Source organism: Stenotrophomonas sp. Marseille-Q4652, from assembly GCF_916618915.1.
Lineage (GTDB): Bacteria > Pseudomonadota > Gammaproteobacteria > Xanthomonadales > Xanthomonadaceae > Stenotrophomonas.
In genome coordinates, this window is record NZ_CAKAKE010000001.1 from 114,020 (window position 1) to 229,362 (window position 115,343).

Annotated in this window: 91 protein-coding genes, 6 pseudogenes and 1 riboswitch (2 of these 98 running past the window's edge); of the genes and pseudogenes, 65 read left to right on the top strand and 32 right to left on the bottom strand. The window is 67.7% G+C overall.

Annotation, left to right across the window (positions count from 1 at the left end; all coding sequences use genetic code 11):
- On the bottom strand, positions 1 to 581 hold the 5' portion of the coding sequence (gene gshB / locus LG380_RS00500; protein WP_225763100.1) for a glutathione synthase. Its footprint begins 370 nt before the window's first position; the window shows 581 of its 951 coding nt (coding positions 1–581); the start codon lies at positions 579 to 581; its stop codon lies off the left edge, out of view.
- A gap of 246 nt (positions 582 to 827) precedes the next feature.
- On the opposite strand from gshB, the gene pilG reads away from it, so the two are divergent.
- From pilG to LG380_RS00535, 7 genes are all read left to right on the top strand, one after another.
- Complete coding sequence (pilG, locus tag LG380_RS15875) at positions 828 to 1,229, top strand: twitching motility response regulator PilG (RefSeq protein WP_318780091.1); 402 nt, start codon at positions 828 to 830, stop codon at positions 1,227 to 1,229.
- An 18-nt stretch (positions 1,230 to 1,247) separates the two neighbouring features.
- Positions 1,248 to 1,610, top strand: coding sequence for a response regulator (locus LG380_RS00510; RefSeq protein WP_225763102.1), 363 nt, complete (start codon positions 1,248 to 1,250; stop codon positions 1,608 to 1,610).
- Positions 1,610 to 2,140, top strand: a complete 531-nt coding sequence (locus tag LG380_RS00515) for a chemotaxis protein CheW (protein WP_225763103.1) — start codon at positions 1,610 to 1,612, stop codon at positions 2,138 to 2,140. The genes LG380_RS00510 and LG380_RS00515 overlap by 1 nt, the downstream gene beginning before the upstream one ends.
- Before the next feature lie 42 nt (positions 2,141 to 2,182).
- On the top strand, positions 2,183 to 4,216 hold the full coding sequence (locus LG380_RS00520; protein ID WP_225763104.1) for a methyl-accepting chemotaxis protein: 2,034 nt from the start codon (positions 2,183 to 2,185) through the stop codon (positions 4,214 to 4,216).
- 118 nt (positions 4,217 to 4,334) lie between these two features.
- On the top strand, positions 4,335 to 11,003 hold the full coding sequence (locus tag LG380_RS00525; protein ID WP_225763105.1) for an Hpt domain-containing protein: 6,669 nt from the start codon (positions 4,335 to 4,337) through the stop codon (positions 11,001 to 11,003).
- Entirely contained in the window at positions 10,996 to 12,285 is a 1,290-nt protein-coding gene (locus LG380_RS00530; RefSeq protein ID WP_225763106.1) for a chemotaxis protein CheB, read from the top strand. Before LG380_RS00525 ends, LG380_RS00530 begins: the two co-directional genes overlap by 8 nt.
- 34 nt (positions 12,286 to 12,319) lie before the next feature.
- Entirely contained in the window at positions 12,320 to 12,787 is a 468-nt protein-coding gene (locus tag LG380_RS00535) for a chemotaxis protein CheW (RefSeq protein WP_225763107.1), read from the top strand.
- Positions 12,788 to 12,883: 96 nt separating this feature from the next.
- Here LG380_RS00535 and LG380_RS00540 read toward each other — a convergent pair whose 3' ends face one another.
- Both LG380_RS00540 and bioA read right to left on the bottom strand, forming a co-directional pair.
- On the bottom strand, positions 12,884 to 13,618 hold the full coding sequence (locus LG380_RS00540; protein WP_225763108.1) for a 16S rRNA (uracil(1498)-N(3))-methyltransferase: 735 nt from the start codon (positions 13,616 to 13,618) through the stop codon (positions 12,884 to 12,886).
- Positions 13,609 to 15,000 (bottom strand): adenosylmethionine--8-amino-7-oxononanoate transaminase, encoded by a 1,392-nt coding sequence (gene bioA / locus LG380_RS00545; protein WP_225763109.1) that lies wholly within the window; start codon positions 14,998 to 15,000, stop codon positions 13,609 to 13,611. The genes LG380_RS00540 and bioA overlap by 10 nt, the downstream gene beginning before the upstream one ends.
- A 74-nt stretch (positions 15,001 to 15,074) precedes the next feature.
- Between bioA and nudE the strand changes: the two genes are divergently transcribed.
- The 10 genes from nudE to LG380_RS00595 all read left to right on the top strand — a co-directional run bounded on the left by nudE (position 15,075) and on the right by LG380_RS00595 (position 22,103).
- Positions 15,075 to 15,623, top strand: coding sequence for an ADP compounds hydrolase NudE (gene nudE / locus LG380_RS00550; protein ID WP_225763110.1), 549 nt, complete (start codon positions 15,075 to 15,077; stop codon positions 15,621 to 15,623).
- A complete protein-coding gene (gene cysQ, locus LG380_RS00555) occupies positions 15,620 to 16,438 on the top strand; it encodes a 3'(2'),5'-bisphosphate nucleotidase CysQ (RefSeq protein WP_225763111.1) in 819 nt (272 codons plus the stop codon). Before nudE ends, cysQ begins: the two co-directional genes overlap by 4 nt.
- Before the next feature lie 34 nt (positions 16,439 to 16,472).
- Positions 16,473 to 17,303, top strand: coding sequence for a nucleoside triphosphate pyrophosphohydrolase (gene mazG / locus LG380_RS00560; protein ID WP_225763112.1), 831 nt, complete (start codon positions 16,473 to 16,475; stop codon positions 17,301 to 17,303).
- Positions 17,303 to 17,626, top strand: a complete 324-nt coding sequence (locus LG380_RS00565) for a YnfA family protein (protein WP_225766386.1) — start codon at positions 17,303 to 17,305, stop codon at positions 17,624 to 17,626. The genes mazG and LG380_RS00565 overlap by 1 nt, the downstream gene beginning before the upstream one ends.
- Before the next feature lie 73 nt (positions 17,627 to 17,699).
- Positions 17,700 to 18,668, top strand: coding sequence for an SPFH domain-containing protein (locus tag LG380_RS00570; protein ID WP_225763113.1), 969 nt, complete (start codon positions 17,700 to 17,702; stop codon positions 18,666 to 18,668).
- Positions 18,669 to 18,671: 3 nt separating this feature from the next.
- A complete protein-coding gene (locus LG380_RS00575; protein WP_225763114.1) occupies positions 18,672 to 19,103 on the top strand; it encodes an NfeD family protein in 432 nt (143 codons plus the stop codon).
- Between the two features lie 85 nt (positions 19,104 to 19,188).
- Positions 19,189 to 20,295, top strand: a complete 1,107-nt coding sequence (gene gcvT, locus LG380_RS00580) for a glycine cleavage system aminomethyltransferase GcvT (RefSeq protein WP_225763115.1) — start codon at positions 19,189 to 19,191, stop codon at positions 20,293 to 20,295.
- Between the two features lie 99 nt (positions 20,296 to 20,394).
- Positions 20,395 to 20,790, top strand: coding sequence for a glycine cleavage system protein GcvH (gcvH, locus tag LG380_RS00585; RefSeq protein WP_225763116.1), 396 nt, complete (start codon positions 20,395 to 20,397; stop codon positions 20,788 to 20,790).
- A 138-nt stretch (positions 20,791 to 20,928) separates the two neighbouring features.
- Positions 20,929 to 21,216: a hypothetical protein gene (locus LG380_RS00590; protein WP_225763117.1), complete on the top strand. Its 288-nt coding sequence runs from the start codon at positions 20,929 to 20,931 to the stop codon at positions 21,214 to 21,216.
- A 377-nt stretch (positions 21,217 to 21,593) separates the two neighbouring features.
- Positions 21,594 to 22,103: a hypothetical protein gene (locus tag LG380_RS00595; protein ID WP_225763118.1), complete on the top strand. Its 510-nt coding sequence runs from the start codon at positions 21,594 to 21,596 to the stop codon at positions 22,101 to 22,103.
- A gap of 140 nt (positions 22,104 to 22,243) precedes the next feature.
- On the opposite strand, the gene LG380_RS00600 is transcribed toward LG380_RS00595, so the two are convergent.
- Positions 22,244 to 23,632, bottom strand: coding sequence for a serine hydrolase domain-containing protein (locus LG380_RS00600; RefSeq protein WP_225763119.1), 1,389 nt, complete (start codon positions 23,630 to 23,632; stop codon positions 22,244 to 22,246).
- A gap of 89 nt (positions 23,633 to 23,721) precedes the next feature.
- Between LG380_RS00600 and LG380_RS00605 the strand changes: the two genes are divergently transcribed.
- A complete protein-coding gene (locus LG380_RS00605) occupies positions 23,722 to 24,318 on the top strand; it encodes a LemA family protein (RefSeq protein ID WP_225766387.1) in 597 nt (198 codons plus the stop codon).
- A 90-nt stretch (positions 24,319 to 24,408) separates the two neighbouring features.
- Here LG380_RS00605 and LG380_RS00610 read toward each other — a convergent pair.
- Positions 24,409 to 25,590, bottom strand: a pseudogene (locus LG380_RS00610) (GMC family oxidoreductase N-terminal domain-containing protein); the annotation flags it as partial.
- 155 nt (positions 25,591 to 25,745) lie between these two features.
- Here LG380_RS00610 and LG380_RS00615 point away from each other — a divergent pair.
- Positions 25,746 to 27,113 carry an MFS transporter gene (locus tag LG380_RS00615; protein WP_225763120.1) on the top strand — a complete coding sequence of 456 codons (1,368 nt, stop codon included), beginning with the start codon at positions 25,746 to 25,748 and terminating at the stop codon, positions 27,111 to 27,113.
- A 116-nt stretch (positions 27,114 to 27,229) separates the two neighbouring features.
- Here LG380_RS00615 and LG380_RS00620 read toward each other — a convergent pair whose 3' ends face one another.
- The 3 genes from LG380_RS00620 to LG380_RS00630 all read right to left on the bottom strand — a co-directional run bounded on the left by LG380_RS00620 (position 27,230) and on the right by LG380_RS00630 (position 31,166).
- Positions 27,230 to 27,706 carry a hotdog fold domain-containing protein gene (locus LG380_RS00620; protein WP_225763121.1) on the bottom strand — a complete coding sequence of 159 codons (477 nt, stop codon included), beginning with the start codon at positions 27,704 to 27,706 and terminating at the stop codon, positions 27,230 to 27,232.
- Positions 27,707 to 27,777: 71 nt separating this feature from the next.
- Positions 27,778 to 30,252: an acyl-CoA dehydrogenase gene (locus tag LG380_RS00625; RefSeq protein WP_225763122.1), complete on the bottom strand. Its 2,475-nt coding sequence runs from the start codon at positions 30,250 to 30,252 to the stop codon at positions 27,778 to 27,780.
- The gene (locus tag LG380_RS00630) at positions 30,249 to 31,166 is read right to left on the bottom strand and encodes an alpha/beta hydrolase (protein ID WP_225763123.1); all 918 of its coding nucleotides are present in this window, start codon (positions 31,164 to 31,166) and stop codon (positions 30,249 to 30,251) included. Before LG380_RS00630 ends, LG380_RS00625 begins: the two co-directional genes overlap by 4 nt.
- A 133-nt stretch (positions 31,167 to 31,299) precedes the next feature.
- Here LG380_RS00630 and LG380_RS00635 point away from each other — a divergent pair, with 133 nt between their 5' ends.
- Positions 31,300 to 31,899, top strand: coding sequence for a TetR/AcrR family transcriptional regulator (locus LG380_RS00635; protein ID WP_225763124.1), 600 nt, complete (start codon positions 31,300 to 31,302; stop codon positions 31,897 to 31,899).
- A gap of 173 nt (positions 31,900 to 32,072) precedes the next feature.
- Here LG380_RS00635 and LG380_RS00640 read toward each other — a convergent pair whose 3' ends face one another.
- The 3 genes from LG380_RS00640 to LG380_RS00650 form a co-directional block, all read right to left on the bottom strand.
- Positions 32,073 to 34,907 carry a TonB-dependent receptor gene (locus LG380_RS00640; protein ID WP_225763125.1) on the bottom strand — a complete coding sequence of 945 codons (2,835 nt, stop codon included), beginning with the start codon at positions 34,905 to 34,907 and terminating at the stop codon, positions 32,073 to 32,075.
- A gap of 223 nt (positions 34,908 to 35,130) precedes the next feature.
- Entirely contained in the window at positions 35,131 to 35,949 is an 819-nt protein-coding gene (locus LG380_RS00645) for a hypothetical protein (RefSeq protein WP_225766388.1), read from the bottom strand.
- 157 nt (positions 35,950 to 36,106) lie between these two features.
- Positions 36,107 to 37,003, bottom strand: a complete 897-nt coding sequence (locus LG380_RS00650; RefSeq protein WP_225763126.1) for an Hsp33 family molecular chaperone HslO — start codon at positions 37,001 to 37,003, stop codon at positions 36,107 to 36,109.
- Between the two features lie 75 nt (positions 37,004 to 37,078).
- Here LG380_RS00650 and mtgA point away from each other — a divergent pair, with 75 nt between their 5' ends.
- The 3 genes from mtgA to LG380_RS00665 are packed head-to-tail and all read left to right on the top strand — an operon-like array spanning position 37,079 to position 39,280.
- Positions 37,079 to 37,834: a monofunctional biosynthetic peptidoglycan transglycosylase gene (gene mtgA / locus LG380_RS00655; protein WP_225763127.1), complete on the top strand. Its 756-nt coding sequence runs from the start codon at positions 37,079 to 37,081 to the stop codon at positions 37,832 to 37,834.
- Positions 37,834 to 38,889 (top strand): glycosyltransferase family 2 protein, encoded by a 1,056-nt coding sequence (locus LG380_RS00660; RefSeq protein WP_225763128.1) that lies wholly within the window; start codon positions 37,834 to 37,836, stop codon positions 38,887 to 38,889. The genes mtgA and LG380_RS00660 overlap by 1 nt, the downstream gene beginning before the upstream one ends.
- A complete protein-coding gene (locus LG380_RS00665) occupies positions 38,849 to 39,280 on the top strand; it encodes a CBS domain-containing protein (protein ID WP_225763129.1) in 432 nt (143 codons plus the stop codon). The genes LG380_RS00660 and LG380_RS00665 overlap by 41 nt, the downstream gene beginning before the upstream one ends.
- A 13-nt stretch (positions 39,281 to 39,293) precedes the next feature.
- Here LG380_RS00665 and LG380_RS00670 read toward each other — a convergent pair.
- The 4 genes and pseudogenes from LG380_RS00670 to LG380_RS00685 all read right to left on the bottom strand — a co-directional run bounded on the left by LG380_RS00670 (position 39,294) and on the right by LG380_RS00685 (position 44,589).
- Positions 39,294 to 41,284 (bottom strand): annotated as a pseudogene (locus LG380_RS00670) (AsmA family protein).
- 62 nt (positions 41,285 to 41,346) lie between these two features.
- The gene (locus LG380_RS00675; RefSeq protein WP_225763130.1) at positions 41,347 to 41,979 is read right to left on the bottom strand and encodes a hemolysin III family protein; all 633 of its coding nucleotides are present in this window, start codon (positions 41,977 to 41,979) and stop codon (positions 41,347 to 41,349) included.
- Between the two features lie 99 nt (positions 41,980 to 42,078).
- Positions 42,079 to 43,680: a peptide chain release factor 3 gene (locus tag LG380_RS00680; protein ID WP_225763131.1), complete on the bottom strand. Its 1,602-nt coding sequence runs from the start codon at positions 43,678 to 43,680 to the stop codon at positions 42,079 to 42,081.
- A 66-nt stretch (positions 43,681 to 43,746) separates the two neighbouring features.
- Positions 43,747 to 44,589: a M23 family metallopeptidase gene (locus LG380_RS00685; RefSeq protein WP_225763132.1), complete on the bottom strand. Its 843-nt coding sequence runs from the start codon at positions 44,587 to 44,589 to the stop codon at positions 43,747 to 43,749.
- A 140-nt stretch (positions 44,590 to 44,729) separates the two neighbouring features.
- A riboswitch (SAM riboswitch) is annotated at positions 44,730 to 44,845 on the top strand.
- A gap of 73 nt (positions 44,846 to 44,918) precedes the next feature.
- On the opposite strand from LG380_RS00685, the gene LG380_RS00690 reads away from it, so the two are divergent.
- From LG380_RS00690 to LG380_RS00700, 3 genes are read left to right on the top strand one after another with little or no spacing between them, the layout of a single operon-like run.
- Positions 44,919 to 45,953, top strand: coding sequence for a homoserine O-succinyltransferase (locus LG380_RS00690; protein ID WP_225763133.1), 1,035 nt, complete (start codon positions 44,919 to 44,921; stop codon positions 45,951 to 45,953).
- A complete protein-coding gene (locus LG380_RS00695; RefSeq protein ID WP_225763134.1) occupies positions 45,950 to 47,167 on the top strand; it encodes an O-succinylhomoserine (thiol)-lyase in 1,218 nt (405 codons plus the stop codon). Before LG380_RS00690 ends, LG380_RS00695 begins: the two co-directional genes overlap by 4 nt.
- A 59-nt stretch (positions 47,168 to 47,226) precedes the next feature.
- Positions 47,227 to 48,258 carry a homoserine dehydrogenase gene (locus LG380_RS00700; RefSeq protein WP_225766389.1) on the top strand — a complete coding sequence of 344 codons (1,032 nt, stop codon included), beginning with the start codon at positions 47,227 to 47,229 and terminating at the stop codon, positions 48,256 to 48,258.
- A 21-nt stretch (positions 48,259 to 48,279) separates the two neighbouring features.
- On the opposite strand, the gene LG380_RS00705 is transcribed toward LG380_RS00700, so the two are convergent.
- A complete protein-coding gene (locus LG380_RS00705) occupies positions 48,280 to 49,113 on the bottom strand; it encodes a hypothetical protein (protein WP_225763135.1) in 834 nt (277 codons plus the stop codon).
- 81 nt (positions 49,114 to 49,194) lie between these two features.
- Positions 49,195 to 50,577 (bottom strand): L-serine ammonia-lyase, encoded by a 1,383-nt coding sequence (locus tag LG380_RS00710; protein WP_225763136.1) that lies wholly within the window; start codon positions 50,575 to 50,577, stop codon positions 49,195 to 49,197.
- Between the two features lie 96 nt (positions 50,578 to 50,673).
- Between LG380_RS00710 and LG380_RS00715 the strand changes: the two genes are divergently transcribed.
- Positions 50,674 to 50,898, top strand: coding sequence for a glutaredoxin family protein (locus tag LG380_RS00715; RefSeq protein WP_225763137.1), 225 nt, complete (start codon positions 50,674 to 50,676; stop codon positions 50,896 to 50,898).
- Between the two features lie 5 nt (positions 50,899 to 50,903).
- Here LG380_RS00715 and LG380_RS00720 read toward each other — a convergent pair whose 3' ends face one another.
- The 4 genes and pseudogenes from LG380_RS00720 to LG380_RS00735 form a co-directional block, all read right to left on the bottom strand.
- On the bottom strand, positions 50,904 to 51,482 hold the full coding sequence (locus tag LG380_RS00720; RefSeq protein ID WP_225763138.1) for a DUF922 domain-containing protein: 579 nt from the start codon (positions 51,480 to 51,482) through the stop codon (positions 50,904 to 50,906).
- An 8-nt stretch (positions 51,483 to 51,490) separates the two neighbouring features.
- Positions 51,491 to 52,057, bottom strand: coding sequence for a YceI family protein (locus LG380_RS00725; protein ID WP_225763139.1), 567 nt, complete (start codon positions 52,055 to 52,057; stop codon positions 51,491 to 51,493).
- Positions 52,054 to 52,629, bottom strand: coding sequence for a cytochrome b (locus LG380_RS00730; protein WP_225763140.1), 576 nt, complete (start codon positions 52,627 to 52,629; stop codon positions 52,054 to 52,056). Before LG380_RS00730 ends, LG380_RS00725 begins: the two co-directional genes overlap by 4 nt.
- Positions 52,630 to 52,712: 83 nt before the next feature.
- Positions 52,713 to 53,282 (bottom strand): annotated as a pseudogene (locus LG380_RS00735) (YceI family protein); the annotation flags it as partial.
- A gap of 221 nt (positions 53,283 to 53,503) precedes the next feature.
- Here LG380_RS00735 and LG380_RS00740 point away from each other — a divergent pair.
- Together LG380_RS00740 and LG380_RS00745 are read left to right on the top strand one after the other, a co-directional pair.
- The gene (locus tag LG380_RS00740) at positions 53,504 to 57,049 is read left to right on the top strand and encodes an ATP-binding protein (RefSeq protein WP_225763141.1); all 3,546 of its coding nucleotides are present in this window, start codon (positions 53,504 to 53,506) and stop codon (positions 57,047 to 57,049) included.
- Complete coding sequence (locus LG380_RS00745) at positions 57,046 to 60,618, top strand: ATP-binding protein (RefSeq protein ID WP_225763142.1); 3,573 nt, start codon at positions 57,046 to 57,048, stop codon at positions 60,616 to 60,618. The genes LG380_RS00740 and LG380_RS00745 overlap by 4 nt, the downstream gene beginning before the upstream one ends.
- An 18-nt stretch (positions 60,619 to 60,636) precedes the next feature.
- On the opposite strand, the gene mdtD is transcribed toward LG380_RS00745, so the two are convergent.
- The 5 genes from mdtD to LG380_RS00770 all read right to left on the bottom strand — a co-directional run bounded on the left by mdtD (position 60,637) and on the right by LG380_RS00770 (position 65,252).
- Positions 60,637 to 62,058 (bottom strand): multidrug transporter subunit MdtD, encoded by a 1,422-nt coding sequence (gene mdtD, locus LG380_RS00750; RefSeq protein WP_225766390.1) that lies wholly within the window; start codon positions 62,056 to 62,058, stop codon positions 60,637 to 60,639.
- Between the two features lie 109 nt (positions 62,059 to 62,167).
- Positions 62,168 to 63,241 (bottom strand): uroporphyrinogen decarboxylase, encoded by a 1,074-nt coding sequence (gene hemE / locus LG380_RS00755; RefSeq protein WP_225763143.1) that lies wholly within the window; start codon positions 63,239 to 63,241, stop codon positions 62,168 to 62,170.
- A gap of 61 nt (positions 63,242 to 63,302) precedes the next feature.
- Positions 63,303 to 63,554, bottom strand: coding sequence for a WGR domain-containing protein (locus LG380_RS00760; RefSeq protein ID WP_225763144.1), 252 nt, complete (start codon positions 63,552 to 63,554; stop codon positions 63,303 to 63,305).
- Positions 63,555 to 63,603: 49 nt separating this feature from the next.
- Positions 63,604 to 64,713, bottom strand: coding sequence for a 3-dehydroquinate synthase (gene aroB / locus LG380_RS00765; protein ID WP_225763145.1), 1,110 nt, complete (start codon positions 64,711 to 64,713; stop codon positions 63,604 to 63,606).
- On the bottom strand, positions 64,710 to 65,252 hold the full coding sequence (locus tag LG380_RS00770; protein ID WP_225763146.1) for a shikimate kinase: 543 nt from the start codon (positions 65,250 to 65,252) through the stop codon (positions 64,710 to 64,712). The genes aroB and LG380_RS00770 overlap by 4 nt, the downstream gene beginning before the upstream one ends.
- Positions 65,253 to 65,343: 91 nt before the next feature.
- On the opposite strand from LG380_RS00770, the gene LG380_RS00775 reads away from it, so the two are divergent.
- Both LG380_RS00775 and LG380_RS00780 read left to right on the top strand, forming a co-directional pair.
- Positions 65,344 to 65,547 (top strand): dodecin family protein, encoded by a 204-nt coding sequence (locus LG380_RS00775; protein ID WP_225763147.1) that lies wholly within the window; start codon positions 65,344 to 65,346, stop codon positions 65,545 to 65,547.
- Positions 65,548 to 65,616: 69 nt separating this feature from the next.
- Positions 65,617 to 66,054 (top strand): hypothetical protein, encoded by a 438-nt coding sequence (locus tag LG380_RS00780; protein WP_225763148.1) that lies wholly within the window; start codon positions 65,617 to 65,619, stop codon positions 66,052 to 66,054.
- Here the strand turns inward: LG380_RS00780 and LG380_RS00785 are convergent.
- A complete protein-coding gene (locus LG380_RS00785) occupies positions 66,041 to 66,877 on the bottom strand; it encodes a kinase (RefSeq protein WP_225763149.1) in 837 nt (278 codons plus the stop codon). The genes LG380_RS00780 and LG380_RS00785 overlap by 14 nt on opposite strands.
- 39 nt (positions 66,878 to 66,916) lie before the next feature.
- Here LG380_RS00785 and pdxH point away from each other — a divergent pair, with 39 nt between their 5' ends.
- Together pdxH and LG380_RS00795 are read left to right on the top strand one after the other, a co-directional pair.
- Positions 66,917 to 67,519: a pyridoxamine 5'-phosphate oxidase gene (pdxH, locus tag LG380_RS00790; RefSeq protein WP_225763150.1), complete on the top strand. Its 603-nt coding sequence runs from the start codon at positions 66,917 to 66,919 to the stop codon at positions 67,517 to 67,519.
- 7 nt (positions 67,520 to 67,526) lie between these two features.
- Positions 67,527 to 67,868 carry a hypothetical protein gene (locus tag LG380_RS00795; RefSeq protein WP_225763151.1) on the top strand — a complete coding sequence of 114 codons (342 nt, stop codon included), beginning with the start codon at positions 67,527 to 67,529 and terminating at the stop codon, positions 67,866 to 67,868.
- Between the two features lie 4 nt (positions 67,869 to 67,872).
- Here the strand turns inward: LG380_RS00795 and LG380_RS00800 are convergent, their stop codons facing one another.
- Positions 67,873 to 69,102 (bottom strand): citrate synthase family protein, encoded by a 1,230-nt coding sequence (locus LG380_RS00800; RefSeq protein WP_225763152.1) that lies wholly within the window; start codon positions 69,100 to 69,102, stop codon positions 67,873 to 67,875.
- A 108-nt stretch (positions 69,103 to 69,210) separates the two neighbouring features.
- Here LG380_RS00800 and prpB point away from each other — a divergent pair, with 108 nt between their 5' ends.
- The 14 genes and pseudogenes from prpB to pbpC all read left to right on the top strand — a co-directional run bounded on the left by prpB (position 69,211) and on the right by pbpC (position 92,217).
- On the top strand, positions 69,211 to 70,095 hold the full coding sequence (gene prpB, locus LG380_RS00805) for a methylisocitrate lyase (protein WP_225763153.1): 885 nt from the start codon (positions 69,211 to 69,213) through the stop codon (positions 70,093 to 70,095).
- Positions 70,096 to 70,123: 28 nt separating this feature from the next.
- Positions 70,124 to 71,281, top strand: coding sequence for a 2-methylcitrate synthase (prpC, locus tag LG380_RS00810; protein ID WP_225763154.1), 1,158 nt, complete (start codon positions 70,124 to 70,126; stop codon positions 71,279 to 71,281).
- Between the two features lie 137 nt (positions 71,282 to 71,418).
- Complete coding sequence (gene acnD / locus LG380_RS00815; protein WP_225763155.1) at positions 71,419 to 74,034, top strand: Fe/S-dependent 2-methylisocitrate dehydratase AcnD; 2,616 nt, start codon at positions 71,419 to 71,421, stop codon at positions 74,032 to 74,034.
- 137 nt (positions 74,035 to 74,171) lie between these two features.
- Entirely contained in the window at positions 74,172 to 74,420 is a 249-nt protein-coding gene (locus tag LG380_RS00820) for a type II toxin-antitoxin system ParD family antitoxin (RefSeq protein ID WP_225763156.1), read from the top strand.
- On the top strand, positions 74,417 to 74,743 hold the full coding sequence (locus tag LG380_RS00825; protein WP_225763157.1) for a type II toxin-antitoxin system RelE/ParE family toxin: 327 nt from the start codon (positions 74,417 to 74,419) through the stop codon (positions 74,741 to 74,743). The genes LG380_RS00820 and LG380_RS00825 overlap by 4 nt, the downstream gene beginning before the upstream one ends.
- Before the next feature lie 19 nt (positions 74,744 to 74,762).
- Positions 74,763 to 77,745, top strand: a pseudogene (locus LG380_RS00830) (type I restriction endonuclease subunit R).
- A gap of 2 nt (positions 77,746 to 77,747) precedes the next feature.
- Positions 77,748 to 78,947, top strand: a complete 1,200-nt coding sequence (locus LG380_RS00835; RefSeq protein ID WP_225766391.1) for a restriction endonuclease subunit S — start codon at positions 77,748 to 77,750, stop codon at positions 78,945 to 78,947.
- Positions 78,944 to 79,954: a virulence RhuM family protein gene (locus tag LG380_RS00840; RefSeq protein ID WP_225763158.1), complete on the top strand. Its 1,011-nt coding sequence runs from the start codon at positions 78,944 to 78,946 to the stop codon at positions 79,952 to 79,954. Before LG380_RS00835 ends, LG380_RS00840 begins: the two co-directional genes overlap by 4 nt.
- Positions 79,951 to 81,570 carry a type I restriction-modification system subunit M gene (locus LG380_RS00845; RefSeq protein WP_225763159.1) on the top strand — a complete coding sequence of 540 codons (1,620 nt, stop codon included), beginning with the start codon at positions 79,951 to 79,953 and terminating at the stop codon, positions 81,568 to 81,570. The genes LG380_RS00840 and LG380_RS00845 overlap by 4 nt, the downstream gene beginning before the upstream one ends.
- Positions 81,567 to 82,148: a hypothetical protein gene (locus tag LG380_RS00850; protein ID WP_225763160.1), complete on the top strand. Its 582-nt coding sequence runs from the start codon at positions 81,567 to 81,569 to the stop codon at positions 82,146 to 82,148. Before LG380_RS00845 ends, LG380_RS00850 begins: the two co-directional genes overlap by 4 nt.
- A 61-nt stretch (positions 82,149 to 82,209) precedes the next feature.
- Positions 82,210 to 83,418 (top strand): 2-methylaconitate cis-trans isomerase PrpF, encoded by a 1,209-nt coding sequence (gene prpF, locus LG380_RS00855; RefSeq protein ID WP_225763161.1) that lies wholly within the window; start codon positions 82,210 to 82,212, stop codon positions 83,416 to 83,418.
- A gap of 85 nt (positions 83,419 to 83,503) precedes the next feature.
- A complete protein-coding gene (locus LG380_RS00860) occupies positions 83,504 to 84,724 on the top strand; it encodes a multidrug effflux MFS transporter (RefSeq protein ID WP_225763162.1) in 1,221 nt (406 codons plus the stop codon).
- A gap of 85 nt (positions 84,725 to 84,809) precedes the next feature.
- Entirely contained in the window at positions 84,810 to 89,735 is a 4,926-nt protein-coding gene (locus LG380_RS00865; protein WP_318780072.1) for an alpha-2-macroglobulin, read from the top strand.
- Positions 89,736 to 89,788: 53 nt separating this feature from the next.
- A pseudogene (gene pbpC / locus LG380_RS00870) lies at positions 89,789 to 92,217 on the top strand (penicillin-binding protein 1C).
- A gap of 26 nt (positions 92,218 to 92,243) precedes the next feature.
- Here pbpC and LG380_RS00875 read toward each other — a convergent pair.
- The gene (locus LG380_RS00875; protein WP_225763164.1) at positions 92,244 to 92,726 is read right to left on the bottom strand and encodes a peroxiredoxin; all 483 of its coding nucleotides are present in this window, start codon (positions 92,724 to 92,726) and stop codon (positions 92,244 to 92,246) included.
- A gap of 153 nt (positions 92,727 to 92,879) precedes the next feature.
- On the opposite strand from LG380_RS00875, the gene LG380_RS00880 reads away from it, so the two are divergent.
- Together LG380_RS00880 and LG380_RS00885 are read left to right on the top strand one after the other, a co-directional pair.
- Complete coding sequence (locus LG380_RS00880; RefSeq protein ID WP_225763165.1) at positions 92,880 to 93,353, top strand: Hsp20/alpha crystallin family protein; 474 nt, start codon at positions 92,880 to 92,882, stop codon at positions 93,351 to 93,353.
- Positions 93,354 to 93,479: 126 nt separating this feature from the next.
- Positions 93,480 to 94,364, top strand: coding sequence for a DnaJ C-terminal domain-containing protein (locus LG380_RS00885; protein WP_225763166.1), 885 nt, complete (start codon positions 93,480 to 93,482; stop codon positions 94,362 to 94,364).
- 65 nt (positions 94,365 to 94,429) lie between these two features.
- Here LG380_RS00885 and pilH read toward each other — a convergent pair whose 3' ends face one another.
- Both pilH and LG380_RS00895 read right to left on the bottom strand, forming a co-directional pair.
- The gene (pilH, locus tag LG380_RS00890) at positions 94,430 to 94,813 is read right to left on the bottom strand and encodes a twitching motility response regulator PilH (RefSeq protein WP_225763167.1); all 384 of its coding nucleotides are present in this window, start codon (positions 94,811 to 94,813) and stop codon (positions 94,430 to 94,432) included.
- A 90-nt stretch (positions 94,814 to 94,903) separates the two neighbouring features.
- Positions 94,904 to 95,899, bottom strand: coding sequence for a YhdH/YhfP family quinone oxidoreductase (locus LG380_RS00895; RefSeq protein WP_225763168.1), 996 nt, complete (start codon positions 95,897 to 95,899; stop codon positions 94,904 to 94,906).
- A 142-nt stretch (positions 95,900 to 96,041) separates the two neighbouring features.
- Between LG380_RS00895 and hflK the strand changes: the two genes are divergently transcribed.
- The 7 genes from hflK to LG380_RS00930 all read left to right on the top strand — a co-directional run bounded on the left by hflK (position 96,042) and on the right by LG380_RS00930 (position 104,152).
- Complete coding sequence (gene hflK / locus LG380_RS00900) at positions 96,042 to 97,148, top strand: FtsH protease activity modulator HflK (RefSeq protein ID WP_225763169.1); 1,107 nt, start codon at positions 96,042 to 96,044, stop codon at positions 97,146 to 97,148.
- Positions 97,148 to 98,011, top strand: a complete 864-nt coding sequence (gene hflC, locus LG380_RS00905; protein ID WP_225763170.1) for a protease modulator HflC — start codon at positions 97,148 to 97,150, stop codon at positions 98,009 to 98,011. Before hflK ends, hflC begins: the two co-directional genes overlap by 1 nt.
- A 105-nt stretch (positions 98,012 to 98,116) precedes the next feature.
- The gene (locus LG380_RS00910; protein WP_225763171.1) at positions 98,117 to 98,302 is read left to right on the top strand and encodes a DUF2065 domain-containing protein; all 186 of its coding nucleotides are present in this window, start codon (positions 98,117 to 98,119) and stop codon (positions 98,300 to 98,302) included.
- Between the two features lie 236 nt (positions 98,303 to 98,538).
- On the top strand, positions 98,539 to 99,831 hold the full coding sequence (locus LG380_RS00915) for an adenylosuccinate synthase (RefSeq protein WP_225763172.1): 1,293 nt from the start codon (positions 98,539 to 98,541) through the stop codon (positions 99,829 to 99,831).
- 336 nt (positions 99,832 to 100,167) lie between these two features.
- On the top strand, positions 100,168 to 103,089 hold the full coding sequence (locus LG380_RS00920; RefSeq protein ID WP_225763173.1) for a diguanylate cyclase: 2,922 nt from the start codon (positions 100,168 to 100,170) through the stop codon (positions 103,087 to 103,089).
- Positions 103,090 to 103,276: 187 nt separating this feature from the next.
- Positions 103,277 to 103,579: a hypothetical protein gene (locus tag LG380_RS00925; RefSeq protein WP_225763174.1), complete on the top strand. Its 303-nt coding sequence runs from the start codon at positions 103,277 to 103,279 to the stop codon at positions 103,577 to 103,579.
- A gap of 267 nt (positions 103,580 to 103,846) precedes the next feature.
- Positions 103,847 to 104,152, top strand: a complete 306-nt coding sequence (locus tag LG380_RS00930; RefSeq protein ID WP_225763175.1) for a hypothetical protein — start codon at positions 103,847 to 103,849, stop codon at positions 104,150 to 104,152.
- An 89-nt stretch (positions 104,153 to 104,241) separates the two neighbouring features.
- Here the strand turns inward: LG380_RS00930 and LG380_RS00935 are convergent.
- A pseudogene (locus LG380_RS00935) lies at positions 104,242 to 104,463 on the bottom strand (cytochrome b); the annotation flags it as partial.
- On the opposite strand from LG380_RS00935, the gene LG380_RS00940 reads away from it, so the two are divergent.
- From LG380_RS00940 to LG380_RS00980, 9 genes are all read left to right on the top strand, one after another.
- Complete coding sequence (locus tag LG380_RS00940) at positions 104,407 to 104,808, top strand: DUF2254 domain-containing protein (protein ID WP_225766678.1); 402 nt, start codon at positions 104,407 to 104,409, stop codon at positions 104,806 to 104,808. The pseudogene LG380_RS00935 and the gene LG380_RS00940 sit on opposite strands and share 57 nt — an antisense overlap.
- Positions 104,809 to 105,010: 202 nt before the next feature.
- Complete coding sequence (locus tag LG380_RS00945; RefSeq protein WP_225763176.1) at positions 105,011 to 106,867, top strand: class I SAM-dependent DNA methyltransferase; 1,857 nt, start codon at positions 105,011 to 105,013, stop codon at positions 106,865 to 106,867.
- On the top strand, positions 106,864 to 108,126 hold the full coding sequence (locus LG380_RS00950) for a restriction endonuclease subunit S (RefSeq protein ID WP_225763177.1): 1,263 nt from the start codon (positions 106,864 to 106,866) through the stop codon (positions 108,124 to 108,126). Before LG380_RS00945 ends, LG380_RS00950 begins: the two co-directional genes overlap by 4 nt.
- Entirely contained in the window at positions 108,126 to 108,887 is a 762-nt protein-coding gene (locus tag LG380_RS00955; protein WP_225763178.1) for a hypothetical protein, read from the top strand. Before LG380_RS00950 ends, LG380_RS00955 begins: the two co-directional genes overlap by 1 nt.
- Complete coding sequence (locus LG380_RS00960; RefSeq protein WP_225763179.1) at positions 108,884 to 109,639, top strand: hypothetical protein; 756 nt, start codon at positions 108,884 to 108,886, stop codon at positions 109,637 to 109,639. Before LG380_RS00955 ends, LG380_RS00960 begins: the two co-directional genes overlap by 4 nt.
- The gene (locus LG380_RS00965) at positions 109,636 to 112,167 is read left to right on the top strand and encodes a DUF4268 domain-containing protein (protein ID WP_225763180.1); all 2,532 of its coding nucleotides are present in this window, start codon (positions 109,636 to 109,638) and stop codon (positions 112,165 to 112,167) included. Before LG380_RS00960 ends, LG380_RS00965 begins: the two co-directional genes overlap by 4 nt.
- Positions 112,168 to 112,234: 67 nt before the next feature.
- Positions 112,235 to 112,843: a nucleotidyltransferase domain-containing protein gene (locus LG380_RS00970; RefSeq protein ID WP_225763181.1), complete on the top strand. Its 609-nt coding sequence runs from the start codon at positions 112,235 to 112,237 to the stop codon at positions 112,841 to 112,843.
- On the top strand, positions 112,791 to 113,240 hold the full coding sequence (locus tag LG380_RS00975) for a DNA-binding protein (RefSeq protein ID WP_225763182.1): 450 nt from the start codon (positions 112,791 to 112,793) through the stop codon (positions 113,238 to 113,240). Before LG380_RS00970 ends, LG380_RS00975 begins: the two co-directional genes overlap by 53 nt.
- Positions 113,241 to 113,446: 206 nt before the next feature.
- Positions 113,447 to 115,343, top strand: partial view of a DEAD/DEAH box helicase family protein gene (locus tag LG380_RS00980; RefSeq protein WP_225763183.1) — the 5' portion only. 1,010 nt of this gene lie beyond the right edge of the window; only the first 1,897 of its 2,907 coding nucleotides appear in the window; it begins with the start codon at positions 113,447 to 113,449; its stop codon lies beyond the right edge, outside the window.

Here is a 115,343-nt window from a genome sequence, read left to right on the forward strand (position 1 = left end):
TTGCGGCCGCCTTCGGTCAGCGTTTCCAGGATGACGTTGAGGTTGGGGTCGCCCTGTCCGGAGCGGAAGATCGAGCGCCCGCCCATGCCGTCCAGCGGCTTGAGCACGGCCTGACCGTGTTCCAGCACGAAGACCTTGAGCGCCCTGGCGTCGCGGCTGACCAGGGTCGGCGGGCAGCACTGCGGGAACAGCAGTGCCGCCAGCTTCTCGTTGTAGTCGCGCAGCCCCTGCGGGTTGTTGACCACCATCGCGCCGGCCTGCTGGGCCACCGACAGCACGTGGGTGTCATAGAGGAACTCGCCGTCCACCGGCGGGTCCTTGCGCATCAGCACGACCTGGCCCGGGCCGAACGGCTGTTCGGTGAACCCGCCCAGGCTGAACCAGTCATTTTTGTCTTCCCTGACCTGCAGGGGGGCGGTCTTCGCCACCGCGGTGCCACCACGCAGGGCCAGTCCACCCGGTTCCACGTACTGCAGGCGGTGGCCGCGGCGCTGCGCCTCGAGCAGCATCGCGAAAGTGGTGTCCTTGGCGATCTTGATGTGGGCGATGGGGTCCATCACCACGATGACGTCGAACGGCATGAGTTGAATCCGGCGGACAAGTAGGCGATGTTAGCGGCTAACCGCTGGAACCGCCCAGCCGGGGTGAAAAGGGCGGAGCCAACGGGGAAGGAACGGTGCGCGTCAAAGTGTGACGCTTATCAAAACTGGTTTCCGCGCGCCCCCGCCGCTGCGGTGTCGCTTGACAGTATTCGCCGGTATTGGGATATAGATGCGCTTTCGCAGCGGCGCCACATCAGAAGCGTCGCGCGCTCGGGGATAATTGCAATGGTTGAAAACATGGCTGCGGGTGGGGAACTCGCAGGTCTGAGGGTGATGGTCATCGATGACTCGAAGACCATCCGCCGTACGGCCGAGACGCTGCTCAAGCGCGAAGGCTGTGAGGTCGTGACCGCGACCGACGGCTTCGAAGCGCTGGCGAAGATCGCCGACCAGCAGCCGCAGATCATCTTCGTCGACATCATGATGCCGCGCCTGGATGGCTACCAGACATGCGCGCTGATCAAGCGCAACCAGCTGTTCAAGAGCACGCCGGTGATCATGCTCTCGTCCAAGGACGGGCTGTTCGACAAGGCCCGCGGCCGCATCGTCGGCTCCGAGCAATACCTCACCAAACCATTCACTCGCGAAGAACTGCTGGGCGCAATCCGCACATACGTCAACGCCTGACCAGGGGGGAAAGGCACAATGGCTCGAATCTTGTTGATCGAGGACTCACCGACCGACCGGGCGGTGTTTACGCAGTGGCTTGAGAGGGCCGGGCACGAAGTGCTCGCCACCGACAATGCCGAGGATGGCCTGCAGATCGCACGCACCGAGGCACCAAGCCTGGTGCTGATGGACGTGGTCCTGCCGGGGATGAGTGGCTTCCAGGCCACCCGCGCAATGTCGCGCGACGACACCACCCGCAACATCCCGGTGCTGATCGTCAGCACCAAGAGCATGGAAACCGACAAGGCCTGGGGCATGCGCCAGGGCGCGACCGACTACATCGTCAAGCCGCCGCGTGAGGACGAACTGATCGCGCGCATCAACGAACTGGTGGGCTGATGCGCTCTCCCTTCGACATCCTTGAAGCCTACGAACGACGCAGCCTGGCCCACGCGGTCCAGTTGCCGGAAAAGCAGTTCTCGGCCGACATCTGGCGTGGTGTCGGCTATCGCGTCGGCAAGCGCCGGCTGGTGTCCGACTTCCGCGAGGTGGTGGAAATCGTGCCGATGCCGCCGGTGACCCCAGTGCCGGGCGCACTGCCCTGGCTGCTGGGCGTGGGCAACCTGCGCGGCAACCTGTTCCCCGTGGTCGACCTGAAGTGCTTCCTTGAAGGCGAGCCCACCGGTTACCAGGAAGGCCAGCGCGTGCTGATCATGCGCCAGGCCGGCGGCGACGTCGCGCTCACCATCGACGAACTGTTCGGCCAGCGCAGCTTCGAACTGCACCAGCAGGTCGAGGCCGGCGACATCGCCCAGGGCCGCTACGCCCACTTCGTCGATCGTGCCTTCCGCAGCGATGACCATGACTGGGGCGTGTTCTCGCTCTCGCTGCTCTCCCGCACTCCCGAATTCCGGCAAGCCGCGGCCTGATTGCCGCCGGCGCCCTCTGCATTTGAAGATCGAGGTCGAACAATGAGTACTGCTCCGGACGCCAAAGCCAGCAAGCTCGGCAATGTCGGCACCAATTTCTGGCTGGGCCTGCTGGCGCTGTCGCTGATCGTGTTCGGTGCCAACACCGGCGTGGCGACCTGGCAGGGCAGCCGCCTGGCCGGCGCCAGTACCGGCGCGGCCGACCTCCAGGTGCTGTCGCAGCAGCTGGCCAACCAGGGTCGTGAGGCGGTGGGCGGCAACGCCGAAGCCTTCGCCCAGTTCAAGGACACCAAGGCGCGCATCGACAGCACGGTGAGCAACCTGCGCGGCCGCTACGGCAACGAAGCCGGCGTGTCCTCGCAGATCCGCGAGCTCTACAACACCTGGGCGCCGCTGGCCAAGAACGCCGAGCAGCTGGTGGCCAGTGAACCGGCGGTGCTGGCGCTGGCCGGCAACGCCGACAGCTTCGTCAACGGCGTGCCGCAACTGCAGGCCCAGTTGAACGAAGTGGTGCGCGCGATGGCCGCCAGCGGTGCGCCTGCCTCGCAGACCTACAACGCCCTGCAGCAGGTCGTGGTCAGCGGCACCATGGCCCGCCGCGTGACGGAGATCCGCGCCGGTGGCCCGGGTGCCAGCAGCGCCGGCGACGCACTGGCCCGTGACTCGGTGGTGTTCAGCCAGATGCTGGACGCGCTGCGCAACGGCAACGACGAACTGGGCGTGTCCGCGGTGCGCAACCCCGCCGCGCAGGTCGCGCTGGAACAGTCGGCCAACAAGTGGGCGACGATGAAGAAGGACGTCGACGCGATCCTGGCCAGCTCGCGCCACCTGTTCGCCGCACAGTCTTCGGCCGCGGCGCTGACCGCCGGCTCGACCAAGATGCTGGACGACAGCAAGAAGCTGTTCGAGGCGTTCTCGGCCTTCGGTTCGGTGCGCGATACCCGCCTGTTTCCGAACTTCTGGCTGGGCGTGGTCTCCGGCGCGCTGTCGCTGCTGTCGATCATCGGCTTCGTATGGAGCTCGGTGCGCTCGCGTGCCCGTGAACAGGAAGTCCGCTACCAGGCGCAGGTGGAATTCAACAGCCGCAACCAGCAGGCGATCATGCGGCTGCTGGACGAAATCAGCTCGCTCGGTGAGGGTGACCTGACGGTAAAGGCCTCGGTGACCGAGGACATGACCGGCGCCATCGCCGACGCAATCAACTACGCCGTGGACGAGCTGCGCCACCTGGTGACCACGATCAACGACACCTCCAGCAAGGTGGCGATCTCGACCCAGGAAACCCAGGCCACCGCCATGCAGCTGGCAGAGGCCGCCGGCCACCAGGCCGAGCAGATCTCCACCGCCTCCGAGCGCATCGGCGAAATCGCGGCGAGCATTGAACAGGTGTCGCGCAACTCCAGCGAGTCGGCCGAAGTGGCACAGCGCTCGGTGGTCATCGCGGCCGAAGGTGCCGGCGTGGTGCGCGAGACCATCCAGGGCATGGATCAGATCCGCGACCAGATCCAGGAAACCTCCAAGCGCATCAAGCGCCTGGGTGAGTCCTCGCAGGAAATCGGCTCGATCGTGGAACTGATCAACGACATTTCCGAGCAGACCAACATCCTGGCACTCAACGCCGCGGTGCAGGCGGCTTCGGCAGGCGAGGCCGGTCGCGGTTTCGCGGTCGTGGCCGACGAAGTGCAGCGACTGGCAGAACGCACCTCCGGCGCGACCCGTCGAATCGAGAACCTGGTGCAGGCCATTCAGGCCGATACCAACGAAGCGGTCACCTCGATGGAACAGACCACCGCCGAGGTGGTGTCCGGTGCACGACTGGCCGAGGACGCCGGTACCGCACTGACCGAGATCGAACGCGTGTCCAACGCACTGAACACCCTCATCAAGAACATCTCCATCGCCGCCCACCAGCAGTCGGCCGCGGCAACGGACATCACCCAGACCATGGGCGTGATCCGAGAGATCACCGGCCAGACCTCCCAAGGTGCCGGGCAGACTGCCGAGTCGATCGGCCGCCTGGCCCAGCTGGCGGCGGACCTGCGTCGTTCGGTCGCCGACTTCAAGCTGCCGGCGTGATCGACCGTTTGGATGGGGAAGGAAGGAATCAGATGAAGCGTCGCAATAACGCCCTGCAGGCCCCGTCCGCCACCTCCGGCGGCGTCGGCTCGCGATTCTCCGCCGGCGAGGTGCTGCGATGAGCACGCTGCGCGACGCGATGAGCCATGCCGCGCTGGGCTGGGTCAAGCCCGAGCTGGACGAAACCCTGCGCCAGGTGCGCAACGAGATCGAATATTTCGCCGAGGATCCGTCGGACACCAGTCGCATGCGTTTCTGCGCCGGCTTCCTGCACCAGGTGCAGGGCACGCTGCGCATGGTCGAGCTGTACGCCCCGGCAATGGTGGCCGAGGAACTGGAGCTGCTGGCCAAGGCCGTGCAGGTCGGCGAGGTTCCTGACCGCGACGAGGCCTGCGCCACCCTGATGCGCGGCACCGTGCTGCTGCCTGATTACCTGGAACGTCTGCAGAACGGCCATCGCGACATCCCGATCGTTCTGCTGCCGCTGCTCAATGAAATCCGCGCCGCGCGGGGGGCCGAAGGCATCAGTGAGAGCGTGCTGTTCGCCTTCGATCCCGATGCCGGCAACGTCAGCGAGGACGAGCTGGACCATGCCCGCGGCAGCCTGAGCGGGCGCAACCGCGAACTGCTCGATACCGTCGGCAGTGCGGTCAAGGAAGAACTGCTGCGGATCAAGGATGCGCTGGACCTGCACCTTCGTACCGCTGGTGAGCCGGCTGCGCTGCAGACCCAGGTCGACGAACTCGGCGCCGTGGCCGACACCCTCGGCGTACTCGGCCTGGGCGTGGCCCGCGGCGTGGTCGTGCAGCAGCGCGATGCGCTGCGCTCGGTCGTCGATGGCGGCCAGCAGATCGACGAAGGCATGCTGCTGGATATCGCCGGCGCGCTGTTGTACGTGGATGCGTCGCTGGATGATCAGGTTGCCCACCTGGGCGCCGGCGGCAGCGGCGAGGACGACCCGGGTGCGGTGGAAACCCGCCGCACCATCGAGGTGCTGGCCCAGGAGGCCATTGCCAACTTCGGTGCGGCGCGCGAGGCGTTCGTCGCCTTCATCGAGACCAACTGGGACCACGGCCGCCTGGCCGAGGTGCCGACCCTGCTGGGCGAGGTCGCCGGCGCATTGCGCATGCTCGACCTGTCCGAGCCGGCCGGTTACCTCGACGGCGTGAGCCGTTACATCGAGGTCGAACTGATCCAGCGCCAGCGTGTGCCCAGTGGCCGCCAGCTGGACACCCTGGCCGACGCGATGGCCAGCCTCGAGTACTACCTCGAGGCACTGCGCGAGCGTCGCCCGGGCAGCGAGGAAATCCTCGACATCACCCGTTCCAGCCTGGAATCGCTGCGCTACTGGCCGCTGCCCGGCGAGGGTGGCGACGCCGGACAGACGCTGGAGCTGGTCGACGCGCCGGCCACCTCGTTCACGGCGGCCGCTGCCGAGGCTCCGGTGGAAGTGCCTGCCGCGACCGAAGCCGTCAGCAGCGAAGCCGGCGCCGGCGCGCAGCCGGCCACCACGGAGGCACCGACACCTGCCGCGCCGTTCCCCTACCTGTTCAAGGCGTCGGTGACCCCGTTCACCCCGCCGGCGGGCGAAGCCGCCCATGTCGACAGCGACGCGGCCCCGGCCGCCGCGGCATCGATGTTCGATCCGGTGGCGGCCGAAGACCTGGCCCCGGCCGGTACGGAGCACTACGAAATCACGCCGCTGGGTCTTGGTGGTGGCGACCTGCCGCTGTCCGATGCGCCGCTGTCGCTTGAGCCGATGTCCTTCGACCCGGTGGCCGCCGAGTACGAAGCGCACGATGCGGCCACTACCGCGCAGGTGGCCAGCTTCGACAGCAGCGTGCTGGATACTGGTTCGCCGCTTCCTTCGGACATGCTGGAAGGCATCGAACCGCTGTCGCTGGACCCCGTGGAAGCGGAGACGCCGACGCAGGTCGAGCCGTTTGAACCGGCTGCTGCACCGGTCGAATCGCCGGACATGGACGTGGCGGGCGAAGCGCCTGTCATCGAGGACGAGCCCGCCCCGCTGCCCGAATACACCGAGGCACCGACCTTCGCCGTCGAGCCGATTGCCGTGGACGCCACGCTGGATCGTCCGCAGCTCGTCGCCGAGGTCGCCGCGCCCGAGGAAACCATGGCTGACGAAAGCACCGAGCAGACCGACAGCGCCAGCCTGGCGCCGGAAGTGGAGTCGACTGGCCAGCCGGTATTCAATGAGGCCACCGCGCCGGTTACCGCGGTGCAGGAAGGCGTGATCCGCAAGATCGAGCTGGACGACGCTTCGGCGGCGTTCCTGGCCGAGCTGGATGCGGCCGCTGCGCAGTTCAACCCGCTGCCCGAGCCAGCCGCCCCGGCGCCGGTTGCCGCGGTCGAGGCCCCGGCGCCGCTGGAAGGCGGTTTCGAGGACAACGGCGAGGAAATCGACCAGGACATCCGCGAGGTGTTCATCGAGGAGTTCGACGAGGAACTGGTGAACCTGGGGTCGCTGCTGCCGCCGTGGCGCGCCGCTCCGTCCAACGTCGAGCGCCTGCGCCCGGTACGCCGCGTGTTCCACACGCTCAAGGGCAGTGGCCGCCTGGTCGGCGCGCGCACCCTGGGCGAGTTCAGCTGGAAGATCGAGAGCATGCTCAACCGCGTGCTCGATGGCAGCCGTCCGGCCAGTCCGGCGGTGGTGGCCATGGTCACGCAGGCCTACGAGGTGCTGCCGCAGCTCAACGCCGCGCTGCGTGACGGCAGCCGCATCAGCGCCGACCTGCTGGCCATGCAGGCCGTGGCCGATCGCGTGGCCGCCGGTGAGGAAGCGTTCTATGTGCCGCTGCAGGCGGCTGCTGCGCCGGTGGAAACCCCGGTCGAAGCCGCCGCTGCGGTGGCACCGCCGGTCGTGACCGGCACCCCGGCGTCGGTGGACAGCGTGCTGCGCGAGATCCTCGAGGCCGAAGTCGCCACCCATCTGGAAACCGTGCGCGGCTGGTTGCAGTCCGCGCAGGCGGAGCCGCAGCCGGCCACCGAGGCGCTGCTGCGTGCCGTGCACACCATGAGTGGCGCCTTTGCCATGACCGACGTGCCGGAAATCACTGCCGTCACCACGCCGGCCGAAAGCTACGTCAAGCGCCTGCTGGCCGCGTCGATCACCCCGGACCAGGAGGGCGTGGCCGCGCTGGCCGCGGCCGCCGACGCGATCGACAGCACCGTGGTCGCACTGCAGGCGCCGGCACCGCTGATCCCCTCGTTCAGCGCGCTGGCCCAGCGCCTGCAGTTGCTGGTCGACGCGCTGCCCGAGGCCAAGTGGCCGCCGCTGGTCGACGAGATGGAAGCGGAGGACGAAGTGGTCGCGGACGACTTTGCCGCCCAGGCCACGGCCGACGCCGTCGACCTGACCGGCATCGAGGACCTGTCGCGCTTCATTGACGCGGCAGGAATCGAGCTGCCGCAGGTCGGTACCCCGGTCGAAGAGATGGACGCCGCCGTACCGGCGCCGGAAGCCGCCAGTGAAGTGGTGCAGGGCGGGTCCGTGCAGGACGAGCCGGCGGCTGTCGAGCAAACCCCGGCCGTCGTCGGCGATGCCACCGATGTGGCCGCACCGGACACCGTGTCGCTGGATGTCGCCGGTGAGACCGGGGAATCGACCGCCGCCGACGCCCCCGATGCTGGTATCGACGCCGCCGAGGACGCCGCGCAGTCGATTGCCGAGGACGCGGACGAGCCCGTCGCGCTGGTGGAGGAAACTGCCGCCAGCGCCGCGCAGGATGAGGAGCTGGTCGAGACCGCCGAGCCGGTGGCCGGGGCAACCGAAGCCGATGCCGAGGAGGCCGACATCGAGGCTGCACTGCTCCATGAGGCCGAAATCGCCGCCGATCTGGCCGTGGCTGACGGCCAGGTGGCCGACGCCACCGAGAAAGAGGAAATCGAAGCGGCCGCGGACGTCGTCGACGATGCCGCACTGGCCGAAGCTGAAGCCTTGGAAGGGAGTGCCGAGCCTGTCGAGGCCATTGCCGGTGAGCCTGCCACATCCGCGGAAGTGGCCGAGGACGAAGCGCCGCTTGCCGATGCTGGCCTGGAAGCTGCCGCCGACATCGTCGACGCCGCCGCGGAAGAAACCGCGGTTGCCGACGCTGTTGTCGACGGCGGGGAAGAGTCTACTGCCGAAGGCGAAACCGACCTGATCGCCGGACAGGCCGACCCTGGCGTTGCCGATGAAGCAGAAGCCGAAGCTCAAAGCAGCGCCGAGGCGGAAGCCAGCGAAGCCGAGCCCGTTGACGACGCCGACGCCGACGCATCTGCCGGTGAGCAGGTTGAGGGCGTGGCAGACGAGCCCGTCACCGCCGTCGACGTCACTGCTGCCGCGCCCGTGGTGCTGCCGGCCGTCGCCGGGGCCTCGGTGCTGGGCGAGGACGCTCCGCTGGACTTCACCGACCTGGACCGCGAGCTGGTCGACATCTTCGTCGAGGAAGGCAAGGACCTGCTCGACAACTGCGACGGCCTGCTGAGCCAGCTGCGCGAATCGCCGGAGGACCGCGAACTGCTCGCCGGCCTGCAGCGCGACCTGCACACCCTCAAGGGTGGTGCACGCATGGCCGGCATCAACGCCATCGGCGACCTTGGCCACGCCATCGAATCGCTGCTGGAGGCCGTTGCCGCCAACCGCTTCGACATCGTCCGCGACGACGTGCACCTGCTGGAGCGTGGCTTCGACCGCCTGCACCAGTTGCTGACCCGCACCGGTAACCATCGCACGGTGGCGATGCCGCACGACCTGATCGAAGCCTTCGACGCACATGCACAGGGCCGCAACGTTGCCATCGGCGAGTCGACCGAGGCGCCCGAGGCTGCCCAGCCGGTGGAAGCCGCGACCGTGCCGGAAGTTGCATCCGTGGAAGCTGCCGCCGCCACGCCTGCCGCCCCGGTGGTCGCGATCACCCCGCTGTCCGAGCCGGTCATCGACGACGTGGCGTCCGAAGAGGAAGCCGGCGCCCGTGCCCAGGAGCAGGTGCGCGTGCGCGCCGACCTGCTGGACCGCCTTGTCAACCACGCCGGTGAAGTCGCGATCTACCGCTCGCGCCTGGAACAGCAGCTGGGTGCCTTCCGCGGCGCCATGGCCGAGCTGGACCGCACCAACGCCCGTCTGCGCGACCAGCTGCGCCGACTGGACCTGGAAACCGAAGCGCAGATCGTTGCCCGTTACCAGCGCGAGCAGGACCAGGCCGACCACACCTTCGATCCGCTGGAGCTTGACCGCTTCTCCACGCTGCAGCAGCTCAGCCGTGCACTGAACGAGTCGGCGGCCGACTTGAGCGGCCTGCAGGGCGTGCTCGACGACCTGTCGCGCAACTACGACAGCCTGCTGCAGCAGCAGTCCCGCGTGAGCTCGGAACTGCAGGACGGTCTGATGCGTGCGCGCATGGTGCCGTTCGACGGCCTGGTGCCGCGCCTGCGTCGCGTGGTCCGCCAGGCGGCGCAGGACACCGGCAAGCAGGTCCACCTGACCCTGGACGGTACCCACGGCGAACTGGACCGCAACGTCCTCGATCGCATGGTCGCGCCGCTGGAGCACATGCTGCGCAACTCCGTGGCGCATGGCCTGGAGACCCCGGCCCAGCGCGTGGCCGCCGGCAAGCCGGAGGAAGGCAGCATCGCCATCCGCCTGCGCCGCGAAGGTTCGGAAATCGTGCTGGAAGTGGCCGACGACGGGGCCGGCCTGGACCGCGAGGCGATCCGTCGCCGCGCCGAACAGCGTGGCCTGGTCAAGCCGGGCGTGGAGCTGAGCGAGCGCGAGCTGGACAGCCTGATCTTCGCCTCCGGCTTCAGTACTTCCGAGCAGGTCAGCCAGCTGGCTGGCCGTGGCGTCGGCATGGACGTGGTGCGCAACGAAGTGCGTCAGCTCGGCGGCTCGGTGGAAATCACCTCCGTCCGTGGCAAGGGCGTCACCTTCACCCTGCGCCTGCCGCAGACCCTGGCCGTCACCCAGGCCGTGTTCGTGCAGATCGGCGAGACCACCTTCGCCGTGCCCGTGGCCTCGGTCAGCGGTATCGGCCGCATCTCGCGCCAGCGTTTCGAGTCCGGCGACGGTGGCTACCACTACGCCGGCGAGCACTACGCGCTGCATGACCTCGGTTCGCTGGTCGGGCAGGACCAGGCCAAGGCCGAAGGCCAGGAGCAGATCCCGCTGCTGCTGGTCCGCGCCGGCGACCTGCGCGCCGCCGTGGCCATCGACCAGGTGGTCGGCAACCGCGAAATCGTGGTCAAGCCGGTCGGCCTGCAGATCGCCTCGGTGCCGGGCATCTACGGTGCGACCATCACCGGTGATGGCCGCGTGGTGGTGATCCTGGACGTCGCGCCGCTGGTGCGCCGCCACCTGGCCAACCCGCAGCGTCCTGCCGCCCCGTCCGCGGCCAGCAACCAGCGCCAGGTGCCGATGGTGATGGTGGTCGACGACTCGCTGACCATGCGCAAGGTCACCGGCCGCGTGCTGGAACGCCACAACTTCGAAGTAGTGGCCGCGCGCGACGGCATCGAGGCGCTGGAACGGCTGGAAGAACGCGTGCCCGACCTGATGCTGCTGGACATCGAAATGCCGCGCATGGACGGCTATGAACTGGCCACCGCCATGCGGGCCGATCCGCGCTACAAGGACGTGCCGATCGTGATGATTACCTCCCGAAGCGGCGACAAGCATCGCCAGCGAGCGTTCGAGATCGGTGTCCAGCGCTACTTGGGCAAGCCGTACCAGGAACTGGATCTGATGCGTAACGTTTACGACCTGCTGGGGATCGCCCGTGCCCGTGACTGATATCGACAACGCCCGGCCCGTCGCGCTGCTGGCCCGGCCCGGCCAGGCGCGCGAGCGCCTGCGCGAGGCCGTGGTCCAGGCTGGCGGCTACCTTGTGCTGGAAGACGATCCGACCACGCTGGACGCGCAGTCGCTGCACGATGCCGGCCCGTCGGTGGTGCTGGTCGCGCTGGAGCCGGCGATCGAGGACGCGCTCGAACGGCTGGACGCGGCGCTGGATGCGCCACAGCTGACCCTGATCTTCGACGAGGCCGACCTGGCCGCACGTCGCGAAGGCTGGGAAGCGCAGCGCTGGATCCGCCACCTGTCGGCCAAGCTGCACGGCCACGACAACGTGCTGCCCCCGGGTCACGAGGTCGAGACCACGCTGCAGCCCGAACCGGGCCTGCCGCCGACGCCCGAACAGCTGCACTCCGGTGCGTCGGGCGAGTTCCTGATCGAAGAGGCCGCCGACGCGGCCTACGACCTGCCGGCCGATACGCTGTATGCGCCGTCGGCCGAGCCGGCGCCGCTGGCGTTCGATACCGTGGAGTCCTTCGAACCGGTCCGCCCCGCCGCCGTGCCGCCGCCGTTGCCGCCGCTGGAGGAAATCCCCCCACAGGCGGCTCCGGCCCCGGCCGTGCCTGGCTTCAGTGCCTGGTCGCTGGTCGAGGACGACGCCTACGTGGCGCCGCCGCCCGCTGCCCCGGCCGCAACGGATCCGGTGGTGGAGTTCTCGACCGATCTGTCGCTGGTCGACCTGGAGCCGGTGGCCGAAGGCCCGGTCGGCATGGTGCTGGTGCTGGCCGGCATCGGCGGTCCGGATGCGGTGCGCCGCCTGCTGAGCGCGCTGCCGGAAACCTTCGACCGTGCCGTGCTGGTGCAGCTGCGCCTGGACGGTGGCCGCTACGGCAACCTGGTCAAGCAGATCGCGCGCGTCACCCCGTTGCCGGTGAGCCTGGCCGAGGTTGGCCAGCCGGTGCAGGGCGGCCAGGTCTACATCCTGCCCGACGACGTCGGCGTGGCACTGGACAACGGTGCCGGGGTGTTCAGTGCCGGCACCGCCGCCGCGGTGGTGTCCTCGCTGCCGGCTGCCAGCAGCGCGGTGCTGATGCTCAGTGGCGCCGACCAGGCCCAGGTCGAGGACGTGCTGGCGCTGGCCGAACAGGGCGCGTGGGTCGCCGGCCAGGTCGGCGAGGCCTGCTACGACCCGGCCGCTGCCAGCCGCCTGGCCGTTGCCGGCATGCCGTCGGGCGATCCGCCGGCGCTGGCCCAGGCGCTGTGCGAACACTGGGGCGTCTGAGCGACGCCGCTTCACCACTTTCCAGGAATAACCGATGAGTTACGCCAGTAATGATGAAATCCGAGGCGTCCTGATCCAGGCGGGCAACGAGCGCGTGCTGTTGCCCAACGCGACCGTTGCCGAAGTGATGTCGCGCGTGCAGGTCGAACCCGTCACCGACGCTCCGTCGTGGCTGGCCGGCCAGATTGCCTGGCACGGCTGGAACGTACCGCTGCTTGCCTTTGGCCGCTTCACCGGGCTGGGCGAGGAGCTCGTGGCCAGCAACAACAAGATCGTGGTGCTCAAGGCACTGGGCGGCAACGCCGAACTGCCGTACTTCGCGCTGCTGACCGAGACCTTCCCGCAGCTGATCGCGGTGCCGCGCGATGGCCTGCTGGCCGATGCGTCCGAGGAAACCCTGCCGCCGGGCGTGCACATGCGCGTGCTGCTGGGCGAACAGAGCGCTCTGCTGCCAGACCTGGACGCGCTGGAATCGGCGATCGTGCAGAACCAGGCCGCCTGAGCACCTGTGCGACATCCGGAAATATCGAAGGCCGCGGGTAACCGCGGCCTTCTTCGTTGTACTACGCCGGAGCCGCGTGGATGCGCAGCAGCCTGCTCAAAGATCGCCCAGCCGTGCCTGCAGCGCGGCGATCGCGGCCAGCCCGGCGGTCTCCGTGCGCAGGATCCGCGGTCCCAGCTGCAGCCCCTGGAAGCCGGCATCCTGCAGCGCCTGGCGGTCACGCGGCGACCAGCCGCCTTCCGGGCCAATGGCGATCACCACGCCGCCGGCCGGTGCCGCCTCCAGGCTGGCCAGGCGATGCTCGCCCTGCGGGTCCAGGGTCAGCTTGAGCGTGTCCGCCGGCAGGCCCTGCGCCGCGGCTTGCAGGTTCTGCGGGGGCACCAGCGAGGGCACGCGCGCGCGGCCGCTCTGGCCACAGGCCGAGACGATGACGGTGTGCCAGTGGGCCAGGCGCTTCTCGGTGCGGGCCGCATCGAGTTTGACCTCGGTGCGTTCGGCATTGACCGGGATCACCGCCGCCACGCCCAGCTCGGTGGCCTTCTGCAGGATCAGGTCCATCTTCTCGCCGCGGGCGATGCCCTGCAGCAGGGTGATGCGCAGCGGGGATTCGTTGTCCATCCGTTGCACGGCGCCGATGCGCACCCTTGCCTCGCGCTTGCCGGCAACGGTCACCTCCGCGCTGTAGTCGTGGCCATCGCCGTTGAACAGCACGCAGGCATCGCCTTCGCGCAGGCGCATCACCCGCAGCAGATGGTTGGCGGTGTCTTCGGGCAGCACGATCTCGGCACCCACCTGCAGCGGTGCGTCCACGTGGCATCGGGTCAGGCGCATGCAACAGCCTCGTCAATTGCGGCCAGCGTGGTACGCGCCAGCAGGTCCAGTTGTTCGTCGCCGATGCAGTACGGCGGCATCCAGTACAGCACGTCGCCCAGCGGGCGCAGCACCACGCCACGGCGCAGCGCGGCCTTGTAGGCGTGCAGTCCCACGCGCGCGGCCGGGTCGAACGGGGTTCGCCTGTTGCCGCCGCGGGTCAGCTCGAAGGCCACCACCATGCCGGCCTGGCGCACATCGGCCACATGCGGATGGTCGGAAAACGGCGCGGCCAGCCGGCGCATCGCCTCGGCGGTACCGAGGTTGCCGGTGATGACGTCGTCGCTGGCGAAGATGTCCAGCGTGGCCAGCGCGGCAGCACAGGCCAGCGGATTGCCGGTGTAGCTGTGCGAATGCAGGAAGGCACGCTCGCGCGAATCATCGAGGAAGCCGTCGTACAGCGCCTGCGTGGTCAACACCGCCGACAGTGGCAGGAAGCCGCCGGTCAGGCCCTTGGACAGGCACAGCAGGTCGGGCATCACCCCGGCCTGCTCGCAGGCGAACATCGTGCCGGTGCGGCCGAAGCCGGCAGCGATCTCGTCGGCGATCAGGAACGCGCCATTGGCGTCGCACAACTCGCGCGCGCGCCGCAGGTACACTGGATCGTGCATGCGCATGCCGCCGGCGCACTGCAGCCGCGGCTCGAGGATCACCGCGCAGATCTCGCCCGGATGCCGGTCGAACAGGTCAGCCAGCGCATCGGCGGCCTGGTGCGCACGGCTGGCGGCCGACTGACCTTCCTCGGCGAGGTAGGCATCGGGGGAGGGGGCGAACATCGCCTCGGCCAGCAGCGGTGCGTAGATACGCCGGTACAGCGGGATATCGCCGACGGCGAGCGCGCCCAGGGTCTCACCGTGATAGCCGTTCTCCAGCGCCACAAAGCGGGTGCGCCTGTCCTCGCCGCGGTTGCGGAACCAGTGGAAGGCCATCTTCAGCGCGACCTCGACCCCGGCCGAGCCGTTGTCGGCATAGAACACCTTGGCCAGCGGCGCGCGGCCGGCCTGGCGTGGAGCGACCTGCAGCAGGCGTTCGGCCAGTTCCACCGCCGGCTCGTGGGTGAAGCCGGCCAGCATCACCTGCTCCAGCTGGTTGGCCTGGCGCGCCACCGCAGCGGCAATGCGGGGCTCGGCATGGCCGAACAGGTTGGTCCACCAGCTGCTGACGGCGTCCAGGTAGCGGTTGCCATCATGCCCGACCAGCCACGGCCCTTCGCCACGGGCGATGGAGACCAGCGGCAGGGTGTCCGGGTGTTCGCGCATCTGCGTGCACGGATGCCACAGCACCGACAGGTCGCGTTGCCGCCAGCGCTCGGCCAGCGGGGAGGAGTCTGGGTCTGCTAGCATTTCGGGCTCATGGACACGTTCTTGCCTGCGCACATTCTATCGGTCCGCCATGACCGTCGCCTCGCGGGGCGCGCATGAGCCGTCGCCTGCCGGTGATCCACGACGTGGTGGAACAGGAGCAGGGTCCGTTCCGCCTGCAGCACCTTGACCTGGAGTTCTCCAACGGCGAGCGCCGGCGTTTCGAGCGGCTGCTCAGCCGCGGCAACGGCGCGGTGGTCGTGGTGCCGATGCTCGACGAGGACACTGTGCTGCTGGTGCGCGAGTACGCCGCCGGCATGCACCGTTATGAACTGGGACTGGTGAAGGGCCGCATCGACGCCGGCGAAACACCCGACCAGGCCGCCAACCGCGAACTCAAGGAGGAAGCCGGCTATGGCGCGCGCCGTGTTGACGTGCTGCGCGCGATGACGCTGGCGCCGACCTACATGAGCCAGCAGTCGTGGCTGGTGGTCGCCCGTGACCTGTATCCCGAACGCCTGCCCGGCGACGAACCGGAGGAGCTGGAAGTGGTGCCGTGGAAACTGGATGAGCTGGACCAGCTGATGCTGCGCGAGGACTTCTCCGAAGGCCGCTCGCTTGCCGCCCTGTTCATTGCCCGCGAGTGGCTGCGGGGTGGCCGATGAGCCGCATCGGCGCCGACCTGCGCGAGACCGTCATCGCCATCGCCCAGCAGGCCGGCGAGGCGATCATGCAGGTGTATGCCACCGCCTTCGACGTCGAGCACAAGTCCGACGACAGTCCGCTCACCGCCGCCGACCTGGCTGCCAACCGCGTGATCGTCGAGAGCCTGCGCCGGCTGACCCCTGACATGCCGGTGCTGTCGGAGGAATCGGCGATGGTGCCGTGGGAAACGCGCCAGCACTGGACCGGGTACTGGCTGGTCGACCCGCTTGACGGCACCCGCGAGTTCGTCAAGCGCAATGGCGAGTTCAGCGTCAACATCGCCCTGATCCAGCACGGTTCGCCGGTGCTGGGCGTGGTCCAGGCGCCGGTCACCGGGACCATCTGGCACGCGATCCGTGGCGAAGGTGCTTACCGTCGCGAGGGCATGCGTGACACCCAGTTGCGCGTGCAGGTGCCGGCGCAGGCACCGCTGCGTGTGGCTGCCAGCCGTTCGCACCGCAGTCCGCGTACCGAACAACTGCTGGCAAGCATGGGCCAGATCGAACTGGTCTCGCAGGGTTCCTCGCTCAAATTCTGCCGCCTGGCCGAAGGCGCGCTCGACGTGTATCCGCGCCTGGGTCCCACCTGCGAGTGGGATACCGCCGCCGGCCAGTGCGTGCTCTATGCCGCCGGCGGCGCGCTGCTGGCCGCCGACACCGGCAAGCCGTTCCGCTACAACCGCCGCGAATCGCTGCTCAACGGCGACTTCATCGCGCTCGGCGACCCCAGCCTGCCGTGGCGCGACTGGATCCCGCCGGACGACGCCCGTTCCTGAGCGGCGCCGGCGTGACACCCTTGGAGTTCCCTGCATGACCGACCACGCCGATTCCCTCGACGCCAACACCCAGGACATCGGACGCCTGCTGCGGATCATGGCGCGGCTGCGCGATCCCGGGCGTGGCTGTCCCTGGGACCTGGCCCAGGATTTCTCCACCATCGCCCCGTACACGATCGAGGAAGCCTACGAGGTCGCCGATGCGGTCGACCGCGGAGACCTGGATGACCTGCGTGGCGAACTCGGCGACCTGCTGCTGCAGGTCGTGTTCCATGCGCAGATGGCCAGCGAGCAGGGCGCGTTTGGCTTCGGCGAGGTCGTGGCGTCGATCTGCGACAAGCTCGAGCGCCGCCATCCGCATGTGTTCGGCGAAGCCAGCGTGGACGATGCCGCCGCGGTCAGCGCCAACTGGGAAGCGATCAAGCGCCGCGAACGCGAGGCGGCCGGCGAGCAGGACCGCTCCGCGCTGGCGGGCATCGCCCGTGGCCAGCCGGAATGGCAGCGTGCAGTGAAGCTGCAGTCGCGCGCGGCGCGCACCGGTTTCGACTGGCCCGATCCGACTCCGGTACTGGCCAAGGCCGCCGAGGAACTGCAGGAAGTGCGCGAAGCATTCGCCCGGCTGCCGCAGACCGGTGATCGCGCCGAACTGGAAGAGGAGCTGGGCGATCTGCTGTTCGTCGTCGCCAATCTCGCGCGCCACGCGAAGGTGGATCCGGGCACGGCGCTGCGCCGGGCCAACCTCAAGTTCGAACGCCGCTTCCGCGCGATGGAAGCTATGGCTGTTTCCCGCGGGCAGGCCTTCGACCAGCTCGATCTGGACGCGCAGGAAAACCTGTGGAACGAGGTCAAGGCCATGGAGAAATGATCCAGACCCTGCTGCTGTTCGTGGTGACCGCGCTGGCCGAGATCGTCGGCTGCTGGTTGCCCTGGCTGTGGCTGCGTCGCGATGGCAGTGCCTGGTTGCTGCTGCCGGCCGCCGCGTCGCTGGCACTGTTCGCCTGGCTGCTGACCCTGCATCCCACCGCCAGCGGCCGCATCTATGCCGCCTACGGTGGCGTCTATGTCAGCGTGGCGCTGTGCTGGTTGTGGGCGGTGGACGGCATCCGGCCCACCCGCTGGGACGTGGCGGGCGTGGCGCTGTGCCTGGCCGGAATGGCGGTGATCATGTACGGCGCGCGCCAGGCCTGAACTGCCCGCCTCCTGCGTGCCGCGGTGGCGGATGACTGCCATACTCGGGCTTCACAACAGGAGGTGGTGAGCAATGAGCGGTTCGTTTTTTCTCGCGCTGGTGGTGGTCGTTGCCGGTGTGATCGTGCTGTTCAAGACCGTGCGCATGGTGCCGCAGGGCTTCGAGTGGACCGTGGAGCGGTTCGGCAAGTACACCCACACGCTCGATCCCGGGCTGCATTTCCTGATCCCGATCATCTACGGCGTCGGCCGCAAGGTGAACATGATGGAACAGGTGCTGGACGTGCCCAGCCAGGACGTGATCACCAAGGACAACGCGGTGGTGCGTGTGGACGGCGTGGTGTTCTTCCAGGTGCTGGACGCGGCCAAGGCCGCCTACGAGGTCTCCAACCTGGAGATCGCGATGATTGCCCTGGTACAGACCAACATCCGTACCGTGATCGGCTCGATGGACCTGGACGAGTCGCTGAGCCAGCGCGAGGCGATCAATGCCCAGCTGCTGGGCGTGGTCGACCACGCCACCAACCCATGGGGCATCAAGGTCACCCGCATCGAGATCCGCGACATCCAGCCGCCGCGCGACCTGGTCGATGCCATGGCCCGGCAGATGAAGGCCGAGCGCGAGAAGCGCGCGCAGATCCTCGAGGCCGAGGGTTCGCGCCAGTCCGAGATCCTGCGTGCCGAGGGCGAGAAGCAGGCCGCGGTGCTGGAGGCTGAGGGCCGCAAGGAAGCCGCGTTCCGCGACGCCGAGGCACGCGAACGACTGGCCGAGGCCGAAGCCAAGGCCACCACCATGGTGTCCGAGGCGATCGCCCAGGGTGACGTGCAGGCGATCAACTACTTCGTCGCGCAGAAATACGTGGAGGCCTTCGAGAAACTGGCCACCGCGCCGAACCAGAAGTTCGTGCTGATGCCGATGGAAGCCAGCGGCATCCTCGGCTCGCTTGGCGGCGTGGCCGAACTCGCCCGCCAGGCGCTGGCCGGCCAGCAGCAGGCCACGGCCGCACGCCGTGCCCAGCCCTCGCGTCCGCCGGAGTTCTGAGCCATGCGCTGGGACGTTTCCATCTGGGCCGCATTGGCGCTGGTGCTGATGGCTGCCGAGGCGCTCGCGCCCGGCGCCTTCATGCTGTGGATGGGCTTTGCCGCGGCGGTGATGTTCGCGCTGGTGCTGCTGGTACCCGGCATGTCGTTGCTGGTGCAGGTCGCGCTGTTCGTGGTGCTCAGCTTCGTCTCCATCCAGGTGTACCTGCGCTGGTTCCGCAACCGCGGCCGCCAGAGCGACCGGCCGCTGCTGAACCGCCGTGCCCAACAGCTGGTCGGCCGCGTGGTCGAACTGGACCGGGCCATCGTCGATGGCAGTGGCCGTGCCCGCGTCGACGATTCGCTGTGGGCCGTGGTCGGGCCGGACCTGCCGGTGGGCAGCCGCGTGCGCGTGGTTGCCGTGGATGGGATGACGCTGAAGGTGCAGCCGGTCTGAACCACCTGCGGCGGCGTATGGCGCCGCCGCAGGATTTTGGTCGCGGCCATCTGGGATAATGGCGTCCCTTTTGTGTGGAACGGCCATGACCCAGAAGACCCGACTCAACGAATCCCACCGCTCGCTCGGCGCAAAGATGGTCGATTTCGGTGGCTGGGACATGCCCATCCACTACGGCTCGCAGATCGACGAACACCATCTGGTGCGTCGCGACGTGGGCATGTTCGACGTCAGCCACATGACCGTGGTCGACCTGCGCGGCGCACGCGTGCGCGAATTCCTGCGCAGCCTGCTGGCCAACTCCGTGGACAAGCTCAAGGTGCCGGGCAAGGCCCTGTACTCGTGCATGCTCAACGAGCGCGGCGGCGTCATCGACGACCTGATCGTCTACTTCCTGGGCGAGGACTTCTTCCGCATGGTGGTAAACGCCTCCACCCGCGAGAAGGACCTGGCCTGGATCCGCAGGCATGCCGCCGCCCTTGACGTGCAGGTCGAGCTGCGCGAGGACCTGGCGATCATCGCCGTGCAGGGCCCGCAGGCGCGCGCCAGGGTGCTGGAACTGGTGGCCGACGCCGATCGCGAGGCACTGGGCAAGCTCGGTCGCTTCGCCGCGCTGGACGTCCGCTCCACCGGTGGCGAAGCGCTGTTCGTCGCCCGTACCGGCTACACCGGCGAGGACGGCTTCGAGATCCTGCTTCCGCAGGATGCCGTCGTGGCGTTCTGGAACCAGCTGCTGGAAGCCGGGGTGAAGCCGGCCGGCCTCGGCGCGCGCGACACGCTGCGCCTGGAAGCGGGCATGAACCTCTACGGCCAGGACATGGACGAGGACGTCTCCCCGTACGAAGCCGCGCTGGCCTGGACCGTGGCGATGGATGAGGGGCGTGCCTTCATTGGGCGCGACGCGCTCGAAGCGCAGCTGGCTGCCGGCAACGCCCGGCAGATGATCGGTCTGGTGATGGACGACAAGGGCGTGCTTCGCCATGGCCAGAAGGTGCTCACCGCGCAGGGCGAGGGCGAGATCCTCTCCGGCACCTTCTCGCCGACGCTCGGCAAGGCGATTGCGTTTGCCCGCGTGCCGCAGGGTGACCCGGGCCAGGTGCGCGTGGACATCCGCGGCCGCGAGGTTCCCGTGCGCGTGGTCAAGTTCCCGTTCGTGCGCGAAGGCCAGGCCCAGGCGGGCGTACAGGGCTGATGCATCCGTCCCGGGCAGGCACCCGCCTGCCCGGGTGGCTAAACTAGTTGCGCGTTTTCTGTTGTTTTTCCCGACCACCGTTTTCTTCGGAGCAGTTCCATGAGCGAGATCCCCGGCGACCTCAAATTCCTCAAGTCCCACGAATGGGCCCGTGCCGAAGGCAACGGCCGCGTCACCGTGGGTATCTCCGACCATGCCCAGGGCCTGCTGGGTGACCTGGTCTATGTCGAACTGCCGGGCGTGGGCGACAGCGTCCAGGCCGGCAACAGCGTGGCGGTGGTCGAGTCGGTCAAGGCCGCCTCCGATGTCTACAGCCCGGTCACCGGCAAGGTGGTCGAGGTCAACGATTCGCTGACCGACAAGCCGGAAACCATCAACGAGGATGCCTACGGCGAAGGCTGGCTGTTCGTGGTGCAGATCGACGATGCCGAGCAGCTCAACGAACTGCTGGGCCCGGACGACTACGCCGAGCTGCTGGAAGACGACGCGCACTGAACCTCGCTTTCCGCATCGAGAAAACGGTCGCCTCGCGCGGCCGTTTTTTTTGTCGCCGCCAGCGTGTCATCGCGAGGTGATGGATTCGCGCTGCCAGGGAGTGTCGGTCGTGCAGCCGCTGCATGCCGGTCGTTGCCGGTGCAGCCGGCACTCGCTTCGTCCATCGGCTGGCAAAAACGCTGCGCAGTTTTGCGCATTTGCATCATCGACCACGCATCCGGCATCGCCCTTCGACAAAATTCCTGGACCACCGTCGAGGGTGTTCGGGTGCCGAACAGCAACGTCTACGCCGTGTCATTTTTGCGGGCGGCACACTGGTTGCCTGCATGGTGCCGTCAAACAGAAACAGCTTATTTCCCGATGTTTTTTGCATGGGCTGCATATGCGCTGCCGGTGGTGCATCCGGTGGAAGGTGCGCAGGCATGACGCGATGGCGAATGCCGGCAACGCCGATCCGGCACATCGCGGAAAAAAAGTTGCGCGACGAGTGTTGACAGTAAAAAAAACCGTGATTAGGTTTCGCCCAGCAGACCTTGCCTGCGGAAGAGAGTGAGCCGGATCGACATCCAGACGCGAAGCACCACACGTAAATCCGCCACGGTTCCAGTGATGGTGGAGAGGGCGGCGCTTCCTTCCGCGAAAATCGTCACCCAAGACACGACACCCGTATCTGCGTTCGATGCGGGTGTTTCCGTATCCGTCGCGACGCGCGCGACGCGTCGGCGGACCCCGTGGCCGAGGCCGGCGGGTTTTGTTCCAACTGGGCGTTACAACTCCATAGATCACTGACGAGGAGCCATCCCATGGCCACGAAGAAAGCTGCGAAGAAACCGGCCGCCAAGAAGGCGGTGAAGAAGGTCGCCAAGAAGGCCGCCGCCAAGAAGAGCGTGAGCAAGGTCGCCAAGAAGGCAACCGCCAAGAAGACCGTCAAGAAGCCTGCTGCCAAGAAGACGGTGAAGAAGGCTGCCGCCAAGAAGGCCACCGCCAAGAAGACCGTCAAGAAGGCTGCTGCCAAGAAGACGGTGAAGAAGGCTGCCGCCAAGAAGGCAACCACCAAGAAGACCGCCAAGAAGGCTGCTGCCAAGAAGACGGTGAAGAAGGCTGCTGCCAAGAAGACCGCGAAGAAGGCCACCGCCAAGAAGACCGTCAAGAAGGCTGCTGCCAAGAAGACGGTGAAGAAGGCTGCGAAGAAGGCCCCCGCGAAGAAGGCTGCCAAGCCGGCCGCCACGAAGGCCACCAAGAAGAAGCCGGCTGCTGCCAAGAAGAAGGCCGCCCCGGTGGCCCTCCCTGCGACCCCGGCACCGCTGATCTGATTCATCCCCGATAGCCGTTCAGGACTCCTTCCCCGACGCCCAGCGGGGGAGGAGTTTTTTTCATGGGCGATCGTGGGACAGCGACGAAGAAAAAAGGCGGCCAAGGGCCGCCTTTTTCGGTTGTGCAAAGGTTGCTGGTATCAGCGCGGCGAGGCGGTGGCCCGCTCCGACGATGCGCCATTGCGGCCCTGGCCGCGCACACCATCGGCGCGCAGGTTGTCACTGCCGAAGTCGGCATCCACGTCCAGCCAGCGCTGCACCGGCAGGCCCATTGCGCGGTCGAGGATGGTCGGCAGCAGGCCGGTGGGCAGGCTGCTCTCGCCATTCCACAGGATCGCCACGCCCAGGTCCTGTCCGGGAACCAGTGCGGCCAGACCGCGGTAGCCCTGCACCGCGCCGGCATGGAACACGACCTGCTCGCCGGCGTAGTCGAACACACGCCAGCCCAGCGCATAGCCGGCCGAGTTCAGTCGTTGCCGGCGCCAGCCGGCGCGCATCTCGCCCGGAGTGCTGACCAGCGGGGCGTGCAGGGTGGCCAGCAGCGGTGCCGGCAGCACGTCCGGACGGTGCCCGGTATGGGCGAGCAGCCACTGCGCCATGTCACTGGCACTGGCATTGACGCCCGCTGCCGGGGCAACGCGGTAGTAGGTCGGCTTGGGATTGAGCGAGACCCAGCCGTTGCGGCTGCGCACGTGCGGTCGCGCCCAGCGCGAGCTGGCCTGGATGCCGGCCAGACCGAGGCTGGCGTCGTTCATGCCCAGCGGCTTGAAGATGCGACGTTCGACCGCCTGCTCGTAGAAGCTGCCCGAGGCGGCGAACACCATGTCGCCAACCAGGCTGAAGGCCACGTTCTGGTAGGCATAGCACTCGCCCGGCGCGCACTTGAGCGGTGCGCTGGCCAGCTTGCGGGTGAGGGTGTAGTAGTCGGCGTTGGCCTCGATGTCGCGGTCGTAGGCGTTGTACGGCAGGCCGACGCGATGGCTGAGCACGTCGGCCACGGTGACCTTGCGCGTGGCTTCGGGCGTACTGAGCTGGAAACCGGGAACGTAGTCGGTGACCTTGCTGTCCCAGCGCAGGGTGCCGTCGTTGACCAGCAGCCCGGCCATGGTGCCGGCGAAGGCCTTGGACAGCGAGGCCAGGCGGAACACGGTGTGCGCATCGATCGGCTCGGGGTTGCTGACGTCGGTGACGCCATAGCCACGCGCGCTGAGCACGCGGCCACCCTGGACGATGACCACCGCCATGCCCGGCACACGGTTGCCGTAGGTGAGCTGCTCGGCCATTGCCTCGAAGGCGGCCACGTCGAAGCCCGGTGCAAGCGGCTTGAGCTCGCCACCGAGGCTGGTGCGGTAGGGCAGGGGCTGCGTCGGCGAGGCCGGCGCGGTGTGTGATTCAAGGTTGGCGGGGAACGCGTCCGTCGCCGTGAGTGCCGGTGTCTGTGCAGTGGAAGTCAGGGCCAACGTCGCCAGCGCCCCCATCAATCCCAATGCCACCGGACGGAAGCGCCAGCGTCTGCGGTTGTCTTTCATCGTGATCGATGCCTGTAAGCTAAGGCTGCACGCGATTCTAGCGCCGCTTTTCTATCAGTGCACAAACGGGGAGAAGATGAATGGGCATGATGTTGATACTGCTCGTGTTTTTGGGCGTTTTTGTTGTCATTGCGGGCTGGGGCATCGGCCTCTACAACGGCCTGATCCGGGCACGCAACGCCTATCGCAACGCATTTGCACAGATCGACGTGCAGCTGCAGCGGCGTTTTGACCTGATCCCCAACCTGGTGGAAACCGCCAAGGCCTACATGGGCCACGAGCGGCAGACGCTGGAGGCGGTGATCGCCGCGCGCAACGCGGCACAGGCCGGACTGGCTGCCGCCAAGGCCGACCCGGGCGATGCCGCCGGCATGGCACAACTGGCCGCCAGCCAGGGCCAGCTCAATGGCGTGCTGGGCCGGCTGATGGCCGTGGCCGAGGCCTATCCGGACCTCAAGGCCAACCAGAACATGATGCAGCTGAGCGAGGAGCTGGGCAGCACCGAGAACAAGGTCGCTTTCGCCCGCCAGGCGTACAACGACGCGGTCATGTCCTACAACAACCAGCGCGAGGTGTTTCCGGCCAGCGTGGTGGCCAATGCCTTCAACTTCAGCCCGGCGGCATTGCTGGACATCCCGGCCGACAAGCAGGCGCAGGTGCGCGAGGCACCGAAGGTCCAGTTCTGAAGCCACGCCCGCGGTTGAGACGGTGGTGGTGACACGCAGGGGACACGGATGAACTTCTTTGAACACCAGGCCCGGGCACGGGGCGGCCGCCGGATCGGCACTGGCCAGGGTGATGCGGCCACGGCTGCGTGGATGCAGGAAGCAGGCGTGCAGGGTATAGCCGTCGCCGGGCAGGCGATGCCGGCCGTGGTTGTCGAGCATCGCCGGGACGAAGTGCAGCTGGATGTCGGCGCGTTCGTCGGTGGCCACTGGCGAACGGATGAAACCACCGGCCTCGGCGAAATTGCTGGTGCCCGGCCCGCGACGGCCGCGCAGGAAGTAGTCGATGGCGGTCCTCAGCTCGCTGGTGCGGTCATAGCTCACGCCCGGCACGGTATGGCGCAGCGTGCAGATGTCCAGGTGGTCCTGCAGGTTGCCGCCGACCTGTGGCTGGTCCAGCCGTACGTCGATGCCGTGCCGGCGCAGTTCGTCGGCCGGGCCGATGCCCGAGAGCATCAGCAACTGCGGTGAGTTGATCGCGCCGGCACTGAGCAGTACTTCCGCGCTGGCCGCGGCGTGGTGGCGCCTGCCGCCCACGGCATAGTCCACGCCGGTGATGCGGCCGTGGCCGATGCGCAGGCGCTGCACCAGCGCGCCGGTGACCACGTGCAGGTTGGCACGCCCGCGCGCCGGGGCAAGGTAGGCCACCGCCGACGAGCAGCGGGCGCCATCCTTCTGCGTGACCTGGTACAGGCCCACGCCGAGCTGGTCAGGGCCATTGAAGTCGTTGTTGAAGGCATAACCGGCCTGCTGCCCGGCCTCGATGAAGGCGGCCGACAGCGGGTTGTGGTGGCGCAGGTCGGAGACATGCAGCGGGCCGGAATCACCGTGCAGCGCGTCGGCACCGCGGGTGTTGCATTCGCTGCGGCGGAAGTAGGGCAGCACGCTGGCCCAGTCCCAGCCGTGTACCCCGGCGGCGGCCCAGTCGTCGTAATCGGCCGGCACGCCGCGCACGTAGCACATCGCGTTGATCGAGCTGGAGCCGCCGAGCACCTTGCCGCGCGGCCACCACAGCCGCCGCCCCCGCAGTGCCGGCTCCGGTGCGGTGTCGTAGCTCCAGTTGACGCGACGGTTGTTGACCAGGCGCGCCAGTCCAGCCGGCATGTGGATGAAGGGATGCCAGTCGCGTGGACCGGCTTCCAGCAGCAGTACCCGGCAGGCGGGATCCTCGCTCAGGCGGTTGGCCAGTACGCAGCCGGCAGAGCCGGCACCGACGATCACGTAGTCGTACATATGCATCCATCAAGGCGGCACGCTGCCGTCGGGCGAGCATAGGGCGGCAGCGGCGCGCCGGGGAAGATGCTGGCGATGTTGCAGCGCATCGGATACCGTGCGCGCATTCCGGCCGGGCTCGCGCCGGTATCTCCCCGACGTGGTCTGCCCAACGCATGAATCATTCTTCGCAACCGGAAGCGCGCGGCAGCCTGCGCAAGGCCATCGCCGCCCTCGGCGTGGACTCGCCCGCCCTGTGGTGGTCGCTGCTGTATTTCTTCTGCCTGCTCAGCGGCTACTACGTGTTGCGTCCACTGCGTGATGCAATGGGTGCCTCGGCCGATGTCCTGGCGGTGTTCCCGCCGGCGCTGGTGGACTGGGCGGCGCGTGCGCAGGTGGAGCTGGGTGACTTCACCCTGCAGGTGCTGTTCACCGGCACCTTCATCTGCATGGTGCTGCTGCAGCCGATCTATGGCGCGCTGGTGTCGCGTTATCCACGGCGGGTCTTCCTGCCAGCGGTGTACCTGGCCTTCATCGCCTGCCTGCTGGTCTTCTACTGGGCGTTCGAACAGCGCATGCCGGGGCGCGGCGCGGCGTTCTTCATCTGGGTGGCGGTGTTCAACCTGTTTGCCGTATCGGTGTTCTGGAGCTACATGGCCGACGTGTTCTCCAACGAGGACGCCAAGAAGGTCTATGGCTACATCGGTGCCGGCGGGACCATCGGCGCGCTGACCGGCCCGGTGATCACCCGCACCCTGGCCGAGCAGGTCGGGGTGGGCAACCTGCTGCTGGTCTCGGCCGGCTTCCTGGCCGTGTGCCTGGTGGCGATCCTGCGGTTGCGGCGCTTTGCGCTGCGTCGCGAACGGCAGGGCTTGCAGCAGACCGGCGAGCAGGCGATGGGCGGCTCGGTGCTGGCCGGCCTGCGCCTGGTCTGGCAGGACCCGCTGCTGCGCGCGCTGGCATTGCTGATGTTCTTCGGCGTGGGCGTGGGCACGCTGCTGTACAACGAGCAGGCCGCCATCGCCCAGCGCTTCTTCATCCAGGACGCGGCCCGCACCGCGTACTACGCCAATATCGACCTGGCGGTTAACACCCTCACCATCGTCGTGCAGGTGCTGCTGACGCGCTGGCTGCTGCGCCGCTTCGGCATCGCGCCGCTGCTGCTGCTGCCGGCGCTGGCGATCCTGCTGGGCTTTGCGGTGCTGTCGGCCTCGCCGTTGCCGCTGCTGGTGGCGGTGGTGCAGGTGATGACCCGCGGCGGCGAGTTCTCGCTGGCCAAGCCGGCACGCGAAACGCTCTATACCCGGGTCAGTCGCGAGTCGCGCTACAAGGCCAAGGCCGTGATCGACACAGTGGTCTACCGTGCCGGCGACCTGACCTTCGTATGGCTGCACAAGCTGCTCTCGGCGATGGGCTCGCACCTGGTGTTCCTGGCCGGCGTCGGCGTGGCGGCGGGCATGACCGCCGGCGCGTGGAAGGTGATCCGTGCCCAGCGCGAACTGCCGCCGGACGAGGGCGTGGCCGCCAAACCGGCGGTCGGCTGAGCGGCCCTCAGGGCGCGATGGCTGCCGCGCCGCCCTCGCTGTTGCGGTGGATGCGTGTTGACGGGAAGCTGCCGGGCATTCCTCCAGCAGCCGCCTGCCGCATGCCTGCCATAGGCTCAGCCGCGGACCGGCCTGGGTGATATCCAGCAGGTGATGGCGATGCTGCACACCAGCTGCCGCGCCTCGTCGTGCAGTTCCACCGGGACCTTGACCTCGTAACCTTCCGTGCTTTCCTGCAGCGGCGCGGCCAGCCGTGCGGTGGCAGTGATCGTGCCCTGCGCCTTCTTCAGGTAGGCCACCTGCATGCCCTTGGGGATCCAGCGCATGCCGGCCGGGGTGCTGGCATCAACCATGATCCCCATCACCAGCTCGGCCAGGTTGCACAGCGCGATCGCATGCACCGTGCCGATATGGTTGGTTACCCGTCGGCGATGCTGGATCTGGCCCACGCACAGGCCCGGTTCCAGCCGCTCGATGCGCGGGGCAATGCTGCCGAAGTAGGGCGCCTTCGCGCACACCATACGGGTAAACAGCCACTTGCCGCCCGGCCTGTCCTGAAGGCGCCGGTACAGCGCCAGTACCTTGCTTGCCATGTCTTTCCCTCCCCAAAAATGGGAACGGCGGGCATTGTGCCCGCCGTTCCCGGTTCAACCGTGTTGCTGGATCACGCCGCCTGCTGCGAGCGCTGGTGGCCCGGCAGGTCGTAATAGCTGGCCGCGCGCAGTTCGTGCGGATCGAAGTCATCGACACTGATGGTGTCCATGATGATCGCGCGCAGCTCTTCGAGCTGCTTGCGCTCGTCGGCGGTAATGACGTTCGCGGCGACGGCGGCGTCGAGCTGGGCCGGGAAGTCCAGCGCCTTGACCTGGCCGGTCTTGAGCGCCTTGAGCAGCTTGCGCTCCACCGGCTCGGCAGCGATGGCCTTCTCCAGGTAGCTGGCGATGCGGCCGCCCGGGTTGTTCTCGCACGGGGTCAGGAACACGCCACGGGCCAGGCTGTCACGGGCCGGGTTGGCCGACATCAGCAGCGAGGCGACGCGATGGCCCAGGCGGTCGCCCGGGGCTTCGGCGCGACGGCCGAGCGGGAAGATCAGCGCCCACATCAGCCAGCCGATTGGACGGATCGGGAAGTTGCGCAGCGCACCGGACAGCGATTCCTCGATCTTGTGCACGCTGTCATGGAAAGCCCAGGCCAGCAGCGGCTGTTCGGCCACCGGTGCGCCTTCGTCGTGGTAGCGCTTGACCATCGCGCTGGTCATGTAGATGTGGCTGAGCACGTCGCCGAGGCGACCGGACAGGCCTTCCTTGAACTTCAGCTTGCCGCCGAGGGTCATCATCGAGATGTCGGCCATCAGCGCCAGATTGGCCGAGTAACGGTCCAGCTTGCGGAAGTAACGGCGGGTATAGGCATCGCCCGGGGCGGCGCCGAAGCGCGAGCCAGTCAGGCCGAACCAGAACGAGCGCACGGCGTTGGAAATGCCGAAGCGGATGTGGCCGAACAGGCTGGCGTCGAAGTCACGCAGGCCGACCTTGCGGTCCGGCTCCTGGGCGGCCTTCATTTCCTTCAGTACCCACGGATGGCACAGGATCGCGCCCTGGCCGAAGATCAGCAGCGAGCGGGTCATGATGTTGGCGCCTTCGACGGTGATGCCGATCGGGCTGGCCTGCCAGGCGCGGCCGGCGAAGTTGCGCGGCCCCAGGATGATGCCCTTGCCGCCGACGATGTCCATCACGTCGGAGATCACTTCGCGGGCCATGCTGGTGCAGTGGTACTTGGCAATGGCCGACGGCACCGACGGCACGTCGCCACGGTCAACCGCAGCGGCAGTGGCCTGGGCCAACGCGCTGATCTTGTAGGCCTTGCCGCCGATGCGGGCCAGTGCTTCCTCCACGCCCTCGAAGCGGCCGACCGACAGGCCGAACTGCTTGCGGATGCGCGCGTAGGCACCGGTCACCACCGCACCGGCCTTGGCGCCACCGGAACCGGTGGACGGCAGGGTGATCGAGCGGCCCACGGCCAGGCACTCGTTGAGCATGTTCCAGCCGAGGCCGCGCTTGTCCGGGCCACCGATGATCTGGCTCAGCGGGATGAAGACATCCTTGCCGCGGATCGGGCCGTTCTGGAAGGTCGAGTTCAGCGGGAAGTGGCGGCGGCCGATCTGCACGCCGTCGGTGTCACGCGGCAGCAGTGCCAGGGTGATGCCGATGTCCTCGACGTCGCCCAGCAGTTTGTCGGGGTCGTACATGCGGAAGGCCAGGCCGATCAGCGTGGCGACCGGGGCCAGGGTGATGTAGCGCTTGTCGAAGGTCAGCTTCAGGCCGAGCACTTCCTCGCCCTTCCACATGCCCTTGCAGACGATGCCGTAGTCCGGGATCGAGGTGGCGTCCGAGCCGGCGAACGGGCCGGTCAGGCCGAAGCAGGGCACTTCCTGGCCGACGGCCAGGCGCGGCAGGTAGTAGTCCTTCTGTTCCTGGGTGCCGTAGTGGTTGAGCAGTTCACCCGGGCCAAGCGAGTTGGGCACACCGACAGTGGAGGACACCACCGAGGAGATCGAGGCCAGCTTCTGGATCACCTTGTGGTGGGCAAGCGCCGAGAAGCCCAGACCGCCGTACTCCTTCGGGATGATCATGCCGAAGAACTTGTTCTTCTTGATGAACTCCCACATTTCCGGCGGCAGGTCCGCGTGCACGTGGGTGATCTGGAAGTCGTTGGTCATCCGGCACAGCTCTTCCACCGGGCCATCGAGGAAGGCCTGTTCCTCGGCGGTGAGCTGCGGCTTGGGATAGTTCAGCAGGATGTTCCAGTCCGGGTCACCGGTGAACAGCTGGCCTTCGAAACCCACCGAGCCGGTTTCCAGCGCGATGCGCTCGGTCTGCGACAACGGCGGCAGCACCTTGCGGAAGAACGACATGAAAGGGGCGCTGATCAGCGGCTTGCGCAGGAACGGCAGCAGCACCGGGATGCTGATCACCGCGACGATGATCGCGGCTACCAGGGTGGCGGTCTGGTTGATCGGCGCGAACCAGCAGGCCGCCAGCAGCGCGGCGCTGATAAGCGTCCATGCCACGAGGCGCATGCGGTGGTGGGCGACGAATGCGCCCGCCAACACGATGGCGATGAAGGGAACGATGATGCTCATTGGCTTGCTCCGGTAACGTGCTCGATGGTGGCGGACGGTGCAACGGCCGAAACCGTCGGCAGGGCGTCCAGGTAATGCAACACAGTGGCGGTAAAAGCGTCGTTGTCATCGCCGGCCACCATGTGCGTGGCGTCCGGCAGGTGCACATGCGTGGCATGCGGCACCAGTGACAGGAATTCGTTGACGGTCTGCGGCGAGACCAGGTCGCTGCGCCCCCCGCTGACCAGCAATACGGGGCACTGTACCTTGCGCGCGGCATCGGCCAGAGCGTCCTGGTGCTGCTCGGCATCGCGGGCCAGCTCGTCGACCAGACGCGGATCCCAGTGCCAGGTCCAGCGACCGTCGGCGGTGGGCCGCAACAGCGCACGCAGTGAGTCCTCGCTCTTGCGCGGGCGGTGCGGCAGGTAGGCGGCAACCGCGTCTGCTGCTTCGGCGAGCGAGGCAAAGCCGCGCGGGTGGGCGGTCATGAAGGCCAGGATGCGCTCCACGCCACGGGTTTCCCAGCGCGGGGTGATGTCGACCAGCACCATCGCTGAGAACAGGCCCGGCCAACGCGACTCGGCCACCAGGCCGAACAACCCGCCCATGGACGCGGCGACCAGCACCGGTGGATGCGGCATCTCACCGGCGACCACGATCACGTCATCAGCGAACTGCTCCGGGGTGTACCTCAGTTCCGGTGCATTCCAGTCCGATTCGCCGTGGCCGCGCGCGTCATAACTCACGGTCGGATAGCCGCTGGCCGAGAGCGCGGAGATGGTGCCGGTCCATGCGCCGCGGGTCTGGCCGAAACCATGGGCGAACAGCACGGGCCGACGGGTGCCTGGAGTGCGTGTGGCGGCCAGCGACAGGTCCTGCGCACCTTCGAGACGAAGTTCATCGGGCACGACAATGGTGGTGGCGGAATTGACCATACCTAATGGTATGGATCGCCTTGTTGGCGTGTCAATACTGTTCAGTATGGAAAACAGGAGTAGTGCTTGATGAACAGGGAGAATTACAGTCCGGCATACTGCAACCAACCCCAGCGTATGGTTAAATCGGGCAATGAACGAATCTTCTGCGTCATCGGGGGAGGCGCGAGGCGGCCGCAACAGCCGACTCAGTGCCGAAGACTGGGCCCAGGCGGCTCTGGATCTCATTGCCGAGCAGGGCGTGGGCGCGGTCGCGGTCGAACCGCTGGCCCGACGCCTCGGCGTGACCAAGGGCAGCTTCTATTGGCACTTCCCGTCGCGGGACGCGCTGCTGCAGGCAGCACTTGAGCGCTGGGAACTGTTCGAACAGGAAAACGTGTTTGGCAGCCTGGAAGATGTGGCTGATCCTCGTGCACGCCTGCGCGCGCTGTTCCAGCTGGTTGCCCACGAAGTCACGCCGCACGTCATCTACAGCGAACTGCTCAAGGCGCTGGATCACCCGATGGTGCGCCCGGTGATCGACCGCGTTTCGCAACGTCGACTTGAATACTTGGTCGCCTCGTTCCGCCAGGCCGGCCTGAGTTCCACCGACGCCCGCCATCGCGCGCGCCTGGCCTACGCCGCTTACGTCGGCTTCCTGCAACTGTCGCTGCAGCTGCAGCAGCCCAAGCAGGCCCGCGAGGACTTCGAGGCCTACGTCGAGCACGTCATCGAGACCCTGATCCCGGGCTGAGGCCCGGGCGCTTACCGTTGATCTGAATCCCATGTGTTCCTGGCAAGTCCGGGAGCATGGCGCGTGCCTGTGTTCCCGTGTTGTCGAGCACGCCGATTCTAGGACCCAATAAAAAAACCACGGCCCTTGCGGGCCGTGGTTCAGGCGTTACTACTGCCAGATCGCGCGTGCGATCAGAACTTCTGGGTGTACTTCATGTAGACGAACTGACCGATGTCGAAGCCACCGTAGTACGGGAACTGCGAGTTCGGGGCGGTGAACATGATCGGACCCCTGTGGTCGAACACGTTGTTGGCACCGACCGCAACGGTCGCGTTCCACGGTGCCTTCCAGCTGACCTGCAGGTCGTGGAAGGTGTTGCTGCCGACGCGGCGGACCGGATCGGTCACGCCGTTGGCGTAACGGTCAGGATCGGTACACGGACGGGCCGCGATGCACGACTCCTTCATGCCGGAGTAGTAACGCGAGGTCCAGTTCACCGAGAAATCGCCCAGCGACCAGTTGATGCCCAGGTTGGAGCGGGTGCGGAAGAAGCCTGCATCACCCACGCGGCCAATCATGATGTCGTTGCCGTCGGGGTCCTGGCCGGACTGGTCGTACTTGACGACGTAGGTGTTCTGCCAGTCGATGGAGAACTGGCCGAACGAGTACTCCGGCAGGCGATACTTGACGCCGAAGTCGAAGCCTTCGGTTTCCATCTTGCCGAGGTTGGCCAGGCCATAGAACATGCTGGTGATGTGGCCGTCGGCAGCGCGGTTGATCTGACCCACTGCGCAACGCGACGCGTCGCCGCGGACGTAGCAGTCAGCCAGGATGCGATCAACGCTGTCCTCGATGATCATGTCCTCGATTTCGTAGTGGTACCAATCGAGGTTCAGGTCCAGGCCGTCGACCCACTGCGGGCTCCACACGATGCCAACCGTGGTGCTTTCGGACTTCTCCGGCAGCAGGTTCGGGTTGGAACCATTGAAGAACTGGTCCGGGGTCTGGCACGGCCAGCCGGTGCAGGGCACCAGGCCCTGGCCCAGCTGCACGTAGTTGGCCGGGACGCCGGCAGCAGTACAGGCAGCGCTGCCAGCCACCGAGCCCGGGACGCCGACCGAGCACGGATCGGTGTAGTACTCGAAGCTGCCGCCGGTGCCGCCGTAGAGGTTGGCGATGGACGGAGCGCGGAAGCCTTCAGCCCAGGTGCCGCGGACCAGCAGGTTCTCGGTCGGACGCCACACCAGGCCAAACTTGGAGTTCAGCGTGTCGCCGAAGTTGTTGTAGTCCGAGTAACGGGTGGCGGCGTTGATGGTCAGTTCCTTGGCGCCTGCCACATCGGCCAGGATCGGAACATTCAACTCCAGATAGACTTCATCCAGCTCATAGGAGCCTGCGGTGGTGGTCGCCGGCAGGCCGGTGTACTCACCCGACTGCGAGAAGGCGTCCGGCACGAAGCGGCCGGTTTCCTCGCGGTGTTCCACGCCCACTGCAAAGCCCAGTTCGCCGGCCGGCAGGGTCACGATCGAACCCGACAGGTCAGCGGTGTAGCTGGTGGTCTTGGTGACGCCGGTGTCGGTGTAGTACGGGAACAGGAAGTTCTGGACGTCCGGATCAGCCAGCGAGCCCGGGCCAGCCACGCCGTACGGCAGCAGCGGATTCCAGGCGTAGCAGCCGTCGATCGGGTCGGCGGCGGTGCCGCAGCGCGCCACGCCATTGGCGTCGATGAACGACTCACCCAGTGCCTGACGCGAAGCGATCAGGCTCATGTCGCCGTGACCGGTCTTGGCGATCTGGTTGCGGTTGTACAGCGCGCCCACGCTCCAGTCGAAGGTGCGCTCGCCGACTTCGAAGTAGCCGCTCAGGTTCGGGACGAAGCGGACAGTGTCCAGCTTGCTGTCGGTGGTGCGCGGCACTTCCCACAGGCGGCGGCGGAAGGTGATGTCCGAGCCGATCGGGTTGAACACGCTGTCAGCGGACAACGGGGTGTCGAACGCAGCGGACTGGTACGGATAGCCGGCCACCTGCTGCAGCGTGTTGCGCTGGTTGTACAGGATGTCCGCGTTGAACGTGACCTTGTCGGTCAGGTCGTAGTTGGCGTTGACGTAGATCGACTTACGCTCGATGGCGGTGGCCGCCATCATCTGCTCGTTGGAGTTGGCGTTGTAATCGGCGGTGTGCGGCACGTAGTCCGCGAGATTGGCCGGATTGCCGCCCGGACGCAGGGTGCAGAAGGTAGTGGCGCCGCCCGGTCCGCACGGACCGGACCAGCTGCCGTTCTGGCTCACCGCGCTCCAGCCCGAACCCGGGTAGTCCGGACCGGCGTTGCCGTCCTTCGCGTACCAGCGATCCTTGGCCCACACTGCATCCTGGTTGTAGTACTCGGCGCTCAGGGTCACGCCGCCGCGCTCACCATCGGCACCAATGGTGATCGAGTACTGCTCGGTGTCACCGTCGCCCTCGCCGTACTGGCCGAAGTAGACCTGGGCTTCAGCACCGTCGAAGCGCTTGCGGGTGATCACGTTGACCACGCCGGCGATGGCGTCGGAGCCGTAGATCGAGGATGCACCATCCTTCAGGATCTCGATGCGCTCGATGGCCGACATCGGGATCTGGCTCAGATCCTGCAGGCCAGAGGTGGTGGCGCCCAGGCGCTTGCCGTTCATCAGCACCAGGGTGCGGGTGGCGCCCAGGTTGCGCAGGTCGACGTAGTAACCGCCGACGTTCTCGCCGGAGGCCAGCACTTCGGAACGGGCGATCGCCGGGGAGCCGGCCGAGGTCAGGTTCTGCAGGACGTCGGCCACGGAGGTAAAGCCCTGCTGCTCGAGGCTTTCACGGCTCAGCGTGAGAACCGGCTGCTGGTTTTCGATGTCCGCGCTGCGAATGCGCGAACCGGTGACCTCGATGCGGTCCAGGGTGGTGGCACCGCTGCCGGTGTCCTGTGCAAAAGCGGGTGCGGCGGCGCCGGCGCCCGCGACAAGCGCGAACACAATGGCTTCACGCAGCTTGCTGGTCTTGCAATTCATGAGCTCTCTCTCTCCAAGTAGGCTTGGATGTTTCGAAGGGTTTGGCCTGCGGTGGGCTGAAATGACAGTCCCAAATACCGCCGGGTGACCCGATAGTAGCCATGTGCCCGCAAAAATTAAAGCTCTGTTAATCACGTTATGGGCGAGGCGTGGTATAAGGCATCGTCAGACACAAAAAAAGCGCCCGGTAGGCGCTTTTTTTTTTGGCAAGTGGCGGGGCGGACTAAAGATCCTGCTGGTACCTGACGTACGGCACCGTACCTTCGTCGTTGCTTTCGTTACGTGGTGCGAACGGGTTCTTTCCGCGGGTGATGACGTTTTCGGCACCCACGGTGAGCTGGCCGCTCCAAGGGGTACGCCAGGTCAGGCCCAGACCCAGGCCTTCCCACTTGCCGGGTTTGCCCGGGGCGTCGACCACTCGCCCGATGATGTTGGCGCTGAAGGGGCCGTAGCCACCGCCAACGGTCAGGCTCTTGCTGTCCCACTCGTTGACCAGTGCCGGCGCGGCATCCGCCAGCGGCACCAGACGGGCCTTGGCGTAGGTGCCGCCGATCGAGACGAAGCCCTCGCTGCCAATGTTCTTCTGCCCGAAAACGGTCAGGTCGTTCTGTTCGACCTTCGAGGCGGGACTTTTGGTGCCGCCGGTCAGCCACGCGGGCAACACGTCGCGCCCGCTTCCGGCAGTCAGGCCAAGACGACCGCCGGGGCGATTGAAGCTGGTGGTCGCCGACAGGCGCCGTCCGGCGCGCGAATCATCCTCGTCACCGAGGCTGGCCAGCATGCACTGGCTCGCCAGCCCAGCGATGCTGCTGCCGCTACTGCTGCTGCACAGCAGGCCCAGCGAGTCGCCGGAGGACAGGCCGAAGGCGGCATCGAGCGAGTTGCGCCCGAAGTGCCAGCGGGCGCCACTGACCTGCTCGCCAGTCGGCTCCAGGTACAGTAGGGCCTCGACCTTGCCGCTGCCCTTGTTCCACACCGGGAGGACGGTGCCATCGCCCTTGCCCTGCGCGTGCGCGCCCGCGATCGCGCCGAGAGCGATCATCAGGGCTAGCGGCAGGCGGAGGAAGGAACGCATGGGATATCTCAGACACCGGCAACGGCAGAAGGTTCCCGCAGGGACGGGTTCCTGATCCTAGTTCGTTTATGATTCCTTAACAAGTCCCGTCCTCCCCAGAACGCAACTCGTTGCCACCGTCACATTACTGCAGGCGGTCCGGCGCGCTGGACTGGGTCGTCGGCGCGTCGGCGAACAGTACGTCGAATTCAGTCAACGGGAAGTGATATTCCCGCCCGCAGAATTCGCAACGGACCTCGACCTTGCCGGTGGCTTCGGCGGCCGCGCGGGCCTCCTCCTCGCCCAGCGACTGCAGCATCGCGCTGACCCGTTCGTGGGAGCACGAGCAGCCGAACTCCAGCGGCTTGCTGCCCAGCAGTTCCGGGCCTTCCTCGTGGAACAGGCGGTGCAGCAGCTGGTCGGCGGGGAGCTCGAGCAGCTCCTGCGCACCCAGCGTGTCGAACAGTGCGCCGACCCGGGTCCAGCCATCCATGTCACCCGTGTCGCCGGGCAGCTTCTGCAGCAGCAGACCACTGGCCTGTTCGCCATCGGCGGTGAGCAGCAGGCGGGTCGGCAGTTGCTCGGACTGGCGGAAATAGTCCTCGAACGCCTCGTCCAGTGACGCGGCATTGAGGCTCACCAGGCTCTGGTAGCGCTGCGGTTCGCGCGGATCCAGGCCGGGGTTTTCAATGGTGATCGCCAGCAATGCGTCCTCGCCCAGCTTGCCGAGCTCATCCGGGGCGTCCTCGCCTTCCTGCAGCTGCGCGATGCCGCGCAGGGTGCCAGCCGCGGTGCATTCGGCGAACAGGGTGCGCAGGGCCGTGTTGCTGCGCAGCTGGATCGACAGCCGGCCATCGACCTTGGTGTGGCCGGTGAACAGCGCCGAGGCGGCGCAGGACTCGCCGAGCAGGCGCCGGGCCTGGGGCGGGTAGCTGGCGTGGGACAGGATCTCCTGCCAGGTCTGGTTGAGGTGGACGTGGACGCCGCGCACACCGGCTTCGGGAAGCAGGAAACGGACGAGCTGGTCGTGATGGTCGGTCATTGGACTGTCTGCGCGTAGGAGAGCCGGTTGCCGGATAATGCGGCGGACTTCGGATCGGAAAGGGACTCACCTGCAATGGGGGCGGAAGCTGGGAAGGACAAGGTGGAGGCCGGCGCCCGGCGGGCGCGTCCGCGCAGGCGTCGCCTGTGGAAGCTGCTGTTGCTTGCGCCGTTCCTGCTGGTGGCCCTGTCCATCGTGCAGGTGGCGCTGCTGCGCTTCATCGATCCGCCGTTCTCCACGGTGATGGCGGCGCGGCAGCTGGAGCAGTGGGGCAGCGGCAACTGGGATTACCGCATCCATTACCAGTGGCGTGATCTGGAACAGATGACTCCGAGCCTGCCGATCTCGTTGGTGGCGGCCGAGGATCAGCAGTTCCCGCACCATCGAGGCTTCGACGTGGAGGCCATCCGCAAGGCGCGCAGCCACAACGCCGAAGGCGGTCGCCTGCGCGGGGCCAGCACGATCAGCCAGCAGGTGGCCAAGAACCTGTTTCTCTGGCAGGGCCGCAGCTGGGTGCGCAAGGGCCTGGAAGCCTGGTACACGGTGCTGATCGAAACGGTCTGGCCCAAGTCCCGGATCCTGGAGGTGTACGCCAATATCGCCGAGTTCGGTGACGGGGTGTACGGCGCCCAGGCTGCCGCGCGGAAGTTCTGGGGCAAGGATGCGGCGCATCTCAGCGCTGGTGACAGCGCGCGCCTGGCCGCGGTGCTTCCTTCGCCGCGACGTTACAACGCACGCAACCCCGGCCCCTACGTGCAGCGGCGTGCTGCATGGATCCAGCGCCAGGCGCGGCAACTGGGCGGGCATGCCTACCTGGGACAGGGGCGCTGATGAAGCGGCACATCCTCACCAACGACCGCGATGCCGCCTGCGACACGCTCACGGTAGTCGTAGCCGCACATGACGAGGCCCACGCGCTGCCGCTGGTGCACCCGCGTATCCGCGCCGCACTCGACGCGGTGCCCGGCCTGGACGGAAGGGTGCTGTATGTCGATGACGGCAGCCATGACGGCACCTGGGAGGTCATGCAGCAGTTGGCGGGCGAGGATCCGCGGGTCGCGCTGCTGCGCCTGTCGCGCAACTTCGGCAAGGAAGCGGCGCTGACGGCGGGCCTGGACTTCGTGGAGGAAGGCGCGGCGCTGATCCTTGATGCCGATGGCCAGGATCCGCCGGAACTGATCCCGCGCTTCGTGGAGCTGTGGCGACAGGGTCATGACGATGTCTACGGCACCCGCCTGGCGCGCGATGGGGAAAGCTGGCTCAAGCGCGTCACCGCGTCGCTGTTCTACCGCGTGATCGGGCGCCTGTCGAAGACGCCGATCCCCGCCGACACCGGTGATTTCCGGCTGCTGTCGCCGCGCGCGCTGGCCGCACTGCGGCAGTTGCGCGAGCGCCACCGTTTCATGAAAGGCCTGTTCGGCTGGGTGGGTTTCCGCCGCGTGGCACTGCCTTACCACCGCGGGCCACGCGTGGCCGGGGCGAGCAAGTTCGGGCTGTGGCGGCTGTGGAATTTCGCACTGGAAGGCATCACCAGTTTCTCCAGTGCACCGCTGCGCGTGGCCACCTACCTGGGATTGCTGACCGCAGGCCTGTCCTTCGGCTTTGCCCTGTGGGTGGTGGGCAAGGCCGCGCTGTACGGCGACCGCGTCGCCGGCTGGCCGACGATGATGACGGTGATCCTGTTCCTGGGCGGCGTGCAGCTGATCGCGCTCGGCCTGATCGGTGAGTACCTGGGCCGGCTGTACGAGGAAGCCAAGCAGCGCCCGCTCTACCTGGTTGACACCTGGCGCGCGCCGGCCGTGGCAGACTCGGCCGGTCCAACCGGGACCGGAGGAGATCGGCACCATGCAGACCGTTCGGGATTTGTTGCGGGCCAAGGGCCCTGAGGTCCACGCTGTTTCCCCGGATGCCGCAGTGATCGACGCGCTCCGGCTGATGGCCCAGAAGGGCATCGGTGCTGTGCTGGTGATGGAAGGCCGGCAGTTGATCGGCATCCTGTCCGAACGCGATTACGCACGGAAGGTGGTGCTGCACGAGCGCTCATCGGCGGCCACGCCCGTCACCGAGATCATGACCCCGGAAGTGGTCGCAGTGCCGCCCGAGGCCGGGGTCAAGGCCTGCCTGCAGATCCTGACCGACCACCGCATCCGCCACCTGCCGGTGATGGAGGACGGACAGGTCGTGGGCGTGGTCTCGATCGGCGACCTGGTCAAGGCGGTGATCGACGAGCAGCGCCGCGAGCTGGACCAGCTGCAGCACTACATCGTTTCCGGCTGAACCGGCCTACGCCTTACTTGGCGTACTTGCCGCCGCAGTTGCTGTCCTTGCCCGGGCCCGGTTCGAAGGTGGCCAGCAGGGCCGCCGGCGGGGTGATGCTGCCCAGGGTCAGGGCGATGGCGCCGCGAATGCCCAGCGCCTTCATGTCCGGGCGGAACGAGGGATCCTTGAACGTCCCGCCGATCCGCAACGGCGAGCGCAGCGCCAGGATGCTGATGTCCTTCGGTCGCGGCTTGAGCAGCAGGTCCAGGGTTTCGTCCTTCAGGCTGACAACGCCTTCGCCCACGATCAGGGTATCGCTGGTATCGAAGGCCAGCGCCCGCGAACTCATCACTCCATTGGCCACGGCGAAGTCGCCGAAGGCGCAGCGTAGCGGGATCTGCCTGTCGCCGGTGACCAGGAACTTGAGCGATTCGGCCACGTCCAGCCCGGCCAGTTCCATCACCAGGTTGCCGATGTGGCCGCGGCCCATGCCGATGGCGACATCACCGTTGGACGAGCCAGCATCGCCGCGACCGAGTTGCCGTTGCCGGTCAGATCGAACTCGCCGTTGACACCGCCGGAGGCTTGTTCGGCAAGCTTGGCATCCGGGAACAGCTTGCCCAGCTCCAGCTTGCGCATGCTGCCCTTGAGCTGGGTGGTGATCACGCGCTTGCGAGCATCCATGCGCACCGTGCTGCGGATGTCGCCGCCGGCCACGCCGAAGTTGAGCGGGTCCAGCCGCAGCAGCCGGTTGTCCAGCACGAGATGGGCGTCCATGTCGTCCAGCGGCAGGACCGGGGAGAGGATACGTTCGGCCTTCCAGCGCACGTCGGCGTCCATCGCGCCGAGCTTTTCCAGGTTGTAGGGCTGGTCGGGCAATACCTTGCTGCGCGCGGCCTGGCGGGCGGCTTCAGCCTTCTGCTGGGCATTGGCGGTCTCGCCGGCACCGGTACGTGGTGGTGCGCCGACAAAACCGGCCAGGTCATCGAAATCCAGCTTCTTCGAGAACAGGTCGGCCTTGAAGAAGGGGCGCTCGCGACCGGTCTCGATGCGGACGGTGCCGGACAGGTCGCTGTCGCCGGCGGTGCCCTTGAAGTCCTGGTAGTGCCAGATGTTGTCATCGCGACGCAGGCGGCCATCGAGCTTGTAGGGCGGGGTGTTGGGAATGGCCAGGCCCAGCAGTGGATAGAGTTCGGCCATGTCCTGCCCGCTCAAGGTCAGCTGCAGGTCGAAGGTGCGCAGCTGGAACGGGTTGGTCAGCGAGCCGCGGGCGATGGCGTGGGTGCTGCCGGCGCGCCCGTCGAGGTGGATGCGGAAGGGCTGGTCGGTATGGGTCAGTTCCAGCGGAGATTCGGTCACGCCTTCGATGGTGAAGGGGTTGCCGCGCCACAGTCCCTTGCCCTTGACCTCCACCACCGCAGCCTCGCGGCCCCGGCGATCGGCGCTGTCCAGCGAGACCAGGATGTCGGTGCGGTCACGGGGGTGGAGGAACTGCAGGCGACCGTCATCGATCAGCAGGCGCTGGACGATGGTCCTGTTGCCGCCTTTTGAATCAGGCAGGAAATCCCAGTTTCCGCGCTCGCCCTCGCGCGGTGCGGACTGCAACAGCACGTCGGGCCGGGTCAGGCGGATCTCCGGCAGGTGGAAGCGGCCGCGCAGCAGCGGCCAGACCCTCACATCGACCTCGGCGCGGTCGGCACGCGCCATCTCCGGCTTTTCCGCCCAGTCCGCATTGGCGAAGGTCAGGCTGTCGCCGCGCAGGGTGGTGGTGCTGCCCAGATCCACATCGAAATTGCCGTGGATATGGAACTCACGACCGGTGCGCGCCTGTACGGCGCGTTCGACCGGTCCCTTGAACCAGTTCCAGTCCCACAACAGGATCAGCACCACGATCGCCGCGACCAGCAGCGCGAGCGCCGCCAGCAGGCGGTTGCCCGGACGCCGGCCGCGCCATCGCCAGCGTCGGGCAGGCTTTTCGGGCGTGGTGGACGCGGTATTCACCGGCTCATGGTTGCGTGACAGTCGTGCACGCCACGCGAAGCGCAGGTAACCGCTGTGTCAGCAGGCCCGACCGGACCTGCTAATCAGAGGATCTGCGAGGTGACCGAGACGAAATGGCAGACGCTGCCGGCGATCACGAAGGCATGCCAGATGGCGTGGGAGTAAGGCACCGATTCACGGTGATAGAAGATGGTGCCCAGCGTGTAGAACGCGCCGCCGGCAAACAGCCAGCCCAGGGTCCAGCCGTCCAGCGAATTCCACATGGGCTTGATCGCCACTATCACCAGCCAGCCCATGGCGATGTAGATGGCCGTGGAGAGCTTCTTGAATCGGCCGGTGTAGAACAGCTTGAACACCACGCCGGCAAAGGCAAGGGTCCAGATCGCCGCGAACAGGCCCCAACCCCAGGTGCCGCGCAGCCCGACCAGGGTGAACGGGGTATAGGTGCCGGCGATCAGCAGGTAGATCGCGCAGTGGTCGAACACCTTCAGCCGTCCCTTCGAGACCGGGTGCTGGATGGCGTGGTAGAGGGTGGAGGCGGTGTACAGCAGCAGCAGGGTGACGCCGAAGACGATTGCGCTGGCCAGTTGCCAGCCATCGCCATAGATAGTGGCGAGGGTGATCAGGACGGCGCTGCCGGCCAGTGCAGCGGCGGCGGCCAGGCCGTGGGTCAGGGCGTTGGCGATTTCTTCGCGGAGATTCGCGACCGGTTCCATGCGTATTTTGGAGTGGGGGTGGAGCAGGGCCACAACCCTAGCATCGGTCCCTGTCAACTGCATGCATGCCCGCCCCGATGGCGGGCATGCATGCAGGGCTCAACTGCCCTGGCTGTAAGCGGTCTCGCGGGTGGCGGCAAAACGCACGTCCGGGGCACGTTCCTGTGCCAGCTGCAGGTTGACCCGGGTCGGGGCCAGGTAGACCAGGTGGCCGGCCGCGTCGAGCGCCAGGTTGGTGGCGTTCTTTTCGCGGAACTCCTCCAGCTTCTTCTCGTTGCTACAGGTCACCCAGCGGGCGGTGACGATGCTGACCGGCTCGAAGGTGGCTTCCACGCCGTACTCGTCCTTCAGGCGGTAGGCGGCCACGTCGAACTGCAGCACGCCGACCGCACCCAGGATCAGGTCGTTGGACATGATCGGGCGGAAGAACTGGGTCGCGCCTTCCTCCGACAGCTGGGCCAGGCCCTTCTGCAGCTGCTTGAGCTTGAGCGGGTCGCGCAGGCGGGCGCGGCGGAACAGCTCCGGGGCGAAGTTGGGGATGCCGGTGAAGCTGATTGCCTCGCCTTCGGTGAAGGTGTCGCCGATGGAGATGGTGCCGTGGTTGTGGATGCCGATGACATCCCCCGGCCATGCCTCGGCGGCGATCTCGCGGTCCGACGCCATGAAGGTCAGCGCGTTGGCCAGCTTCATTTCCTTGCCGGTACGCACGTGGAAGGTCTTCATGCCGGCGGTGAACTTGCCCGAGCACACGCGCATGAAGGCCACGCGGTCGCGGTGCTGCGGGTCCATGTTGGCCTGGATCTTGAACACGAAGCCGGTCAGCTTGTCCTCGGTGGCGACCACGTCGCGGCCGGTGGTGGCACGCGACTGCGGCGAGGGCGCGTGCTCGACGAAGAAGTCCAGCAGCGGCTGCACGCCGAAGTTGTTCACGCCCGAGCCGAAGAACACCGGGGTCTGCTTGCCGTCCAGGTAGGCCTGCTTGTCGAACGGATGGCTGGCGCCCTGCACCAGTTCCAGCTCGTCGCGCAGGTCGGCCAGCATCTTCTCGCCGATCTTTTCGGCCAGGCCCGGATCATCGATCGACGGGAAGATCGTCGAATCCTGGCGGGTGAAGTTGCGGCCCTGCTCGTACAGGTGAACCTCGCCGGTGATCAGGTGGACCACGCCCTTCAGGCGCTGGCCCATGCCGATCGGCCAGGTCACCGGCGCGCACTGGATGCCGAGCACGGTTTCCACTTCATCGAGCAGCTCGATCGGCTCCTTGCCCTCGCGGTCGAGCTTGTTGATGAAGGTCATGATCGGGGTGTCGCGCAGGCGGCACACCTCCATCAGCTTGATCGTGCGCTCCTCCACGCCCTTGGCGACGTCGATCACCATCAGCGCCGAGTCCACCGCGGTCAGCACGCGGTAGGTGTCCTCGCCGAAGTCGGCGTGGCCGGGGGTGTCGAGCAGGTTGACGATCTTGCCCTCGTACGGGAACTGCATCACGGAGGACGTGACCGAGATTCCGCGCTCCTTTTCCAGCGCCATCCAGTCGGAGGTGGCGTGGCGGGCGGCCTTGCGGCCCTTGACCGAGCCGGCCATCTGGATCGCGCCTCCGAACAGCAGCAGCTTTTCGGTCAGCGTGGTCTTGCCGGCGTCAGGGTGGGAAATGATGGCGAAGGTGCGGCGACGCGCAGCCTCTTGTGCGACTTCGGACATGGCGAGCGCGCCCGCCGGGGGCGCCTGGGATCAGGGGAAAGGCGCGATTATAGCGGGCGCCCCCGGTCAGGGGGCGAAGGCGCCGGGACGTGCGAAGCGCAGTTCGCCGCGCGGCGAGAGCATGCGGAACGGCAGCGACTGCAGGCGCAGGCCGGCGTTGGCCTGGACCACGAAATGCAGGTGTGGCGCGGTGCTGTAGCCGCTGTTGCCCGATGCCCCCAGGTGCTGGCCGGCCTCCACGCGCTGGCCCTGGCGCACCACGATCCCGGCCTGGAGGTGGCCGTAGACCGCCATGCTGCCGTCCTCGTGCAGGATGCGGACCAGGTTGGCCGGTGCACCGCGCACGGGCGCCGGGCCGGCCTCGGGATGGCCGTCGACCACCTGCATCACGGTGCCGGCGCGTGCGGCCAGCACCGGCGTGCCACGGGGCAGGGCGAAGTCCACCGCATAGCCGTTCTCGGCATCGTGGTGGCTGGAGGTGCCGCCGAAGGCCTGGTCGATGCGGATCCGGCTGTCGGCGAACGGCAACTGGTAAAGGTGGTCGCGCGGGCGCGCGGCTGGATCGCCAGGCACGGCGTCGAGCAGCAACTGCACCCGTCCACTGGCACCAGGCTGCAGACGCACCAGTGTCCGGCGGCTGCCCGCGGGAAGCAGGGTTTCAAACGGCAGGGTGGGGAGGCTGGCAGCCTCGCCCGCAGCACGCAGGCGGACCTGCACCGGACCGGCCAGCAGGTTGCGGACGTCGGCCCGGCGCTGCGCGGGGGCGCCCGCCAGCTCCAGTTCCGCGAACCGCCCGTCGCCGGCGGCAGTCCCCGCTTCCGGCGCGGCCTGACGTCCCAGTCCCCAGCCACCACGCCAGTCCGTCGCCTGCGCGGCACCCGGGGCGGGCCAGGCGGCGATCAGCAGCATCAGCAGAAGGGGCCGGCAACAAGGCATGGGCGGGGGGTGGGAGGGGGCGGGCCGATTATGCCGGAGTTGGCACTTCGTCAATTCATCCTTCAATGCGGATGAAGCGATTGACATGCGGAAATGCCGGTGGCAAGGTGGCTCCACCATCGAGACCGGCGGAGGGACAGGCCCTTTGATGCCGGGGCAGCCCGCGGACGCAAAGCGACCGCGTAGGTGCCAAATCCTGCGGGGACCTGCGTCCACCGAAAGATGGTTCGAACCGTGCCGTGCGCACGACCGAACGCGAGCTCCCGCGAAAGCTCGATGGCCGTTCCCTTCCGGATATCGCCATGAGCTTCGTGACCCACGCCGCCGCTGCCCTCGAACCGACCGTCCCCGCGTCCGCCGTTGCCCATGAGAACGAGGGGTATCCGGTCGTGCGCGGCGAGATTCCGCTGCTGCTGTCGATGCGCCATGCCGGCACCCGTGCGCTGCACCTGCGCTACGAACTGCTCGGCAGCGAAGATGCGCCGGTGGTGTTGCTGGCCGGTGGCATTTCGGCCAGTCGCCACGTCGCCGCGAGCGCGCAGTTCCCGGAAGCCGGCTGGGCCGAGGGCCTGGTCGCCCCGGGCAGGGCCTTGGACCCCGCTGGTCGCCGCATCCTGGCGTTCGATTTCGTCGGCGCCGACGGCAGCATCGATGCGCCGATCGACACTGCCGACCAGGCCGATGCGGTCGTGTTGCTGCTCGATGCGCTGGGCATCGGCCAGCTGCGGGGTTTCGTGGGTTACTCCTACGGTGCGCTGGTCGGCCTGCAGCTTGCCGCCCTCCACCCACAGCGGCTGCAGAGGCTGGTTGCAGTGAGCGGCGCGCACCGCCCGCATCCCTATGCCGCGGCATGGCGCGCGCTGCAGCGCCGTGCGGTCGCGCTGGGCCAGCTGCAGTGCGCCGAAAGCCAGGGCCTGGCCCTGGCACGCCAGTTCGCGATGCTCAGCTACCGCACGCCCGAGGAGTTCGGCGAACGCTTCGACGCCGAGCCGGAACTGGTCAACGACCGGGTGCGCGTGGCCGCCGAGGATTACCTCGATGCCGCCGGCTCGCGCTATGTCGCCCGCACCCATGTCGAGGCCTACCTGCGCCTGTCCGAATCCATCGACCTGCACCGCGTCGACCCGGCCGCGATCGCGGTGCCGACCGTGGTCGTGGCGGTGGAGGGCGACCGCCTGGTGCCGCTGTCCGACCTGGTGAACCTGGTCGAGGGGCTGGGCCGTCGCGGCAGCCTGCGCGTGCTGCGCTCGCCCTATGGCCACGACGCCTTCCTGAAGGAAACCGATCGCATCGACGCGATCCTCGCTACCGCACTGCGCACCGGAGAAACCGCATGAGCACGAGCGCCACCCACGCATCCTGTTGCAGTTCCGTCACCGCGGCCGTGCGTGCCGGTATCGACCGCGACACCTCTTTCGGCGCAGTCACCCCGCCGCTGGTGCTGTCGTCCAACTTCTCCTTCGAGGGCTTCGGTAACAAGCGCCAGTACGACTACACCCGCAGCGGCAATCCCACCCGCGACCTGCTGGGCGAGGCGCTGGCCGAGCTAGAAGGCGGCGCTGGCGGCGTGGTCACCGCCACCGGCATGGGCGCGATCACCCTGGTGCTGCATGCCCTGCTACAGCCCGGCGACAAGCTGGTGGTACCGCACGACGCCTACGGCGGCAGCTGGCGCCTGTTCAACGCCCTGGCGGCCAAGGGCCATTTCGAGCTGATCACCGCCGACCTGACCGACCCGCGCGCACTGGCCGCGGCGCTGGCGCAGTCACCGAAGCTGGTGCTGGTGGAAACCCCGTCCAACCCGCTGCTGCGCATCACCGACCTGCGCTTCGTGGTCGAGGCCGCGCACCGTGCCGATGCGCTGGTGGTGGTCGACAACACCTTCCTGTCGCCTGCCCTGCAGCGGCCGATCGAGTTCGGTGCCGACCTGGTGCTGCACTCCACCACCAAGTACGTCAACGGCCACAGCGACGTGGTCGGCGGTGCGGTGATCGCCCGCGATGCCGACATGCACCAGCAACTGGTGTGGTGGGCCAACGCGCTGGGCCTGACCGGCTCGCCGTTCGATGCCTTCCTGACCCTGCGCGGCCTGCGCACGCTGGATGCCCGCCTGCGGGTGCACCAGGAGAATGCCGCGGCACTGGTCGAGCTGCTGCAGCAGCATCCAGCGGTCGCCAATGTCTTCTATCCGGGCCTGGCGACCCATCCCGGTCACGCGGTCGCCGCACGCCAGCAGCGCGGCTTCGGCGCGATGATCAGCTTCGAGCTGCACGGTGGCGAGGACGCCGTGCGCGCGCTGGTGGATGGGCTGCACTGCTTCACCCTGGCCGAGTCGCTGGGCGGGGTGGAAAGCCTGGTCGCGCATCCGGCCACGATGACCCATGCGGCGATGACGCCCGAGGCGCGTGCAACGGCCGGGATCGGTGATGGCCTGCTGCGGCTTTCGGTAGGCATCGAAGCCACCGGGGACCTGCTCGCCGATCTCGGCGCGGGCCTGGAACGTGCGCAGCAGGTGGTCGATGCGCTGCGACTTGCGCGGGCGGACGCATGAACCTGACGACGGGACCGCTGCCACTGTCTGCCGCACCTGGCCCACTGGCGGCGCCGCGGATGCCTGGCGTGGCGTTGCTGGGCACCGGCACCGTCGGCAGCGCGTTCGTGCACCGTTACCAGCGACTGCGCGAGCGCGGCGTGGCGATGCCGCGGCTGGCCTGGCTGGCCAATTCCCGTACCGTCCACGCCTGCAACCACGATCCGGCCGCAGTGCTGGCTGAAGCTGGCCGGGCGTCGCGGGGGCCTGCCTCACCGTCTTCGTGGCAGTCGCAGGTCGAGCTGCTTGCCGGCGACGTGCTGGTAGATGCCACTGCCAGCGACGAGCTTGGCGCACAGCATGCGCACTGGCTGGCGCGCGGGGTGCATGTGGTCACCGCCAACAAACTCGGGCGTGGAGCGCGGCTTCCCCGGGCACAGGCCATCACCCGGGCAGGCATCGAAGGCGGTGGCCGCTATGGCGACAGCGCCACGGTCGGTGCCGGACTGCCCGTGCTGGCGAGCGTGCGGGCACTGGTGGCCGGGGGCGACCGGATCCACGCGATCGAAGGCGTACTCTCCGGATCGCTGGCCTGGCTGTTGGGGCGTCATGACGGCAGCGTGCCCTTCTCCGAATGCGTGCGTACGGCCAGGGCCGCCGGCTATACCGAACCCGATCCGCGCGCCGACCTGTCCGGCGAGGACGTGCGCCGCAAGTTGCTGATCCTGGCGCGTGCGGCCGGGATGGCGCTCGAGCAGGACCACGTGCAGGTGGAATCACTGGTGCCGCCCGCGCTGGCACGCGTGCCCGTCGAAGATCTGGACGCTGCACTGGACCAGCTCGATGAGCCGATGCTGCAGCGGCTGCAGCAAGCCCGGGCGGTCGGGGCGCGACTGTGTTTCGTCGCCCGCCTGGACCAGGCCGGTGCGAGTGTCGGCCTGCGCGCGCTGCCGCCCGGCCACCCGCTGGCAGCGGGTGAGGGCACCGACAACCGGGTCGCCATCCACAGTGATCGCTATGCCGAACGGCCACTGCTGATTCAGGGGCCGGGAGCGGGCGCCGAGGTCACGGCCGCGGCGCTGCTGGACGAAGTGCTACGGCTCCTGCGGTAGCCGCGTCCGGTTCTGCTTGCCTCAGCCGCGGGCGGCACGGGCCACGAGGAAATCCCGGGCCTGGGTGCGGTTCATCGGCCGGCCCTGCGCGTCGACCGCGCGGAAATCCACGCCGTGTTCCCACAGCTGCAGCGTGGTCAGTACCGCGATGTCCTTGGCCGGCGTGCGTGCCTGCAACTGCAGCAGTTCGCGGTCGAAACCGGCGCTGCGAAGCCACGCCTCGTAGGTGAAGATGTGGTCGGTGGCCACCTCGGCCTGACGCCGGCATTGCGACTGCAGGTCGGCCGGCATCACGTCGCACTGCGGGTTCCACTGGTGCAGGCCGATCAGCGCATCCGGTTCCATCTGCCGCTGCGCGGCCGCGGCCCATAGCGCGACGCAGATGCTGGCGCAATGGCCCTTCACCCGCACGATCAGGTTGCGGCGGTTGATCATGCGCGCCGCCTCGAAGCCGGTGATCGTGTAACCGCCGCCACTGGTGACATCGATACGCTGCAGTGAAGGATTGGCCTCGAGGATGCGGCGCAGGTCCTCGGCGAAGCGACGGCCCACACCGCCCTCGATGCGTACAACCTGTCCGCCGTCGAACACGGTCATGGCGGCATCATCGACAGCGGCCAACGACCTGGCCTCCTCGCCCTGGATGAGGGCAACGCGTGCCCGCGGCGCGGTGTCCACCTCGCTGGCGTCCGTTCCGGCAGTCGAGGGTGGGGCCGGACGCCCGCCGCGGTTGCCGATGTAGGCCGCCAGTCCCACCAGGGCGGCCGCACCGAGCACGACATGGCCGAGCCTGAGCCCGCCGCGTTTCGGCTTCGACGCTGCGCGCGGGCGCGTTGGGGGTGTTTCGATGGCCATGCAGACGTCCCTTGTCCGTGGAGGAGGCGCAGCCTGCCAGCTGCCGCCGGACGCATCAAGCGCCGGCGCCGTGGCCTGCGATCAGCACTCGATGACGTTGACCGCCAGGCCGCCGCGGCTGGTTTCCTTGTACTTGTCCTGCATGTCGCGGCCGGTATCGCGCATGGTCTTGATGACCTTGTCCAGCGACACCTTGTGCTTGCCGTCGCCACGCACGGCCATGCGCGCGGCGTTGATCGCCTTGACCGCGCCCATCGCGTTGCGCTCGATGCAGGGGATCTGCACCAGGCCGCCAATCGGGTCGCAGGTCAGGCCGAGGTTGTGCTCCATGCCGATCTCGGCGGCGTTCTCGATCTGCCCCGGGGTGCCGCCGAGCGCCGCCATCAGCCCGCCGGCGGCCATCGAGCACGCTACCCCAACCTCGCCCTGGCAGCCGACCTCGGCACCGGAGATCGAGGCGTTCTCCTTGTAGAGGATGCCGATGGCGGCGGCGGTGAGCAGGAAATCGAAGATGCCCTGCTCGTTGCTGCCCGGGCAGAAGCGGTCGTAGTAGTGCAGCACCGAGGGGATGATGCCGGCCGCGCCATTGGTCGGTGCGGTGACCACGCGGCCACCGGCGGCGTTCTCCTCGTTGACCGCCAGCGCGTACAGGTTGACCCAGTCCAGCGTGGTCAGCGGATCGCGCATCGCGGCCTCCGGGCGCGAGGACAGTTCGCGGTACAGGGTCGGCGCGCGGCGCGAGACATGCAGGCCGCCGGGCAGGGTGCCTTCCTCGCGGATGCCGCGGGCCACGCAGGCCTGCATCGCCTGCCAGATCTCGCGCAGGCCCTCGCGGATCTCCTCCTCGCTGCGCCAGCACTTCTCGTTCTCGAACATCAGTGCGGCGATGCTCAGGCCGCTCCGCGCGGCCTGCGCCAGCAGCTCGTCGCCGCTCTTGAACGGGTAGGGCAGCGGGGTCTGGTCGGGCACGATGCGGTCGTCGGCGGCATCGTCCTCGTTGACCACGAAGCCGCCGCCGACCGAGTAGTAGTCGCGGGTGGCGATGACCTCGTCGTTGGCGGCGTAGGCGGTGAAGCGCATGCCATTGGTGTGGTACGGCAGCTTCTGCCGCTTGTTCATCGGCAGGTCGCGCTTCTCGTCGAAGGCGATCTCGTGCTGGCCCATCAGCTTGATGCGCTTGCTGGTGCGGATGCGTTCCAGCGCGGCGGGGATGATGTCCGGGTCGATCAGGTTCGGGCGATGGCCTTCCAGCCCCAGCAGCACTGCCTTGTCGGTGCCGTGGCCGCGGCCGGTCAGCGCCAGCGAGCCGAAGACCTCGGCGCGGATGCGTACCACGTCCTGCAGCCGGCCCGGGTCCAGCAGCCAGCGGTGCACGAAACGCTCGGCAGCACGCATCGGCCCCACGGTGTGGGAAGAGCTCGGGCCAATGCCGATCTTGAACAGGTCGAACGTGCTGACGGACATGCGCTTCTTCTTTCCGGCGGGAACAGGCAAACGGCTATTCTAAGCCGCCGCGCCATCGCGCGCGGCCGCACCGCAACATTCCCGGATGCACCATTCATGAAGCTAGTCCTGTTCCAGCGTGACGACTGCCACCTGTGCGACCTGGCACTGGAAGTACTGGCCACCGCGCAGGTGCCGGAGCCGGAGAGCGTCTTCATCGACGGCGATGAGGCGCTGGAGGAGCGCTACGGCATCCGCGTGCCGGTGCTGCGCGCGGATGATGGCCGCGAACTGGACTGGCCGTTCGACGTGGAACGGGTCAGGCGCTGGCTGCAGGGCTGATCGCCCTACAGTGTCACGCCCTGGGTGCGGCCATGCCCGGTGGCCTGGTCGTAGGCCCGTTCACTACGGCGCTGGGCCTCCAGGATGGCCTGTCCACGCGCATTTGCGCGCTGCTGGAGGTCGCCGCAGCCTAGGCCTGACTTCATTCCGGACAGGGACTCGCGGATCTGCGCGGCTGCCTCTACGGCGAACCGGTAGTGGCCCTCCTCGTGCCCACGCAGGGCGGCAATGTAGCGCTGCCAGCGCTCACGCAATGCCGGTCCGGCGACGCCCTCGTTGGTCCACTGCGGCAGCGTGACCGTGCCGCTGGTCTGCACGTCCACGGAAGTGACCTGGCAGCTCTTGCCCTGCATCGTCGTGTTGTACTTCCAGCGTACGAACCAGCGCGTATAGCCATGGAAGCGCCTGCCGTCATCGCCGGCAGGACCGCGTGCTGCCATAGCGGATTGCAACTGCGACGCGCTGCTGCCCTCGATCGGGTAGTACTCGATCCGGGGTTGCTCGTCGGCAAACGCGTTTGCCGCCATGGATGACGCGAGCAGCAGGCCGGACAAGCGCAGGAAAATGGATCTGCGGCTACTCACGTGGTGTCTCATTTGCGATTGAACACCACCCGGGTGCTGACCGCGGTTTCATTCGGGATCAGGCTGGTGTCGGCCCAGTCACCGGCGCCGACACCGAAGTCCAGGCGCCGGACCGTAGCCTTGCCGGTGAGTACTGGCTGGCTGCCGGGCGTCCAGCTGAAGGTCAGGGTGACCGGCTTGCTCACGCCCCGCAGTTCCAGCGTGCCGTCGGCGGCGTAACGGCCATCGCCCAGCGCCCGGAATTTTTCGGCGCGGTAGTGCGCGGTGGCAAAGCGGGCGACGTTGAAGAAGTCCGCACCCTGCAGGGTCGAGTCGCGATCGGCATTGCCACTGCGGGCACTGGCCAGCGGGATGCTCACTTCCAGTCGTGCGGCGTCGAGATTGGCCGGGTCAAAGCTGAGCGTGGTGGCAAAGCCCGGGAAGCTGCCGGAGAACACCTCGCCGTCGTACTTGGTCGCAAAGGCGAGCGTCGAGCCGGGCGCCTGCACGTAATCGGCGGCATGGGCCGGGGCGGTGGCGAGCATCGCGGCCAGTGCAGTGGCCACGGCGGCCGGGGAGGAGAGACGGATGTTCATCGCAGGTCCTTGTTCGGGGAAGAAAGCCAGCCGTGCGGCAGCATGCGCGCCAGCGTCGCGTCGCGCAGGTGGAGGTGGTGGTACAGCGCGGCGCCGGCATGCAGCAGCACCAGTGCGATCAGCAGCCAGAAGCCCCACTCGTGCAGCGCATGCGACAGGTCTGCAAGACGCTCATCCGGCGCGCTGAGCTTGGGCATCTCCACCAGTCCGAACAGGCGGAACGGCCGCAGTCCGCTGGCCGAGTCGTACAGCCAGCCGGACAGTGGCATCGCCAGGACCAGGGCATACAGCAGCCCATGGGTGAGGCTGGCGGTTCGCTGCTGCCAGCCCGGGGTGCCGGGTACTGCCGGCGGCGCACCGGCGTACAGACGCCAGCCCAGTCGGACCACGACCAGCGCCAGCACGGTGATGCCCAGCGACTTGTGCGCGGTGTACACCCAGAAATACTTGGGCACGCGCGGCAGCTCGCCCATCACCAGGCCGACGACGCCCAGCAGCAGGACCAGCGCGGCCACCAGCCAGTGAAGGCCCTGGCTGATGGCACCCCAGCGTTCGCGGTTCTTCAGGCTCATGGCCGGGTTTCCTGCTCGATCACGGGGACTGCATCATCTTCGCTGGCGGGGGCAGCGGGCCCGTCATCCAGGACGGCATTGCGGTCGCGTACCGCCTCGGCCTCGATGCGCAGCTCCACGGTGTCGCCAATCACCGACTTCCACGCGTCGATGCCGAAATCGCTACGGCGGAGGGTGGCGGTGGCGCTGAAGCCGGCGGTGCGCCGGAACGGCGGCATCGGATGCCTTTTGTGTGCATTGAGCACCACGTCCAGCACCACTTCGCGCGACACGCCGCGCAGGGTCAGCAGGCCGGTGACGCGGGCACGCCGTGCGTCCACCGGCTCGACGTGGGTGGAAACGAAGCGGGCCTGCGGGAAGCGCTCGCCATCGAGCAGGTTGCGCGCCAGCGTGGCCTGGTTCCATCTGGCATCGCCCAGGTCCAACCGATCCACCGGGATCGTGACCTCCAGCGTGGCCTGCGCCCAGTCCTCGGGATCGAATACCAGTACGCCCTCGCTGCCGCTGATCGTGCCCAGCGCCTGCGAGAAGCCGGCATGCTCGACGGCAAACAGGATGCGGGTGTGTACCGGGTCCAGCGCATAGCGCTCCGGCGCGGCGCAGGCCAGGACCGGGAGCAGCCACAGGGCGGCGGAAAGCAACGATCGGCGCACGGGGTCTCTCCGAAAAAGCAGTGGCTGATTCTAGACGCACTGTGCATGGACATCGCTGCGGGGCTAAGGGGATCAATGTCCTGCGGACAGCCAGCCGCGGGCCATGGCATCCTTCCGCCCACGGCGGCCGACCAACCGGCCGCTTCCGGATGCGTCGCTGCCCAGCGCGGTGCCATCCCCCGCCGGGGAGCAGGCGGGTTTCCGAGGGAGATGCAGCAGCGATGACGTGGGGATGGAGACGTGCCGGCACTGGATTGCTGGGCCTGCTGTTGCTGTGGCTGCCCGTGCAGGCGGCCGCGGCAGGACTGACCGAGACTCCGCGGATGCGTCGCTTCGGCGCGGCCGAAGGGTTGCCCTCGCGCATGGTGCTGGCCCTGGCCGAAGACCGGAAGGGCTACCTGTGGGCCGCCACCGACGACGGCCTGGCGCGCTATGACGGCGTGAGCCTGCGTGTGTGGCGGCACGATCCCGCTGATCCGGCCTCGCTGCCGAGCAATACGCTGGAAACCCTGCTGGTGGACCCCCTCGATCGCGTATGGGTCGGCAGCAATGGTGGCGGGCTGAGCATGCTGGGCAGTGACCGCAACGGTTTCCGCCATTTCCCTGCGCTGGGCCAGGCCTGCACTGAACAGGTCTGGGCGCTGGCCTACACCCAACAGGCACTGTGGGTGGGCAGCAGTGGCAGCGGACTGTGCCTGCTGCACGAGGACGGGCGCGTCGAGCGCCATGTGACCGATGAGGCCGATCCGCATGCGCTGCCCAGCGACACCATCTATTCGTTGCTGGTGGATGCGCAGCAGCGCTTGTGGATCGGAACTGCTGCCGGTCTCGTGCGCTGGGACGGACAGCGCTTCGAGCGTATTGCCGCCGACACGCTGGGCGATGCCAACGTGCTGCGACTCAGCCACGGGCAGGACGGCGGGGTCTGGGCCGGCACCGTGGAAGGGCTGTACCGCGTCGATGCACAGGGGCGCGCGCAGCCGGCGCCGTGGCCACAGGCGGCACAGGCCCGTGCCGGCATGGTGCTGGCTGACCGCCACGGCGGTTACTGGATGGGCACGGCCGATGGCCTGCTCCGCGGAGATGGCCGCCGCCTGGACCTGCTGGAAGGCGATCGCGGCAGCGGCTTCCTCACCGCGCGCAGTGGCGTGCTCGACCTGCTGCAGGACCACGAAGGCGGCGTGTGGGTGGCCCTGCTGACCCAGGGCCTGGCCTATCTGCCTCCGGACTGGCGGCGTTTTTCCACCTGGTACCAGCTCGACGGACAGCCGCTGGAAAGCCTGTACCTGCTCAACGCCAGCGCCGACGGCGACGGCTTCCTGGTCGCCGGCGCGCATGGCGTCTACCGCCTCGACGGTGCCGGCAGGCTGTCGCAGCTGGCCGGCGAACCGCAGGTCGGCAAGAGCGCGGTGTGGTCGGCGGTAAGGCGGAGCGACGGCGGGCTGTGGCTGGGCCGGGCCGGGCGCCTGGACGTGCTTCCGCCTGCCGGTCCGCTGCAGTCGATCGAGCTGGGCGTGGGCAGCGACCCGCAACGCCGCGTGGACCTGCTGCGCCCGCAGCGCGACGGCAGCGTCTGGCTGTCGGTGATCAACTATGGCCTGCAGCACCGCGCCGCCGATGGTCGCCTGTTGCAGGACATTCCCTTCGGGCCGTCGCACGACCTGCCCGAGACCCTGGTCGAACAGCTGCACGTCGATGCCGACGGCGGGCTGTGGGTGGCCGGTGCGGTCGGCCTGCTGCACGCCCGCGACGGGCGTTTCAGCGCGGTGCCCGGCGTGGGCCGGGCAATGGTCTACGACGTGCTGTTCGCCGATGACGGCGCGATGTGGCTGGCCCGGCATGGCGCGCTGGAGCATTACCGGCGCGGCGATGGCGGCTGGAAGCTCGTGGAACGGGTGGGCCCGGAGCAGGGCATGCCCGCGGTGGCCATCGGTGGCCTGGTCCGTGGCCGCAGCGGCCAGCTGTGGGCGACCACGCCGCGCGGCCTGGTGTCCTGGGATCCGCGCACCCGCATGCTGCGCCTGCATGGCGAACGCGATGGCCTGCCGGACGTGGAGTTCACCCTGCGTCCGCCGGCGCTCAATGGCGCTGGCCGTGCGCTGGCGGTCTCGGCCACCGGCCTGGTCGCGTTCGATCCCGATGCCGCGGCGCTGGCATTGCCGGCTTCGCAACTGGTGATCGACGGGCTGCACGTGCGCCGCGACGATGCCGAGCAGGAGCAGGCGATCCCGTTGCCGGGACTGGTCAGCCTTGGCCCGGACGACCGCGACCTGCGCATCACCGCACGCCTGTTGTCCTACGCCGATCCGCAACGCAACCGCTACCGCTTCCGTGTCGGCGGCTATGACCAGAACTGGGTGGAGCAGGGCCACGAGGGCGAGCGCACGCTGTCGCGGCTGCCGGCCGGCCGCTACCAGGTGGAGGTGCAGGGCGCGGTGGGCGATGGCCCGTGGTCACCGGCGCGGCGTTTCGAACTGGAAGTACTGCCACCGTGGTGGCGCAGCCATGCCGCGCTGGCCTGCGCCGGCCTCGTGCTGCTGCTGGCGGCGTGGGCCGCGCTGCGCAGCTACCGGATGCGCCTGCGGCGGCGCAGCGAATGGCAGATGGCCCTGCACAAGCAGCAGGTCGCCGAGCAGGCCTCGCAGGCCAAGACCCATTTCCTGGCCACGCTTGGCCACGAGGTGCGCACGCCGATGACCGGCGTGCTGGGCATGAGCGAACTGCTGCTGGCCACGCCGCTGGACGAGCTGCAGCGCAACTACGCCGGCGCGATCCAGCAGGCCGGTACCCACCTGCTGCGGCTGGTCAACGATGCGCTGGACCTGGCCCGCATCGAGGCCGGCAGGCTGGAGCTGGAACAGCGCGACTTCGACCTGGACCACCTGCTGCGTGAGGTGGTAGGGCTGATGATGCCACTGGCCCGCCGTCGCGGCCTGCGCTTCGTGCAGGAAATCGAGCTGCCCGCACCGATCACCGTGCGCGGCGATGTCACCCGCATCCGCCAGGTGCTGATGAACCTGCTCGGCAACGCGATCAAGTTCACCGAGCGCGGCCACGTCGGCCTGGCCGTGCAGCTGCTCGAAGAGGGCAGTGGCCTGCAGTTCCGGGTCAGCGATACCGGACCGGGCATCAACGCCCAGCAGCAGGCACGGCTGTTCCAGCGCTTCGAACAGGCCGAGGGGCCGCGCACCGCCTCGCGTTACGGCGGCAGCGGCCTGGGCCTGGCGATCTGCCAGGAGCTGGCCGTGGCGATGGGCGGGCACATCGCCATCGACAGCCAGCCCGGGACCGGCGCGGTGTTCACCGTCAGCCTGCCGCTGCCCTGGTCGGTAGGCAGCGGCGCGGTGGGTGCGCGCGCGGCGGAGACGCCGGACGTGGCGCGGCCGTTGCGGGTGCTGCTGGTCGAGGACGATCCGACCGTGGCCGAGGTGATGCTGGGCCTGCTGCGGGCACGCGGCCACCACGTGGTGCATGCCGCGCACGGACTGGCGGCCCTGTCCGAAGTGGCCGCCGGCGCGTTCGATGTCGGCCTGCTCGACCTGGACCTGCCGGCGCTGGACGGTCTTGCGCTGGCCGCACAGCTGCGTGGGCTGGGCTATGACTTCCCGCTGGTGGCGGTCACCGCACGCTCGGATGCCCATGCCGAACAGCAGGTGCGCTCGGCCGGCTTCAGTGGTTTCCTGCGCAAACCGGTGACCGGTGACATGCTCGCCTCGGCAATCGCGGCCGCCCTTGCTGCCGTGCCGTCCGACGAGGTCCTGCCATGACCGCGATGCGCCTGTTGCTGCTGTGCCTGGCACTGCTGCTGGTGCCGGCGCTGGCGCGTGCGCAGGTGCCGGCCACGCCGCAGCCACGCCAGGTGACCGTGGCCGACGGGCTGCCGTCCAACAGCATCAACGGCTTTGCCGAGGACCACTTCGGCTACCTGTGGCTGGCCAGCCGCGATGGCCTGGCCCGCTTCGACGGCCGCAGTTTCCGGGTCTGGCGCATGGAGGACGGGCTGCGCGACAACCTGATCTGGAGCGTGCACGTCGATGCGCGCAACCAGCTGTGGGTCGGCACCCAGTCGGCCGGACTGGTGATGCTGTCCTCGGACCGTCGCCACTTCCGCTTCTACGACCGCAGCGCCTTCCCGCAGATCGGCAGCAACACGGTGTGGGCCATCACCTCCACCCCCGATGGCAGCATCTGGTTCGGTACTTCGGCCGGTGGTCTGCACCGGCTCGGGCCCGATGGCCAGATCCGCCGCTTCATGCCCGAGCCGGGCAACCCGCGCAGCCTGCCCTCGGCCGCGGTCGGGTTCCTGCAGGTGACCCCGGATGGCGCCTTGTGGGTCGGCACCAAGGACGGCCTGGCGCGCTGGACCGGCGGCGGCTTCGAGCGCGTGCCCGACGAACAGCTGCCGATGTCCAAGATCAACGGCCTCTCGCTCGATGCCGACGGCAACCTGTGGGTGGCCACGGTCCGCGGCGCGGTGATGCGCCATGCCGATGGCAGCTTCCGCGCGCCGGAGTGGCGCGGCATCCCGCCGGAGAAGGTGCTCAACGTGCTGGTGCACGGCCGTGACGGCGTGTTCTGGCTGGATACCCGCGATGGGCTTGGCCGGGGCAGGGATGGCCGGGTGGACAACGTGCCGCTGTACAGCGCGGTCGCGCGCGGCCTGGTCAAGCCCAACTGGTCCACCGGCTACGAGGACAGCGAGGGCGGGCTGTGGTTTGCCAGCAGCAATGCCGGGCTGTGGCACCTGCCTGCGAACTGGCGACAGTTCTCGGTGCTGACCCGGCGCGTGGACGCGCCCGATTCGCTGCGCAACGGCTACGCGCTGGCGATCGCTCCGGCCACCGATGGCGGCTTGTGGGTGACCGGCACCGGCGGCGCGCTGGACAAGCTGGACCCGGCCACCGGCCGGGTGGAGCAGCACCTCAGGCCGGTGGATGGCAACAAGTGGGTACTGGCGGTGGCCGAGGACCATGCCGGAAGGGTATGGCTGGGCACGGTTGATGGCCTGGTCCGTTACGACCCGCGCGATGGCGCCACGCGGCGCTGGTCACTTGATGCCAGCGCGGAGGCGGCGATGGCGGGGGAGGCCGAGATCATCCGCGCCTGTGCCGGCGGCCAGGTGTGGATCTATTCGGAAACCGGGGGTATGCAGCTGCGCGATGGCGATGGCCGGGTGCTGCGCCACCTGGCGCCGGGCACCAGCGGGCTGGAGGTCGGCCTGGCGGTGGAGGACATGCTGTGCGGGCCGGAGGAGCAGCCGTGGCTGGCCACCAGTGCCGGCCTGCGCAGTTGGGATCCGGCCAGCGGGCGCTTCATGCCGGTCCCCGGTTCGCCGGCGCGGCACCTGTACACCTTCGCCATTACCGACGCCCAAGTGGTGTGGCTGGTCGGCATGGGCCAGATGGAGCAGCACCTGTGGGACGGGCAGCGGCTGCGCCTGCTGGACCGCATCGGCATCGAGCGCGACCTGCCGGCGCTGGCTGCCAGCGGCCTGGTGGTCGATACGGCGGGCGTGGCCTGGGCCAGCAGCTCGCGTGGCCTGATCCGCATCGATCCGGCCAGCAAGGCGGTGCGCCGCTATGGCGTGCATGACGGCCTGCCCAGCCAGGAGTTCGGCCGCCGCACCCTGGTGCAGTCGCGCGACGGCCAGATCGCCGGTGGCACGCCCGACGGCCTGGTGCTGTTCGACCCGACGCAGGTGCGTCCATCCACGCGGCAGGCGCCGCTGGCGATCGAGCGTGTGGAGGTGCGTCGTGGCGAGGAGGTTTTGGACCTGACCAACGTCACCCCGATGGAACTGGACGATGGCGACCGCGACCTGCACATCGTCGCGCGCCTGCTGTCCTTCACCGATTCCAGCGCCAACACCTACCGCTTCCGGCTGTCCGGATATGACCCGGACTGGGTGGACGTGGGCGCGACCGGCGAGCGCGTGTTCTCGCGGCTGCCGCCGGGGCGCCATGCACTGGAGATCCAGGCGCGCACCGCCGATCACGTGTGGTCGCCGGTGCAGGTGCTGCGCTTCCGCGTGCTGCCGCCGTGGTGGCGAAGCGCAGGCGGCATCGCCGGCTTCATCGTGGCCGGGCTGCTGCTGGCGTGGCTGCTGGCCCATCTGTACCAGCGCCGCGTGCGCCGCCGTGCCGCCCTGCAGCTGGCGCTGCACAAGCAGGAGCTCGCCGAGCAGGCCTCGTTGGCCAAGACCCGCTTCCTGGCCACGCTCGGCCACGAGGTGCGCACGCCGATGACCGGCGTGCTGGGCATGAGCGAACTGCTGCTGGCCACGCCGCTGGACGAGCGCCAGCGTGGTTTCGCCGAATCAATCCGCCGCGCCGGCGAACACCTGCTGCGGCTGGTCAACGACGCGCTGGACCTGGCCCGCATCGAGGCCGGGCGACTGGAGCTGGAACAGCAGCCGTTCGACGTGCAGCAGCTGATCGGCGAGGTCCATGGACTGATGGCGCCGCTGGCCCAGCAGCGCGGGCTGCGCTTCCTGCTGGACAACCAGCTGCCGCCGCGGATCAGTGCCAGCGGCGATCCGATGCGGGTGCGGCAGATCCTGCTCAACCTGCTCGGCAACGCGATCAAGTTCACCGCCCGCGGCAGCGTGTCGTTGCAGGTGCAGGCGCTGCCCGGCAACACCGGCCTGCGCTTTGACATCATCGATACTGGCCCGGGCATCAGCCGCGAACAGCAGAAGCGCCTGTTCCAGCGTTTCGAGCAGGGCGAGGGCGCACGCACCACGGCGCGGTACGGCGGCAGCGGGCTTGGCCTGGCGATCTGCCAGGAACTGGCCGGTGCGATGGGCGGGCGCATCAGCATCGAGAGCGCGCTTGGCCGCGGCAGCCACTTCACCGTTGAACTGCCGCTGCCGTGGGTGGAATCGCAACGGCGTGCCGATGGCGCCGCCGACGGACCGCTGTCGCCGTTGCCACCGCTGCGCATCCTGCTGGTCGAGGACGACCCGACCATTGCCGCGGTGATCAGTGGCCTGCTGGGTGAGCGCGGCCATGAGGTCGTGCATGCCGCGCACGGTCTGGCTGCACTGGCCGAGGCCGCCGGTTCGCAGTTCGACATCGGCCTGCTGGACCTGGATCTGCCTGGCCTTGATGGCCTGGCCCTGGCCCGGCTACTGCGGGTGATGGGCTACGACATGCCGCTGATCGCGGTCACCGCGCGCTCGGACGCCAACGCCGAACCGCATGCCCGCGAGGCCGGCTTCGATGGCTTCCTGCGCAAGCCGGTCACCGGCGAAATGCTGGTCCAGGCGATGACGCGGGTGCTGATGCCGCACCTGGGCGCGCCGGGGCCGGGTTCCGAGCCGGCGCCAGGCGGGTAACGATCGGCGACACGCGCATCACTCCGCCACTTCCTCCACCTGCCGCGGCTCGGGCCGGGTGTCGGCCAGCTGCCAGAACACCAGCGTCGAAGTCAGGGTGATGCCGCCGACGCTGAGGAAGGTGGCGCGCAGCGCGGCCAGGGCGTCCTGGCCCACGGGGAGGTGCTGGCCGAACGCGGCCAGCAGGCTGCCGGCCGTCGCCGCGCCGAAGCCGGCGGCCAGCATCATCACCATCGACAGCAGGCTGTTGCCGGCGCTGTCCTGGGTGCGGTCCAGGTCGCGCAGGGTCACGGTGTTCATCACGGTGAACTGCAGCGAGTTCACCGCGCCGAACAGCGCCATCTGCACGATGCGCCAGCCCAGCGGCTGCTGTGCGGTGATCAGGGTGAAGCTGGCCATCGCCAGGCCGACCAGCACGGTGTTGACCATCAGGATCCGGCGGTAGCCAAAGCGCTGCACCAGTGCCACGGCGCCGCGCTTGGAGGCCATGCCGGCCAGCGCCACCGGGATCATCATCATGCCGGCGTGCAGCGGGCTCATGCCCAGGCCGACCTGGAACAGCAGCGGGATCAGCATCGGCATCGCCCCGCTGCCGATGCGCGAGAAAAGGTTGCCGAGGATGCCGATGCGGAAGCTGGCCACCTTGAACAGCGCCAGCGGGAACAGCGGTGCCGGATGGTTGGCCGCATGCAGCCAGTAACCGGCCAGCGCCGCCAGCCCGCCTACCGCCAGCAGGATCACCAGCGCCCGCGGCGAGCCCAGTGCGGACATGCCATCCAGTGCCAGCGACAGCGCAAGCATGCCGAAGGCCAGCATCAGGTAGCCGGCCAGGTCAAAGCGGGTGCGCTGCAGGGCGCGGTGGTCGGGCATGACCCGTGTGGCCACGATCCAGCCGACCACGCCGATTGGCAGGTTGATCAGGAATACCCAGTGCCAGGAGGCGATCTCCACCAGCCAGCCGCCCAGCGTGGGACCGAGCAGCGGTCCGATCAGCGCCGGGATCGCGATGAAGCTCATCGCCCGCAGGAACTGGTCGCGCGGCACCGATCGCATCACCGCCAGCCGCCCGACCGGCAGCAGCATCGCCCCGCCGACACCCTGCAGCACGCGCGCGGCCACCAGCTGCGGCAGTTGCTGGGCCAGCGCGCAGGCCAGCGAGCCGACGGTGAACAGGATGATCGCGACCAGGAAGATACGGCGGGTGCCGAAGCGGTCGGCAATCCAGCCCGAGGCGGGAATGAAGGTCGCCACCGCCAGCGCATAGCTGAAGACCACCGACTGCATCTGCAGCGGGCTCTCGCCCAGGCTGCGGGCCATCGCCGGCAGCGCCGTATTGACGATGGTCGAGTCCAGCATCTGCATGAAGATCGCCAGCGCGACCAGCCACAGCAGCGGGCGGATGCTCAGGTACTGGCGGGGATCAGGCGTGGTGGCAGGCATGGCGGGCACGACGGTGGCGTGACCGCATTATCGTCACGGCCCCGTGCGCGTCGTGTCGGGGCTGCCGACGGAGAGCTGCCTGCGGCAGCGCAGGGCGCGGCCAGGTTGCTCAGCGGCGGCTGAGCTCATGCACGGCCTGCACCAGCACCGCGACGTTTTCCGGGTTCATGTCCGGCGACATGCCGTGGCCGAGGTTGAATACATGGCCCTCGCGCGAGCCGTTATTGCCGTCGCGGTAGGCATCCAGCACGCGGCCGACCTCGCGACGGATGGCCTCCGGCGCGCCGTACAGGGTGGTCGGGTCGAGGTTGCCCTGCAGCGCGACGCGGCCGGCGGCCACACGCGCGGCGGTATCCAGGCCGGTGGTCCAGTCCACGCCCACGCCATCGGTCCCGGTGGCGGCCAGCTCGTCCACGTACTGGCCGGTGCCCTTGCCGAACAGGATCAGCGGGGTACGCTCGTCGCCCTCACCGCGCTCGAGTTCGGCGGCAATGCGCTGCAGGTAGCGCAGCGAGAACTCGCGGTACATCACCGGCGACAGCACGCCGCCCCAGGTGTCGAACACCTGCAGCGCCTGCGCACCGGCGGCGCGCTGCGCGGCCAGGTAGGCGATCACCGCATCGGTGGTCACTTCCAGCAGGCGGTGCAGGGCGGCCGGCTCGTTCAGCGCCATTGCCTTGATCCGGGCGAAGTCCTTGCTGCCGCCGCCTTCGACCATGTAGCAGGCCAGCGTCCACGGGCTGCCGGAGAAGCCGATCAGCGGCACCTTGCCGTCCAGTTCGCGACGGATCAGCCGCACCGCATCGGTGACGTAGCCCAGCTCGCTCTCCATGTCCGGCACCGCAAGTCTTGCGATGTCGGCAGTGCTGCGCACCGGGTTATGGAACTTCGGGCCTTCGCCTTCGACGAAGTACAGGCCCAGGCCCATTGCATCGGGCACGGTGAGGATGTCGGAGAACAGGATCGCCGCATCCAGGTCAAAGCGCTCCAGCGGCTGCAGGGTGACCTCGCAGGCGATCTCCGGGTTCTTGGCCATGCCCAGGAAGCTGCCGGCACGGGCGCGGGTGGCGCGGTATTCCGGCAGGTAGCGGCCGGCCTGGCGCATCAGCCAGACCGGCGTGCAGTCCACGGGCTCGCGGCGCAGGGCGCGCAGGAAACGGTCGTTGCGGAGGGGGCTGGACACGATGGGTTCCTCGGGAGCGACGCGGCCAGGCCGCGCCGTGAATACGTTTCTGACGGCGCCGTCAGCGCGGCTGCTCGCCATGGGTGAACATGACCTGGAAGCCGCGCTTGAGCTGCTGGTCGCGTGCCTTCTCGAAGGCGTCGGTGGCCTCGTTGCGCTGCAGGTACAGTTCGCGGCGAAGCTGGATGCGCCCGCCGACCTGGCCGCTCTCGCGCAGCAGCTCCCAGCCGCCGAGCAGGTCCGGCTGCAGGGTCAGCTGCACATAACGTGGGTTTTCATTGCCGCTGGGCGGCTGTTGCAGGAAGACGCGCATGGGCCGGATTGTAGCCGGTGCGGGCGTTTGCGCGGGGTGGGGGCCGCGCTCAGCCCTCGCCCAGTACGGCCAGCACCGCCGCCTCGTCCACGTCGCTGACCATCTCGGCGCGGCCGATGCCACGCCACAGCACCAGGCGCAGGCGCCCGGCGATGTTCTTCTTGTCCAGGCGCATGTGCGCGAGCAGGGCCTCGGGCTCCAGCCCGGCCGGGATCGCGGTCGGCAGGCCGAAGTCCTGCAGCAGGCCGCGCAGGGCTTCGGTGTCTTCGGCTGGGGCCATGCCAAGCTGGGCCGACAGCCGCGCGGCCAGCACCATGCCCACCGCCACGGCCTCGCCATGGTTGAGGTTGTCGCTGCCGGGGGCGCCGTAACCCTGGGCGGTCTCGATGGCATGGCCGAAGGTGTGGCCGAGGTTGAGCAGGGCGCGTTCGCCCTTTTCCAGGGGGTCGCGCTCGACGATGCGCGCCTTGTGTTCGCAACTGCGGGCGATGGCTTGGGCCAGCGCCACGCTGTCGCCGGCCAGCAGGGCCGCGCGCTGTTGCTGCAGCCACTGGAAGAAGTCCGGATCGCCCAGCGCGCCGTACTTGATCACCTCGGCCAGTCCGGCACGCAGCTCGCGCACGGGCAGGGTGCGCAGCGCGTCGGTATCGGCGATCACAGCGCACGGCGGATGGAAGGCGCCGACCAGGTTCTTGCCCTGCGGGATGTCGACTGCGGTCTTGCCGCCAACCGAGGAGTCGACCATCGACAGCAGCGTGGTCGGCAGCTGCACGCAGTCCACGCCGCGCATCCAGCAGGCTGCGGCAAAGCCGGCCAGGTCGCCGACCACGCCGCCGCCCAGCGCCAGCACGCAGGCATCGCGCGTGGCTCCGAGCGTGGCCAAGGCGGTGATCGCCTCGCCGAAGCTGGCCAGGGTCTTGGACGCTTCGCCGGCCGGCAGCACGAACTGGCCGATCTTCAATCCGGGCCGCGCCGCCTGCAGTGCCTGCTTCACCTGCTCCAGGTACAGCGGCGCGACGTGGCTGTCGGTCAGTAGCAGCACATGGCGGCCGCGGATCCTGTCGGCCAGCAGCGCGCCATCGCCTAGCAGGCCGGGGCCGATGTGGATGCGGTAGGGGCGTTCACCGCCGACGTCGACGGTGCAGGGGGGAGCGGTCATGCGCGGAGTTCCGTCATCTGCCACTGCGCGGCCAGCCGCAGCACCAGCTGCGCGGTCGCGTCGGTGGGCGTGCAGGTATCGGTGTTGAAGGTCAGGTCGGCCACCTCGCGGTACAGCGGATCGCGCTGCCGGGCCATGGCCTGCAGCACCTGCTCGCGGTCCGGGCGCTGCAGCAGCGGCCGGGTGCGGTCGCGCTGCAGGCGCTGCAGTTGCGAATCCACGCTCACGCGCAGGTAGACCACGAAGCCGCGTTCGCGGATCAGCCGGCGGTTGTCGGCATCCAGCACCGCGCCACCGCCGGTGGACAGCAGGATGCCGCTGCGCTGCAGCAGGTCGGCCAGGACCTGGCGTTCGTACTGGCGGAAGCCGGCTTCGCCGACATGTTCGAAGATGGTGTTGATGCTGGTGCCGGCGGCCTCGACGATGGCCTGGTCGGCGTCGATGAACTCCAGCGTGAAGCGCTCGGCCAGGCGGCGCCCGATGCAGCTTTTTCCGGCGCCCATGGGGCCGACGAGTATGAGGTTGGGGGCCGGATTCATCGCAACCGATGCTAGCACCCGTGCCGGCGCCTTAACACGGCGCTTCCGATGATGGCTGCGCGGAATTTCCCGCGTTCCCAAGGAGATCGCCATGTCGGTTGCCAAGGTCATCGAAGTCAATGCCTCGTCCCAGACCAGCGTCGAGGACGCCGTGCGCAGCGGCCTGAGAAAAGTGGCCGAAACGGTGAAGGGCATCCAGGGTGCGTGGATCAACGAAACCAAGGTGGTCACCGACGGCGCCGGCAATATCCAGGAGTGGCGGGTCAACCTGCGCATCACCTTCCTGGTCGAGTAAAACCCTTCCGGCTGGCCGTCACGGCTGCCTCCCCACGTTTGCATGGCAAGGCAGTGACGGAGCAGCGGCATGCGGTGGTTACGGTGGCTGGTGGGTATGGTCCTGTGCATGCAGGTATCCAGCGTGCAGGCGGTGACGCTTTCCAGCCTGCAGGAGTTCAGCCAGCTGCATGGCAGCTATGGGCCCGGAGGTGACTGCACGCGAACGCCGCGCATCACCGTGGACCGGGCAGGGTTTGGTTTCGAGGTCGGCACGCAGGCCTTGCGTGCCGACCGTCCCGAGTACGCCGCCAGCTTTGCCGGCCCGGCGTACGAGGGCAGCAGCCTGTGGTTCTTCCCGTGGTTCAGCGAGTCCGGACCGAACCCGCTGCTGCTGGTGTTCAATGCCGGCGAGAAGCCGGGCGTGCTGGTGGTGGAGGCCGCCGACCACGGGCATCCGGGCATGCCGCCATTGAGCCCGGCGCATCGCGCGCTGGTGCAGGGGTCGCCCTATCTCAGGTGTCGTTGACCTGACCCGGGACCTGCCGCCGGGCATCGAGTGGCACTACGCGATCAGCCAGGCCGGGCAGGGTGCGCAGCGCCTGGCGGCTGACGCGCTCGAAGTGCTGCACGAAGCGGCCGACCTGCTGCCGGTCCATGCCGCCTGGCCTTGCAGCGGACTTGCGCAGGGCCTGTTCCTGCTGCCAGCGCCACTGCACCACCACGTCGAAATCCGGCGGCTGCAGGAACCAAAGCCGGTCCCACTGTGCCCACAGCGCCGGGTAATCACGAGCCAGTGCATCGTTGCACCCGCGGCGCCAGCGACCGTCGCCGTCGTCCACGCGTTCCAGTTCGTTGATCGGTTCGACCAGCGCGCCCGGCGCCTGCGCTGGCGTGCCGAGGAACCAGCCTTCGAACACCAGCAGGTCCAGCGGTGCCACGACGGATGTCCACCCGGATTCGGGCAGGCGGTCGTCGGCGAGCTTGTCAAAGCGCGGCAGGCGCAGCCGGCGCCCGGCCCGCACCGCATCGAACACGGACAGCGCGAGCGGGATGTCATGGGTGCCCGGCGGGCCGCGCGTGGCCAGCAGCGGATGCACGGTGGCGGCCAGGTGCCGGCGCTGCGCCGCGGTCAGGTAGAGATCGTCGATCGACAGCGTGGCCGCCTGCAGCCCGCGCCGGCGTGCCAGCGCCACCACCCGCGCGGCGAGGGTGGACTTGCCGCTGCCCTGCAGGCCGCTGATCGCAAGCACGGCGGGGCGGTTGCCGCCGTCCAGTGCATCGGCCAGCGCGGCTTCGACAATGACGATAGGAAAGCCGGAAGCGGGCGGGGCGTGCGGGCGCGGGGACATGTGGCCACAATAGCCCAACCCTTGCAGCCGCACGCCACGATGACCGACCTGTACGCCGAAGCGCTTTCCACTTTCGCCCAGTTGTTCGAGGAAGCCCGCAGCGCTGGCACCGAGATCGAACCCAACGCGATGACCGTGGCCACTGCCACCCCGGACGGACGGCCGTCGGCGCGCACCGTGCTGCTGAAGTCCTTCGACGAGCGCGGCTTCGTGTTCTACACCCACCTGGACAGCCACAAGGGTCGCGAGCTGCACGCCAATCCGCAGGTTGCGCTGCTGCTGCTGTGGCGCAGCCTGCGCGAGGCCGGCGTGCAGGTCCGGGTTGAGGGCATCGCCCAGCAGGTGTCGGCCGAAGAGGCCGATGCCTATTTCGCCAGCCGTCCGCGGGTCAGCCAGCTCGGCGCCTGGGCCTCGATCCAGTCGCAGACACTGGCCTCGCGCGGGGAGTTCGAGCAGCGCCTGGCAAGGGTGGAAGCGCAGTTCGAAGGCCGCGACGTGCCGCGTCCGGAGGGCTGGAGCGGCATCCGCGTGGTGCCGGAGCGTTTCGAGTTCTGGTACGGCGCGCAGTTCCGCCTGCACGAGCGCTGGTGCTACGAGGCCGATGCCGCCGGCCATTGGTCCAAGCGCATGCTCTATCCCTGAGCCGGCGATGCAGTTGCAACCGGTCTACCGCGTCACCGTGTTCGTGCCGCCCGAGGCGCTGGTGACGCTGAAGCAAGGCATCGTCGCCGCCGATCCCCTGGCGGCCGGCGGCTATGCCGAAGGCATGTGGGAATCGGCGCCGGGGCAGGAGCAGTTCCGCGTGCTGGAAGGCACGCACAGCACTGCCGGAAACGCCGGGGAACTGGTGGTCCTGCCCAGCGTGCGCCTGGAGTTCTGCCTGCCGCGCGACGATGCCCGGTTGCAGAAGGTGCTGGACGCCATCGCCGTCCACCATCCGTGGAACAGCCCGGCGGTGTTCGTCGATTCCGTGGCCTTCGCTACACCCTGATCGATCAGACCGGCTTGGCCGGGGCCAGCCCGGTGTAGCGCGCCCGTGGGCGGATCAACGTGCCCAGTGCCTGCTGTTCCAGCGCATGCGCCAGCCAGCCGGTGAGGCGGGCACCGGCGAACATCACCAGCGCGTGGCTGCCGGGCAGGTCATGCACGTAGCAGATCGCGGCGAGCAGGCCGTCGATGTTGGGGTGCTGGCCGCTGGTCTCGGCGGTGGCGGCGATCACCGCTTCCACCTCACCCATGCGCGGCGCATCACCGCGCAGTTCGCGCAATACGCGCAGCACTTCGGCACCGCGCGGGTCGCCGTCCGGATACAGCACATGGTTGAAGCCGGGCAGCTCGTCGCCGCGGCGCCAGCGCTCGCGGATGAAGGCGGCCGGGTCGCCGCTGGCCACGGCATCGACCAGCAGGGCATGCGCACGCGCGGTGGCACCGCCGTGGCGCGGGCCCGACATCGCCGCCAGACCGGCGCAGACCGTGGCGTGCAGGTGGGCGCCGGTGGAGGCGACCACGCGCGCGGCAAACGCCGAGACGTTGAGTTCGTGGTCGGCGCACAGCACCAGGGCGCTGCGCACCAGCTCGGCAAAGCCGGCATCGCCGGGCTGCCAGCTGTCGGCGAGCAGCGCGTGGACCGGGCGCGCATCGGGCTGGGTGCCGACCAGCAGCGCGGCGGTCTGCCGCAACAGGGTGGCGGCGACCTCGCGGCGCACCGGCGCTGCGGAATTGAGTGACTGGCGTTGTTCCAGTGCCAGCAGCGGGATGCACGCCAGGGTGCGCTCCAGCGGTGGCAGCGAGGCATCCAGCGCCAGCGGCGCGACGCGCTGCGGCCACTGCGCCGGGGCAGCGGTGGCAAAGGGGTCCTGTTCCTCGCATTCCCACAGCAGGCGGGCGATGTCCTCCAGCGTGGCGCCGGCCTGGGCGGCGGCCACCGCCGAGCGCCCGCGGTAGTAGGGCGAGTCCGGGCGGATCAGCGAGATCCGCGTCTCCAGCACCGGCAGGCCGCGGTCCAGGCTCTGCGCCGCGCCGCGCGCGGCCCCGCGCCCGGCCTGCTTGCGCTGCAGCAGCCGTTCCACCTCCGCCCGCAGGTAGACGCGGCTGCGCGCTTCCGGGCCCGGCCGCGAGCTCAGTTGTCCCCGGCTTACATAGGCGTACAACGTGGCGGGGCTGATGCCGAGCAGGGCGCAGGCCTCGCTGGCAGGGATCAGTTCGGCGTCGGTGGGCTGGGGCATGATGGGTTGATTTATTGAATCAAGATTGATCAATGGTTGTGAGAGTGACACATTGCCGGCCATAGCGGAACGGCAACCGTCGCCGCCGCCAGGACCAGGAGTGATGTCATGAGTCTTTCTTCCGCCGGTGCCGCCTTCCGCGCTGCTCTGGCCGCCGAATCCCCGCTGCAGGTGATCGGCGCGATCAATGCCAACCATGCCCTGCTGGCCAAGCGCGCCGGCTACCGTGCCATCTACCTGTCCGGTGGCGGCGTCGCCGCCGGCTCGCTGGGCCTGCCGGACCTGGGCATCAACACCCTGGAAGACGTGCTCATCGACGTGCGCCGCATCACCGACGTGTGCGACCTGCCGCTGATGGTGGACATCGACACCGGATTTGGCCCCAGCGCGTTCAACATCGCCCGTACCGTCAAGAGCCTGATCAAGGCTGGCGCGGCGGCCTGCCACATCGAGGACCAGGTCGGTGCCAAGCGCTGCGGCCACCGTCCGGGCAAGGAAATCGTCACCCAGGGCGAGATGGTCGACCGGGTGAAGGCCGCGGCCGATGCGAAGACCGATCCGGACTTCTTCCTGATCGCACGCACCGACGCCATCCAGGTCGATGGCGTGGACGCGGCGATCGAACGCGCCATCGCCTGCGTGGAAGCCGGCGCCGACGGCATCTTCGCCGAGGCCGCCTATGACCTGGACACCTACCGTCGCTTCGTCGACGCGGTAAAAGTGCCGGTGCTGGCCAACATCACCGAGTTCGGCAAGACCCCGCTGTTCACCCGCGAGGAACTGGCATCGGCCGGCGTGGCCATCCAGCTGTTCCCGCTGTCGGCGTTCCGCGCGGCCAACAAGGCCGCCGAGAACGTGTACGCATCCATCCGTCGCGACGGCCACCAGAAGAACGTGGTCGACACCATGCAGACCCGCGAGGAACTGTACGACCGCATCGGCTACCACGCCTTCGAGCAGCAGCTCGATGCGTTGTTCGTAGCCAAGAAGTAATCCGATCAAACCGCTTTCCGGAGGGAACATGAGCGAATCCACCACCGCCCCGGCGTTCAAGCCGAAGAAGTCCGTCGCCCTGTCCGGCACCGCCGCCGGCAACACCGCGCTGTGTACCGTCGGCCGCAGCGGCAACGACCTGCATTACCGCGGCTACGACATCCTGGACCTGGCCCGCACCTGCGAGTTCGAGGAAATCGCCCACCTGCTGGTGCACGGCAAGCTGCCGACCCGCGCCGAGCTGGTTGCCTACAAGGCCAAGCTGAAGTCGCTGCGTGGCCTGCCGGCCGCGGTCAAGTCGGCGCTGGAGGAGCTGCCGCCGTCGGCCCACCCGATGGACGTGATGCGCACCGGTGTCTCGGTGCTGGGTTGCGTGTCGCCGGAGAAGGACGACCACAACCACCCCGGCGCGCGTGACATCGCCGACAAGCTGATGGCCTGCCTCGGCTCGATGCTGCTGTACTGGTACCACTGGAGCCACAACGGCCGCGTCATCGACGTGGAAACCGACGACGACTCCATCGGCGGCCACTTCCTGCACCTGCTGCACGGCGAGAAGCCGCACGACTCGTGGGTCAAGGCGATGCACACCTCGCTGATCCTGTACGCCGAGCACGAGTTCAACGCCTCGACCTTCACCTGCCGCGTCATCGCCGGCACCGGTTCGGACATGTACAGCGCCATCGCCGGCGGCATCGGCGCGCTGCGCGGTCCCAAGCACGGTGGCGCCAACGAGGTCGCCTTCGAGGTGCAGAAGCGCTATGACAGCCCGGACGAGGCCGAGGCCGACATCAAGGCCCGCGTCGAGCGCAAGGAAGTGATCATCGGTTTCGGCCACCCGGTCTACACCGTGTCCGATCCGCGCAACCAGGTCATCAAGGACGTGGCGCGCGAGCTGTCCGACGAGCAGGGCAACCGCAAGATGTACGACATCGCCGAGCGCCTGGAGTCGGTGATGTGGGACATCAAGAAGATGTTCCCGAACCTGGACTGGTTCAGCGCGGTCAGCTACCACATGATGGGCGTGCCCACCGCGATGTTCACCCCGCTGTTCGTGATCGCCCGCACCGCCGGCTGGAGCGCGCACATCATCGAACAGCGCATCGACGGCAAGATCATCCGTCCCAGCGCCAACTACACCGGCCCGGAAGACCAGGCGTTCGTGCCGATCGACCAGCGCCGCTGATCGCGCCGCGGCCTCCCCGCACGCGGGGAGGCCTGCCATGGAAGCGGCGGGCCGGGTAACCGGCGCCGCTTCCGTTGTTTCCACCGCGCCTGCACCCACAGCGCGTGGCCACCGCACCTGCCAGCCCGACGCCCGCCATGAACACCGACTACCGCAAGAACCTCCCCGGCACCTCGCTGGATTACTTCGACGCGCGCGCCGCGGTCGATGCCATCGCCCCGGGCGCTTACGCCACCCTGCCGTACACCTCGCGCGTGCTGGCCGAAAACCTGGTGCGCCGCTGCGACCCGGCCACGCTGACCGATTCGCTCAGGCAACTGGTCGAGCGCCGCCGCGACCTGGATTTCCCCTGGTTCCCGGCGCGCGTGGTGTGCCATGACATTCTCGGCCAGACCGCGCTGGTGGACCTGGCAGGCCTGCGCGATGCCATCGCCGACAAGGGCGGTGACCCGGCCAAGGTCAATCCGGTGGTGCCCGTGCAGCTGATCGTCGACCACTCGCTGGCGGTGGAGTGCGGCGGCTACGACCCGCAGGCGTTCGAGAAGAACCGCGCCATCGAGGACCGCCGCAACGAGGACCGCTTCCACTTCATCGAGTGGACCAAGCAGGCGTTCCAGAACGTGGACGTGATCCCGCCGGGCAACGGGATCATGCACCAGATCAACCTGGAGAAGATGTCGCCGGTGGTCTACGTGCAGGACGGCGTGGCCTTCCCGGATACCTGCGTGGGCACCGACAGCCACACTCCGCACGTGGACGCGCTGGGCGTGATCGCCATCGGCGTCGGCGGCCTGGAAGCGGAGAACGTGATGCTGGGCCGCGCCTCGTGGATGCGCCTGCCCGATACCGTCGGCGTGGAACTGACCGGCCGTCCGCAGCCGGGCATCACCGCCACCGACGTGGTGCTGGCGCTGACCGAGTTCCTGCGCAAGGAGCGCGTGGTCGGCGCATGGCTGGAATTCTTCGGCGAGGGTGCCAGCGCGCTGACCATTGGCGACCGCGCCACCATCTCCAACATGTGCCCCGAATACGGCGCCACCGCGGCGATGTTCTACATCGACCAGCAGACCCTCGACTACCTGCGCCTGACCGGGCGCGAGGAACAGCAGGTCGCACTGGTGGAGAACTACGCCCGCACCACCGGGCTGTGGGCCGATGCGCTGGCCACCGCGCAGTACGAGCGCGTGCTGCGCTTCGACCTGTCCAGCGTGGTGCGCAACATGGCCGGGCCGAGCAACCCGCACAAGCGTGTGGCCACCACCGAGCTGGCCGAGCGCGGCATCGCCGACCCGGCCAAGCTCGAGTCCGGCAAGGCCGAGCAGGCGCAGGGCCTGATGCCCGATGGCGCGGTGATCATCGCCGCCATCACCAGCTGCACCAACACCTCCAACCCGCGCAACGTGATCGCCGCCGGCCTGCTGGCGCGCAACGCGGTCGCGCGCGGACTGGTGCGCAAGCCGTGGGTGAAGACCTCGCTGGCGCCCGGTTCCAAGGCGGTGCAGCTGTACCTGGAAGAAGCCGGCCTGCTGCCGGACCTGGAACAGCTGGGCTTCGGCATCGTGGCCTTCGCCTGCACCACCTGCAACGGCATGAGCGGCGCGCTGGACCCGAAGATCCAGCAGGAAATCATCGACCGCGACCTGTACGCCACCGCCGTGCTCAGCGGCAACCGCAACTTCGACGGCCGCATCCATCCGTATGCCAAGCAGGCCTTCCTGGCCAGCCCGCCGCTGGTGATCGCCTACGCCATCGCCGGTACCGTGCGCTTTGACATCGAGAAGGACGTGCTGGGCGTGGACGCCGAGGGCAACGAGGTGCGGCTCAAGGACATCTGGCCGAGCGACGCGGAGATCGACGCGGTGGTCAAGGCCAGCGTCAAGCCCGAGCACTTCCGCAGCGTGTACAACCCGATGTTCAACATCCGCGTCGAGCACGGCGAGCGCGTCAGCCCGCTGTACGACTGGCGCCCGCAGAGCACCTACATCCGTCGTCCGCCGTACTGGGAAGGCGCGCTGGCCGGAGAACGCACGCTGCGCGGCATGCGCCCGCTGGCGGTGCTGCCGGACAACATCACCACCGACCACCTCTCGCCGTCCAACGCGATCCTGGCCTCCAGCGCCGCCGGCGAATACCTGGCGAAGATGGGCCTGCCGGAAGAGGACTTCAATTCCTACGCCACCCACCGCGGCGACCACCTGACCGCGCAGCGCGCCACCTTCGCCAACCCGAAGCTGTTCAACGAAATGGTGCGCAACGAGGACGGCTCGGTGCGCCAGGGCTCGCTGGCGCGGGTCGAGCCGGAAGGCCGGGTCATGCGCATGTGGGAGGCGATCGAGACCTACATGCAGCGCAAGCAGCCGCTGATCATCATTGCCGGTGCCGACTACGGCCAGGGCAGCTCGCGTGACTGGGCGGCCAAGGGCGTGCGCCTGGCCGGCGTGGAAGCGATCGTGGCCGAAGGCTTCGAGCGCATCCACCGCACCAACCTGATCGGCATGGGCGTGCTGCCGCTGGAGTTCAAGCCGGGTACCACCCGCCTGACCCTGGGCATCGACGGTACCGAGACCTTCGACGTCATCGGCGAACGCCAGCCGCGCGCCGACCTGACCCTGGTCATCCACCGCCGCGACGGCACCGAGCTGCGCGTGCCGGTCACCTGCCGGCTGGATTCGGACGAGGAAGTGGCGATTTACGAAGCCGGCGGCGTGCTGCAGCGCTTTGCGCAGGATTTTCTGCAATCCAGCGCAGCCTGATGCCGGAACCCTCGTAGGTACGGGGCCAAGCGCTTTCCCAATAAAGCCCCCTGCCGGGCAAGCCCGGCAGCTACGAGAACTTGCGATGCCGGCGAATCGGGAGCACACTTTTGGCAATCTTTGCCATAGGAGCGGCCATGGCCACCATGAACATCTCCTTGCCCGATGAACTGAAAAGGTTCGTTGATGAGCAAGTTGCCGAACAGTCCTATAGCTCCAGCAGCGAATACTTGCGCGAGCTGATTCGCCAGCGCCAGCGCGAAAAGGCAGCGGAGTTCCTGCGCCAGTTGATTGCCGAAGGGCTGGCCTCGGGGCCGGCGGAGCCTATCGAACCGGATTACTTCGAGCGCATGCGCGAACGTGCCAAGAAGCGGGCTGGAGCATGAAGCCGCTGCGCCTGAGGGAACAGGCCAAAAGCGACGCGGACGAAGCGGCAGCTTGGTACGCCAAACAAGGCGGCTTGGCGCTGGAGCTGGCCTTTGTCGATGCACTAGAAGCGGCATACGGCTTGATTTTTCGGCACCCGCGCATCGGCTCCACCCGCCATGCCGAACACGCAGCCGACCTGCCATCGCCACTGCGCTTCCTGCCGCTCAAGCGCTTTGAACACCACCTCATCTATTACATCGAACTGCCGCAACACGTCGAAATCATCCGCGTCTGGCATGCCTCGCGCGGGTTGGAGACATTGATAAGAAATGAGGAATGAACAAGGAGTCCAGAGTGTCATGAAGGTCAGGGAAAGCACCATCGAGCAGGAGCTGATCGAAAAGCTCGGGCAGCGCAAGTACACGCTGCGGCCCGATATCCGCGACCGTGCCGCCATGGAGCGCAACTTCCGCGAGAAGTTCGAGGCCCTGAACCGGGTCAAGCTGACCGACGCCGAGTTCCAGCGCCTGCTGGACGGCATCGTGACCCCGGACGTGTTCAAGGCCGCGCACACGCTGCGCCACCGCAACGCCTTCACCCGCGACGACGGCACCCCGCTCAACTACACCCTGGTCAACATCAACGACTGGTGCAAGAACGACTTCGAGGTCGCCAGCCAGCTGCGCATCAATACCGATTACAGCCACCATCGCTACGACGTGCTGTTGCTGATCAATGGCGTGCCCGTCGTGCAGATCGAGCTGAAGACGCTGGGCATCAATCCGCGCCGGGCCATCGAGCAGGTCGTCGAGTACAAGAACGATGCCGGCAACGGCTACGCGCGCACGCTGCTGTGCTTCATCCAGCTGTTCATCGTCAGCAACCGCGACGCCACCTACTACTTCGCCAACAACAACACGCGCCACTTCGCCTTCAACGCCGATGAGCGCTTCCTGCCCATCTACCAGCACGCCGCGCCAGACAACCGCAAGATCAGCGGCCTGGATGCCTTTGCCGACGCTTTCCTGCCCAAGTGCACGCTGGGGCAGATGATCAGCCGCTACATGGTGCTGGTGGCCAGCGAGCAAAAGCTGCTGATGATGCGGCCCTATCAGATTTACGCCGTGCAGAACATCGTCGAATGCATCGACAAGAACCTCGGCAATGGCTACATCTGGCACACCACCGGCAGCGGCAAGACGCTCACCAGCTTCAAGGCCTCCACCCTGCTCAAGGCCAACCCGGCCATCGACAAGTGCCTGTTCGTGGTGGATCGCAAGGATCTGGATCGCCAGACCCGCGAAGAGTTCAACCGCTTCCAGGAGGGCTGCGTCGAGGAAAACACCAACACCGAGTCGCTGGTGCGCCGGCTGGTGTCCGACGACGCCGCCGACAAGGTCATCGTGACCACCATCCAGAAGCTGGGCCGCGCGCTGGACCCGGCGCGGGCCGACTACGCCCAGCGGCTGGAACCGCTGCGCGAGGCGCGCATCGTCTTCATCTTCGACGAATGCCACCGCAGCCAGTTCGGTGAGAACCACCAGGCCATCAAGGCGTTTTTCCCCAAGGCCCAGCTGTTCGGCTTCACCGGCACCCCGATCTTCGACGACAACGCCAGCTACAAGCGCATCGAAGGCGACGAGCAGACGCTGAAGACCACCGACGACCTGTTCCAGCAGTCCCTGCACGAATACACCATCACCCACGCCATCGAGGACAGGAACGTCCTGAAGTTCCACGTCGAGTACTACAAGCCTGATGGCAAGCTCGCCCCCAAGCCCGGCGAAACCCTGGCCAAGCGCGCCGTGGTGGAGGCAATCCTGGCCAAGCACGATGCCGCCACCGGCGGCCGGCGCTTCAACGCGCTGCTGGCCACCGCCTCCATCAACGATGCCATCGAGTACTTCGACCTGTTCAAGGCGGCGCAGGCCGAGAAGCAGCAGGCGGAGCCGGACTGGCAGCCGCTCAACATCGCCGCCGTGTTCTCGCCGCCCGGCGACGTCAGTGCCGACGTGCGCCAGTTGCAGGAAGACCTGCCGCAGGAGCTGGAAGACAACAAGCAGGACCCGGAGGCCAAGAAGGCGGCGCTGAAGGCCATCATTGCCGACTACAACGCGCGCTTTACCACCAACCACCGCATCGAGGAGTTCGACGCCTACTACCAGGACGTGCAGCAGCGCATCAAGGACCAGCAGTTCCCCAATGCCGACCTGCCGATGAAGGGGCGCGAGAAGCTGGACATCGTGATCGTGGTGGACATGCTGCTCACCGGCTTCGACAGCAAGTACCTCAACACGCTGTACGTGGACAAGAACCTCAAGTACCACGGCCTGATCCAGGCCTTCAGCCGCACCAACCGCGTGCTCAACGACACCAAGCCGTACGGCAACATCCTGGACTTCCGCGGCCAGCAGGCGGCGGTGGATGCCGCCATCGCGCTGTTCTCCGGGGCACGCAAGGACCAGGCGCGCGAAATCTGGCTGGTGGACACCGCGCGCGTGGTCATCGACAAGCTGAAGGAAGCGCGCGCCGCCCTCGACAGCTTCCTCGCCTCGCAGGGGCTGGGCGGCAAGCCGGAAGACATCGCCAACCTCAAGGGCACGGCGGCCAAGGTGGCCTTCGTCCAGCACTTCAAGGACGTGCAGAAGCTGCAGACCCAGCTGGACCAGTACACCGACCTGACCGCCGAGCAGCGCGACCAGATCGAGACCATCCTGCCCAAGGACGAACTGCGCAGCTTCCGCGGCCAGTACCTGCAGAAGGCGGAAGAACTGCGCGCCGACCAGAGGAAGCCCGGCGGACTGGACGAGGCCACGCGCAACGAAGTGGAGCAGCTCGACTTCGAGTTCGTGCTGTTCGCCTCCAGCACCATTGACTACGACTACATCATGGCTGATCGCCGACTACTCGGAGCAGGCGCCGGGCAAGGCCAGCATGAGCCGCGAAAAGCTGATCGGCCTGATCGCCAGCGACGCCAAGTTCATGGGCGAGCGCGAGGACATCAGCGCGTACGTGCGCGGGCTGAAGGCCGGCGAGGGCCTGAGCGAGGACGCCATCCGCACCGGCTACGAAACGTTCAAGGCCGACAAGGCCGCGCAGGACATGGCCGCGCTGTGCGAAAAGCACGGCCTGCCGGTGGCGGAGGTGCAGGCCTTCGTGGACGGGATCCTGTCCCGCCGCATCTTCGACGGCGAGGCGCTCACCGAGCTTCTGGCCCCGCTGGACCTGGGCTGGAAGGCGCGCGCGCAGAAGGAGCTGGCGTTGATGGGTGACCTGCTGCCGTTGTTGAAAAAGCGGGCGGGTGGGCGGGAGATCGCCGGGCTCAAGGCGTACGAGGCGTGAGCATGGCGAAGCAAAGCGAGAAGACGGCGGTGCCGAGGTTGCGGTTTCCTGAGTTTCGGCATCATGTTGGCTTCGGCCCCGCAGCGCTTGGGCGCGCCTTTGGCCAGATAACGAACGGAAAAGCCAACGCACAGGATCACGAGGAAGGCGGCGCTTTTCCGCTCTTCGATCGGTCTGAAGTCATAAAGGCATCGAGCAAGTTTGCTTTTGACTCAGAGGCCGTGATCTTGCCCGGTGAAGGGATGTCCTTCCGGCCTCGTTACTTCGAGGGAAAGTTTGATCTTCACCAACGCGCTTATGCGCTGATGGAATGCCAAGGGCACAGCAAATATTTCTACTACGCACTGGATCACGCGAAGGCTGAACTCGCACTCAAAGCGGTCAAGTCGACCGTCCTTTCTCTACGCTTGCCGATCATCGAGAAATTCGTCGTATTCGCGCCCACGGACAACGCCGAGCAACAAAAAATCGCCGACTGCCTGACCTCGCTGGATGAGGTGATTGCCGCGCAGGGGCGCAAGGTGGAGGCGTTGAAGGCGCACAAGCGCGGCCTGATGCAGCAGCTTTTCCCCCGCGAAGGCGAAACCCGCCCCCGTCTCCGCTTCCCCGAGTTCCGCGATGCGCCGGAGTGGGAAAAGAAGCAGCTTGCCGAGTTAGGTGAAATCATCACAGGCAAAACGCCGAGTACGAGCAATGCAGGGCTATGGGGTGGCGGCATACTTTTCATAACGCCAACAGACATTGACGATAGCGGCAAGTACCAAGACACAAGTCAGCGAACTGTCGTTGCGACATCGGCGCTGAAAGTGTTGCCGGTAGGCAGCATTGCATACACATGCATTGCTTCAATCGGCAAACTGGCAATCACCGTGCGCCCGAGCGTCACAAATCAACAGATCAACTCTGTTATTACGCGTCCGAGCATTGACAATGAGTTCGTCTACTACGCACTGGTGCATCTCACGCCTTGGATCAAGTCAATTCCAGCAACGTCGACTCTCCCAATCATCAACAAGACGGAATTTTCCGCGATAGAGATTGGGATTCCGAGCGATAGCCTTGAGCAGAAGGCAGTCGCCGACTGCCTCTCCTCCCTCGACACCCGGATCACCGCCGAAACCCACCAGCTCGCCGCCCTCAAGACCCACAAGCAGGGCCTGATGCAGCAGCTGTTCCCGGCGCTGGAGGAGGCACAAGCATGAGCGGCCTGATCCTCTACACCAGCGAGGACGGCAAGAGCCGCATCCAGCTGCGCGCCGACGGCCAGACCGTCTGGCTGACCCAGGCGCAGATGGCGGAGCTGTTCGACGTCAGTGCCGACAACATCAGCCTGCACCTGAAAAACATCTTTTCAGACAAGGAGTTGGAACCTGAACGAACTACCGAGGAATCCTCGGTAGTTCAGCAGGAGGGCGGTCGCGCCGTCCGCCGGCCGGTCACGCTGTACAACCTCGACGCCATCCTGGCCGTGGGCTATCGGGTGCGCTCCCCGCGCGGCGTGCAGTTCCGCCGCTGGGCCAGTACCGCACTGAAGGAATACCTGCTCAAGGGCTTCGTCATGGACGACGAGCGCCTGAAGAACCCGGATGGCCGGCCGGATTACTTCGACGAGATGCTGGCGCGCATCCGCGACATCCGTGCCTCGGAGAAGCGCTTCTACCAGAAGGTGCGCGACCTGTTCGCCCTGAGCGTGGACTACGACAAGACCGACCGCGCCACGCAGACCTTCTTCGCCACCGTGCAGAACCTGCTGCTGTACGCGGTGACCGGGCAGACGGCAGCGGAGCTGATTCTGGCGCGCGCCAATCCCGACGAGCCGCACTTCGGCCTGCGTGCCTGGAGCGGTGGCCGGGTGCGCAAGGAGGACATCCTGATCGCCAAGAACTACCTCACAGAAGATGAGATCGACACCCTCAACCGGCTGGTGGTGATCTTCCTGGAAACCGCGGAGCTGCGGGCCAAGAACCGCCAGGCCATTCCCATGCGCTTCTGGATGGAAAACGTGGGCCAGATCATCGCGTCCAACGGCTTTCCATTGCTGAAGAGCGCCGGCTCGGTCAGTCACGAGCAGATGGAAGCCGCCACCAGCGAGCGGTACCTCGCCTTTGACGCACAGCGCAAGCAGCAGGAGGCGCGCGCCGCCGATGCTGCCGACGCGGCCGAACTGGCAGCCATTGAAAACAAGATCAAACGACGCCTGAAACCATGACCGACGATGACCAGAAACAACTCGGCAAGACCCTGTGGGCCATTGCCGACCAGCTGCGCGGCAGCATGAACGCGGACGACTTCCGCGACTACATGCTGTCCTTCCTGTTCCTGCGCTACCTGTCGGACAACTACGAGGCGGCAGCGAAGAAGGAGCTGGGCTCGGACTATCCCGACCCCCAGACCATCGGCAACGGCGGCAAGACGCCGCTGTCGGTGTGGTACGCGGCCAACCCGGACGATATCGCTGCGTTCGAGCAGCAGATGCGGCGCAAGGCGCATTACGTCATCCAGCCCAGGTACCTGTGGGGCAATATCGTCCACCTGGCAAAGGCCCAGGACCGCGACTTGCTGGAAACCCTGCAGAAGGGCTTCAAGCACATCGAGGAGGACTCCTTCGAGAGCGAATTCCAGGGCCTGTTTTCGGAGATCAACCTGACCTCGGACAAGCTGGGCAGGAAGTACGAGGACCGCAATGCCAAGCTGTGCTCGATCATCAGCGAGCTGGCCCGCGGCATGGCGCTGTTCTCCACCGAGGCGGACACGCTGGGCGATGCCTACGAGTACCTGATTGGCCAGTTCGCCGCCGGCAGCGGCAAGAAGGCGGGCGAGTTCTACACGCCGCAGCAGATTTCCAACATCCTGTCGGCGATTGTGACGCTGGACAGCCAGGAACCGAAGACCGGCCCGCGCGGCAAGCTGGACAGCGTGTTCGATTTCGCCTGCGGGTCGGGCTCGCTGCTGCTCAACATCCGCCAGCGCATGAAGAAAGCGGGCGGCAGCATCGGCAAGATCGTGGGCCAGGAATACAACATCACCACTTACAACCTGGCGCGCATGAACATGCTGCTGCACGGGGTGAAGGACACCGAGTTCGAGATCTACCACGGCGACACGCTGAAGAACGACTGGGACTGGCTGCGCGAAACCAATCCGGCGAAGAAGCCGCGTTTCGACGCCGTGGTCGCCAACCCGCCCTTCAGCTACCGCTGGGAGCCGGGCGAGGCGATGGCGCAGGACCCGCGCTTCAAGAACCACGGGGTGGCGCCCAAGAGCGCGGCCGATTTCGCCTTCCTGCTGCACGGCCTGCATTACCTGAAGGATGACGGCGTGATGGCGATCATCCTGCCGCACGGTGTGCTGTTCCGTGGCGGCAAGGAGGCCGACATCCGCCGCAAGCTGCTGGAGGACGGCCACATCGACACGGTGATCGGGCTGCCGGCCAACCTGTTCTATTCCACCGGCATCCCGGTATGCATCCTGGTGCTGAAGAAGTGCAAGAAGCCGGACGATGTGTTGTTCATCAACGCCGCCGAGCACTTCACCAAGGGCAAGCGCCAGAACCAGCTGAGCGATGCGCATATCGAGCGGATCGTTTCTGCATATCGCGATCGCTCGGAACAGGAGCGCTACTCCCGCCGGGTGACGATGCAGGAGATCATCGACAACGACTACAACCTCAACATCTCGCGTTACGTCAGTACTGCTGAGGCGGAGAAGGAGATCGACCTGGCAGTGGTACATGCCGATTTGATGAAGATCGAAGCCGAGCTGGCTGAAGCGAAGGCACGGCACAACGTGTTTCTCGCCGAACTTGGCTTGGCGGCACTGCCATGACCGTGCTGCGTTGCACTGCCAAATTGCTCAAGCGCCTGAAACTGCCGGCCAAACCGCCTGTACCGGAAGCGCAAGCCAACCCGCTGGGTGAGTGGTATGCCGATATCGATTTCTGCAACCGCAAGCCGTATGTGGTGATGCTCAACGCGGCCACCGGTGCAACACTGATGCTCAATGGCAATGCCGCCGGCCTGCGCGTGCTGCATGAGCGTGCCGCGGTGCAATTTGCTTCCTTGTGCGAGTACTACGGCATCGACAGCGACAAGGTCGATGCCGAGGTGGCGGCGCTGCAGGCGGGCTTTGTTTTCGGTGCCACTGCCGACCGCAGCCTGCTGGCTTCGATGAATCAACGCAAGGAAATGGCTTGGTTGCGCTTCGAGCATGACGGCTACTCGCTGGCGGAAGCGGCGCTGCGGGAATGGGAGGGTTTTTTCAAGCATCCCGCATTGGGCCGCAACACCCGCTACAACATGCAGTGGCATAAGCCGCTGGAGTTGCTGCAGCAGCATTTGCTGCCACCGGCGCAGATCATTGTGTTTCCGCGCGGGCGTGCAGCCCAACCTGCGGATTCAGGCTGACCCTTGCCTTGCTGTCTTAGTTCTTCCTGTCATTTCCTGCTGACCTGCCCCGGATTACGCCATGACTGTTCCCGTCCCGCTCCATGCTCCCCAGCTCCGCATCCCGGCCACCTATATGCGTGGCGGCACCTCCAAGGGCGTGTTCTTCCGCCTGGAGGACCTGCCCGCAGCGGCCCAGCTGCCCGGCAAGGCCCGTGATGCGCTGCTGCAGCGGGTGATCGGCTCGCCCGATCCCTACGGCAAGCAGACCGACGGCATGGGCGGGGCGACTTCGAGCACCAGCAAGTGCGTGATCATCTCGCCCAGCACCCGGCCCGGGCACGATGTGGACTACCTGTACGGCCAGGTCTCGATCGATACCGACTTCGTCGACTGGTCGGGCAACTGCGGCAACCTGTCCACCGCCGCCGGCGCGTTCGCGATCCACGCCGGCTACATCCCGGCCGAGCGCCTGCGCGAGGACGGTCCCTGCGTGGTGCGCATCTGGCAGGCCAACATCGGCAAGACCATCATTGCCCACGTGCCGGTCAGCGGCGGCCAGGTGCAGGAAACCGGCGACTTCGAGCTGGACGGGGTGACCTTCCCGGCCGCGGAGATCGTGCTGGAGTTCGTCGATCCGGCCGACGAGGGCGAAGGCGAGGGTGGTGGGGCGCTGTTCCCGACCGGCAACCTCGTCGACGAACTCGACGTGCCCGGCGTGGGCACGCTCGAGGCGACGATGATCACCGCCGGCATCCCCACCGTGTTCGTCAACGCCGCCGACATCGGCTACACCGGCACCGAGCTGCAGCCGGCGATCAACGAGGACAAGGCCGCGCTGGCGAAGCTGGAGGCGATCCGCGTCGCCGGCGCGCTGCGCATGGGCCTGATCAAGGCGGCGGAGGAGGCGCTCAAGCGCCAGCACACGCCCAAGGTCGCCTTCGTCGCGCCGGCCACTGCCTACACCTCGTCCGCGGGCAAGGCCGTGGAGGCCGGTGACATCGACCTGGTGGTGCGCGCCATGTCGATGGGCAAGCTGCACCACGCGATGATGGGCACCGCCGCGGTGGCCATCGCCACGGCTGCCTCGATCCCCGGCACCCTGGTCAACCTCGCCGCCGGTGGTGGCGAGCGCAATGCGGTGCGCTTCGGCCATCCCTCCGGCACGCTGCGGGTCGGCGCCGAGGCGAAGTTGGTCGACGGCCAGTGGACGGTGACCAAGGCGATCATGAGCCGCAGCGCCCGCGTCCTGATGGAAGGCTGGGTGCGGGTTCCGTCCGACAGCTTCTGAGCCCGGGGCAGGGCCTGCCGGCCATGCGGGTCGTAGAATCGACGGGCTGCCAGTGCAGCCCGTTCCTGTATCCGGTGTCCCCCTGATGTCCCCTCCCGTTGCTTCCCCCGTGCCGTCCTCGCGCTGGCTGCTGCCCACGCTCGCCCTGCTGTCGGCGGTCGCGCCGCTGGCCACCGACATGTACCTGCCGTCGCTGCCGCGCATGGCCCAGGAACTGGGCTCCACGGCGGCCGGCATCCAGCTGACCCTCACCGCCTTCCTCGCCGGACTGGGCTGCGGCCAGTTCTTCATCGGCCCGTTGTCCGATGCGATCGGCCGGCGCCGGCCGCTGCTGGCCGGTGCACTGCTGTGCCTGGTCGCCAGTGTGCTGTGCGCGCTCAGCGACACCCTGGAACTGCTGGTCGCCGCGCGCTTCCTGCAGGGCTTCAGCGGCGCGGCCGGGGTGGTGCTGGCACGCGCGATCATCGCCGACACCAGCGGCGGCAACGACGCTGCGCGGCGGCTGAGCCTGATGATGGTCATCGGTGGCGTGGCCCCGGTGCTGGCACCGACCCTCGGCGGTCTGGTCGCGGCCAGTGCCGGCTGGCGCGCGGTGCTCTGGATGCTGGCCGGGCTGGTGGCGCTGATGTGCGTGGGCGTGCTCGCCGTGGTGCGCGAGACCCTGCCGCCGGCTGCACGCCACGGTGGCGGGGTGGGCACCATCCTTGGCAATGCCGGCAAGGTATTGCGCCGTCGCCGCTACCTCGGCTATGCCCTGACCGTGGTGTTCGCCTTCGCGGTGATGTTCTCCTACATCGCCGCCTCGCCGTTCGTGCTGCAGAACGTGATCGGCCTGTCGCCGACCGTGTACGGGCTGGCGTTCGGTACCAACGCGGTGGCGCTGATTCTGGCCAACGTGGCCAATGCGCGGCTGGTTGGTCGCATCGCGCCCGAGCGGCTGCTGCGCGCCGGCGTCTGCGGGCTGCTGCTGGCCACCGCCACGCTGGCCGCACTGCTGTTGGCACTGGACGTGCCGAAGTGGCCGGTGCTGGTCGTGCTGTGGCTGGTGATGGCCTGCCTGGGCCTGGTGTACGGCAACGGCACCGCGCTGGCACTGGGCCAGGTGCGCGAGCTGGCCGGTACGGGTTCGGCCTTCCTGGGTACCTTCCAGTTCATTGGAGGCGCCGCTGTGGCGCCCTTGGTGGGCCTGGCCGGCGAGCACGATCCGCGGCCGATGGCGGTGGCGATGCTGGGCGCGGCCCTGCTCTCGGCCACCGCGCTGTTCGTTGTCGCCGCGCGCGGCCGGGACCACCGCCAGGCACTCTGACCGGACCGCGTCGTTGCCGCCATTGCGTTGCCGGGTCCTATACTCGGCGCGTTCCGGGGAGAGGATCGCAATGGACAGGAAGTGCATGGCAGTTGGGAGTCGCGCAGCGTGGATGCGCACGGCAGTTCTGGTGGTCGCCCTGCTGGCGTTGCTGCTGGGCGGGTGCGAGCGCAACACCTCCGGGCAGCTGCCCGAACCCGGTGGCGAGGCCATCCAGGCCACTGCCGCCGACGAGCCCACCGACTTCGGCCTGGTGCGGGCCTGGCCCGACCAGAAGAGCGATGGTGTGTCGCTGGTGCTGGAGTTCTCGAGGCCGCTGGTCGGCACCCAGGATTTCGACCGCCTGCTGCGCTTCGAGGAGAAGGCCGGCAACGAGGACAGCAGCTGGTCGCTGTCCGATGACGGCAGGAGCCTGCGCTATCCCTTCGTCGAGGCGGCGAAGGACTACACCATCCTCATTTCCGCCGACCTGCTGGCCGCCGATGGCAGCCGGCTGGGCAGCGAACTGAAGCAGAAGGTGCACACCGGCCAGCTGCGCCCGGTGGCGGGCTTCGCCTCGCAGGGCAGCGTGCTGCCGGCGCGCGACAGCCGCGGCCTGCCGGTGGTGTCGGTCAACGTGGCCGAGGCGGACGTGGAGTTCCTGCGCGTGCACGAGAAGCAGCTGCCGCTGTTCTTCAGCCAGTACCAGCGCGGCGGCCGCCGCGGCAGCTGGGAACTGGACAGCGACTACGGCGACAAGACGCCGCTGTCGCAGCTGGCCGAGCCGGTCTACGTCAACCGCTTCGTGCTCGGCGGCAAGCAGAACGAGCGCGTGCTGACCTACCTGCCCACCCAGGGCATCAAGGAGCTGCAGCAGCCGGGCCTGTACTTTGCGGTGATGAAGCGCACCGGCAGCTATGACGGCGAATACGACACCGCGTTCTTCACCGTCAGCGACATCGGCCTGCACACCCGCGCCTACAGGGAGCAGTTGTTCGTCCACACCGCCTCGCTGCAGTCGGGCGCGGCGCTGAAGAAGGTCGAGCTTCGCATCCTCGATGCCAAGGGCGAGGTCGTCCTCAAGGGCCAGACCGACGCCAACGGCAACGCGGTGCTGAACTACAAGCTCGACGCCGGCCATGTGCTGGTGGCCAGCAGTGGCGGCGACACCAGCTTCCTGCCGTTCAACCAGCCGGCGCTGGACCTGAGCGAGTTCGCCGTCGCCGGCCGCCAGAACGCCTGGTTTGACGTGTTCGCCTGGTCCGGCCGCGACCTGTACCGGCCGGGCGAGACCGTGCGCATCTCGGCGATCCTGCGCGACAATGACGGCAAGCCGGTCAGCGGCCCGGGCAAGGGCGGGCAGGCGGTGTTCCTGCGGCTCAGGCAGCCGGACGGCAAGATCTTCCGCGAGACTCGGCTGGAACCGGGCGAGCAGGGCTATTTCGGTTTCGAACAGCTGATCCCGGCCGACGCACCGACCGGCCGCTGGCAGGTCGAGTTCCGCACCGATCCGGCGAGCAAGGAAGCGGTGCAGGGCATGGTGTTGCGCATCGAGGAGTTCCTGCCCGAGCGCATGAAGCTGGACCTGGACAGCGCGCAGAAGACGCTCAGGCCCGGCGAGCCGCTGAAGCTGCAGGCCGATGCGGCCTACCTGTACGGTGCCCCCGCCGACGGCAACCGCTTCACCGCCAGGCTTGCAGTGGCAGTGGAACAACACCCGGTGGCGTCGCTGCCGGGCTATTTCTTCGGCGATGCAACGCTGTCGTTGCCGCGCGAGGCCAAGGACGTCATCGACAGCGAGTTCCCGGCTGACGGCAGGCTGCGCCAGGACGTCGAACTGCCGGCCGAAGCCAAGCCGGTCAGCCCGATCGCGGCGATCGTCTCCGGCAGCGTCTACGAGACCGGCGGCCGCACCGTCACCCGCACGCTCAAGCGCGTGCTATGGCCCGCCCCGGCGCTGGTCGGCGTGCGCCCGCTGTTCGATGACAAGGAAGGTGCCGACGCCAATGCCAATGCGCGCTTCGAGCTGGTGCGCGTGGATGCCGACGGCAAGCCGCAGCCTGCGGCGGGTCTGAAGGTCACCCTGGTGCGCGAGTTGCGCGACTACCACTGGACCTGGAACGAGAACCGCTGGGACTACGACTTCACCCGCCGCTTCGAGAACAAGGAAACGCGCACCCTCGATGCCGCCGCCACGGCGGTGAAGTTCGACTTCCCGGTGGAGTGGGGCGAATACCGCGTCGACGTGTTCGACCCGGCCACCGGGCTGACCCTGCGCTATCCGTTCCGCGCCGGCTGGAGCTGGGGTGATGAGAACCGTGGTCTGGATGCGCGCCCGGACAAGGTCAAGCTGGCGCTGGACAGGACCGGCTACAAGGTCGGCGACACGCTCAAGGTCACGGTGACCCCGCCCCATGCCGGGCGTGGCGTGCTGATGGTAGAGAGCGACCGCCTGCTGTACGTGCAGGAGATCGATGCCAGGGCCGGCAGCACGTTCGAGATCCCGGTCACCGCCGACTGGGAGCGCCACGACGTCTATGTCACGGCACTGGTGTTCCGTGGGGGCAGCGCGCCGAGCAAGGTCACCCCGGCACGCGCGGTCGGCGTGGTCCACGTACCGATGGAGCGCAAGGACCGCCGCGTTGCCGTCGGCCTGTCGGCACCGAAGCAGATGCGGCCGCAGCAGGACCTGCCGGTGACCGTGTCGGTGCCGGAGCTGGCCGGCAAGGCCGCCCACGTCACCGTCTCGGCGGTGGACGTCGGCATCCTCAACATCACCCGTTTCCCCGTGCCCGATGCCGGCGCGCACTTCTTCGCGCAGCGCCGGCTGGGCGTGGATGCGTACGACATCTACGGCCGGGTGATCGAGAGCTTCGAAGGCGCCACCGGCAAGCTGCGCTTCGGCGGCGACATGGCGCTGGCCGCGCTGCCGCAGGCGCGCCGCCCGACCGCCCGGGTGCAGACCGTGGACCTGTTCTCTGGCCCGGTGAAACTCGATGCCCGCGGCAACGCGAGGGTCAGGCTGGCGGTGCCGGACTTCAACGGCACGCTGCGGGTGTCAGCGCTGGTCTATTCCGACCAGCACTACGGCAACCGCGACGTCGAGACGCTGGTGCGCGCGCCGATCCTGGCCGAGGCCAGCATGCCGCGGGTGCTCGCCCCGGGCGACCGCAGCACGGTGACGCTGGACGTGCAGAACTTCACCGGCAAACCCGGCGAGTTCAGCGTGCGCGTGGATGGTGAGGGCCCGCTGGCCATCGCCGAGTCCTCGCGCAGCGTCAGGCTGGCCGACGGTGCCAAGACCACGCTGAGCTTCCCGCTCACGGCACGCGAGGGCTACACCGTGGCCAAGGTCCGGGTGCGCGTCGATGGCAACGGTTTCAAGGTCGACCGTCGCCATGACCTGCCGGTGCGCGCGGCCTGGCCGTCGGTGCTGCGTGCACAGACCCGCACGCTGGATCCGCTGGCCCCGGTGGCCATGGACAGCAGCTTTGCTGCCGGACTGATGGAGGGTTCCGTCAACGCGCGCATGCTGGTCAGTGCGGTGCCGCCGATTCCCTTCGCCAGTGCGCTGCAGGGCGCGTTGAACTACCCCTACGGCTGCGCCGAACAGACCACCAGCAAGGGCTACGCCGCATTGCTGCTCGACGAGGCCACCTCGGCCATGCTCGGTGCCGATGGCCTGACCGGACAGGCGCGACGCGAGCGTATGGAAGGCGCGTTCGGGCGGCTGGGTTCGATGCAGGTGGCCAACGGCAACTTCTCGATGTGGGGCGACGACGGCTACGTCAATCCCTGGCTGACCCCGTACATCACCGAATTCCTGCTTGACGCCCGCGACGGTGGCTTCGCCGTGCCCGACAGCGTGCTGCAGAAGGCGCTGAACCGGCTCAGCGAGGACCTGCTGTCCGGGGGCAACCAGTTCTATGGCAGCGACCGCCGCGAGAGCCTGAAGTTCGCCAATCAGGCCTGGTCCGGCTACGTGCTGGCGCGGGTCAACCGTGCACCGCTGGGCACGCTGCGCGCGCTGTACGACAACGACCGCGACAAGGCCGTCAGCGGCCTGTCGCTGGTCCACCTCGGCCTGGCGCTGACCCTGCAGGGCGACCGCAAGCGTGGCGAGGCCGCCATTGCCGCCGGCTTCGCCAGGGGCGGCGAGGCGCGCCCGCAGTACTTTGGCGATTACGGCAGCAGGCTGCGCGACGAGGCGCTGATGATCGCGCTGCTGCACGAGCGCGGCGTGGCCAGGTCCGAGTACGACGCCCGCGCCATTGCGCTGGGACGCGAGATTGATGCGCGCCGTTCCAGCGGCTGGATGTGGCTGAGCACGCAGGAGCAGGTGGCATTGGCGCGGCTGGGCAAGGCGCTGCTGGCCAATCCGAAGAAGCTGGTTGCCGGCGAGCTGGTGGTCGGCGGCACGTCCGAGGACGTCGGTCCGCGCAAGGCCTTCGCCCGCGTGTTCGAAGCCGCGCAGCTGGCCCAGGGCGTGCGTTTCGTCCCGCAGGGCGACGCGCCGATGTTCGCCAGCCTGGAAGTGGCCGGCGTGCCGCGCACTGCGCCGGAGCCGGACAAGCGCGTGATCGGCATCGAGCGGGCCTGGTACACCACCGATGGCAAGCCGTGGACGCCACGGCCGCTGAAGGAGGGCGAGGCGCTGATCGTACGGCTGAGCATCACCGCCGACCGGGTCATCCCCGATGCCCTGGTCACCGACCTGCTGCCGGCCGGCCTGGAGATCGAGAACTTCAACCTGGGCGATGGCCGGCAGTGGGCCGACGTGGTGGTCGATGGGATCAACATCAGCGACCGCGCCGACGCGGCCGACGTCAGGCACGAGGAGTTCCGCGACGACCGCTACGTCGCCGCGCTCAAGCTCGAGCGTGGCAGCACCGCGCGGGTGTTCTATCTCGTCCGCGCGGTGACCCCGGGCACCTACACCGTGCCGCCGCCGCTGGCCGAGGACATGTACCGTCCCGACCTGCGCGGGGTCGGCCGCAGCACCCCGGCCACGATCACCGTGGTGCAGCCCTGATCCGTCGGCCGGCCATCCCGGGTGGGTGGCCGGCCGTCGTGGCCTGAAACGCAATGCGCGACCAGGAGTCCGGAAACCACCAGCCAGCAGGCCAGCGCAGCAGGCCGCGATGGAACTGGCGACCCAGTGCACGCAGCTGGTGGTGGCTGCGCTGGTCGCTGGCCGCGCTGCTGGCACTGCTGCTGGTGATGGACCTGGCCTTCCCCCCGCCGCTGCCGGCCTCGCGCGACACCAGCACCCCGGTGGTCGCGCGCGATGGCACGCCGCTGCGCGCCTTTGCCGATGCGCAGGGCGTGTGGCGGTATCCGGCCACGCCCGAAGACGTCTCGCCGCTGTACCTGCAGGCGCTGCTGAACTACGAGGACCGCTGGTTCTGGCGCCATCCGGGCGTCAACCCGTGGGCGCTGATGCGCGCAGGCGGGCAATGGCTGGGCGCGCGCCGAATCGTCTCCGGCGGCTCAACCCTGACCATGCAGGTGGCGCGGATCCTTGATCCGCATTCGCGCACGCCTTGGGGCAAGGCCAGGCAGCTGCTGCGCGCGCTGCAGCTGGAGCTGCACCTGGACAAGCGCCAGATCCTGCAGCTTTACCTGGAGCGCGCGCCCTACGGTGGCACCATCGAAGGCGTGGAAGCCGCCAGCTGGGCCTACCTCGGCAAGCCGGCGGCGCAACTGTCGCATGCCGAGGCGGCGTTGCTGGCGGTGCTGCCGCAATCACCAAGCCGGCTGCGTCCGGACCGGCACCCGCAGGCCGCGCAGCGTGCGCGCGACAAGGTCCTGCAGCGCATGGTCGAATTGGGTGTGTGGTCGGCCGATGACGTGGCCGATGCGCGCATCGAACCGGTGGTAGCGCGCTCGCTGCAGGCGCCGATGCATGCCGCACTACTGGCGCAGCGGCTGCGGCAGGCCCATCCCCGCGCCGCACGCATCCACAGCACGCTGGACATCGGCCTGCAGCGCACGCTCGAGGAACGCGTGTCCGCCTATTTCTCGCAGCTGCCCGAGCGCACCTCGGCCGCCCTGCTGGTGGTCGACAACGCCAGCCTGGAGGCGCGCGCCTATGTCGGTTCGGTGGAATTCGGCGATGTCGCGCGGCTGGGTCACGTGGACATGGTCCAGGCCTGGCGCTCGCCCGGTTCCACGCTCAAGCCGTTCCTGTACGCGATGGCGCTGGACGATGGCCTGATCCACTCGGAAAGCCTGCTGGTCGATGCGCCGCAGGATTTCGGCGGATACCGCCCGGGCAACTTCGACGCCGCCTTCAATGGCCCGGTCAGCGCCGCCACCGCGCTGCGGCTCTCGCTCAACGTGCCTGCCGTGGACCTGCTCGACCGCGTGGGCCCGGCCCGTTTCGCCGCGCGGCTGGACAACGCCGGCATCCGCCTGCGCTTCCCGCATGGCAGCCAGCCGAACCTTGCGCTGATCCTCGGTGGCACCGGAGCCGGCTGGAGGAGCTGGTGGGTGCGTTCGCCGCCTTCAACCGACAGGGCATCGCCGGGCGCGTGCGCTACACCGTGGATGATCCGCGCATCGAACGGCGGCTGGTTTCGCCCGGTGCGGCGTGGATCGTGCGCGAGATCCTGCAGTCCAATCCGCGCCCCGGATACGGGGGCGGCAGCTTCGATACCGGTGGCCGCCCCGCGGTGGCGTGGAAGACCGGGACCAGCTACGGCTACCGCGATGCGTGGGCGATCGGCAGCACCCGTCGCTACACGGTGGGCGTGTGGGTGGGCCGCCCCGATGGCACGCCGCTGCCCGGCCAGTACGGCGCGGTCACCGCGCTGCCGCTGATGTTCGAGGTGATCGACAGCCTGCCGCGTGCCTCCGGCGACAACGCACCGCTGCCGGCGCCGGCCAGCGTGCAGGCGCTGGAAGTGTGCTGGCCGCTGGGGATCGCCGCGGCCGATACACCCGCGCCGCTGTGCCAGCAGCGTCTGTCCGCCTACGCGCTGGAAGGCGCGGTGCCGCCGACCTTTGCCGAACGTGACGCGCGCCTGTGGCAGCCGGGTCGGCTGCGCTTCCAGGTCGATGCGGCCACCGGGCTGCGGGTGTCGCCTGGCTGCAGTGCCGGACGCACGCTGCGCGATATGGAAATCGCGCGCTGGCCGGCACGGGTGTCGCCGTGGCTGAGCACGGCCCAGCGCAAGGTCGCGCAACTGCCGGTGCTGGCGCCGGGCTGCGCCGACGATGGCCGCGCCGATCGCGGCGCGCTGCATATCGAAGGGCTCAACGACCGCGCCGTGCTCGCGGCCGCGCCCGGCGCACGCGAGGGTGTCGCCCTGCAATTGCGTGCGCTGGGCAGCGAGGAAACCGTGGACTGGCTGCTGGACGGGCGCTGGATCGCCCGCACCCAGGGCGCACGCCCCTTCATGCACCGCTATGACGAGCCCGGCGAGCACACGCTCACCGCGCTGTCCGCCGATGGCGGCTGGACCCAGGTGCGGTTCCGGCTGCTGCCGGGGCAGGAGGACGCGGCCCGCTAGCCGCGCCCGTCCCGGGTGATGCTGGATCAGGCCGGCAAATGCGCCAGCACGTATTCGGCCGCGGACACCTCGAACTTGCCCGGTTCCTCGATGAAGCATTCGCGCACCACCCCGTCCTCCACGTACAGCGCGAAACGCCGCGAGCGCATGCCCATGCCCGAGGCGCTGGCGTCCATCTCCAGGCCCAGCGCGCGGGCAAGTTCGCAGTTGCCGTCGGACAGCATCTGCAGGCCCTCGGGAACCGAATTGGCCGTGGCCCAGGCCTGCATCACGAACGGGTCGTTGACCGCCATGCAGAACACCTCCACGCCCTTGGCGCGGAAATCGTCGAAATGCTCGACGTAGCCGGGCAGGTGGCGGGCCGAGCAGGTCGGGGTGAAGGCACCGGGCACGGCGAACAGCACGGCCTTGCGGCCATCGAACAGGGTGGTGGTGTCCACCGTCTCCATGCCCTCGCGGATGCGCTTGAGGGTGACTTCGGGAATGCGGTCACCGGCTTGGATGGTCATGGCGTGTTCCTTTGCTGAATTGAAGTTTTACAGGCACCGACGCGGCACCCGGGCTGGCTTGAAAAATGGTCTCGCACGCACATCTCCCGCGCATGGGACCGGCACCGCCAATCCCGGCGTGCAGCTCCCGCTCTTTCCATGCAGGAGTAGACGATGAGCATCGTACGTTACCGCCAGTGGCCGGCACAGACTGGCCTGCAGAACGAGATCCGCCAGCTGTTCGGCGCCCTGTTGAACGGCGATGACCAGACGGCCACCGACGATTCGGCCGTGGTCACCGCGCAGTGGGTGCCGGCGGTGGACATCCGCGAGGAAGCCGGCCAGTTCGTGCTGATGGCCGACCTGCCGGGCATCGACCCGGCCGACATCGAGGTGCAGATGGACAAGGGCATCCTGTCGATCAAGGGCGAGCGCAAGCTCGACCCGGTGCCCGAGGGCGACCACTTCTCGCGCATCGAGCGCCGCCACGGCAACTTCCACCGCCGCTTCGCGCTGCCCGACAGCGCCGACCCGGATGCGATCAGTGCCAGCGGCAGCAACGGCGTGCTGGAGATCCGCATCCCCAAGCGCGCCGAGGCCAGCCCGCGGCGAATCCAGATCGAGACCGGCAACCCTACGAAGCAGTAAGTGGGGCCCGTCCGCGGCGGCCCGCCTGCCGCCGCGGAGCTGCCGCTAGAATGGCCGGCGGCAATCGTCCGGTCTGGATACGGCCCGTCGCCGCGAGGTGTCGGGCCGAACTTTTAGAGGTGTTGGATGGAATTCAAGGATTACTACGCCACGCTGGGCGTGGAACCCGGCGCGGGCGACGCCGAAATCAAGACTGCCTACCGCCGGCTGGCGCGCAAGTACCACCCGGACGTCAGCAAGGAAGCCGGGGCCGAGGAGAAGTTCAAGGCCGTCAACGAGGCGTACGAAGCGCTGCGTGATCCGCAGAAGCGCGCCGCCTACGACCAGCTGCGCGCACAGGGCTACCGCCCGGGCGACGAGTTCCATGCCCCGCCGAACTTCGGTGGGGGCCAGGGCTTCGATTTCGAGGAGGTCTTCGGTGGCGCCGGTGGCGGCTTCAGCGACTTCTTCGAGAGCCTGTTCGCGCGCCAGCGTGGCGCTGGTGGCCGTGGACCAGGCATGGGTGCCGGCGCCGGCCCGCAGGCCCCGCGCGATACCCGCGCCAAGTTCTCGGTGCCGCTGGAGGCGGCCTACAAGGGCGACCAGCTGCGCATCACCGTCAACGGCCGCCAGCTCGACGTGCGCGTGCCCAGGGGCATCCGCCCGGGGCAGGTGATCCGCCTGGCCGGGCAGGGCTCCGGGGGCGGCAACCTGATGCTGGAAGTGGAATACGCCGCGCATCCGCAGTTCGAGGTCGACGGCCGCAACATCCTGTACACGCTGCAGGTCACCCCGTGGCAGGCAGCGCTGGGCACCAGCATCAGCGTGCCAACCCTGGGCGGGCCGGTGGAGCTCAAGGTGCCGGCCGATTCGGAAGCCGGGCGCAAGCTGCGGCTGCGTGGCCGTGGGCTGCCGGGCAACCCGGACGGCGACCAGATCGTCGAACTGGAAATCGTCGCGCCGGTGGCCAGCAACGAGGCGCAGCGCAAGGCCTATCGCGACCTGGCCAGGGCCTTCGGCGCCGAGGCATGAGGAAAACCGGCACCCGGCGGGTGCCGGTTTCGTTTGTGCGGGCCGGCCACGATGGCCGGAGCGGCTCAGGCCGCCGGCGGTTCCTCGTTGCTGAAGATCCGCTCGATCACTTCGGACAGTTCGTGCTCGGAGAACGGCTTGGTGATGTAGGCGCGGGCGCCCTGGCGCATGCCCCACATGCGGTCGGTGTCCTGGTCCTTGGTGGTCACCAGGATCACCGGGATGTGCGAGGTGGTGGGTTCGCGCTTGAGCGTGCGCGTGGCCTGGAAGCCGTTGAGGTTGGGCATCACCACGTCCATCAGCACCAGGTCAGGCAGCGAGGCCTTGGCGGCCTCCACCCCGGCGGCGCCATCGGTGGCGGTGATGGTTTCGTGGCCAAGCTTCTCGACGATGCGCTGGATGCCCAGCAACTGCGACGGTGAATCGTCAACGATCAGGATGCGCGCCATGGTGTTCCCCGGATGAAGCCCGCAGTGTAGTGCGGCCGTTGCACGCTAGTGAAGATGCCTGCGTCACGTCCCGGCGTGGAGGCGCGGGCGTCAGTCGATGCGCACCACGGTGCGGCCGAACGAACGCCCTTGCAGCATGGTGTCGAACACCTGCGGCAGTTCGGCCAGCGTGGCCTCGCGGGTGCAGATGGCATCGAGGTGGCGCGGCTTCCAGTCGCTGGCCAGGCGCTCCCACACCTGCTCGCGCAGGTGTCGCGGCGCGTTGGACGAGGTCACGCCGAGCAGGCTCACGCCGCGGATGATGAAGGGCATCACCGTGGCGTTGAGTTCGCCGCTGGCCGCCAGGCCGGCGCTGACCACGCTGCCCCACGGCTGGGTCTGCGCCAGCAGGCTGGTGAGCATCGGCCCGCCGACGTTGTCCAGGCCGCCCCCGAAGCGTGCCGACTCCATGGGCCTGGTGGTCGCCAGCGCGTCGCGGCCCAGGACCTCGCTGGCGCCCAGGCGCTTGAGGTAGTCCACCTGGTCGGCCTTGCCACTGACGGCGTGCACCTCGTAGCCGGCGCGGCTGAAGATGTCCACGGCCAGCGAGCCGACCCCGCCGGTGGCACCGGTCACCGCCAGCGGCCCAAGCTCCGGCGCCTGCCGGTTGTCCTGCATGCGCAGCAGCGCCAGCGCCGCGGTGAAGCCGGCCGTGCCCATCACCATCGCCTCGCGCAGTGACAGCCCGGCGGGCAGGGGAATGGTGGACCGGGCTTCCAGGCGCACGTACTGGCTGTAGCCGCCGTCGCGGACCTCGCTCAGGCCGCAGCCGGTGGCCAGCACCGCGTCGCCTTCGCGGAAGGCCGGATCGGTGGAGGCAACCACCTCGCCGGCCACGTCGATGCCGCCCACGGCCGGGAACCGGCGCAGGATTTTGCCCTTGCCGGTGCCGGCCAGCGCGTCCTTGTAGTTGACCGAGGACCAGCGCGCCCGGATCACCACCTCGCCGGCGCTCAGCTGGTCCAGCCCCAGCTGCTCGATCCCCCACCGGTAGCCGGCCTCGTCGTTGTGGATGCGGAAGGCGGGAAAGCGGGCGGGAAGGGTCATGGACGGCCTTTGTGAAACAGTGAAAGCCGCACCTTAGCCCTTCCAAAGCGGGAGGTCTGCCCCATCTAGTAGAATCAGCGTCCGATTTACGGCTCGCGCTGCGGGACTGGCCCGCGAAGCAGCCTTACCAGATGGAGCGTGCATGGCCTGGAATACACCCGGCAAGGGCGGAGATGGCCCCAACGACAACCGACGTGCGCCCTGGCGGCCGCGTGGTGGCAATGGCGGCGGCAACTGGGGCGGTTTCCCCGGTCCGCTGAAGGACATGTTCAATGGCGGCGCGCTGCGCTGGGTGGCGATTGCCGTGGCCCTGCTGGTGGTGTTCAGCAGCTTCCAGCTGATCGGCGAACAGCAGCGGGGCGTGGTCCTGCGCTTCGGCCAGTTCTCGCGCATCCTGCAGCCGGGCCCGAACTTCAAGCTGCCGTGGCCGATCGAGTCGGTGACCAAGGTCAACGCGACCCAGATCAAGACCTTCTCCAGCCAGGTGCCGGTACTGACCCGCGACGAGAACATCGTCAACGTCTCGCTCAACGTGCAGTACCGCGTCGACGACCCGCGCCTGTACCTGTTCGGCTCGGTCGATGCCGACCAGGTGCTGGAGCAGGCCGCGCAGAGCGCGGTGCGCGAGCAGGTCGGCCGCGCCGATCTCAACACCGTGCTCAACAACCGTGGCCCGCTGGCCGCAGCCGCCGAGGAGCGCCTGCAGGCCTCGCTCTCCGCCTACCGCACCGGCCTGTCGGTGACCGGCGTGACCCTGCCCGACGCACGTCCGCCGGAAGAAGTGAAGCCGGCCTTTGACGAGGTCAACGGCGCCCAGCAGGTCAAGGAACGCCTGATCAACGAAGCCCAGGCCTACGCGGCCAAGGTCGTGCCCGAAGCCCGCGGCCAGGCCTCGCGCGCCCGCACCACCGCCGAGGGTTACAAGCAGGCCATGGTTGCCCGCGCCCAGGGTGACGCGCAGCGCTTCAGCCTGCTGCAGGCCGAGTACAGGAACGCTCCGGAAGTCACCCGCAAGCGCCTGTGGCTGGAAACCGTGCAGGCCGTGCTGGCCGAGAACCGCAAGGTCATCGGTGGCGACGGCCGCCAGCTGATCTACGTGCCGATGCCGGCCGATGCCGGCCGCACCAGCGCCAACCCGATGATCACCCCGGAGGTGCTGGCTCCGGCCGCCACCACCCAGGCCGCCGATCCCATCCGCAATCCCGACCGCAATGTTTCGCGCTCGGCCGGTCGTGAGGAGGCCCGCTGATGAAGAATTCCCTTTGGATTGGCCTGATCGTCGCCGCGCTGCTGGGCCTGCTCGGCTCGGTGTACGTGGTCCGCGAGGACCAGACCGCGATGGTGCTCAACCTCGGCCGCGTGGTGCGTGCCGACATCCAGCCCGGCCTGCACTTCAAGGTGCCGGTGGTGGAATCGGCGCGGGTGTTCGACCGCCGCTTCCAGGTGCTGGACACCGCCCCGGCGCGTTACTTCACCGCCGAGCAGAAGGACGTGAGCGTGGACTTCTTCGCCATCGGCTACATCGCCGACGTGCGTTCGTACTTCCGCGCCACCGGCGGTGACAACCGGGTGGCCAATGCCCGCCTGGCGCCGATCATCACCGACTCGCTGCGCAACCAGATCAACTCGCGCACCCTGCAGCAGCTGGTTTCCGGCGACCGCAGCGAGCTGATCGCCGGCCAGCTGGACACCATCAACGAGGCCGTCAAGCCGCTGGGCATGCAGATCATCGACTTGCGCATCAAGCAGATCGACCTGCCGACCGACAGCCAGGTGATCACCGACGTCTACGAGCGCATGCGCGCCCAGCGCAAGCAGGAGGCCGCCAAGCTGCGCGCCGAGGGCGAGGAGCAGGCGCTGACCATACGTGCCCAGGCAGACCGCGAGAGCACCGTGATCGTGGCCGAGGCCGAGCGCGATGCGCAGCAGTTGCGAGGCGAGGGCGATGCCCAGGCCGCGGCGATCTACGGCAAGGCCGGTTCGGCCGACCCGTCGTTCTACGCGTTCTACCGCTCGCTGGAGGCCTACCGGAACTCGATGAGCGACGGCAACGGCGTGATCGTGCTCGACAAGAACGACCCGTTCCTGCAGTACCTCAAGAACGACCGCTGAGCCCCGCGCCCGGCACGCAGCACCCACGGGGATCCGGCGCAGGCCGGGTCCCCGTTTCATTTGATGCATCCCGCTTGCAGATCGCGCGGGACGAGGAGGAAGACCATGCAGGACCTGTTGGCCGCACTATCGCTGGTGGCGGTGCTGGAAGGGCTGATGCTGTTCGCCGCCCCCGATGCCTGGCGGCGCACTGTGATCCAGCTGCTGGCGGCCCCGCCGGTGGTGCTGCGCCGCCTCGGCGCGCTGGTGATGGGCGCCGGCCTGGTGGCGTTGTGGTGGGTGCGCCACTGATCCCGAACCACTCACCGGGCTGAATGCGTCGGGGGTGGTGGGGGGCGGACAAAACCCGGATAATCCGCAAAAGCCGGCCGGGCACGCTCCACGCGGAGCACCCCGTCCGGCTTTTTCCGTGTATGGCTTCCGCGCTGCCCGACGTGCCCCGATGGCACCTCACCCCGGCCCCGCCTGCGCCATGCCCGGTCCCGTCCGTGGCCCCGATGGCCACACACAATGAGGAGCCACCCGTTATGGGTCAGTCAGTTGTTGTTCTTGGTGCCCAGTGGGGCGATGAAGGCAAGGGCAAGATCGTCGATCTGCTCACCGAGGAAATCGGCGCCGTCGTGCGCTTCCAGGGTGGCCACAACGCCGGCCACACCCTGGTCATCAACGGCAAGAAGACCGTCCTGCACCTGATTCCGTCCGGCATCCTGCGCGATGACGCGCTGTGCCTGATCGGCAACGGCGTGGTGATCTCCCCGGCCGCGCTGAAGAAGGAAATCGAGGAACTCGAGTCCGCCGGCGTGGAAGTGCGCTCGCGCCTGAAGATCTCCCCGGCCGCGCCGCTGATCATGCCGTACCACATCGCCCTGGACCAGGCGCGCGAGAAGGCCGCCGGCGGCAAGGCGATCGGCACCACCGGCCGCGGCATCGGCCCGGCCTATGAAGACAAGGTGGCGCGTCGCGGCATCCGCATCGCCGACCTGCACTATCCCGAGCAGCTGGCCGAGAAGCTCAAGGCCGCGCTGGATTACCACAACTTCGTGCTGACCCAGTACCTGGACGTGGACCCGGTCGACTTCGAGACCACCTACCAGGAGGCGCTGGCCTTCGGTGAGTACGTCGAACCGATGAAGTCCGACGTGGCCGGCATCTGCCACGACCTGCGCAAGCAGGGCAAGCGCGTGCTGTTCGAAGGCGCGCAGGGCGCGCTGCTGGACATCGACCACGGCACCTATCCGTACGTCACCAGCTCCAACACCACCGTCGGTGGCGCGCTGGCCGGTACCGGCGTCGGCGCGCAGGACATCGACTATGTGCTGGGCATTGCCAAGGCCTACGCGACCCGTGTTGGCGGCGGCCCGTTCCCGACCGAGCTGGACGACGAGATCGGCCAGGGCATCCGTGACCGCGGCGCCGAGTACGGCGCCTCGACCGGTCGTCCGCGTCGTTGCGGCTGGATGGACATCGTCGCGCTCAAGCGCGCCGTGGCCATCAACGGCATCACCGGCCTGTGCATCACCAAGCTCGACGTGCTCGACGGCATGGAGAAGCTCAAGGTCTGCATTGCCTACGAATACCGCGGCAAGCGCACCGAGTACGCCCCGCTGGATGCCCAGGGCTGGGAAGAAATCACCCCGGTCTACCTGGAGTTCCCGGGCTGGAGCGAGAACACCCACGGCATCACCAACTGGGACGACCTGCCGCCGGCGGCCCGGGCCTACCTGCGCGCGCTGGAAGAACTGGCCGGCTGCCCGGTGAGCATCGTCTCCACCGGTCCGGATCGCGACCACACCATGATCCTGCAGGATCCGTGGGGCTGATCCCCGGGCCTGCCGCTCATCGGATGTAAGCAAGAAGCCCCGCGAAAAGCGGGGCTTCTTGCTTACATGCCCATGATCCGCAGCCTCGCTGCCCACGGGTTGCGGTGCTTCCAACAGCCGCGAACGCTTGATTCCGTGCCAGCACGATCATGCGGTTCATGGCCTGTCTGAATGCGTCGGAATTGGACGTACGGTGTCGAATTGGGCACACCAGTTTTATGCGCTAGCTCACATTTTTATAGGGCATGGCGCACACATGCGCACGTTAGAATCTTCACGGGATTCAGGGGGAATACCGTGGGGTTGTTGCACCGGTCCGGGCGCATCCATGTCGTATTGTCGAGCGCGCTGGCGGCACTTTTTTGTGCCGCCCTGCCGCTGCATGCGCTTTCCCCTGATCGCGCCATCCCGCACTTCAGCTACGTCTGGTACGAGAACCAGTTGCCGCAGGGCACGGTGCTGTCGATTGCACAGCAGGCCGATGGCGCCATCTGGGCGGCCACCTATGGTGGCCTGGTACGGCACAGCGGCGAGGGCTTCCAGACGCTGAGCCCGCGCGAGGTGCCGGAACTGAAGAGTTCGGCGATCACCTCGCTGGCTGATGACGGCAAGGGCGGACTGTGGGTGGGCTCGCTCAACGGCGGGCTGTACCGTTACCACGATCGCAAGCTGGAGCCAGTGGCACTGCCGGCCGGCATCGAGAGCGTCCTTGGCATCGTCACCGACACCGACGGCGCGCTGTGGCTGACCACCAACGCCGGCGTGATGCGGATCGTCGATGGCAAGCCGCATTTGTTCAGCGATGCCGATGGTTTCCCGCCGCGCGGCTTCTACCGCGCCATGGTGGCCGACGCCGAGGGCGGGGTATGGATCGCCTACGACGGCGTGGGCGTGGTGCACTGGAGTGGCGGCCGGACGCGCCTGTACAACGAGGGCGACGGCCTGCCTTCCAACGCGGTCTACAGCCTGGCCGTCGATGCCGCCGGCACGCCGTGGGCGGGCACGCAGTCCGGCCCGGCGTACTTCGCTGCCGGGCGCTTCCACCGCAATCCGCGTGCCGCCGCACTCAATGACGCGCGCATCTATTCGATCTACGGCGACCGTTCCGGCGCGGTGTGGTTCGCGCCGCTGGACATCGGCCTGTGCCGCCTGGCCAACGGTGAGTTCAGCTGCGACAACTCGCTGCCGGGCCTGCGGGGCGAAACCGTGCGTTCGTTCTTCGAGGACCACGAAGGCAACCTGTGGATCGGCACCACCTCGTCCGGACTGCAGCGCCTGAGCCAGACCAAGCTGGTCACCATCGTCGGCGATGGCGTGTCCAACGCCGTGCGCGCGGTGCACCAGCAGCCGGGTGGCCCGCTGTGGATCGGTACCGACGGTGGCGGCCTGCTGACCTATCGCGGCCCGCACCTGGAAACCGCGCACCGCTACAACCAGCAGTTGCCCAGCCAGCTGATCCGCACGGTCCAGTCCGACGCGCAGGGCCGGCTGTGGGTGGGCGGCACCGAGGGCGTGACCCGCTTCGAGCGCGATGGTCGCGCACGCAACTTCGGCCTGGCCGATGGCCTGCCCGGCACCATCGTGTTTGCCTTCGCCCCGGCGCGCGAAGGTGGTATGTGGACCGGCACCCTGCAGGGCGTGGCCCGCATCGATGGCGAGCGCGTGCACGTGATCGAGGGCACCCGCGGCGACGACACGCGTGCCATCCACGAGGAAGCCGACGGGCGCGTGTGGCTGGGCCTGCGCAGCGGCGTGCGCTGCTTCCACAAGGGCGTGCTCGATACCTGCGGCACCGACGGCCTGGCCGGCGCGAGCGTGTTCGCCTTCCATCCCGATGCCAATGGCGACATGTGGCTGGGCACCAGCATCGGCATCCTGCGCCTGCGCGGCGGCAAGGTCACCCGCTACCAGGCCAATGCCGGGTTCCACGGCGATGCGGTGTTCGCGCTGCTCGATGACGACCTGGGGAATCTCTGGTTCAGCTCCAACCGCGGCATTGGCCGCATCGCCCGCGCCGACCTGGACGCGCTCGATGCAGGCACGGTCAAACAGGTCGCGCCGCATTGGTACGGCACCGCCGACGGCATGCTCAACGCGCAAGGCAACGGCGCCTCGCAATCGCCGGCCGGGCGCTCGGAGGATGGCCAGCTGTGGTTCGGTACGGCCAAGGGCGTGGTGGTGGTCGACCCGCGCCGGATGAAGGGCAATCCATTGCCGCCGCCGGTGGCGATCGAGCGGCTGTTCGTCGATGGCAGCGAAGTGGACCCCGGCAGCGCGACGCAGCTCGGGCCGGGCGTGGAGCGGCTGGAATTCCACTTTGCCGCCATGAGCTACGTGGCACCGGCGGCCGTGCGCTACCGCTACCAGCTGGAAGGTTTCGACCGCGAGTGGCGCGAAGCCGGCAACGACCGTCGTGCCTTCTACACCAACCTGCCGCCGGGCGATTACACCTTCCGGGTCAAGGCCAGCAACAACGACGGCGTGTGGAACGAGGAGGGTGACCAGCTCGCCCTCACCCTGCGCCCGCACTGGCACCAGACCTGGTGGGTGCGCAGCCTGGCCGTGCTGGCCATGCTGGCGCTGGCCGTCGCCATCGTCCGCATGCGGCTGCGCTCGGCGCATCGTCGCGAGATCCAGCTGACCATGGAAGTCGCGCGTCGGACAGAGGCGCTGCGCGAGGCCAACGAGCGGCTTGAGCGCATCGCCGCGCAGGACGCGCTGACCGGCATCGCCAACCGCCGCGAGTTCAACCACCGCCTGCTGGAAGCCTGGCAGCGCCAGGCCGACCAGGACGAGGCACTCGCTGTGCTGCTGGTGGACGTGGACGAGTTCAAGGCCTACAACGACGCCCACGGACACCTTGCCGGTGACGCCGCGCTGACGCGGGTGGCATCGATCATTGCCGAGCGCGTCGGTGACGGCGAACGCCTGGCCGCGCGCTACGGTGGCGAGGAATTCGCCGCACTGCTGCCGGGCGTGGACCGCGACAGCGCCATGGCCCTGGCCAACGAACTGGTCACCCTCGTCCACGCCGCCGCGATGCCGCACAGCGCCTCGCAGGTCGCACCCGTCATCACCATCAGCGTGGGCGTGGCCTGCGCGCGCCCGGCCCGGGCTGAAACGCCCGAGGCCCTGCTGCACGCCGCCGACGAGGCGCTGTACGCGGCCAAGGATGCCGGCCGCAACCGCGCCATGGCCGCGCCCGCGCCATCGCCCACGAGCGGCGAGGAACCGGCCGAGACCGCGCTGGAAAGCTGAACCGTTTTTCGCTCAGCTTCCGGTGCAACACCGGAGCGTAGGATTCGCCGGCCTGCCGTATTTGACCTGCCTTGATCGCGGCTGCCCGCGACCTACGGCACGGCGCTTGCCTGCGAGGCAGCAACCCCTCCCGCCGCCTCATCGCGGCCCTGCAGTACGCGGCCTTGCAGGCTGCGCCGACATCCTTATGTACGATCAATCCAATCCCGACGCTCCGGTCGATGCCTTCCATGCCGTCGGCCACGCGCCGTGCACCCCGGAACGACGCAGGAACAGCCCGCAGATCCCGGATCCGCACGAAGGGCTCAACCCGGCGATGCTGATGACGCTCGAAGCGCTGGAGATCTTCCACTGGCGCCTGGCCTTCGTGCGCCGCCCGCTGTTCCGTGATCCGATTCCCGTGCTGTTTGATCGCGACGACCGCCGTTACGTCGTCATCCAGCCCGACGGCACGCTGGACGAAAGCGGCACGCTCAAGCTGCGCGCCTGAGCCATCCGCGTGGCCGCGTGCAGCGGAAATAATGAAGCGTTCAGATCCGCCGCTTTACCCGGCGCGCGTGGCCGGTAGGATGCAGGCCGCTGCTTTTGCAGCCCGCACCGGATGTGCCGGGCGCTCCATGGAACAGGGCAGGAGAGAGAGGAGCGCGCGCGTGCCGCGCCGTCCTCACATTTCCTTGCAGCGTCTCGCGACAAGGTGGCGCCTCCGCCGCGGGCCCGGCCCGCATTCCGCCCCCGGTTCCTGGAGCCCGCTGCCTTGATGACGGACTCGAATCTCCCGCGCGCCGTTCCCGAAACAGATCCGGCCGACACCGCCCCGCGCATGCCCGAACGCCGCAAGGGCACCCGCGCCTATGACGACCAGACCCGGCTGGCCGGTCTCACCCCGGAACAGCAGGACACCGTCCACACCATGGAAACCTTCCACTGGCGCCTGGAGTTCGTCCGTCGCCCGTTGTTCCGGTTCCCGATCCCGGTGATGTTCAACCAGGCCGGCGACCGCTTCGTCGTCATCCGCGATGACGGCACGATTGATGAAGAGCCGGACCTGAAACTGCGGGACTGAAAACCTGCGGCAGTTGCTGTCGGGCAAAGGCCTCCGATGGAGGCCTTCTTCAAATCCGGACCGGATTCAATTCCGGGCAGCGCGGCCTCTCATTCCTTCCGCTCGTCGGCATCGATGACGCCTTCTGCCGAAGCAGTGCTTTCGGTGGCCTCCACCGGCTCGGCAGTCAGCACCGGCGTGCGGTTCGTCCACAGCGCCATGTACGGGAACACCTCGTCGCGCCGCACCCACAGGTGATGCAGGGCGGCGGCCGCGTGCAGCAGCACCGTTGCCAGCAGGGCGTAGGCCAGCCATGCGTGCAGTTCGCGCAGCAGCCCATAGCGGCTGGCCGTCGCATCGTCCCGCGCCCGATCCGCGATGGCGACACCGTGCGCGTGATTCCCGCCGGCCCCGACTTCGACGACCTGCTGGCCCTGGCCTTCACCCAGATCCTGGAGAACGCCCACGGCAACACCGTGGTCCTGCTGCGGCTGCTGCGCGCCATCGAGGAAATCCGCGCCGGCACCTCCCATCCCGTGCGCCTGCGCCTGCTGGACGCCAAGCGCGACGGCATCGCCGAAGTCGCCCGCCGCACTGCCTCAAGCAGCGAGGCCCGCAGGGCAATCGAAGCGCAGCTGGCCGGCAAGCCTGTGGTTGCGGATATGGCGGGGGCTTGAGGGCACGGGAGGCCGCAACGCGTTTCGCTCCATTTGGACGCCGCCCGCAGAAGACGGGCTCTGATCCTGCATTTCTACGCAGCAAAGGGAGCCCGAGCCGTTAGCTCCCAATGGTCGCCCGGCTGTGATGGAGCGCCTTGGACTCACTATCATTGGGACTTGCGCCGGCGGCTTGCAGGCGCTTCATGACGTAGGCATCCCATTGAACCAACAGGCACTTTCCTCCTTCATCTGGTCCGTCGCGGACCTGCTCCGCGGCGATTACAAGCAATCCGAGTACGGCAAGGTCATCCTGCCGTTCACCGTGCTGCGCCGGCTGGACTGCGTGCTGGCGCCTACCAAGGCCAAGGTGCTGTCCGAACACAAGAAGAGGACCGAGGCCGGAGTCAACCCGGACCCGTTCCTGAAGCGCATCGTCGGCAGTGCTGGCTTCTACAACACCAGTCCGCTGGACCTGCCCACCCTGATCGGCGACCAGGACCATATCCGCGAGAACCTGTACCAGTACGTGCAGGGCTTCTCGCCCGAGGCGCGCGACATTTTCGAGCGCTTCGAGTTCCACACCCAGGTCGAGCGCCTTGCCAAGGCCAACCTGCTCTACCTGGTCACCGAGAAGTTTGCCGGCATCGACCTGCACCCTGACCGGGTGGACAACGCGCAGATGGGGCACGTATTCGAGGAACTGATCCGCCGGTTCTCGGAACTGTCCAACGAAACCGCCGGTGAGCACTTCACGCCCCGTGAGGTGATCAAGCTGATGGTCAACCTCATCTTCATCGAGGACAGCGATGTGCTCACCCCGGGAAATGCCGTGGTGCGCACCGTGTACGACCCGACCGCAGGCACGGGCGGGATGCTCTCGGTGGCCGCCGAGCACCTGCTGGCACACAACCCGTCCGCGCGCCTCACCCTGTACGGACAGGAGCTCAATCCCGAGTCCTACGCGATCTGCAAGGCCGACATGCTGATCCGCGGCCAGGACGTGGCCAACATCGCCTTCGGCAACACATTGAGCGAGGACGGCTTTCCGACCCGCAAGTTCGACTACATGCTCTCCAATCCCCCGTTCGGCGTGGAGTGGAAGAAGGTCGAGAAGGCGATCCGTGCCGAGCATGAACAGCAGGGTTTCGCTGGGCGATTCGGACCGGGCCTGCCGCGCGTGTCCGACGGCTCGATGCTGTTCCTGCTGCACCTGGTGTCGAAAATGGCGCCGGTGGTGGACGGGCAGGGCGGCAGCCGCTTCGGCATCGTGCTCAACGGCTCGCCGCTGTTCACCGGCGGCGCGGGCAGTGGCGAGAGCGAGATTCGCCGCTACCTGCTGGAGAACGACCTGGTGGAGGCCATCATCGGCCTGCCGACCGACATGTTCTACAACACCGGCATCGCCACCTATGTCTGGATCGTCTCCAACAAGAAGGACGACGACCGCCGCGGCCATGTGCAGCTGGTCGATGCCAGCGGCTTCTGGCGCAAGATGCGCAAGAGCCTGGGCTCCAAGCGCAAGGAGATGGGCGAGGAGCACATCGCCACCGTCACCCGCCTGTTCGGCGAGTTCACCGAGGCCGAGCTTGTCAGCGCGCTGGATGCCAAGGGCCAGCCCGTGGGCGAGCCGGTGCTGGTCACCGCCACCGGTGCCGAATCGCCGCCGGCAGTGCCCGAAGGCGGTCGCCTCAAGCGCGTGCCGATCAGCCGCGTGTTCGCCAACGAGGAGTTCGGCTACACCACCATCACCGTCGAGCGCCCGCTGCGCGACGAGGCGGGCAACATCATGCTCGGCCAGAAGGGCAAGCAGAAGGGCAAGCCGCAGCCGGACAGCGCCCTGCGGGACACCGAGAACGTGCCGCTGGGGCAGGACATCCAGGCCTGGTTCGAGCGTGAGGTGCGGCCGCATGCGCCGGATGCCTGGATCGACGAGGCGAAAACCAAGGTGGGCTACGAGATCCCGTTCAACCGGCACTTCTACGTGTTCGAGCCACCGCGCCCGCTGGAAGTGATCGATGCGGAGCTGAAGGAGGTTGCCGCCAACATCATGCGGATGCTGGGGGAGATGGCGGAATGAGTCTGCCGAGGTATCCGGAGTACAAGGACAGCAGGGTGGAGTGGCTGGGAGAGGTGCCGGCCCACTGGAACGTAGCGCCACTGAAGCGCTTTCTCGACATCGAGAATGGTGCTGATTACAAACCCGTTGAGGCGGACGACGGGTATCCGGTCCTTGGCTCGGGTGGACGCTTCGCGTTCGCGACCAACTACATCTACGACGGTGAGTCCGTGCTTCTTGGCCGAAAAGGCACGATTGATAAGCCTTTGTATGTAACCGGGAGATTTTGGACCGTCGATACGATGTACTGGTCCCGGATTCGTTCAACCGCTTGTGGCCGGTACTGCTACTACGCGGCGACTACCATTCCATTCGGTCTTTACTCGACCAATACTGCACTGCCGAGCATGACAAAAGGTGCGCTCGACGCTCACCCGATGGCATGCCCGCCTCTTGGCGAGCAGCATGCCATCTCGAGATTCCTCGACCGCGAAACCGCCAAAATCGACGCATTGATCGCCGAGCAGGAGAAGCTTCTGGCGCTGCTGGCCGAGAAACGCCAAGCCACCATCTCCCACGCCGTCACCCGCGGCCTGGACCCCAACGTCCCGATGAAGGACTCCGGCATCGCCTGGCTGGGCGAGGTGCCGGCCCATTGGGAGGTTCTGCCCGTCAAACGTGTTGGGCAACTAAAGGCAGGAGCCGGGTTTCCCCACGAAGAGCAAGGGCTGGAGGATGAGGAGCTCCCATTCTTCAAAGTTGCTGCTCTGAGCGGCGCGGACGAGAGTGACTTCTTGTTGCCAAGAGGGGATTCGATTTCTAGGGCGACCGCTTCACGACTTGGCGCAGCAATTTTTCCAGCGAATACCATCGTTTTTGCCAAGGTTGGCGCTGCTTTGTTGTTGGGTCGGATAAGAAAGTTGTCCGGTGAGGCATGCATCGACAATAACCTGATGGCACTGGTCGTTTCCGAGGGTCACAACAGCGATTTCATAAGATCGGCATTGGAATTAGTAAAGTTTGATCTCCTTGCGAACCCCGGCGCAGTGCCATCCCTCAATGCAAGTCAAGTAGGTTCGTGGTTCGTTCCGTGCCCCCCTTGCGCGGAACAGGTGAGGATTGCACGGTTTCTGGCGGAGCAGAAAGCTAGATTCGCGCTGTTGGAAGGTCAGTGTGCGCAGTCCATTGGTCTCTTGATCGAGCGTAGATCTGCTGTAATCTCGGCCGCCGTCACTGGTCAGATCGACGTGCGCGGACTGGTTGAAGCGGGCGCCAGCTGATGCGTGCCGAAGACTTCATCCTCAACGGATGTCTGCCCGATATCGAGTACCGCACCAACACGCCGGAGGAGATCGTGTGTCCGCGCGTCACCCGGCGCGATGGCGTGCTCGTGGTCTACCTGCACAACGAGCGCGCCGCCGCCCATAAGGGGTTCGTCCCCGTCGCCGAGTTCCTGCGCCGGCTGGCAAGGCGTGAGCCGAACCTGGCCTGCACCGGTTACCGCGCCAATGGAAGACAGACCACGATCTCCTTCAACAAGGACGACCGGGTGACGCTGTCGCCCCGGCTGCAAGCGTGGTTGTCGACGCTGGCAGCGCCACGCGAAGGCAAGAGCGCAGCTGTGGTCGGCTTCCTCGCCAATCTCATGCCGCTATACGCCCACGAGGATCGTGACGGCGTCTGGTGTGCGCGCTCGCTGCAGGACGGCACCCTCATCCTGCCGGTAGACGAATCGGACGGGGACGAGGCGCGGGGAACGGTGCGCGTCCACTGGCAGGGTGATGCCGCGCGGCAGTCCCAGGTGGATGGCGACCAGATCGCCACCCTGGCGCTGGAGCGGTACGTGCGCCTGCATGGCACCGGGGCTTCAGAAGAAGCGATCGCTGCCGAGCTGTGGTTCATGGCCCGGCACTTCCACCACAAAACCGGTTGTCACGTGTACCTGCCAGAGCTGCCCGAACCCCCTGATGCGACAACCCGGCTTCGTCGCAAGGCCGCCGAGATCGGACAGGGGATTCTGACCAATCTGTTGACGCCGTGACCGACCCCTGGCTGCGTCATGTCCCCGCCGTGTTCCGGGCCTTGGCCGACCCGGAACTCCGCATGGGTGTGCCGCGGCCCGTCAATGCGGCTCTGGAAGACGCCTGCGCGTACTGGGGCGCGTTGCACTACCTGCTGCGCAACGTGCTCGGCTGGGCAGACGTGGGCCGTGGCCTGGCCTGGTGGTACGCGGCTGGTCAACCGGTGGCCGGTTCGCCCGTGCTCGCGCTCGTGCGCGAGGTCTGGGGCGACGGTGACCTGATCGACTACTACGCGGCATGGACGTGGGTCCCGGCCGGAGTTGGCTACCTGCACACCCAGGCGCAGGACCCCTTCAACGGTCCCTCACCGACCTGGCTGGCGCAGCACTCGCGCTGGCCGGACGAGGACTGGTGGCGGGCCTTCGTCCGTCGTGGCCAGGTGCACCACCACGATCCGTTCTATGGCGGCAGCGATCCCCTGCATCTGGCCGCACATGCAGGCCCGTGTCTGGACACACCATCGGCTGATCCGCTGGTGCAGGTTTATGCGGCGCAGCGCAGGGTGGTGCTGGTCACGGGCGGGCTGGCACATTGGCTGGCCGACCTGGAGCGGCTGCACGGGCAGCTTCCGCCACTTGGGGACCGCTCCTGGAGGATCGAGGTGTTCGATCGCACCGTCGGCTGGTTGGGGGAGTATCGCCGCAGCCGGATTACCCACCGCTGGTTCACCGGCAAGCACACCATCCATATGCAGGGGAATGGACAGTCATGACGCACACGTTGACGGCCAAGGAACAACCACTGGCCAAGATTTTCAGCGACGAGTACATGTTCTCGATTCCGGCCTACCAGCGGCCGTACTCGTGGGGCGTGGACCAGGCGCAGGAACTGCTCGACGACCTGCTGGGCTACATGCGCACCGGCGGTTCCAAGCTGGAGGATATTCCGCCGTACTTCCTCGGCAGCCTGGTGCTGATCAAGGAAGAGAGCTCGCCCCGGGCCCAGGTGGTGGACGGCCAGCAGCGGCTGACCACGCTGACCCTGCTGCTGGCCTGCATCCGGGCCGTTGTGTCGGACGACAACGTGCGCAGGGGCATCACGCGGCGCATCTACGACCAGGGCGACATCGTCTCGGCCACCGAAAACCACTACCGGCTGACCCTGCGCGAGCGCGACAGGCAGTTCTTCCGCGAGCGCGTGCAGCACGAAGGCGGCATCGAACAGCTCGTCGATGACAACGGCGCGTTACCGGACAGCCAGCAGCGGCTGCGTGACAATGCGCGGCACTTCATGGCGGTACTGCGCGATCTGGAGCCTGCCGCGCTGGTGCGGCTGGTCCAGTTCATCGTCACGCGCTGCTACCTGGTGGCTGTCGCGACACCGGACCTGGATTCGGCGTACCGGATCTTCGGTGTGATGAACAGCCGTGGCCTGGATCTGACTGCCACCGACATCCTCAAGGCGGAGATCATCGGTGCGCTGCAGGACATGGCGCGAAAGACGTACACCGACAAATGGGAAGCATTGGAGTCAGACCTGGGACGCGATGGTTTCGGCGAACTGTTCAGCCACATCCGCATGGTGTACCGCAAGGCCAAGCCGAAAGGGACCTTGCTCAAGGAGTTTCGCGACCACGTGGCGCCAGCGGACCCGGCCGCGTTCATCGACAAGGTGCTGGAGCCGATGGCCCAGGCATATCGCGAGATCAGCGATGCTGACCACGCCAGTACGCGTCATGCCGAGGCGATCAACGATGCGCTGCGCTGGCTCAACCGGTTGGAGTTCAAGGACTGGATGCCTCCCGCGCTTGCGCACTTCACTCGCCACAAGGGAGATCCGGACGCGCTGCTTGCGTTCGTGACCGGCCTGGAGCGGCTGGCGTACTCGATGCTGGTGCGCAAGGCGGGCGTCAATGAGCGCATCGAGCGGTTCTCGCGGCTGACGGCGGCGGTCGAAGCCGGTGACGATCTGGCGCAGCCCGGGTCTGCACTGCAGCTCTCGCCGCTGGAGCAGCACGAGATGTACACGATGCTGGATGGGCCGTTGTACCGGACGCATTCTGCACGTGCGCTGGGCGTGATCCTGCTGCGTCTGGACGCCTTGGCCTCCGATGGCAGCAAGACCATGCAGCACGACCAGGTCACGGTGGAGCACGTGCTGCCGCAGACGCCGCGCCCGGACAGCACCTGGGTGAAGTGGATGCCCAGCGAGCAGGAACGCCAGGGTTGGGTGCACCGGTTGGGCAATCTGGCGCTGCTCAACCGCAAGAAGAACAGCAGTGCCAGCAACTATGAATTCGACCGCAAGAAGCAGGCCTATTTCAGCAAAGGGGGAGCATGTGCGTTTCCGCTGACCACCCAGGTGCTGCAACAGGCCGAGTGGAACGGGTCTGTGCTGCAGGCGCGACAGGCATCGCTGCTCAAACTTGCCGAGGATCACTGGCAGCTGGTCACGCGTGCTGCGGCTGCGAAATCTCCGGCGGCGACGACCGCGTCGGAAGCGGAGTCGCCTGTATTCGTACTCGGCGGCCTGAATCACCAGATCCAGGCGACGGGCAGGCAAGTGGATGGCCAGTTTGTGGTGCTTGCCGGGTCGCGCGCACGGGCGGACTGGGTGGGCGTCGACGGCGGTTACAAGTTCTTGCACCAGGATCTGGTCGACAACGGCACGCTGGCACCGCCAGTGGGTGAAGCGCGGGAGTTCCTGCGCGACACCTGGTTCAGCAGCCCGAGTGCCGCCGCGGCGGTGGTATGGGGTCGATCGGCGAACGGGCGCATGAGCTGGCGCGTGCAGGACACAGGCCAGACTTTCGCCGAGTGGGAGGAGGGCGTGCCTGCCGGCGAATCTGATGAGGACGAGGGTGAGGATGATGCCAGAGAGGACTTGTACCGCCGCTTCTGGGACCAGTTCCTGGCCAAGGCCAATGCACGTGGCGCGTTGTTCCAGCGGCGTACCCGCAGCGCGAACCCCTGGCTCGGGGTCGGACTGGGGCGCAACGGGTTCCGTCTGAATGTGTCCATGACCCGTGGCGAGGCGCGGGTGACCTGCCTGATCCATCACGAAGATGGCGGTACGGCCCTGTTCGAGGCACTGCACGCCCATCGTGCCGAGATAGAGGAGGCGTTCGGCATGCCGCTGGACTGGGCCGGCTTGGCCGAACAGAAGCGTTCCCGAATCCGTTCCACCACCGAGGGAGGCTGGCTGGTGCCCGAGTCGGAGTGGCCTGAACTCCAGGATCGGCTGGTCGACCTGGCGTATCGGATGGACGCGGCTCTGCGCTCCCGGATCAACGGGCTATGAGGCTGACTTGCATGCTGGTTGCCCATAAGGCAACAATCGTTGCCATATGAGCAACACATCAGCCTTGATGAACCTTCTTTTCGGCCAGACCCGCCAGGCGGTTCTGGCCGTCCTGCTGCTGCAGCCGGAGGCCAGCTTCCACCTTCGTGAGCTGGCCAGGCTCACCGGCAGCCACGCGGGCACGCTGGGGCGTGAGTTGGAGAAGCTGGTCGGCGCCGGGCTGCTGGTCCGGTGCGAGCAGGGTAACCAGGTGCGCTACCAGGCCAACCGGGCGTGCCTGCTGTACGACGAGCTGGCAGCGATGTTCCGCAAGACCCATGGCGCCGTGCCGGTGCTGCGCGAGGTGCTTGCGCCGCTGGCCTCCGCGATCGAGGCGGCCTGGATATTCGGATCCGTGGCCCGGGGTACGGAAGTGTCCGGCAGCGATGTGGACCTGCTGGTGCTTGGGGACGTGGGGTTTGCCGACATCGTGCGCGCCATCCACCCGGCGCAGGTCGAACTGGGTCGGGAGATCAATCCTGTGGTGTACTCGGGCCAGGAGTTCCGGCGGAGGCTGGCCGCAGGCGATGCATTTGCCAAGGAGCTGCTGGACGGGCCGAAGTTGATGGTGATAGGGGACAGGGATGACATTGGAGAACCTGCTGGCGATCCGCCAGCTGCAGACGCACGCGGCTGAGCCGGCTGCGATTCGGAAGCTGCTGGAAGCGGCACGCCGCAACCTGGCCGATGCGCGGGTGGAGAGCATCAGTGCGGACAACCGCTTCGACGCGGCCTACAAGTGCGCGATGCAATGCGCGATGCTCGGGCTGTGGGCGCGGGGCTACCGTACCTCCACCAGCCAGCCGGGCCACCACCAGACCGCGATCCAGTGCCTGGGGCACACGATGGGCGTTGCGTCCGAAGACATCATCGTGCTCGATGCCTTGCGCAGGAAGCGCAACCTGAGCGACTACGAAGGTGACCCGGTCTCCGAGGCCACGCTGGCCGAAGCGCTATCGCAAGCCGCTCGGCTGCTGGCGCACACCGAAGCGTGGCTGCGCGCCAACCAGCCCGACACGATGGGGGATGCATGAACCTGCACCAGGAACACCACTTCGAGCGCGAGATCTGCGAGCACCTGGCCAGCAGTGGCTGGCTCTACGCCGAAGGCGACGCGGCGCATTACGACCGGCAGCACGCCCTGTACCCGCCGGATCTGGTCGCCTGGCTGCAGGCTACCCAGCCGGACAGCTGGCAGGCCCTGGCAAAGGCGCACGGCCCACAGGCCCAGACCGTGCTGGTGCAGCGCATCCGCAAGAACCTGGACGAACGCGGCACCCTGGAGGTGCTGCGTCGCGGGGTGGAGATGGTGGGGCTCAAGCGTCCGCTGTCACTGGTGCAGTTCCGCCCAGCCCTCTCGCTGAACCCGGTGACCGAGCAGCTCTACGCAGCCAACCGGCTGCGCGTGGTGCGCCAGGTCAAGCACTCGCCCAACAGGCCCAATGACTGTGTCGACCTGGTGTTGTTCGTCAACGGCATCGCCGTGGCCACGGCGGAGCTGAAATCCGACTTCACCCAGTCTGTCGGGGATGCGGTCGACCAGTACCGGTTCGATCGTGACCTGCATCCCAAGGGCGGCTTGGCGGAGCCGCTGCTGGCCTTCCCCGGAGGGGCGCTGGTGCATTTCGCCGTAAGCCAGTCCGAAGTGATGATGACGACCCGGCTTGCGGGCGCTGGGACGACCTTCCTGCCGTTCAATCGCGGCAATGCCGGCGGTGCAGGCAATCCGCCGGATCCCGAGGGCGCGGCCACCCGTTACCTGTGGGAGGAGGTTTGGGGCCGGGACAGCTGGCTGGAAATCCTGGGGCGCTACCTGATCGGAAAGCGCGACAGCAAGAAGCAGCTGAAGACGATCATCTTCCCGCGTTACCACCAGTTGGATGCGACCCGGAAGCTGGTGGCCGATGTGCGCGCCAGTGTCCCGGGACAGCGCTATCTGATCCAGCACTCGGCCGGTTCTGGAAAAACCAACTCGATCGCCTGGTCGGCACACTTCCTCGCCGACCTGCATGATGCCGCCAATGCGAAGATGTTCGACAGCGTCCTGGTGGTGTCCGATCGCACGGTGCTGGACTCGCAATTGCAGGAAGCGATCTTCGACTTCGAGCGCACAACCGGGGTTGTGGCTTCCATTACAAGCGAGCAAGGTAGCAAGAGCGCCCAGCTGGGTGAGGCGCTCAAGGCTGGCAAGAAGATCATCGTCTGCACCATCCAGACTTTCCCGTTTGCGCTCAAGGCCGTACAGGAGCTGGCAGCTACCGAGGGGAAGAGGTTTGCGGTCATTGCCGACGAGGCGCACAGCTCGCAGACCGGGCAGGCGGCAGCGAAGCTCAAGGAGCTGCTGAGCGCGAAGGAATGGGAAGAACTGCAGGACGGCGGCGAGGTCGACACCGAAACGCTGCTTGCTGCACAGATGGAGGCACGCAGTGCCCAGTCCGGTCTGACTTACGTTGCCTTCACCGCCACCCCCAAGGCCAAGACGCTCGAACTGTTCGGACGCCCCGGGCCCGACGGCCTGCCGCAGCCGTTCCATGTGTACTCGATGCGCCAGGCCATCGAGGAAGGTTTCATTCTCGATGTCCTGAGGAACTACACGCCCTACAGCCTGGCTTTCCGGCTGGCCCACAACGGCAAGGAATTCGACAACGCCGAGGTGGAGCGCAGCACGGCCATGAAGGGGATCATGCAGTGGGTTCGCCTGCACCCCTACAACATTGCCGCCAAGGTGCAGGTGGTGGTGGAACATTACCGCGAGAACGTGCAGCCGCTTCTGGAGGGCCGGGCCAAGGCCATGGTGGTGGTGGCCTCGCGCCGCGAGGCAGTGCGATGGCAGAAGGCCATACGCACCTATATCGCGAGCCAGGGATATCCGCTGGACGTGCTGGTCGCTTTTTCGGGAGAGGTCGACGACCCCGAAAGTTTCCCAGAGCCGGTCGCCGAAGGTAGTGCGCTGCTCAACCCCGGCCTGAAGGGACGTGATATCCGCGAGGCATTCACGCTGCCGGAGTATCAACTGCTGCTGGTCGCCAACAAGTTCCAGACCGGGTTTGACCAGCCGTTGCTGTGCGGCATGTACGTGGACAAGAAGCTGGGTGGCATCCAGGCGGTGCAGACCCTGTCGCGGCTCAACCGGGCCC

Bases quoted from the DNA above. Each gene is read 5' to 3' on its own strand.
- prpB (WP_225763153.1), top strand. From the start codon at position 69,211: ATGAGTCTTTCTTCCGCCGGTGCCGCCTTCCGCGCTGCTCTGGCCGCC.
- LG380_RS00710 (WP_225763136.1), bottom strand. From the start codon at position 50,577: ATGTCCGTCAGCACGTTCGACCTGTTCAAGATCGGCATTGGCCCGAGC.
- LG380_RS00780 (WP_225763148.1), top strand. From the start codon at position 65,617: ATGCGGTGGTTACGGTGGCTGGTGGGTATGGTCCTGTGCATGCAGGTA.
- LG380_RS00975 (WP_225763182.1), top strand. From the start codon at position 112,791: ATGACATTGGAGAACCTGCTGGCGATCCGCCAGCTGCAGACGCACGCG.
- LG380_RS00620 (WP_225763121.1), bottom strand. From the start codon at position 27,706: ATGGCAAGCAAGGTACTGGCGCTGTACCGGCGCCTTCAGGACAGGCCG.
- LG380_RS00625 (WP_225763122.1), bottom strand. From the start codon at position 30,252: ATGAGCATCATCGTTCCCTTCATCGCCATCGTGTTGGCGGGCGCATTC.
- prpF (WP_225763161.1), top strand. From the start codon at position 82,210: ATGACTGTTCCCGTCCCGCTCCATGCTCCCCAGCTCCGCATCCCGGCC.
- LG380_RS00925 (WP_225763174.1), top strand. From the start codon at position 103,277: ATGTACGATCAATCCAATCCCGACGCTCCGGTCGATGCCTTCCATGCC.
- bioA (WP_225763109.1), bottom strand. From the start codon at position 15,000: ATGCTAGCAGACCCAGACTCCTCCCCGCTGGCCGAGCGCTGGCGGCAA.
- LG380_RS00820 (WP_225763156.1), top strand. From the start codon at position 74,172: ATGGCCACCATGAACATCTCCTTGCCCGATGAACTGAAAAGGTTCGTT.
- prpC (WP_225763154.1), top strand. From the start codon at position 70,124: ATGAGCGAATCCACCACCGCCCCGGCGTTCAAGCCGAAGAAGTCCGTC.
- LG380_RS00715 (WP_225763137.1), top strand. From the start codon at position 50,674: ATGAAGCTAGTCCTGTTCCAGCGTGACGACTGCCACCTGTGCGACCTG.
- aroB (WP_225763145.1), bottom strand. From the start codon at position 64,713: ATGACCGCTCCCCCCTGCACCGTCGACGTCGGCGGTGAACGCCCCTAC.
- LG380_RS00665 (WP_225763129.1), top strand. From the start codon at position 38,849: ATGCAGACCGTTCGGGATTTGTTGCGGGCCAAGGGCCCTGAGGTCCAC.
- LG380_RS00895 (WP_225763168.1), bottom strand. From the start codon at position 95,899: ATGACCCTTCCCGCCCGCTTTCCCGCCTTCCGCATCCACAACGACGAG.
- hflC (WP_225763170.1), top strand. From the start codon at position 97,148: ATGAAGAATTCCCTTTGGATTGGCCTGATCGTCGCCGCGCTGCTGGGC.
- gcvH (WP_225763116.1), top strand. From the start codon at position 20,395: ATGAGCGAGATCCCCGGCGACCTCAAATTCCTCAAGTCCCACGAATGG.
- pilH (WP_225763167.1), bottom strand. From the start codon at position 94,813: ATGGCGCGCATCCTGATCGTTGACGATTCACCGTCGCAGTTGCTGGGC.
- LG380_RS00540 (WP_225763108.1), bottom strand. From the start codon at position 13,618: ATGCGCCTGACCCGATGCCACGTGGACGCACCGCTGCAGGTGGGTGCC.
- LG380_RS00690 (WP_225763133.1), top strand. From the start codon at position 44,919: ATGAGCTTCGTGACCCACGCCGCCGCTGCCCTCGAACCGACCGTCCCC.
- LG380_RS00775 (WP_225763147.1), top strand. From the start codon at position 65,344: ATGTCGGTTGCCAAGGTCATCGAAGTCAATGCCTCGTCCCAGACCAGC.
- LG380_RS00650 (WP_225763126.1), bottom strand. From the start codon at position 37,003: ATGACCGACCATCACGACCAGCTCGTCCGTTTCCTGCTTCCCGAAGCC.
- LG380_RS00875 (WP_225763164.1), bottom strand. From the start codon at position 92,726: ATGACCATCCAAGCCGGTGACCGCATTCCCGAAGTCACCCTCAAGCGC.
- mtgA (WP_225763127.1), top strand. From the start codon at position 37,079: ATGGGGGCGGAAGCTGGGAAGGACAAGGTGGAGGCCGGCGCCCGGCGG.
- pilG (WP_318780091.1), top strand. From the start codon at position 828: ATGGTTGAAAACATGGCTGCGGGTGGGGAACTCGCAGGTCTGAGGGTG.
- LG380_RS00915 (WP_225763172.1), top strand. From the start codon at position 98,539: ATGGGTCAGTCAGTTGTTGTTCTTGGTGCCCAGTGGGGCGATGAAGGC.
- LG380_RS00725 (WP_225763139.1), bottom strand. From the start codon at position 52,057: ATGAACATCCGTCTCTCCTCCCCGGCCGCCGTGGCCACTGCACTGGCC.
- LG380_RS00535 (WP_225763107.1), top strand. From the start codon at position 12,320: ATGAGTTACGCCAGTAATGATGAAATCCGAGGCGTCCTGATCCAGGCG.
- LG380_RS00635 (WP_225763124.1), top strand. From the start codon at position 31,300: ATGAACGAATCTTCTGCGTCATCGGGGGAGGCGCGAGGCGGCCGCAAC.
- LG380_RS00800 (WP_225763152.1), bottom strand. From the start codon at position 69,102: ATGCCCCAGCCCACCGACGCCGAACTGATCCCTGCCAGCGAGGCCTGC.
- nudE (WP_225763110.1), top strand. From the start codon at position 15,075: ATGAGCCGTCGCCTGCCGGTGATCCACGACGTGGTGGAACAGGAGCAG.
- hflK (WP_225763169.1), top strand. From the start codon at position 96,042: ATGGCCTGGAATACACCCGGCAAGGGCGGAGATGGCCCCAACGACAAC.
- LG380_RS00840 (WP_225763158.1), top strand. From the start codon at position 78,944: ATGAGCGGCCTGATCCTCTACACCAGCGAGGACGGCAAGAGCCGCATC.
- LG380_RS00615 (WP_225763120.1), top strand. From the start codon at position 25,746: ATGAATCATTCTTCGCAACCGGAAGCGCGCGGCAGCCTGCGCAAGGCC.
- LG380_RS00700 (WP_225766389.1), top strand. From the start codon at position 47,227: ATGCCTGGCGTGGCGTTGCTGGGCACCGGCACCGTCGGCAGCGCGTTC.
- LG380_RS00630 (WP_225763123.1), bottom strand. From the start codon at position 31,166: ATGGTCAATTCCGCCACCACCATTGTCGTGCCCGATGAACTTCGTCTC.
- LG380_RS00880 (WP_225763165.1), top strand. From the start codon at position 92,880: ATGAGCATCGTACGTTACCGCCAGTGGCCGGCACAGACTGGCCTGCAG.
- LG380_RS00510 (WP_225763102.1), top strand. From the start codon at position 1,248: ATGGCTCGAATCTTGTTGATCGAGGACTCACCGACCGACCGGGCGGTG.
- LG380_RS00845 (WP_225763159.1), top strand. From the start codon at position 79,951: ATGACCGACGATGACCAGAAACAACTCGGCAAGACCCTGTGGGCCATT.
- LG380_RS00570 (WP_225763113.1), top strand. From the start codon at position 17,700: ATGAGCGGTTCGTTTTTTCTCGCGCTGGTGGTGGTCGTTGCCGGTGTG.
- LG380_RS00515 (WP_225763103.1), top strand. From the start codon at position 1,610: ATGCGCTCTCCCTTCGACATCCTTGAAGCCTACGAACGACGCAGCCTG.
- LG380_RS00965 (WP_225763180.1), top strand. From the start codon at position 109,636: ATGACGCACACGTTGACGGCCAAGGAACAACCACTGGCCAAGATTTTC.
- LG380_RS00605 (WP_225766387.1), top strand. From the start codon at position 23,722: ATGTTGATACTGCTCGTGTTTTTGGGCGTTTTTGTTGTCATTGCGGGC.
- LG380_RS00785 (WP_225763149.1), bottom strand. From the start codon at position 66,877: ATGTCCCCGCGCCCGCACGCCCCGCCCGCTTCCGGCTTTCCTATCGTC.
- LG380_RS00705 (WP_225763135.1), bottom strand. From the start codon at position 49,113: ATGGCCATCGAAACACCCCCAACGCGCCCGCGCGCAGCGTCGAAGCCG.
- mazG (WP_225763112.1), top strand. From the start codon at position 16,473: ATGACCGACCACGCCGATTCCCTCGACGCCAACACCCAGGACATCGGA.
- LG380_RS00695 (WP_225763134.1), top strand. From the start codon at position 45,950: ATGAGCACGAGCGCCACCCACGCATCCTGTTGCAGTTCCGTCACCGCG.
- LG380_RS00600 (WP_225763119.1), bottom strand. From the start codon at position 23,632: ATGAAAGACAACCGCAGACGCTGGCGCTTCCGTCCGGTGGCATTGGGA.
- LG380_RS00520 (WP_225763104.1), top strand. From the start codon at position 2,183: ATGAGTACTGCTCCGGACGCCAAAGCCAGCAAGCTCGGCAATGTCGGC.
- mdtD (WP_225766390.1), bottom strand. From the start codon at position 62,058: ATGCCTGCCACCACGCCTGATCCCCGCCAGTACCTGAGCATCCGCCCG.
- LG380_RS00910 (WP_225763171.1), top strand. From the start codon at position 98,117: ATGCAGGACCTGTTGGCCGCACTATCGCTGGTGGCGGTGCTGGAAGGG.
- LG380_RS00685 (WP_225763132.1), bottom strand. From the start codon at position 44,589: ATGCTGCTGATCGCCGCCTGGCCCGCCCCGGGTGCCGCGCAGGCGACG.
- LG380_RS00640 (WP_225763125.1), bottom strand. From the start codon at position 34,907: ATGAATTGCAAGACCAGCAAGCTGCGTGAAGCCATTGTGTTCGCGCTT.
- LG380_RS00575 (WP_225763114.1), top strand. From the start codon at position 18,672: ATGCGCTGGGACGTTTCCATCTGGGCCGCATTGGCGCTGGTGCTGATG.
- LG380_RS00680 (WP_225763131.1), bottom strand. From the start codon at position 43,680: ATGTCCGAAGTCGCACAAGAGGCTGCGCGTCGCCGCACCTTCGCCATC.
- LG380_RS00675 (WP_225763130.1), bottom strand. From the start codon at position 41,979: ATGGAACCGGTCGCGAATCTCCGCGAAGAAATCGCCAACGCCCTGACC.
- LG380_RS00730 (WP_225763140.1), bottom strand. From the start codon at position 52,629: ATGAGCCTGAAGAACCGCGAACGCTGGGGTGCCATCAGCCAGGGCCTT.
- LG380_RS00825 (WP_225763157.1), top strand. From the start codon at position 74,417: ATGAAGCCGCTGCGCCTGAGGGAACAGGCCAAAAGCGACGCGGACGAA.
- acnD (WP_225763155.1), top strand. From the start codon at position 71,419: ATGAACACCGACTACCGCAAGAACCTCCCCGGCACCTCGCTGGATTAC.
- LG380_RS00860 (WP_225763162.1), top strand. From the start codon at position 83,504: ATGTCCCCTCCCGTTGCTTCCCCCGTGCCGTCCTCGCGCTGGCTGCTG.
- LG380_RS00795 (WP_225763151.1), top strand. From the start codon at position 67,527: ATGCAGTTGCAACCGGTCTACCGCGTCACCGTGTTCGTGCCGCCCGAG.
- LG380_RS00955 (WP_225763178.1), top strand. From the start codon at position 108,126: ATGCGTGCCGAAGACTTCATCCTCAACGGATGTCTGCCCGATATCGAG.
- LG380_RS00760 (WP_225763144.1), bottom strand. From the start codon at position 63,554: ATGCGCGTCTTCCTGCAACAGCCGCCCAGCGGCAATGAAAACCCACGT.
- gcvT (WP_225763115.1), top strand. From the start codon at position 19,189: ATGACCCAGAAGACCCGACTCAACGAATCCCACCGCTCGCTCGGCGCA.
- LG380_RS00595 (WP_225763118.1), top strand. From the start codon at position 21,594: ATGGCCACGAAGAAAGCTGCGAAGAAACCGGCCGCCAAGAAGGCGGTG.
- LG380_RS00850 (WP_225763160.1), top strand. From the start codon at position 81,567: ATGACCGTGCTGCGTTGCACTGCCAAATTGCTCAAGCGCCTGAAACTG.
- LG380_RS00745 (WP_225763142.1), top strand. From the start codon at position 57,046: ATGACCGCGATGCGCCTGTTGCTGCTGTGCCTGGCACTGCTGCTGGTG.
- LG380_RS00865 (WP_318780072.1), top strand. From the start codon at position 84,810: ATGGCAGTTGGGAGTCGCGCAGCGTGGATGCGCACGGCAGTTCTGGTG.
- pdxH (WP_225763150.1), top strand. From the start codon at position 66,917: ATGACCGACCTGTACGCCGAAGCGCTTTCCACTTTCGCCCAGTTGTTC.
- LG380_RS00770 (WP_225763146.1), bottom strand. From the start codon at position 65,252: ATGAATCCGGCCCCCAACCTCATACTCGTCGGCCCCATGGGCGCCGGA.
- LG380_RS00645 (WP_225766388.1), bottom strand. From the start codon at position 35,949: ATGATCGCTCTCGGCGCGATCGCGGGCGCGCACGCGCAGGGCAAGGGC.
- LG380_RS00835 (WP_225766391.1), top strand. From the start codon at position 77,748: ATGGCGAAGCAAAGCGAGAAGACGGCGGTGCCGAGGTTGCGGTTTCCT.
- LG380_RS00930 (WP_225763175.1), top strand. From the start codon at position 103,847: ATGACGGACTCGAATCTCCCGCGCGCCGTTCCCGAAACAGATCCGGCC.
- LG380_RS00885 (WP_225763166.1), top strand. From the start codon at position 93,480: ATGGAATTCAAGGATTACTACGCCACGCTGGGCGTGGAACCCGGCGCG.
- cysQ (WP_225763111.1), top strand. From the start codon at position 15,620: ATGAGCCGCATCGGCGCCGACCTGCGCGAGACCGTCATCGCCATCGCC.
- LG380_RS00970 (WP_225763181.1), top strand. From the start codon at position 112,235: ATGAACCTTCTTTTCGGCCAGACCCGCCAGGCGGTTCTGGCCGTCCTG.
- LG380_RS00660 (WP_225763128.1), top strand. From the start codon at position 37,834: ATGAAGCGGCACATCCTCACCAACGACCGCGATGCCGCCTGCGACACG.
- LG380_RS00525 (WP_225763105.1), top strand. From the start codon at position 4,335: ATGAGCACGCTGCGCGACGCGATGAGCCATGCCGCGCTGGGCTGGGTC.
- LG380_RS00740 (WP_225763141.1), top strand. From the start codon at position 53,504: ATGACGTGGGGATGGAGACGTGCCGGCACTGGATTGCTGGGCCTGCTG.
- LG380_RS00950 (WP_225763177.1), top strand. From the start codon at position 106,864: ATGAGTCTGCCGAGGTATCCGGAGTACAAGGACAGCAGGGTGGAGTGG.